General features: G+C 57.5%; 105 protein-coding genes, 2 tRNA genes, 1 other RNA gene, 1 pseudogene and 1 other annotated feature (2 of these 110 running past the window's edge). Of the genes and pseudogenes, 55 read left to right on the top strand and 54 right to left on the bottom strand.

Features of this window, described 5'->3' with window-relative positions; all coding sequences use genetic code 11:
• The 5 genes from acnA to topA all read right to left on the bottom strand — a co-directional run.
• Positions 1 to 2653, bottom strand: the 5' portion of a protein-coding gene (gene acnA / locus ACJ8HA_RS04585) for an aconitate hydratase AcnA (RefSeq protein ID WP_442515216.1). The gene continues 20 nt to the left of window position 1, outside the view; only the first 2653 of its 2673 coding nucleotides appear in the window; the start codon lies at positions 2651 to 2653; the stop codon falls past the left edge of the window.
• A 218-nt stretch (positions 2654 to 2871) separates the two neighbouring features.
• Positions 2872 to 3267 (bottom strand): hypothetical protein, encoded by a 396-nt coding sequence (locus tag ACJ8HA_RS04580; protein WP_043142513.1) that lies wholly within the window; start codon positions 3265 to 3267, stop codon positions 2872 to 2874.
• A 17-nt stretch (positions 3268 to 3284) separates the two neighbouring features.
• Complete coding sequence (locus ACJ8HA_RS04575) at positions 3285 to 5594, bottom strand: type VI secretion system Vgr family protein (protein ID WP_043142510.1); 2310 nt, start codon at positions 5592 to 5594, stop codon at positions 3285 to 3287.
• A gap of 333 nt (positions 5595 to 5927) precedes the next feature.
• Positions 5928 to 6902 (bottom strand): HTH-type transcriptional regulator CysB, encoded by a 975-nt coding sequence (gene cysB, locus ACJ8HA_RS04570; RefSeq protein WP_004930690.1) that lies wholly within the window; start codon positions 6900 to 6902, stop codon positions 5928 to 5930.
• A gap of 360 nt (positions 6903 to 7262) precedes the next feature.
• The gene (gene topA / locus ACJ8HA_RS04565) at positions 7263 to 9860 is read right to left on the bottom strand and encodes a type I DNA topoisomerase (RefSeq protein WP_004930691.1); all 2598 of its coding nucleotides are present in this window, start codon (positions 9858 to 9860) and stop codon (positions 7263 to 7265) included.
• 427 nt (positions 9861 to 10287) lie between these two features.
• Between topA and ACJ8HA_RS04560 the strand changes: the two genes are divergently transcribed.
• On the top strand, positions 10288 to 10539 hold the full coding sequence (locus ACJ8HA_RS04560) for a YciN family protein (protein ID WP_033650243.1): 252 nt from the start codon (positions 10288 to 10290) through the stop codon (positions 10537 to 10539).
• 51 nt (positions 10540 to 10590) lie between these two features.
• Here the strand turns inward: ACJ8HA_RS04560 and sohB are convergent, their stop codons facing one another.
• On the bottom strand, positions 10591 to 11637 hold the full coding sequence (gene sohB, locus ACJ8HA_RS04555; RefSeq protein ID WP_004930703.1) for a protease SohB: 1047 nt from the start codon (positions 11635 to 11637) through the stop codon (positions 10591 to 10593).
• A gap of 359 nt (positions 11638 to 11996) precedes the next feature.
• Here sohB and ACJ8HA_RS04550 point away from each other — a divergent pair, with 359 nt between their 5' ends.
• Together ACJ8HA_RS04550 and cobO are read left to right on the top strand one after the other, a co-directional pair.
• The gene (locus ACJ8HA_RS04550; RefSeq protein WP_025303040.1) at positions 11997 to 12758 is read left to right on the top strand and encodes a YciK family oxidoreductase; all 762 of its coding nucleotides are present in this window, start codon (positions 11997 to 11999) and stop codon (positions 12756 to 12758) included.
• A gap of 13 nt (positions 12759 to 12771) precedes the next feature.
• Positions 12772 to 13362 carry a cob(I)yrinic acid a,c-diamide adenosyltransferase gene (gene cobO / locus ACJ8HA_RS04545; protein WP_025303041.1) on the top strand — a complete coding sequence of 197 codons (591 nt, stop codon included), beginning with the start codon at positions 12772 to 12774 and terminating at the stop codon, positions 13360 to 13362.
• A 38-nt stretch (positions 13363 to 13400) separates the two neighbouring features.
• On the opposite strand, the gene rluB is transcribed toward cobO, so the two are convergent.
• The 5 genes from rluB to rnm all read right to left on the bottom strand — a co-directional run bounded on the left by rluB (position 13401) and on the right by rnm (position 17440).
• Positions 13401 to 14306: a 23S rRNA pseudouridine(2605) synthase RluB gene (gene rluB / locus ACJ8HA_RS04540; protein WP_025303042.1), complete on the bottom strand. Its 906-nt coding sequence runs from the start codon at positions 14304 to 14306 to the stop codon at positions 13401 to 13403.
• Positions 14307 to 14468: 162 nt separating this feature from the next.
• A complete protein-coding gene (locus ACJ8HA_RS04535; protein ID WP_141998216.1) occupies positions 14469 to 15266 on the bottom strand; it encodes an alpha/beta fold hydrolase in 798 nt (265 codons plus the stop codon).
• A 149-nt stretch (positions 15267 to 15415) separates the two neighbouring features.
• A complete protein-coding gene (locus ACJ8HA_RS04530) occupies positions 15416 to 15775 on the bottom strand; it encodes a Rap1a/Tai family immunity protein (RefSeq protein WP_025303044.1) in 360 nt (119 codons plus the stop codon).
• A 115-nt stretch (positions 15776 to 15890) separates the two neighbouring features.
• Positions 15891 to 16511: an L-threonylcarbamoyladenylate synthase gene (locus ACJ8HA_RS04525; RefSeq protein WP_016927522.1), complete on the bottom strand. Its 621-nt coding sequence runs from the start codon at positions 16509 to 16511 to the stop codon at positions 15891 to 15893.
• Between the two features lie 47 nt (positions 16512 to 16558).
• The gene (gene rnm, locus ACJ8HA_RS04520) at positions 16559 to 17440 is read right to left on the bottom strand and encodes an RNase RNM (RefSeq protein ID WP_197822945.1); all 882 of its coding nucleotides are present in this window, start codon (positions 17438 to 17440) and stop codon (positions 16559 to 16561) included.
• A gap of 252 nt (positions 17441 to 17692) precedes the next feature.
• Positions 17693 to 17796 (top strand) — a sequence feature (Trp leader region).
• Between the two features lie 24 nt (positions 17797 to 17820).
• Between rnm and ACJ8HA_RS04515 the strand changes: the two genes are divergently transcribed.
• The 6 genes and pseudogenes from ACJ8HA_RS04515 (at position 17821) to ACJ8HA_RS04490 (ending at position 24914) form a co-directional block, all read left to right on the top strand.
• Positions 17821 to 19383, top strand: coding sequence for an anthranilate synthase component 1 (locus tag ACJ8HA_RS04515; RefSeq protein ID WP_025303047.1), 1563 nt, complete (start codon positions 17821 to 17823; stop codon positions 19381 to 19383).
• Positions 19383 to 20979: pseudogene (trpD, locus tag ACJ8HA_RS04510) on the top strand (bifunctional anthranilate synthase glutamate amidotransferase component TrpG/anthranilate phosphoribosyltransferase TrpD). The gene ACJ8HA_RS04515 and the pseudogene trpD overlap by 1 nt, the downstream one beginning before the upstream one ends.
• Before the next feature lie 3 nt (positions 20980 to 20982).
• Positions 20983 to 22344 carry a bifunctional indole-3-glycerol-phosphate synthase TrpC/phosphoribosylanthranilate isomerase TrpF gene (gene trpCF / locus ACJ8HA_RS04505; RefSeq protein ID WP_442515268.1) on the top strand — a complete coding sequence of 454 codons (1362 nt, stop codon included), beginning with the start codon at positions 20983 to 20985 and terminating at the stop codon, positions 22342 to 22344.
• Between the two features lie 41 nt (positions 22345 to 22385).
• Positions 22386 to 23576 (top strand): tryptophan synthase subunit beta, encoded by a 1191-nt coding sequence (trpB, locus tag ACJ8HA_RS04500; protein WP_148875352.1) that lies wholly within the window; start codon positions 22386 to 22388, stop codon positions 23574 to 23576.
• The gene (trpA, locus tag ACJ8HA_RS04495) at positions 23576 to 24382 is read left to right on the top strand and encodes a tryptophan synthase subunit alpha (RefSeq protein WP_025303052.1); all 807 of its coding nucleotides are present in this window, start codon (positions 23576 to 23578) and stop codon (positions 24380 to 24382) included. Before trpB ends, trpA begins: the two co-directional genes overlap by 1 nt.
• A 217-nt stretch (positions 24383 to 24599) precedes the next feature.
• Positions 24600 to 24914 (top strand): BON domain-containing protein, encoded by a 315-nt coding sequence (locus ACJ8HA_RS04490; protein WP_025303053.1) that lies wholly within the window; start codon positions 24600 to 24602, stop codon positions 24912 to 24914.
• 44 nt (positions 24915 to 24958) lie between these two features.
• Here ACJ8HA_RS04490 and ompW read toward each other — a convergent pair whose 3' ends face one another.
• A complete protein-coding gene (ompW, locus tag ACJ8HA_RS04485) occupies positions 24959 to 25591 on the bottom strand; it encodes an outer membrane protein OmpW (RefSeq protein WP_442515215.1) in 633 nt (210 codons plus the stop codon).
• A 286-nt stretch (positions 25592 to 25877) separates the two neighbouring features.
• Between ompW and ACJ8HA_RS04480 the strand changes: the two genes are divergently transcribed.
• Positions 25878 to 26318 carry a YkgJ family cysteine cluster protein gene (locus tag ACJ8HA_RS04480; RefSeq protein WP_025303054.1) on the top strand — a complete coding sequence of 147 codons (441 nt, stop codon included), beginning with the start codon at positions 25878 to 25880 and terminating at the stop codon, positions 26316 to 26318.
• 34 nt (positions 26319 to 26352) lie between these two features.
• A complete protein-coding gene (locus ACJ8HA_RS04475; protein WP_016927513.1) occupies positions 26353 to 27105 on the top strand; it encodes a YciC family protein in 753 nt (250 codons plus the stop codon).
• A 53-nt stretch (positions 27106 to 27158) separates the two neighbouring features.
• Here the strand turns inward: ACJ8HA_RS04475 and ACJ8HA_RS04470 are convergent, their stop codons facing one another.
• Positions 27159 to 28862, bottom strand: a complete 1704-nt coding sequence (locus tag ACJ8HA_RS04470; RefSeq protein WP_025303055.1) for a SulP family inorganic anion transporter — start codon at positions 28860 to 28862, stop codon at positions 27159 to 27161.
• A gap of 222 nt (positions 28863 to 29084) precedes the next feature.
• Between ACJ8HA_RS04470 and ACJ8HA_RS04465 the strand changes: the two genes are divergently transcribed.
• Together ACJ8HA_RS04465 and yciA are read left to right on the top strand one after the other, a co-directional pair.
• Positions 29085 to 29624 (top strand): septation protein A, encoded by a 540-nt coding sequence (locus ACJ8HA_RS04465; RefSeq protein ID WP_016927511.1) that lies wholly within the window; start codon positions 29085 to 29087, stop codon positions 29622 to 29624.
• A gap of 116 nt (positions 29625 to 29740) precedes the next feature.
• A complete protein-coding gene (gene yciA / locus ACJ8HA_RS04460; protein WP_004932085.1) occupies positions 29741 to 30169 on the top strand; it encodes an acyl-CoA thioester hydrolase YciA in 429 nt (142 codons plus the stop codon).
• Positions 30170 to 30237: 68 nt separating this feature from the next.
• On the opposite strand, the gene tonB is transcribed toward yciA, so the two are convergent.
• Together tonB and ACJ8HA_RS04450 are read right to left on the bottom strand one after the other, a co-directional pair.
• Positions 30238 to 30981 (bottom strand): TonB system transport protein TonB, encoded by a 744-nt coding sequence (gene tonB / locus ACJ8HA_RS04455; RefSeq protein WP_043142488.1) that lies wholly within the window; start codon positions 30979 to 30981, stop codon positions 30238 to 30240.
• Between the two features lie 236 nt (positions 30982 to 31217).
• Positions 31218 to 31871 (bottom strand): epoxyqueuosine reductase QueH, encoded by a 654-nt coding sequence (locus tag ACJ8HA_RS04450; protein ID WP_025303057.1) that lies wholly within the window; start codon positions 31869 to 31871, stop codon positions 31218 to 31220.
• 175 nt (positions 31872 to 32046) lie between these two features.
• Between ACJ8HA_RS04450 and ACJ8HA_RS04445 the strand changes: the two genes are divergently transcribed.
• On the top strand, positions 32047 to 32343 hold the full coding sequence (locus ACJ8HA_RS04445; protein ID WP_004932096.1) for a YciI family protein: 297 nt from the start codon (positions 32047 to 32049) through the stop codon (positions 32341 to 32343).
• Between the two features lie 108 nt (positions 32344 to 32451).
• On the opposite strand, the gene ACJ8HA_RS04440 is transcribed toward ACJ8HA_RS04445, so the two are convergent.
• Complete coding sequence (locus ACJ8HA_RS04440; RefSeq protein ID WP_043142486.1) at positions 32452 to 33306, bottom strand: LysR substrate-binding domain-containing protein; 855 nt, start codon at positions 33304 to 33306, stop codon at positions 32452 to 32454.
• A 91-nt stretch (positions 33307 to 33397) separates the two neighbouring features.
• Between ACJ8HA_RS04440 and ACJ8HA_RS04435 the strand changes: the two genes are divergently transcribed.
• The gene (locus ACJ8HA_RS04435; RefSeq protein WP_089180987.1) at positions 33398 to 34354 is read left to right on the top strand and encodes a DMT family transporter; all 957 of its coding nucleotides are present in this window, start codon (positions 33398 to 33400) and stop codon (positions 34352 to 34354) included.
• A gap of 24 nt (positions 34355 to 34378) precedes the next feature.
• Here the strand turns inward: ACJ8HA_RS04435 and ACJ8HA_RS04430 are convergent, their stop codons facing one another.
• Both ACJ8HA_RS04430 and ACJ8HA_RS04425 read right to left on the bottom strand, forming a co-directional pair.
• Positions 34379 to 35380 (bottom strand): LacI family DNA-binding transcriptional regulator, encoded by a 1002-nt coding sequence (locus ACJ8HA_RS04430; RefSeq protein ID WP_025303060.1) that lies wholly within the window; start codon positions 35378 to 35380, stop codon positions 34379 to 34381.
• A gap of 70 nt (positions 35381 to 35450) precedes the next feature.
• Complete coding sequence (locus ACJ8HA_RS04425; RefSeq protein ID WP_025303061.1) at positions 35451 to 36005, bottom strand: D-lyxose/D-mannose family sugar isomerase; 555 nt, start codon at positions 36003 to 36005, stop codon at positions 35451 to 35453.
• A gap of 228 nt (positions 36006 to 36233) precedes the next feature.
• Here ACJ8HA_RS04425 and ACJ8HA_RS04420 point away from each other — a divergent pair, with 228 nt between their 5' ends.
• The 5 genes from ACJ8HA_RS04420 (at position 36234) to ACJ8HA_RS04400 (ending at position 42387) form a co-directional block, all read left to right on the top strand.
• Positions 36234 to 37268, top strand: a complete 1035-nt coding sequence (locus tag ACJ8HA_RS04420) for an NAD(P)-dependent alcohol dehydrogenase (protein ID WP_043142480.1) — start codon at positions 36234 to 36236, stop codon at positions 37266 to 37268.
• Positions 37269 to 37272: 4 nt separating this feature from the next.
• Entirely contained in the window at positions 37273 to 38790 is a 1518-nt protein-coding gene (xylB, locus tag ACJ8HA_RS04415) for a xylulokinase (protein ID WP_043142477.1), read from the top strand.
• Positions 38787 to 40292 (top strand): sugar ABC transporter ATP-binding protein, encoded by a 1506-nt coding sequence (locus tag ACJ8HA_RS04410; RefSeq protein ID WP_442515214.1) that lies wholly within the window; start codon positions 38787 to 38789, stop codon positions 40290 to 40292. The genes xylB and ACJ8HA_RS04410 overlap by 4 nt, the downstream gene beginning before the upstream one ends.
• A gap of 76 nt (positions 40293 to 40368) precedes the next feature.
• A complete protein-coding gene (locus tag ACJ8HA_RS04405) occupies positions 40369 to 41346 on the top strand; it encodes an ABC transporter permease (protein WP_421131136.1) in 978 nt (325 codons plus the stop codon).
• Between the two features lie 33 nt (positions 41347 to 41379).
• On the top strand, positions 41380 to 42387 hold the full coding sequence (locus ACJ8HA_RS04400) for a substrate-binding domain-containing protein (protein ID WP_025303066.1): 1008 nt from the start codon (positions 41380 to 41382) through the stop codon (positions 42385 to 42387).
• Between the two features lie 143 nt (positions 42388 to 42530).
• On the opposite strand, the gene ACJ8HA_RS04395 is transcribed toward ACJ8HA_RS04400, so the two are convergent.
• Complete coding sequence (locus tag ACJ8HA_RS04395; protein WP_025303067.1) at positions 42531 to 43094, bottom strand: TetR/AcrR family transcriptional regulator; 564 nt, start codon at positions 43092 to 43094, stop codon at positions 42531 to 42533.
• Positions 43095 to 43221: 127 nt separating this feature from the next.
• On the opposite strand from ACJ8HA_RS04395, the gene smfY reads away from it, so the two are divergent.
• The gene (gene smfY, locus ACJ8HA_RS04390; RefSeq protein ID WP_025303068.1) at positions 43222 to 44694 is read left to right on the top strand and encodes a multidrug efflux MFS transporter SmfY; all 1473 of its coding nucleotides are present in this window, start codon (positions 43222 to 43224) and stop codon (positions 44692 to 44694) included.
• Positions 44695 to 44894: 200 nt separating this feature from the next.
• Positions 44895 to 45386, top strand: a complete 492-nt coding sequence (locus tag ACJ8HA_RS04385; RefSeq protein ID WP_004932132.1) for a Dps family protein — start codon at positions 44895 to 44897, stop codon at positions 45384 to 45386.
• Between the two features lie 45 nt (positions 45387 to 45431).
• Here ACJ8HA_RS04385 and ACJ8HA_RS04380 read toward each other — a convergent pair whose 3' ends face one another.
• Positions 45432 to 45608, bottom strand: coding sequence for a YciY family protein (locus ACJ8HA_RS04380; RefSeq protein ID WP_025159792.1), 177 nt, complete (start codon positions 45606 to 45608; stop codon positions 45432 to 45434).
• A 242-nt stretch (positions 45609 to 45850) separates the two neighbouring features.
• On the opposite strand from ACJ8HA_RS04380, the gene cls reads away from it, so the two are divergent.
• A complete protein-coding gene (gene cls / locus ACJ8HA_RS04375) occupies positions 45851 to 47311 on the top strand; it encodes a cardiolipin synthase (protein ID WP_025303070.1) in 1461 nt (486 codons plus the stop codon).
• A gap of 56 nt (positions 47312 to 47367) precedes the next feature.
• The gene (locus tag ACJ8HA_RS04370) at positions 47368 to 47691 is read left to right on the top strand and encodes an HI1450 family dsDNA-mimic protein (protein WP_004932139.1); all 324 of its coding nucleotides are present in this window, start codon (positions 47368 to 47370) and stop codon (positions 47689 to 47691) included.
• A 72-nt stretch (positions 47692 to 47763) separates the two neighbouring features.
• Here ACJ8HA_RS04370 and oppF read toward each other — a convergent pair whose 3' ends face one another.
• The 7 genes from oppF to ACJ8HA_RS04335 all read right to left on the bottom strand — a co-directional run bounded on the left by oppF (position 47764) and on the right by ACJ8HA_RS04335 (position 56480).
• Entirely contained in the window at positions 47764 to 48765 is a 1002-nt protein-coding gene (gene oppF, locus ACJ8HA_RS04365; protein ID WP_025303071.1) for a murein tripeptide/oligopeptide ABC transporter ATP binding protein OppF, read from the bottom strand.
• A complete protein-coding gene (locus ACJ8HA_RS04360; RefSeq protein ID WP_043142468.1) occupies positions 48762 to 49778 on the bottom strand; it encodes an ABC transporter ATP-binding protein in 1017 nt (338 codons plus the stop codon). The genes oppF and ACJ8HA_RS04360 overlap by 4 nt, the downstream gene beginning before the upstream one ends.
• Positions 49779 to 49789: 11 nt before the next feature.
• A complete protein-coding gene (oppC, locus tag ACJ8HA_RS04355; protein ID WP_025303073.1) occupies positions 49790 to 50698 on the bottom strand; it encodes an oligopeptide ABC transporter permease OppC in 909 nt (302 codons plus the stop codon).
• A gap of 14 nt (positions 50699 to 50712) precedes the next feature.
• Positions 50713 to 51633 (bottom strand): oligopeptide ABC transporter permease OppB, encoded by a 921-nt coding sequence (gene oppB / locus ACJ8HA_RS04350; protein WP_004932150.1) that lies wholly within the window; start codon positions 51631 to 51633, stop codon positions 50713 to 50715.
• Between the two features lie 83 nt (positions 51634 to 51716).
• Complete coding sequence (oppA, locus tag ACJ8HA_RS04345) at positions 51717 to 53354, bottom strand: oligopeptide ABC transporter substrate-binding protein OppA (protein WP_049207079.1); 1638 nt, start codon at positions 53352 to 53354, stop codon at positions 51717 to 51719.
• Between the two features lie 147 nt (positions 53355 to 53501).
• Positions 53502 to 55139 (bottom strand): ABC transporter substrate-binding protein, encoded by a 1638-nt coding sequence (locus tag ACJ8HA_RS04340; RefSeq protein ID WP_049207077.1) that lies wholly within the window; start codon positions 55137 to 55139, stop codon positions 53502 to 53504.
• Between the two features lie 696 nt (positions 55140 to 55835).
• The gene (locus ACJ8HA_RS04335; RefSeq protein WP_015378089.1) at positions 55836 to 56480 is read right to left on the bottom strand and encodes a YchE family NAAT transporter; all 645 of its coding nucleotides are present in this window, start codon (positions 56478 to 56480) and stop codon (positions 55836 to 55838) included.
• A 531-nt stretch (positions 56481 to 57011) separates the two neighbouring features.
• Between ACJ8HA_RS04335 and adhE the strand changes: the two genes are divergently transcribed.
• Complete coding sequence (gene adhE / locus ACJ8HA_RS04330) at positions 57012 to 59684, top strand: bifunctional acetaldehyde-CoA/alcohol dehydrogenase (protein ID WP_142590315.1); 2673 nt, start codon at positions 57012 to 57014, stop codon at positions 59682 to 59684.
• A 119-nt stretch (positions 59685 to 59803) separates the two neighbouring features.
• Here adhE and ACJ8HA_RS04325 read toward each other — a convergent pair whose 3' ends face one another.
• The gene (locus ACJ8HA_RS04325; RefSeq protein WP_015378091.1) at positions 59804 to 60388 is read right to left on the bottom strand and encodes a thymidine kinase; all 585 of its coding nucleotides are present in this window, start codon (positions 60386 to 60388) and stop codon (positions 59804 to 59806) included.
• A gap of 699 nt (positions 60389 to 61087) precedes the next feature.
• Here ACJ8HA_RS04325 and hns point away from each other — a divergent pair.
• Positions 61088 to 61495, top strand: a complete 408-nt coding sequence (hns, locus tag ACJ8HA_RS04320; RefSeq protein ID WP_004932170.1) for a histone-like nucleoid-structuring protein H-NS — start codon at positions 61088 to 61090, stop codon at positions 61493 to 61495.
• Between the two features lie 186 nt (positions 61496 to 61681).
• Here the strand turns inward: hns and ACJ8HA_RS04315 are convergent, their stop codons facing one another.
• The 5 genes from ACJ8HA_RS04315 to rssA form a co-directional block, all read right to left on the bottom strand.
• A complete protein-coding gene (locus ACJ8HA_RS04315) occupies positions 61682 to 62692 on the bottom strand; it encodes an NAD-dependent epimerase (RefSeq protein WP_197822992.1) in 1011 nt (336 codons plus the stop codon).
• A 9-nt stretch (positions 62693 to 62701) separates the two neighbouring features.
• Entirely contained in the window at positions 62702 to 64045 is a 1344-nt protein-coding gene (locus ACJ8HA_RS04310) for a UDP-glucose dehydrogenase family protein (RefSeq protein WP_025303078.1), read from the bottom strand.
• A 40-nt stretch (positions 64046 to 64085) separates the two neighbouring features.
• Positions 64086 to 65003 (bottom strand): UTP--glucose-1-phosphate uridylyltransferase GalU, encoded by a 918-nt coding sequence (galU, locus tag ACJ8HA_RS04305; RefSeq protein ID WP_025303079.1) that lies wholly within the window; start codon positions 65001 to 65003, stop codon positions 64086 to 64088.
• A gap of 212 nt (positions 65004 to 65215) precedes the next feature.
• Complete coding sequence (rssB, locus tag ACJ8HA_RS04300) at positions 65216 to 66229, bottom strand: two-component system response regulator RssB (protein WP_025303080.1); 1014 nt, start codon at positions 66227 to 66229, stop codon at positions 65216 to 65218.
• A 103-nt stretch (positions 66230 to 66332) separates the two neighbouring features.
• The gene (rssA, locus tag ACJ8HA_RS04295; RefSeq protein WP_043142971.1) at positions 66333 to 67235 is read right to left on the bottom strand and encodes a patatin-like phospholipase RssA; all 903 of its coding nucleotides are present in this window, start codon (positions 67233 to 67235) and stop codon (positions 66333 to 66335) included.
• A 118-nt stretch (positions 67236 to 67353) separates the two neighbouring features.
• Here rssA and ACJ8HA_RS04290 point away from each other — a divergent pair, with 118 nt between their 5' ends.
• The 8 genes from ACJ8HA_RS04290 (at position 67354) to ACJ8HA_RS04255 (ending at position 71562) form a co-directional block, all read left to right on the top strand.
• Positions 67354 to 67818, top strand: a complete 465-nt coding sequence (locus ACJ8HA_RS04290) for a YchJ family protein (RefSeq protein WP_238969419.1) — start codon at positions 67354 to 67356, stop codon at positions 67816 to 67818.
• A 68-nt stretch (positions 67819 to 67886) separates the two neighbouring features.
• Positions 67887 to 68735: a formyltetrahydrofolate deformylase gene (gene purU, locus ACJ8HA_RS04285; protein WP_089195954.1), complete on the top strand. Its 849-nt coding sequence runs from the start codon at positions 67887 to 67889 to the stop codon at positions 68733 to 68735.
• 174 nt (positions 68736 to 68909) lie between these two features.
• A tRNA-Tyr gene (locus tag ACJ8HA_RS04280) sits at positions 68910 to 68994 on the top strand.
• 189 nt (positions 68995 to 69183) lie between these two features.
• Positions 69184 to 69268 (top strand) — tRNA-Tyr (locus tag ACJ8HA_RS04275).
• Positions 69269 to 69315: 47 nt separating this feature from the next.
• Positions 69316 to 69443, top strand: a non-coding RNA gene (locus tag ACJ8HA_RS04270) — RtT sRNA.
• Positions 69444 to 69635: 192 nt separating this feature from the next.
• Positions 69636 to 70208 carry a TIGR00730 family Rossman fold protein gene (locus ACJ8HA_RS04265; RefSeq protein ID WP_004932190.1) on the top strand — a complete coding sequence of 191 codons (573 nt, stop codon included), beginning with the start codon at positions 69636 to 69638 and terminating at the stop codon, positions 70206 to 70208.
• 101 nt (positions 70209 to 70309) lie between these two features.
• Positions 70310 to 71116 (top strand): exodeoxyribonuclease III, encoded by an 807-nt coding sequence (xthA, locus tag ACJ8HA_RS04260; RefSeq protein WP_025303083.1) that lies wholly within the window; start codon positions 70310 to 70312, stop codon positions 71114 to 71116.
• 44 nt (positions 71117 to 71160) lie between these two features.
• Entirely contained in the window at positions 71161 to 71562 is a 402-nt protein-coding gene (locus tag ACJ8HA_RS04255; RefSeq protein ID WP_025303084.1) for a pyrimidine (deoxy)nucleoside triphosphate diphosphatase, read from the top strand.
• A gap of 21 nt (positions 71563 to 71583) precedes the next feature.
• Here ACJ8HA_RS04255 and ACJ8HA_RS04250 read toward each other — a convergent pair whose 3' ends face one another.
• The 5 genes from ACJ8HA_RS04250 to ACJ8HA_RS04230 form a co-directional block, all read right to left on the bottom strand.
• Positions 71584 to 71880 carry a YnjH family protein gene (locus tag ACJ8HA_RS04250; protein WP_025303085.1) on the bottom strand — a complete coding sequence of 99 codons (297 nt, stop codon included), beginning with the start codon at positions 71878 to 71880 and terminating at the stop codon, positions 71584 to 71586.
• A complete protein-coding gene (locus ACJ8HA_RS04245; protein WP_043142985.1) occupies positions 71877 to 73802 on the bottom strand; it encodes a DNA topoisomerase III in 1926 nt (641 codons plus the stop codon). The genes ACJ8HA_RS04250 and ACJ8HA_RS04245 overlap by 4 nt, the downstream gene beginning before the upstream one ends.
• A complete protein-coding gene (gene mnmH / locus ACJ8HA_RS04240; protein WP_038629396.1) occupies positions 73802 to 74911 on the bottom strand; it encodes a tRNA 2-selenouridine(34) synthase MnmH in 1110 nt (369 codons plus the stop codon). The genes ACJ8HA_RS04245 and mnmH overlap by 1 nt, the downstream gene beginning before the upstream one ends.
• Positions 74912 to 74919: 8 nt before the next feature.
• Complete coding sequence (gene selD, locus ACJ8HA_RS04235; RefSeq protein WP_442515213.1) at positions 74920 to 75963, bottom strand: selenide, water dikinase SelD; 1044 nt, start codon at positions 75961 to 75963, stop codon at positions 74920 to 74922.
• A 157-nt stretch (positions 75964 to 76120) separates the two neighbouring features.
• Positions 76121 to 76672 carry an NAD(P)H nitroreductase gene (locus ACJ8HA_RS04230; RefSeq protein ID WP_004932204.1) on the bottom strand — a complete coding sequence of 184 codons (552 nt, stop codon included), beginning with the start codon at positions 76670 to 76672 and terminating at the stop codon, positions 76121 to 76123.
• Positions 76673 to 76832: 160 nt separating this feature from the next.
• Between ACJ8HA_RS04230 and sppA the strand changes: the two genes are divergently transcribed.
• The 4 genes from sppA to ACJ8HA_RS04210 all read left to right on the top strand — a co-directional run bounded on the left by sppA (position 76833) and on the right by ACJ8HA_RS04210 (position 81965).
• A complete protein-coding gene (sppA, locus tag ACJ8HA_RS04225) occupies positions 76833 to 78689 on the top strand; it encodes a signal peptide peptidase SppA (protein WP_025303089.1) in 1857 nt (618 codons plus the stop codon).
• A gap of 93 nt (positions 78690 to 78782) precedes the next feature.
• Entirely contained in the window at positions 78783 to 79799 is a 1017-nt protein-coding gene (ansA, locus tag ACJ8HA_RS04220) for an asparaginase (protein ID WP_047730911.1), read from the top strand.
• A gap of 22 nt (positions 79800 to 79821) precedes the next feature.
• On the top strand, positions 79822 to 80454 hold the full coding sequence (gene pncA, locus ACJ8HA_RS04215; RefSeq protein ID WP_151428598.1) for a bifunctional nicotinamidase/pyrazinamidase: 633 nt from the start codon (positions 79822 to 79824) through the stop codon (positions 80452 to 80454).
• A 233-nt stretch (positions 80455 to 80687) separates the two neighbouring features.
• Complete coding sequence (locus ACJ8HA_RS04210) at positions 80688 to 81965, top strand: glycoside hydrolase family 18 protein (RefSeq protein ID WP_025303092.1); 1278 nt, start codon at positions 80688 to 80690, stop codon at positions 81963 to 81965.
• A 42-nt stretch (positions 81966 to 82007) separates the two neighbouring features.
• Here the strand turns inward: ACJ8HA_RS04210 and ACJ8HA_RS04205 are convergent, their stop codons facing one another.
• Both ACJ8HA_RS04205 and msrB read right to left on the bottom strand, forming a co-directional pair.
• Positions 82008 to 82280, bottom strand: a complete 273-nt coding sequence (locus ACJ8HA_RS04205) for a YeaC family protein (RefSeq protein ID WP_197827602.1) — start codon at positions 82278 to 82280, stop codon at positions 82008 to 82010.
• A 63-nt stretch (positions 82281 to 82343) separates the two neighbouring features.
• Positions 82344 to 82757 carry a peptide-methionine (R)-S-oxide reductase MsrB gene (msrB, locus tag ACJ8HA_RS04200; protein WP_004932219.1) on the bottom strand — a complete coding sequence of 138 codons (414 nt, stop codon included), beginning with the start codon at positions 82755 to 82757 and terminating at the stop codon, positions 82344 to 82346.
• A gap of 348 nt (positions 82758 to 83105) precedes the next feature.
• Here msrB and gapA point away from each other — a divergent pair, with 348 nt between their 5' ends.
• Complete coding sequence (gapA, locus tag ACJ8HA_RS04195) at positions 83106 to 84101, top strand: glyceraldehyde-3-phosphate dehydrogenase (protein WP_004932222.1); 996 nt, start codon at positions 83106 to 83108, stop codon at positions 84099 to 84101.
• An 83-nt stretch (positions 84102 to 84184) separates the two neighbouring features.
• Entirely contained in the window at positions 84185 to 85060 is an 876-nt protein-coding gene (locus tag ACJ8HA_RS04190) for a D-hexose-6-phosphate mutarotase (RefSeq protein ID WP_025303094.1), read from the top strand.
• Positions 85061 to 85154: 94 nt separating this feature from the next.
• On the opposite strand, the gene ACJ8HA_RS04185 is transcribed toward ACJ8HA_RS04190, so the two are convergent.
• Positions 85155 to 85919 (bottom strand): MipA/OmpV family protein, encoded by a 765-nt coding sequence (locus ACJ8HA_RS04185; protein WP_025303095.1) that lies wholly within the window; start codon positions 85917 to 85919, stop codon positions 85155 to 85157.
• Positions 85920 to 86345: 426 nt separating this feature from the next.
• On the opposite strand from ACJ8HA_RS04185, the gene yeaG reads away from it, so the two are divergent.
• From yeaG to ACJ8HA_RS04170, 3 genes are all read left to right on the top strand, one after another.
• Positions 86346 to 88280: a protein kinase YeaG gene (gene yeaG / locus ACJ8HA_RS04180; protein ID WP_025303096.1), complete on the top strand. Its 1935-nt coding sequence runs from the start codon at positions 86346 to 86348 to the stop codon at positions 88278 to 88280.
• A 132-nt stretch (positions 88281 to 88412) separates the two neighbouring features.
• Positions 88413 to 89681, top strand: a complete 1269-nt coding sequence (locus tag ACJ8HA_RS04175) for a YeaH/YhbH family protein (protein WP_004932234.1) — start codon at positions 88413 to 88415, stop codon at positions 89679 to 89681.
• 335 nt (positions 89682 to 90016) lie between these two features.
• Positions 90017 to 90247, top strand: coding sequence for a hypothetical protein (locus tag ACJ8HA_RS04170; protein ID WP_004932237.1), 231 nt, complete (start codon positions 90017 to 90019; stop codon positions 90245 to 90247).
• Positions 90248 to 90447: 200 nt separating this feature from the next.
• Here ACJ8HA_RS04170 and ACJ8HA_RS04165 read toward each other — a convergent pair whose 3' ends face one another.
• Positions 90448 to 91137, bottom strand: a complete 690-nt coding sequence (locus ACJ8HA_RS04165; RefSeq protein ID WP_142590309.1) for an alpha/beta hydrolase — start codon at positions 91135 to 91137, stop codon at positions 90448 to 90450.
• A gap of 821 nt (positions 91138 to 91958) precedes the next feature.
• On the opposite strand from ACJ8HA_RS04165, the gene ACJ8HA_RS04160 reads away from it, so the two are divergent.
• Positions 91959 to 92135: a GhoT/OrtT family toxin gene (locus ACJ8HA_RS04160; RefSeq protein WP_025303098.1), complete on the top strand. Its 177-nt coding sequence runs from the start codon at positions 91959 to 91961 to the stop codon at positions 92133 to 92135.
• Between the two features lie 264 nt (positions 92136 to 92399).
• Here the strand turns inward: ACJ8HA_RS04160 and ACJ8HA_RS04155 are convergent, their stop codons facing one another.
• Positions 92400 to 92693: a hypothetical protein gene (locus tag ACJ8HA_RS04155; RefSeq protein ID WP_043142999.1), complete on the bottom strand. Its 294-nt coding sequence runs from the start codon at positions 92691 to 92693 to the stop codon at positions 92400 to 92402.
• A 225-nt stretch (positions 92694 to 92918) separates the two neighbouring features.
• On the opposite strand from ACJ8HA_RS04155, the gene ACJ8HA_RS04150 reads away from it, so the two are divergent.
• The 3 genes from ACJ8HA_RS04150 (at position 92919) to ACJ8HA_RS04140 (ending at position 95540) form a co-directional block, all read left to right on the top strand.
• Positions 92919 to 93401, top strand: coding sequence for a hypothetical protein (locus tag ACJ8HA_RS04150; protein ID WP_049209189.1), 483 nt, complete (start codon positions 92919 to 92921; stop codon positions 93399 to 93401).
• Positions 93402 to 93708: 307 nt separating this feature from the next.
• The gene (locus ACJ8HA_RS04145) at positions 93709 to 94263 is read left to right on the top strand and encodes a 3'-5' exonuclease (protein ID WP_038629407.1); all 555 of its coding nucleotides are present in this window, start codon (positions 93709 to 93711) and stop codon (positions 94261 to 94263) included.
• 83 nt (positions 94264 to 94346) lie between these two features.
• Entirely contained in the window at positions 94347 to 95540 is a 1194-nt protein-coding gene (locus ACJ8HA_RS04140) for a multidrug effflux MFS transporter (protein ID WP_025303101.1), read from the top strand.
• Between the two features lie 8 nt (positions 95541 to 95548).
• Here the strand turns inward: ACJ8HA_RS04140 and dadX are convergent, their stop codons facing one another.
• Together dadX and ACJ8HA_RS04130 are read right to left on the bottom strand one after the other, a co-directional pair.
• Positions 95549 to 96622, bottom strand: coding sequence for a catabolic alanine racemase DadX (gene dadX, locus ACJ8HA_RS04135; RefSeq protein ID WP_043143003.1), 1074 nt, complete (start codon positions 96620 to 96622; stop codon positions 95549 to 95551).
• A gap of 76 nt (positions 96623 to 96698) precedes the next feature.
• On the bottom strand, positions 96699 to 98003 hold the full coding sequence (locus ACJ8HA_RS04130) for a D-amino acid dehydrogenase (RefSeq protein WP_164067295.1): 1305 nt from the start codon (positions 98001 to 98003) through the stop codon (positions 96699 to 96701).
• Positions 98004 to 98542: 539 nt separating this feature from the next.
• Between ACJ8HA_RS04130 and ACJ8HA_RS04125 the strand changes: the two genes are divergently transcribed.
• Positions 98543 to 98860, top strand: a complete 318-nt coding sequence (locus tag ACJ8HA_RS04125) for an antibiotic biosynthesis monooxygenase family protein (RefSeq protein WP_164067298.1) — start codon at positions 98543 to 98545, stop codon at positions 98858 to 98860.
• A gap of 45 nt (positions 98861 to 98905) precedes the next feature.
• On the opposite strand, the gene zinT is transcribed toward ACJ8HA_RS04125, so the two are convergent.
• A complete protein-coding gene (zinT, locus tag ACJ8HA_RS04120; protein WP_025303105.1) occupies positions 98906 to 99556 on the bottom strand; it encodes a metal-binding protein ZinT in 651 nt (216 codons plus the stop codon).
• A gap of 296 nt (positions 99557 to 99852) precedes the next feature.
• Between zinT and ACJ8HA_RS04115 the strand changes: the two genes are divergently transcribed.
• The gene (locus tag ACJ8HA_RS04115; protein ID WP_025303106.1) at positions 99853 to 101388 is read left to right on the top strand and encodes a SpoVR family protein; all 1536 of its coding nucleotides are present in this window, start codon (positions 99853 to 99855) and stop codon (positions 101386 to 101388) included.
• Between the two features lie 60 nt (positions 101389 to 101448).
• Here ACJ8HA_RS04115 and fadR read toward each other — a convergent pair whose 3' ends face one another.
• A complete protein-coding gene (fadR, locus tag ACJ8HA_RS04110) occupies positions 101449 to 102168 on the bottom strand; it encodes a fatty acid metabolism transcriptional regulator FadR (RefSeq protein ID WP_025303107.1) in 720 nt (239 codons plus the stop codon).
• A 242-nt stretch (positions 102169 to 102410) separates the two neighbouring features.
• Here fadR and nhaB point away from each other — a divergent pair, with 242 nt between their 5' ends.
• The 3 genes from nhaB (at position 102411) to ACJ8HA_RS04095 (ending at position 106080) form a co-directional block, all read left to right on the top strand.
• Positions 102411 to 103976, top strand: coding sequence for a sodium/proton antiporter NhaB (gene nhaB / locus ACJ8HA_RS04105; protein ID WP_025303108.1), 1566 nt, complete (start codon positions 102411 to 102413; stop codon positions 103974 to 103976).
• A 119-nt stretch (positions 103977 to 104095) separates the two neighbouring features.
• Positions 104096 to 104626 carry a disulfide bond formation protein DsbB gene (dsbB, locus tag ACJ8HA_RS04100; protein WP_004932277.1) on the top strand — a complete coding sequence of 177 codons (531 nt, stop codon included), beginning with the start codon at positions 104096 to 104098 and terminating at the stop codon, positions 104624 to 104626.
• Between the two features lie 692 nt (positions 104627 to 105318).
• The gene (locus ACJ8HA_RS04095; protein WP_043143013.1) at positions 105319 to 106080 is read left to right on the top strand and encodes an aspartyl/asparaginyl beta-hydroxylase domain-containing protein; all 762 of its coding nucleotides are present in this window, start codon (positions 105319 to 105321) and stop codon (positions 106078 to 106080) included.
• A gap of 120 nt (positions 106081 to 106200) precedes the next feature.
• Here ACJ8HA_RS04095 and ACJ8HA_RS04090 read toward each other — a convergent pair whose 3' ends face one another.
• The 4 genes from ACJ8HA_RS04090 to ACJ8HA_RS04075 form a co-directional block, all read right to left on the bottom strand.
• Positions 106201 to 106647, bottom strand: coding sequence for a YcgN family cysteine cluster protein (locus ACJ8HA_RS04090; RefSeq protein ID WP_442515212.1), 447 nt, complete (start codon positions 106645 to 106647; stop codon positions 106201 to 106203).
• Positions 106648 to 106769: 122 nt separating this feature from the next.
• Complete coding sequence (locus tag ACJ8HA_RS04085; protein ID WP_004932286.1) at positions 106770 to 107426, bottom strand: fumarylacetoacetate hydrolase family protein; 657 nt, start codon at positions 107424 to 107426, stop codon at positions 106770 to 106772.
• Positions 107427 to 107484: 58 nt separating this feature from the next.
• Positions 107485 to 108447, bottom strand: a complete 963-nt coding sequence (locus ACJ8HA_RS04080; RefSeq protein ID WP_225735592.1) for a lytic murein transglycosylase — start codon at positions 108445 to 108447, stop codon at positions 107485 to 107487.
• 88 nt (positions 108448 to 108535) lie between these two features.
• Complete coding sequence (locus tag ACJ8HA_RS04075) at positions 108536 to 108808, bottom strand: YcgL domain-containing protein (protein ID WP_025303112.1); 273 nt, start codon at positions 108806 to 108808, stop codon at positions 108536 to 108538.
• A gap of 136 nt (positions 108809 to 108944) precedes the next feature.
• Between ACJ8HA_RS04075 and minC the strand changes: the two genes are divergently transcribed.
• Genes minC through minE form a run of 3 tightly spaced genes read left to right on the top strand, consistent with a single transcriptional unit; the run spans position 108945 to position 110751 of the window.
• Positions 108945 to 109640 (top strand): septum site-determining protein MinC, encoded by a 696-nt coding sequence (gene minC, locus ACJ8HA_RS04070; protein ID WP_025303113.1) that lies wholly within the window; start codon positions 108945 to 108947, stop codon positions 109638 to 109640.
• 25 nt (positions 109641 to 109665) lie between these two features.
• A complete protein-coding gene (gene minD / locus ACJ8HA_RS04065; RefSeq protein WP_016927452.1) occupies positions 109666 to 110478 on the top strand; it encodes a septum site-determining protein MinD in 813 nt (270 codons plus the stop codon).
• Positions 110479 to 110481: 3 nt separating this feature from the next.
• Positions 110482 to 110751: a cell division topological specificity factor MinE gene (minE, locus tag ACJ8HA_RS04060; protein WP_004932303.1), complete on the top strand. Its 270-nt coding sequence runs from the start codon at positions 110482 to 110484 to the stop codon at positions 110749 to 110751.
• A gap of 237 nt (positions 110752 to 110988) precedes the next feature.
• Here the strand turns inward: minE and rnd are convergent, their stop codons facing one another.
• From rnd to ACJ8HA_RS04045, 3 genes are all read right to left on the bottom strand, one after another.
• Positions 110989 to 112110 (bottom strand): ribonuclease D, encoded by a 1122-nt coding sequence (gene rnd / locus ACJ8HA_RS04055; protein WP_025303114.1) that lies wholly within the window; start codon positions 112108 to 112110, stop codon positions 110989 to 110991.
• A gap of 81 nt (positions 112111 to 112191) precedes the next feature.
• Positions 112192 to 113880, bottom strand: coding sequence for a long-chain-fatty-acid--CoA ligase FadD (fadD, locus tag ACJ8HA_RS04050; protein WP_025303115.1), 1689 nt, complete (start codon positions 113878 to 113880; stop codon positions 112192 to 112194).
• A 209-nt stretch (positions 113881 to 114089) separates the two neighbouring features.
• Positions 114090 to 114321: the final stretch of a Slp family lipoprotein gene (locus ACJ8HA_RS04045; protein WP_021503867.1), read on the bottom strand. It continues 359 nt past the right edge of the window; 232 of the gene's 591 nt are visible here — the last part of the coding sequence; its start codon lies beyond the right edge, outside the window — the gene reads right to left on this strand; it ends in the stop codon at positions 114090 to 114092.

Below are 114321 nucleotides of genomic sequence, written 5' to 3'. Positions count from 1 at the left end.
CATAGTGCAGGATACCGTCGTTTTCGTAGTAGGTCAGCTCATTGCCGGTATCGATGCGGCAACGGGTGTCGACCACTTCCTTGCGCCCGTCGGCATAGGTGATATGCACCGGCACCGTCTGGCCCGGCTGCAGCTGTTGCAGGCCGCCAACGCTGATCTGCTCATCCCCGGTCAGCCCCAGGGTTTTGCGCGTCACCCCTTGCGGGAACTCCAGCGGCAAAATCCCCATGCCAATCAGGTTTGAGCGGTGAATGCGCTCGAAGGATTCGGCTATCACCACCCGCACGCCCAGCAGGCGCGGCCCCTTCGCCGCCCAGTCGCGGCTGGAGCCGGAACCGTACTCTTTACCGGCGATCACCGCCAGCGGCACTTTCTCCTGCTGGTACTGCATGGCGGCGTCGTAGATAGACAGCTGCTGTTGCGACGGAATATGGCGCGTATAGCCGCCTTCCACGCCCGGCACCATTTCGTTGCGAATGCGGATGTTGGCGAAGGTGCCGCGCATCATCACTTCGTGGTTGCCGCGGCGTGAACCGTAGGAGTTAAAATCCTGCGGCGCCACGCCGTGCTCGCTCAAGTAACGCCCCGCCGGGCTGTCGCGCTTGATGTTACCCGCTGGCGAGATGTGGTCGGTGGTCACCGAGTCGGCCAGAATCGCCAGAATGCGCGCGTCCTTGATGTCCTGCACCGGATCCGGCTTCACCTTCATGGTGCTGAAGAACGGAGGATGGCGGATATAGGTAGAATCCTCCTGCCATTGATAGGTCGCCGAACCGGTCACCTGGATCGCCTGCCAGTTGGCGTCGCCGTCGAACACTTCGCCGTATTCCTTGTGGAACATCTCGGTGCGCACTTCTTCCACCGCCTGAGCGATGTCCTGGCTGCTCGGCCAGATGTCCTTCAAATAGACCGGCTGACCGTCATTACCCTCGCCCAGCGGCTCTTTGGTCAGATCGATCTTCATGCTGCCCGCCAGCGCATAAGCCACTACCAGCGGCGGCGAGGCCAGCCAGTTGGTTTTCACCAGCGGGTGGATGCGCCCTTCGAAGTTACGGTTGCCCGACAGCACCGCGCCCACGGTCAGATCGCCCTCTTTGATCGCCTGCTCGATGGGATCCGGCAGCGGCCCGGAGTTGCCGATACAGGTGGTACAGCCATATCCCACCAGGTTGAACCCCAGCTCTTCCAGATAGGCGGTGAGTTTGGCACTGTCAAAGTAGTCGGTCACCACTTTGGAACCCGGCGCCAGCGAGGTTTTTACCCAGGGTTTGCTGCGTAGCCCTTTCTTGACGGCGTTTTTCGCCAGCAGGCCGGCCGCCATCATGACGCTCGGGTTGGAGGTGTTGGTGCAGGAGGTGATCGCCGCAATCACTACCGCGCCGTCGCGCAGTTCGTGCTGCTGCCCGTCCAGCGTAAAGGTTTTGCTGTCGGTATTGGCCTTGTGGCCGCCGATATCCAGCTCGGTCGCGGCCGTGAACGCCTGCGGCACATTCGGCAGCGCGACGCGGTCCTGCGGGCGCTTTGGCCCGGCGAGGCTGGCTTCCACGGTTGACATGTCCAGCGCCAGTGAGCTGGTGAAGACCGGTTCATCACCCGGGTTGCGCCACATGCCCTGCGCTTTGGCGTAGGCTTCCACCAGCGCGATTTGTTCGGCGCTGCGGCCGCTGAGCTTCATATAGCCGAGCGTAACGTCATCCACCGGGAAGAAACCGCAGGTGGCGCCGAACTCCGGCGACATATTGGCGATGGTTGCCCGGTCCGCCAGCGGCAGATCGGCCAGCCCATCGCCGTAAAACTCGACGAACTTGCCGACCACGCCGTGCTTACGCAGCATTTGAGTCACCGTCAGCACCAGGTCAGTGGCGGTAATGCCCTCGCGGAGCTTGCCGGTCAGCTTGAAGCCGACCACGTCCGGGATCAGCATCGACACCGGCTGGCCCAGCATCGCCGCTTCCGCTTCGATGCCGCCGACGCCCCAGCCGAGAATGCCCAGGCCGTTGATCATGGTGGTGTGGGAATCGGTGCCCACCAGCGTATCCGGATAAGCCACGCGGCGGCCGCTTTCGTCGCTGTGCCACACCGTTTGGCCGAGGTATTCGAGGTTGACCTGGTGACAGATGCCGGTGCCCGGCGGCACCACGCGGAAGCGGTTGAAGGCTTTCTGCCCCCAGCGCAGGAAGGTGTAGCGCTCGTGGTTGCGCTGCATTTCGATACGCACGTTGTCTTCGAAGGCGTTATCGTCGCCAAATTCATCGACGGTAACCGAGTGGTCAATCACCAGATCCACCGGCGACAGCGGATTCACCTGGTCGACGTTGCCGCCCAGTCGCCGTACCGCTTCGCGCATCGCGGCCAGATCCACCACCGCCGGAACGCCGGTAAAATCCTGCATCAGCACGCGCGCCGGACGGTAGGCGATCTCACGGTCAGCATGGCCGGTTTGCAGCCAGGCGACGATGGCCTTGAGGTCGTCAACCTGCACGGTATCGCCATCCACATGGCGCAGCAGGTTCTCCAACAGCACTTTCATTGATTTCGGCAACCGGTCGATAGCACCCAGCTGCTTCGCCGCCAGCGGCAGACTGTAGTAGTAATATTCGCTATTCAGTGCAACCAGCTTATCCAGACTTGTTTCACGAAGATCGGACGACATAGCTCCTCCATTTCTTATTGTGACTAAAACAGGGTAATCAGTGAGGTCTTGTTTAAAGATACCACAAAGATAAGTTAACGTTTTGATAACAACACGATTTGATCACAACGATAGGTGGGAACAATCAGCGGAAAGGAAGTGCGAGCCCAGCCAAGGGGTTAGGCAATACGCCAACAAAAACGCCGCAACGATGCGGCGCTTTGGCAGGGAAAGGTTAGCTACAACAGCTCAGCGGGGAAATCCATCTCCACAACCGCCAGCTGATTCTTACGCCCCTTCTTTACCTTGATGTCCATCCCTTTGCGCAGTAGATGCATCTGGCCTGGTTGAACCAGGGCCTTGGCAGTGTGGAGTCGGGTGTCGCCCGGGAGATAAAAATCAACGTCAAAGAAAAAGTCATTGCCATATCGAGTGTTGGTTTGCCGACAGGATTCGAGGTGTGAGGCGATAATTTCACCTTGCCAGCTGTCCTTGTTGAGATAGTTTTTAACTGCAGACATCTCGGTCGAGTTACCGCCGTTGTTTTTAAAAATACAGTAAAAGAAAATGCCCATCACGACAGGGGTGGCGATCCCCGCATACAGGAAGTACTTCGACATATCAGCCAGAGACATAAGCGTGCTGCTCCATTTTATGTAATTATAAACAATGAGTTATTCGTTACATTCAGCGTTCTGTTGCTGATATTGGTCACCTCGACATTCACCACCACCCCGTTCGTTTCCGTTTTGAACGCCGTCTTTGAAAACTCTTTCAGCTTATAAGAATTGGATAGCCCCGTCAGGCCGTTGGACACGCCAACGATGCTGCTGGCTATCGCCGATGCCGATACGCTATTACCGGTAATGCTTTCACTGAAGGCAGTCACGGTCAGGCTGTGCAGCTTGGGATTGAACACGGACTCCGGCGCTTCGAGGCTGATCTTTTCGCCGCTGACAATTTTGATCTGATGCGGGCTGTAAATCGTAATGGTTCCCGCGTTGACGTTTTGCGTCCAGTCGCCGCTATTGATATTGGTGGTAACGCCGTCTTTGATCGTTTCGTTGACGCCGCCCTTGATCTCGCTGGTAACGCCCCCCGTGATGTTCTCTTTATGGCCGCCAGCGCCGATCGTAACGTCCCGCCCTTTATCCAGGGTCTCAGTCAGTTTGCCGGAGACATGGTGGCTTTCATTCCCGTCGATATCGCTGGTACGGTCGCCTTTGATCGTTACCTTGTCACCGCCGTCCTTAATGTCGAACGTCCGCCCTGCCTTGATCTCCGTAGCGACACCGCCATTAAAATAGCCGGTTTCTTTTTTATCCACCGTGGTGGTGCGCTGGCTCTTGTAATGGAAGGTGGCATTGCCCGTCACTTCGTCTTGCTGTTGCTTGAGGATAGTTGTCGACCGGTTACCGTCAATATTGACCTGCTGGTCATTTTCCACCGAAACCTTCATATCCTTTTCGGAGTGCAGTTCCACGGCCTCGCTGCCCACCTTATCTTCGAAAAACAGATAGCTGGCATTGTCCCGGCTTCCGTCCTTACTGCGAGTCATAAAGCCCATTTGCGTAGCCGCCGCCGGCAACACCCACGGTGGCATGCTCGCTTCATTGTAGACGCGCCCGGTGACAATCGGCCGATCCGGATCGCCATTGATAAAGTCCACCACCACTTCATCACCGACGCGCGGTATCTGTACCGAACCGAACCCTTGCCCCGCCCAGGCACTCGAGACCCTCACCCAGCACGAACTGGTATCATCCCCTTTGGCGCGGCGATCCCAGTGAAACTTCACTTTTATCCGGCCGTATTTGTCCGTCCAGATATTCTCGCCGACGGGCCCCACCACCTTGGCCGTTTGCGGGCCATAGGTGCGCGGCCACGGCGTCACCGTCAGCGGACGAAAGACGGTAGCAGCCGGGATAACCGTAAAGTCGATGCGATGAATCGTCTCTCCTTCTTCGCCGCTGGCGTAGCGGTTCTCGGAGAACGTATAATCGGCGGCCGTCGTCAGGTATTCGCCGTTATCGCTGAAAAACGGGGCGTTGATCAGGGTAAAGGTATAGCCCGGCGCGATTCCGATCGCCGTTGCTGTGCCATGTACCTGCTGATGTTCCACCTGCCAGCGTTCCTGGCGCACGCGTGCGTAGAATTCTCCATCGGCGTGCTCGACATAGCGGCCCGGCCAATCGTAGACGTCGATGCTGCCCGGCATCGGCGAGGCCGGGTTTTGGCGAGCCTGGAACAGCCAGGCGTTCGGTTTGCGAAAGTCATAGTCGTCCAAACCGTAAATGCCCGGCGTTACGCTGTCTTCCGGTGCCCATTGGCCGATGCCCTGCTCGAGGGTGCTGCCGCCAGACGGAGTCTGATGGTAAGGAATCGTCTCGTAGCCGCTAAACGGCTGATACTGCCCTGCCGCATCCGTCAGCACCAGCGTGTGGCGGCCCGCCTCATGGCGAAAATGGTAAACAATACCCTCCAGCTCCATGAGGCGGCTGATAAAATCGAGACTGCTCTCCTGATACTGAACACAGTAATCCCACACCCGATAGCGACCGGTGAGTTTATCCTCTACGTTAACCTGATATTCGCTGAGCAAAGCATGCACCGTTTGCGGCACCGTCTGGCCCTGGAAGATGCGCAGATTGCGATCCCGCTTCATCGGCCATAGATCCGATTCCACCGTCAGCGTATACACAGCATAACGCGTGCCACTTAATTCGACGGCACTGACGGCAACGCGGGTCACTTTGCCATTGATATGGCGATCCGCTGACAGCAGTCCCGTCGGTAGATTCACCGTGACCGGTTGCCCCAACAGCTCGCTGCGATTAATGCGGGCATCCCGTCCCAGCAAGGTCAGCGTAAGCGCAAACGGCTCGGACAAGGCCTCACGGCCCGCCAGCTTCCAAAAAAGCAGGCCCTCAACGGGCAATTGAACAGAGATACGGCTGGTCATGAGATAAGCGGCTCCGCTGGCAATTGGTTAGCATTACTTTAACTTCCGAGAGAAAAAAAACTCTTTGCCAGAACAAAAACACTTTGTTTTCAGATGATTCCTAACAAGGAAGACATAAGCTGTCTTAAGCCAGAATGGGCATTATTCAGAAACTTAGTGGAAATGACAGAGGGAGTCGGTCTGACGTTAAAGCGCCATAACGCGTTCCCCCAACCAAGATTGGATTAGCGCAGCTTGCGAATGGTGTGTGTTATGGCGCAGGGTTTTACGCATAAAAAACCCGGAGAGGCGCAGGCCTGTCCGGGTGTTGTTTGATGTCGTCAACGCTGGCGGCTATTTAATCGGCAGCTTGATGTCCTTGAACATCGCTTCAATCTCTTCGTTGGAACGCAACGCCACCGCGCTGTCGACCACGTCGCGCGTCAGGTGCGGCGCGAAGCGCTGAATAAAGTCGTACATGTAGCTGCGCAGGAAGGTGCTGCGGCGGAAGCCGATCTTGGTGGTGCTGTAGGTGAAGATATCGCGCGCATCCACCGTCACCAGATCCGGATCCTGCACTGGATCCACCGCCATGCTGGCGATCACCCCCACCCCCAGTCCCAGACGCACATAGGTTTTGATCACGTCGGCGTCGGTGGCGGTAAAGACGATGCGCGGCGTCAGGCCGGCGCGGTTGAAGGCGGTGTCCAGCTCCGAGCGGCCGGTAAAGCCGAAGGTGTAAGTGACGATCGGGTAAGCCGCCAGTTCTTCAATGCTGATGCTGCTTTTGCCCGCCAAAGGATGATCGGGCTTCACCACCACCGCACGGTTCCAGTGGTAGCACGGCAGCATGATGAGATCGTCGTACAGGTGCAGCGCTTCGGTGGCGATGGCGAAATCGGCGGTGCCCTTGGAGACCGCTTCGGCGATCTGCGTCGGCGACCCCTGGTGCATGTGCAGCGAGACGCGCGGGTAACGCTCGATAAAGCCCTTAATCACGTTGGGCAAGGCGTAGCGAGCCTGCGTATGCGTGGTGGCGACGTACAGCGAGCCTTTGTCCGGGTAGGTGTGTTCACCGGCAACGGCTTTGATGGCGTCCACTTTGGACAATACTTCACGCGCGATGCGAATGATTTCCTGGCCGGCGGGGGTGACCTGGGTCAGGTGCTTGCCGCTACGGGCGAAAATCTGGATGCCCAGCTCATCTTCGAGCATGCGCACCTGTTTACTGATGCCGGGTTGCGAGGTATAGAGCCCTTCTGCCGTCGAGGAGACATTCAGGTTGTGGTTAACCACTTCCACAATGTAACGAAGCTGCTGCAATTTCATATCTTATACCATCCTAGGTTAAACACTGCGGCTTACCCGCAGCCAGGTATATCGGTGTCGCCCCGGTATGCTGAAACTCACAAGCCATAAACACCGTGTTCTACCCTGATGGTGAAGAAAGCGCCGTTGTTAATAAGCTTTAATAATAAAAAAACTTTTTATATAACCACTATACCACGTTGCAGCTTCAAGTATAGATCCGCGTCACACTATGATAACGATTATTTTGCATTGGTATCAACGTGAAACGACGGTAACGGAGGGATAAAAACAGCAAAGGATAGATCCGTTTGCCCCTTTTCACCAATAAAAAACCAGCCGCCAGGGCTGGTTTTTCATCTTGCAGGCAGGACATCAGCCTTACTTCTTGCCTTCAACCCACTTGCCGTCCACGTAGAACGCAGACCAACCGGTCGCCTTGCCGTCTTTTTCAGAAGAGACGTACTGCTGCTTGGTTTTACGGCTGAAACGCACCAGCGTTTTATTGCCTTCGGCATCCGCGACCGGCGCATCGGCCAGATAACGCAGTTTCTCCGGCAGACGATCCTTGAAGCGAGCCAGCTCTTCCACCAGCGGCGCGCGGGTTTCGCGCGATTTAGGGAAGGTATTGGCCGCCAGGAACACGCCGGCAGCGCCGTCACGCAGCACGAAATAGGCGTCGGACTTCTCGCACGGCAGCTCTGGCAACGGTACCGGATCTTCCTTCGGCGGCGCGACATCGCCGTTACGCAGGATCTTACGGGTGTTTTTGCAGTTCTCGTTGGTGCAGCCCATGTACTTGCCGAAGCGCCCCATTTTCAGGTGCATTTCCGAGCCGCATTTGTCGCACTCCACCACCGGGCCGTCATAGCCTTTCAGGCGGAACTCGCCCTCTTCGATCTCATAACCGTCACACGCCGGGTTGTTACCGCAGACGTGCAGCTTACGCTGGTTGTCGATCAGATAGCTGTCCATCGCCGTACCGCATTTCTGGCAGCGGCGGCGTGCGCGCAGCGCGTTGGTTTCCGCGTCGTCGCCTTCGAGGATGTTGAGCACTTCCGCTTCAGGCACCAGGTTGATGGTGGTTTTGCAACGCTCCTTCGGCGGCAGCGCGTAGCCGGAACAGCCGAGGAACACACCGGTGCTGGCGGTACGGATGCCCATCTTGCGGCCGCAGGTCGGGCAGTCAATGCTGGTCATCACCATCTGGTTAGGCCGCATGCCGCCTTCTTCCGGATCCTTCTCCGCCGTTTCCAGCTGCTCGCTGAAGTCGACGAAGAATTCGTCCAACACCGCTTTCCACTCGGCCTGGTTGTTGGCGACCTCATCAAGGCCGTCTTCCATGCGCGCGGTGAAGTCATAGTTCATCAGCTCGCGGAAGTTCTCTTCCAGGCGATCGGTGACGATCTCGCCCATTTTCTCGGCATAGAAGCGGCGGCTTTCCACCCGCACATAACCGCGATCCTGAATGGTCGAGATGATGGAGGCGTAGGTGGACGGACGGCCGATACCGCGTTTTTCCAACTCTTTCACCAGTGAGGCTTCGCTGTAGCGCGCCGGCGGCTTGGTGAAGTGCTGGCTTGGGATCAGTTTCTGCAGATCAAGTTCGCTGCCGATTTCGACGTATGGCAGAGTGCGATCTTCATCGCCCTTGCGCAGCGCCGGCATCACCTTGGTCCAGCCGTCAAAGCGCAGCGTACGGCCCTTGGCGCGCAGTTGATAATCGCCGGCCTTCACCGTCAGCGTGGTGGAATCGTATTGCGCCGGTGTCATCTGGCAGGCAACGAACTGGCGCCAGATCAGCTGATACAGCTTCTGCGCGTCCGCCTCCATGTCTTTCAACTGCTCGGCGAGCACGTTCACGTCCGAAGGACGGATCGCTTCGTGCGCTTCCTGCGAATTCTCTTTGCTGCTGTACTGATTCGGCGCCTTCGGCAGGTATTTGTCGCCGAAGTTGTCGCCGATGTAGCCACGCACCATGTTGAGCGCATCCTGGCTCAGGTTGGTGGAATCGGTACGCATATAGGTGATGTGGCCGGCTTCATACAGCCGTTGCGCCATCATCATGGTTTTCTTCACGCCGAAGCTCAGGCGGGTACTGGCGGCCTGTTGCAGCGTGGAGGTAATGAAAGGCGCGCCCGGCTTGCTGCTGGTCGGTTTATCTTCGCGATCCAGCACCGTATAACGGGCTTTTTCCAGCAGCTTGACCGCGGCGTGAGTCTGCTCGCGGTTGACCGGCTTGAACGGTTTGTCGTGCGCGTGAGTCACTTCCATCTGCAGCGCGGTTTCACCCTTCGCCAGCAGATCGGCATGCAGTTCCCAGTACTCTTCCGGCACGAACGCCTTGATGTCGCGTTCGCGCTCAACCACCAGACGCACCGCCACCGACTGCACGCGGCCGGCGGACAGGCCGCGGGCGATTTTCTTCCACAGCAGCGGCGAGACCATATAGCCCACCACGCGGTCCATAAACCGGCGTGCCTGCTGCGCGTTGACGCGGTCAATGTTCAGCTCGCCCGGCTGTTTGAACGCCTGTTGGATTGCGTTTTTGGTGATTTCGTTAAACACCACGCGGCTAAAGCGTTTGTCATCCCCACCGATCACTTCCCGCAGGTGCCAGGCGATGGCTTCCCCTTCGCGGTCAAGGTCGGTTGCGAGATAAATGTGGTCGGCGTTTTCCGCCAACGATTTTAACTCGGCGACCACTTTTTCTTTACCCGGCAGGATTTCATAATGCGCTTTCCAGCCGTGGTAAGGGTCGACGCCCATGCGATTTACCAGCGCCGCCTTCTCATCTTTTTTAACTTTTTTCTTGGCTTTGTCTTCGGTTGAGTCAGCGCTCTTTTTGCTGGCTGAGCCACTGGTCGGCAAATCACGGATATGACCGACGCTGGACTTCACCACGTAGTCACTTCCTAAATATTTATTAATAGTTTTGGCTTTTGCCGGGGACTCAACTATTACGAGAGCTTTACCCATATTTACCTTTACCTAATTTATTTCTTCTAAAAAGAAGTCTTTTATCTCGCCGTGCCGCGGCAATTCGTGTCTCTTTTTTTATATTGCGGCAGTCTGGCAAGAGATCAACAGATTTTTTTCTTTTGGTTGCCCAATTGCTCAACCTGAACGCAAGTTGTTGATCCTGCCTGCTATTCACCCATGCCCCAGAAGTATGGCTGTGTGAGTTTTATTCATGGCGTAAACAAAACCTTCCACCCGACGCCGCAAAATCCCACACTGTACCTGATAAAAAGCGTCACGCAACCTAATTAGCACGGAAAGGCAGATTTCGCCAACCGGCGGCCGCCCATGGCCATCCAGACGGCAAATAAACCTTAGTCGGTTTGCGGATAAAAGCGAACCGGCGTTAGAATATGCGCAGCGTTTTTTGTTTGGAGTCTAATAAATGCACAAGAATACTGCACCTATCGGCCGCGAGGCCCTACTGGCGGAAGCAAATAACATCATCCGCCAACACGAAGATTATCTGCACGGCATGATCGCCACCGACGTTGAACAAAAAAGCGGCGTTTTAGTTTTTCGAGGCGAATACTTTTTGGATGCCGACGGATTGCCCACCGCCAAAACCACCGCGGTATTTAATATGTTTAAACATTTGGCCCATCTGCTTTCGGAAAAATACCACCTGGTCGATTGAGTAAAGAAAACGGGGGCACCTGGCCCCCGTTGATTCCTGCTCTCATCGCCGTTACAACAACGGCTTTTCCCCACGCTGCCACCAGCGCAACAGTAAACGATCGACGCTTTCCGCCGCGCTGCCGGTGAAGCGATCCATCAGGCGTTTGCGGCGCGTGTAGCGCACGGCGATCACTTCGTGGTTATCCAACTCGGCGATCAGCAAATCGTCGCTGGTGCCGATGGCGTCGATCAGCCCCTTTTCTTTGGCCTGAGAACCGAACCAGTGCTCACCGGTGGCGACGCTATCGATATCCAGCGACGGGCGCTGCTCATGCACGAAGCGCTTGAACAGTTCGTGGGTTTCGTTCAGATCTTCGCGAAACTTCTCGCGCCCTTGCTCGGTGTTTTCACCGAACAGCGTCAGCGTGCGTTTGAACTGCCCGGCGGTGTGCAGCTCCACGTCGATGTCATTCTTTTTCAGCAGGCGGTGGAAGTTCGGGATCTGCGCCACCACGCCGATGGAACCGATGATGGCGAACGGTGCCGCCACGATGCGATCCGCGACGCAGGCCATCATGTAGCCGCCGCTGGCCGCCACTTTATCCACCGCTACCGTCAGGCGAATGCCGCCCTTGCGCAGGCGCTCCAACTGCGAGGCCGCCAGGCCATAGCCATGCACCACCCCGCCAGGGCTTTCCAGGCGCAGCAGGACTTCATCCTGCGCCGACGCCACCGCCAGCACCGCCGAGATCTCTTCACGCAACGACGTCACCTCGTGCGCGTCCATGCTGCCTTTGAAATCCAGCACATACAGGCACGGCTTGGCCACTTCCACCGCGCCGGACTTGGCGCGCTGCTTCTTCAATTTGTCATCAGATTTGGTCTGCTTCTTGAACTGTTTCAGCCAGACCTTCTGCTCGGCGGCATCCATGCGCGCCAGGCGCATATCGCGCTGCATCTCGCGATACTGTTCGCCGAGGTCGGTCAGCTGCAACTCCCCTTTTTGGCGGCTCTTGCGTTGCCCCAGGCTGACCGCCAATATGGCCAACGCGGCGATGGCGAGCACCACCGTGGCGACCTTGGCCAGAAACAGGCCATAAACAGATATAAACTCCACAGATTCCGCCTTTATTTACAGGTTGTTAGTATACTTCTTTCCATTCTAGCCAACCGCAGCGGCTGCTGTCGCGGCTAAATGAAAATTCATTGCGCACGGAGCATCACTATGGGGACGATTTACGGTCGAACCAAGCCGCCGCTGCCGCGCTTTTGTTACAAAAGAATGCCATTTCAGCCTGCTACGCATTGAAAATGCCCGCGGATTAAGGCATATAACACCCATTATTCATCAATACGATGAGACGGATTCGCTGCGCGGCCCGCAGACGGTCGAGCCTTTGCTCCCGCCCCGGCCGCGCGTTTCACCCTTGCTCCCCGATATTCGCGGGAGAACAGCCACCCAGGCGAGGATGTATCGTGCATTACCAACCCAAACAAGACCTGCTCGAACAACGTATCATTTTAGTTACCGGCGCCGGTGACGGCATCGGCCGTGAAGCGGCGCTGACCTACGCGCGCTTCGGTGCCCAACTGGTGCTGCTGGGCCGTACCGAGAGCAAACTGCTGGCGGTACAACAAGAAATTGCGGCCCAGGGCGGCGCCCCGGCCTTGGTGGTGACGCTGGACTTGCTGCACGCCACTCAGGAGCAATGCCGGCAGATAGCCGACGATCTGGCTAGCCAGATCCCCCGCCTTGACGGCGTGCTGCACAACGCCGGCCTGCTCGGCGACATCGCGCCGATGGCCGAGCTGTCGATGACCATGTGGCAAGAGGTGATGCAGGTTAACGTCAACGCCACCTTTATGCTGACCCAGGCACTGTTGCCACTGCTGCTGAAATCCCACGCCGGTTCGCTGGTGTTCACCAGCTCCAGCGTCGGGCGTACCGGCCGCGCAGACTGGGGGGCCTATGCGGTGTCGAAGTTCGCCACCGAGGGCATGATGCAGGTATTGGCCGACGAGTACAAAACTCGCAATTTGCGGGTGAACTGCATCAATCCGGGTGGCACCCGCACCAAAATGCGCGCATCCGCCTTCCCACACGAAGACAAGAACAAACTGAAGACCCCCGCCGATATTATGCCGTTGTACCTGTATCTGATGGGCGAGGACAGCCGCCGCAAAACTGGCATGAGCTTCGACGCGCAGCCGAACCGTAAACCCGGCGCGGCCGAATAATAAGGAGCGTTTCATGGCGGAAGATCGTCATCAACAGCGCCAGCAGCGCCTGAAAGAACAGGTCGATGCGCGCATCGCCGCGGCGCAGGATACCCGCGGCCTGCTGCTGGTGTTTACCGGTAACGGCAAGGGTAAAACCACCGCCGCCTTCGGCACCGTCACCCGGGCGGTTGGCCACGGCATGCGCGCCGGGGTGATCCAGTTCATCAAGGGCGAATGGCCCAATGGCGAAAAGAATCTGCTACAGCAACACGGCGTTGAATTTCAGGTAATGGCCACCGGTTTCACCTGGGAGACGCAGAACAAGGCCGGCGACACCGCCGCCTGCCAGGCGGTGTGGCAGCACGGTAAACGCATGCTGGCCGACAGCAGCCTGGACCTGGTGCTGCTGGACGAAGTGACCTACATGCTGACCTACGGCTATCTGGAACTGGACGAGTTGAAGGAAGCGCTCCTACGGCGCCCTGTGCACCAAACGGTGATCCTGACCGGGCGCGGTTGCCATCGCGATCTATTGGAACTGGCTGATACGGTCACGGAGATGCGACCGGTGAAACACGCGTTCGACGCAGGCGTGAAGGCGCAACAAGGGATCGATTGGTAACAAAAAGTTCTGGCCCCGAACGGGGCCAGAATGAGGGATTAGCTGCGTTTGCTTGGCTTGCCCGGTTTACCCGGTTTGCTGCCAGGCGCGCTGCGGCGGCCGCTGCCGGCTACCTGCGAGTGGCGCTTGACCGCACGGCGGATCTGGTTAGCCTTCACGCGGCGGCGCTCACGCTCCACCGGCATTTTGCTGACCGTTTCCGGCTTCAGTTCCACCAGCTCGCGCAGGTAGTTGATCGCCGGCAGGTCCAGTTCGGCCCAGCCGCCGCGCGGCAGGCCTTTCGGCAGATCGATGTCGCCGTAACGCACGCGGATCAGGCGGCTCACCTGCACGCCCACCGCTTCCCACAGGCGACGCACTTCACGGTTGCGGCCTTCGGTCAGGGTCACGTTGTACCACTGGTTGAGGCCTTCACCGCCCTGGAAGCTGATAGTGCGGAAGGCGGCCGGGCCGTCTTCCAATTGCACGCCCTTGCTCAGCTGCTTCACTTTCGCATCGTCAACCTGGCCGAACACGCGTACCGCGTACTCACGTTCCACTTCACGGCTTGGATGCATCAGACGGTTGGCCAGTTCGCCATCGGTGGTGAACAGCAGCAGACCGGAGGTGTTGACGTCCAGTCGCCCTACCGCCACCCAGCGTGAACCGCGCAGCTTCGGCAAGCGATCGAACACCGTCGGGCGGCCTTCAGGATCGCTGCGGGTACACAGCTCGCCTTCCGGTTTGTAGTAAGCCAGCACCCGGCAAACCACCTCTTCGGATTCTTTGATCGACAGGACATGGCCATCCAGACGAATTTTCATCGCCGGGGTCACTTCAACGCGGTCGCCCAGCTTGGCGACCTTGCCGTCGACGCTGACGCGCCCGGCTTCAATCATGGTTTCGATTTCACGACGCGAGCCATGCCCGGCGCGCGCTAATACTTTCTGTAACTTTTCGCTCATTGAGCAACCTCTAATGTCGCCTTCACAGGCGTCGGGGGGATACCGTCGTGGCCAACAGCCACGACGGTCATAATACGTTTATCAGGATCGAACCGTGTATTATACAGGCTTTCTAAGGTGTTGAAACCCACTTTATCGGCGGTGCCCCCCTTCAGACGGCGTTCACGGCGCCAAAAAATCCTCCACAGCCCACAGCACCGAGTCAGGCCGTTCCAGAATGCCGAGGTGAGTACGGGCCTCCCCGAGACGCACCACGGAGAAAAACGGCTGCTCGGCGGCAAAGGCCTGCTGTTGCCGCAGATAGTCGTCACGGCGATCCAACGAGTAGATGTGCCGGCACGGCGGCGGTGCGCTCATTCCCGCCAGGCGTTGCAGCGGTGAGCCGAATTGCCGATAGGCCTGTTCGATGGCCACGCCGGCGGCACGCCAGAGCCGGTAATCTTCCTGCGCCATCTCAACCTCCAGATGGCGTTTGACCCGATCGTGGCGGATGCCGCCCTGCCAGAAGTCGAACAAGGCGTCGCGCGCCGCCTGCCACCGCTGCGGCTCCTGCATGCGGCTCACCGCCGTAAAGAACGCCGGTTCCGGCTGCGTCATGATCCAGTCGAGAAACACCATGCCCTGCACCCGCTGCGGCAACGCTTCAGCCAACGCTACCGCCAGCCAGCTGGCGTGCGCCACCGACAGGGTGACCACGTTATCCAAACGCAGCGCCGTCAGCAGTTGGCGCACATCCTCCAGCAAATCGTCCGCCGTCAGCGACATCTCCGCGGCTTTCGACGACAGGCCATGGCCCCGCCAGTCGATGTTGATCACCCGATAACGTTCGGCCGCCAAAGCAATGAACGGCTCGAACACGGTTTTCGGTTCGCACCAGCCGGGCAACAGCACCAGCGTGAGCGGCCCTGAGCCGATATCCTGATAGTCGAGCATCATGTTGGCACTGTGAAATGCGGTCATATTACCTCCTGCGCGTCTCTCCCCGACCCGTTCGGGAAATACCGACGGGAATAAGGTGACAGCGCAGCAGGCATTGATCTATTGAAGTTCGTGCGGAATGCGCCCCGAGCGCATCTTATGAAAAAATGCGCACTAATTGGAACGGGAACTTAATGGCGCACGCAGGGATAGGCAGCGCTTAATGCCAGCATGATCACCGACGGAGCGGAATAATGCAGTTGCTCTGGGTGCTCGTTCAAATACTTCATCACCGCGTCGGCGGCGACGCCGATGCTCATCCCGGCAGCCGGACAGATATTGCGATTGCCCTGCATAGAATAGGTATCGAATACGCCGGCGACGTATCCCATAAACATGCCACCATTCAGCGCTTCGGCCACGGTGGCTTCACCGCTTTTATTTTTTACGTAACCGCCGGATTCCGCCAGCAAACCGCTGCCTGAATAAAAACCCGCATTTGCCATTGAGGAAAATAATAAGGCCGCTAAAAAAGAAACCTGTTTAATCATTGCTGCGCATCCTGCCCATTATCAATTCTGAAGTAATCAAGAATAGCGGCTTTCACGCGAAATAGCCTCGCTTCAGCCGATTTTCAGACAATGGGCAAGGTGGCAACCTTTTACATCAGCGGAAAGGCGCCGCGTCGCCCGCCCCTTCGCGCACCACTTCCGGCGTGGATTCGGTCAGATCGATAACCGTAGTCGGCTGTTGGCCGAGGAAGCCGCCGTGGATCACCAGATCGACCACCTTGCCCAAATGATCGCTGATCTCTTCCGGATCGGACTCAGCAAAATCATTGCCCGGCAGCATCAGGGTGGTGGACATCATCGGTTCGTTCAACGCCTCCAATAGCGCCAGCGCGATCGGGTTTGAGGGCACGCGCAGGCCGATAGTTTTACGCTTTTCATTCATCAGGCGACGCGGCACTTCTTTGGTCGCCTTCAGAATGAACGTGTAGTGGCCCGGCGTATTGTTTTTGATCAGGCGGAAGGCCGTGTTATCGACGTGCGCATAGGTCGACAACTCGGACAGATCGCGGCACATCAGGGTAAAGTTGTGGTTGCCGTCCAACTGACGGATGCGGCAAATGCGCTCCATCGCCGCCTTCTCTTCCAGCATGCAACCCAGCGCATAGCCGGAATCGGTGGGATAAACGATCACGCCGCCCTTGCGCAGCACCTCAACCGCCTGGTTAATCAAACGCGGCTGCGGGTTGTCCGGGTGAATATAAAAAAGCTGACTCATGACTTGCTCCTAAAATGATGCCCGCGCGCGTTGCCACGCGCGTAAAATCAGACCGCCTCGCCCGGCTGCAGCCAATCGCGCCACACCGGCTCAACGCCGCCCGGCAGCCACAGCTTGCGGCCCAGTTCGATCCACGAACAAGGCTGATGAAAATCAGAGCCTTGCGAGGCCAACAGGCGGTAGTCCTGGGCGTATTTCGCCAGCTGCGCGCGCTCATGCGGCGCCTGCTGACACTGCGCCACTTCCATGGCGTCGCCGCCGTGTTCGGCGAAATGCGCCAGTAAACGTTTCAACCACTTCGCGGTCAGATCGTAACGGCCGGGATGCGCCATCACCGCCTGACCGCCCGATTGATGAATCGCATCAATGGCTTGTTCTATTGTACACCACTGCGGCGGCACGTAGCCGGTTTTGCCCTTGGCCAAGTATTTCTTGAACACCTGCGCCATGTTGTTCGCCACGCCAAGCTCCACCAGGTAACGGGCGAAATGGCCGCGGGTGACCGCGCCGGCGCCCGCCAGCCGTTGCGCGCCGGCATAGGCGTCAGGGATCCGCGCTTTACCCAGGCGCACGCCAATCTCCTGCGCCCGCCAGTTGCGGCGTTCGGTTTGTTCCGCCAACAGTGCCACCAGCGCCGGATGCGTGACGTCCATGCCCAACCCAACGATATGAATTTCATGATTTTCCCACAGCGTCGAGATTTCAACCCCGTTGACCAACCGCAACGGCAACGCCTGCTCCGCAATGGCCGTGGCGGCCTCGGCCAATCCGGCGGTGGTATCGTGATCGGTGATCGCCAGCACGCCTACACGCATCTCGGCCGCCCGCAGTACCAGCTGCGTCGGCGTCAGATAACCGTCGGAGGCGGTCGTGTGGCTGTGGAGATCGTACAGAGTAAAAGCGGTGGATGGGGGGTTACTGTCTGTCAAAACGGCTATCCGGCAATGGCTTGGTTTTCTATCATACCCGCGATCGACGGCCGGACGGAAATCTATTCTGCCCTGGCCGCAGGCGCCAGGCGGATGATGAATAGAATTCACGCTGGCCGCTAAAACATTGTACAAAAAGAGGGTTGACTTTGTCGCCACGAACCAGTTAACTAGTACACAAGTTCACGGCAACGGCCGTGTCAGATGAGCGTTAACAGAGAGAGTCGGCAAATGAACAACTATATTTCTCTTCACGGTTGGTGGCGTACCTCCCTCTTGCGGGCGGTGTAATCGCGCATAGCTGTCATCTGACAATGCAGATTTCCTGAGCCCGCACTTGATGCGGGCTTTTTTATGGACAGAATTCACTGGAACCACCGATGATGAACACCAAACCACAACTGACATTGCTGAAGGCGCAAGCCAGCTACCGGGGCGACCCCACCACCCTTTTCCACCAGCTGTGCGGCGCCCGTCCGGCCACCCTGCTGCTGGAGTCGGCGGAAATCAACAGCAAACAGAATCTGCAGAGCCTGCTGGTGATCGACAGCGCGCTGCGCATTACCGCACTGGGCCACACCGTCAGCGTGCAGGCGCTCACCGCCAACGGCGCGGCGCTGCTGCCGCTGCTGGACGAAGCGCTGCCGCCTGAGGTACGCAACCAGGCACGCCCCAACGGCCGCGAGCTGACCTTCCCGGCGATCGACGCGGTGCAGGACGAAGATGCCCGCCTGCGCTCACTGTCGGTGTTCGACGCGCTGCGTACGCTGCTGACCCTGGTGGACTCTCCGGCGGACGAGCGCGAAGCCGTGATGCTGGGCGGCCTGTTCGCCTACGATTTGGTCGCCGGTTTCGAAGATCTGCCGGCACTGCGCCAGGATCAGCGCTGCCCGGACTTCTGCTTCTATCTGGCTGAAACGCTGTTGGTGCTTGATCACCAACGCGGTACGGCCCGTCTGCAGGCCAGCGTCTTCAGTGAACAAGCGAGTGAAGCGCAGCGTTTGCAGCAACGTCTGGAACAACTTCAGGCCGAGTTGCAACAAACCCCGCAGCCGATCCCGCACCAAACGCTGGAAAACATGCAGCTGAGCTGTAACCAGAGCGACGAAGAGTACGGCGCGGTGGTCAGCGAGCTGCAGGAAGCGATCCGCCAGGGCGAGATTTTCCAGGTGGTGCCGTCGCGCCGCTTCACCCTGCCGTGCCCGGCGCCGCTGGCGGCCTACCAGACGTTGAAAGACAACAACCCCAGCCCGTACATGTTCTTCATGCAGGATGATGACTTCACCCTGTTCGGCGCTTCGCCGGAGAGCGCGCTGAAATACGACGCGGGCAATCGCCAGATCGAAATCTACCCGATCGCCGGCACCCGCCCGCGCGGACGCCGTGCCGATGGTTCGCTGGATCTGGATCTCGACAGCCGCATTGAGCTGGAAATGCGCACCGACCACAAAGAGCTGGCCGAGCACCTGATGCTGGTCGATCTGGCGCGCAACGATCTGGCGCGCATCTGCCAGGCCGGCAGCCGCTACGTGGCCGACCTGACCAAGGTGGACCGCTATTCGTTCGTCATGCACCTGGTTTCCCGCGTGGTGGGCACCCTGCGCGCCGATCTCGACGTGCTGCACGCCTACCAGGCCTGCATGAATATGGGCACCCTGAGCGGCGCGCCAAAAGTGCGGGCGATGCAGCTGATCGCCGCCTCAGAAGGCACGCGCCGAGGCAGCTACGGCGGCGCGGTAGGCTACTTTACCGCCACCGGCGATCTGGATACCTGCATCGTCATTCGCTCAGCCTACGTCGAAGACGGCATCGCCACCGTGCAGGCCGGTGCCGGCGTGGTACTGGACTCCATCCCGCAGGCGGAAGCCGACGAAACCCGTAATAAAGCCCGTGCCGTGCTGCGCGCCATCGCCACTGCGCACCATGCCAAGGAGGTGTTCTGATGGCCGATATCCTGCTGCTCGACAACGTCGACTCCTTTACCTACAACCTGGTCGATCAGCTGCGCGCCAGCGGCCACCAGGTGGTGATTTACCGTAACCAGATCGCCGCCGAGGTGATCATCGAACGCCTGGAGCACATGACCCAGCCGGTACTGATGCTGTCGCCCGGCCCCGGCACGCCGTCCGAAGCGGGCTGCATGCCGGAACTGCTGCAGCGCCTGCACGGTCGGCTGCCGATTATCGGCATCTGCCTCGGCCACCAGGCGATCGTCGAAGCCTACGGCGGCCAGGTCGGCCAGGCGGGTGAGATCCTGCACGGCAAAGCCTCGGCGATCGCTCACGATGGCGAAGGCATGTTCGCCGGCATGGCCAACCCGCTGCCGGTGGCGCGCTACCACTCGCTGGTCGGCAGCAACATCCCTGCCGATCTCACCGTCAACGCCCATTTCGGCGAGATGGTGATGGCGGTGCGCGACGACCACCGCCGCGTGTGCGGCTTCCAGTTCCACCCGGAATCGATTCTGACCACCCATGGCGCGCGCCTGCTTGAGCAGACCCTCGCCTGGGCGCTGGCGAAGTAATATAAGGAACACGACGATGCAACCTATTCTTGAGAAACTGTACCGCGCCGAGTCGATGAGCCAGCAGGAAAGCCAACAGCTGTTCAGCGCTATCGTGCGCGGCGAACTGGAACCTAGCCAACTGGCGGCGGCGTTGATCAGTATGAAAGTCCGCGGCGAGCGCCCGGAAGAGATCGCCGGCGCCGCCAAAGCGCTGCTGGACGACGCTCAGCCGTTTCCGCGCCCTGACTACCCGTTCGCCGATATCGTCGGCACCGGCGGCGACGGCACCAACAGCATCAATATTTCCACCGCCAGCGCCTTTGTGGCGGCGGCGTGCGGCGCGAAAATCGCCAAACACGGCAACCGCAGCGTCTCCAGCCGTTCCGGCTCTTCGGATCTGCTGGCTGCGTTCGGCATCCGTCTGGATCTGCCGGCGGAAGAAGCGCGCAAAGCGCTGGACGACCTCGGCGTGTGTTTCCTGTTCGCGCCGCAGTACCACACCGGTTTTCGCCACGCCATGCCGGTGCGCCAGCAGCTGAAGACCCGCACGCTGTTCAACGTGCTGGGCCCGCTGATTAACCCGGCGCGTCCGCCGCTGGCGCTGATCGGCGTATACAGCCCGGAACTGGTGCTGCCGATTGCCGAAACCCTGCGCGTGTTGGGCTATCAGCGTGCGGCGGTGGTTCACGGCGGCGGCATGGACGAGGTGGCGATCCACGCCCCGACGCACGTAGCGGAATTGAACAACGGCGAAATCAGCAGCTACCAGCTCACGCCGCAGTCCTTCGGATTGGAAACCTATCCGCTGGAAGCCTTGCTGGGCGGCACGCCGGAAGAAAACCGTGACATTTTGGCGCGGCTGTTACAAGGTAAAGGCGAGCCGGCGCACGCCGCGGCGGTCGCGGCCAACGTCGCGTTGCTTCTGAAGTTATTCGGACATGAAGACCTGCGCCAAAATGCGCAGCAGGCACTGGATATGATCAACAGCGGGCAGGCCTATGAGCGTGTCATCGCACTGGCGGCAAGAGGATAAATGATGCAGGAAACCGTGCTACACAAGATTGTCCGCGACAAAGCGCAATGGATCGCGGCGCGACAACAGCAACAGCCCCTGGCCGGCTTTCAGAATGACATCGTACCGAGCGAACGCAGCTTCTACCACGCGCTGCAGGGCACCCGGACGGCTTTCATTCTCGAATGCAAGAAGGCCTCGCCTTCCAAGGGGCTGATTCGCGAAAACTTTGATCCGGTGGAGATCGCCACGGTCTATAAAGATTTCGCCTCGGCGATCTCGGTGCTGACCGACGAGAAATACTTCCAGGGCAGCTTTGATTTCCTGCCGCTGGTCAGTAAAACCGTCAGCCAGCCGGTATTGTGCAAAGACTTTATCATCGACCCGTATCAGATCTACCTGGCGCGCTACTATCAGGCCGACGCCATTCTGCTGATGCTGTCGGTGTTGACCGACGAGCAGTACCGCCAGCTGGCCGCGGTGGCCCACAGCCTCAATATGGGCGTGCTGACCGAAGTGATCAGTGAAGAAGAGCTGCAGCGGGCGATCGCGCTGGAAGCGCGCGTGGTCGGCATCAATAATCGCGATCTGCGCGATCTGAGCATCGATCTGGACCGTACTCGTCAACTGGCGCCGCGCGTGCCGCATGGCGTGACGGTGATCAGCGAGTCGGGCATCAACAACTATGGGCAGATCCGCGAGCTGAGCCATTACGCCAACGGCTTCCTGATCGGCAGCGCGCTGATGTCTGAACCCGATCTGCGCGCCGCCGTGCGCCGCGTGATCCTGGGCGACAACAAAGTGTGCGGCCTGACCCGCCCACAGGACGCCGCCGCCGCCTATCAGGCGGGCGCCATCTACGGCGGGCTGATTTTCGTCGGCCGCTCCCCGCGCTACGTGGATATCACCCGCGCCCGCGAAGTGATTTCCGGCGCGCCGCTGAAGTACGTCGGCGTATTCTGCGACGCCCAGGTCGAGACCGTGGCGTTGACCGTTGAGCGCCTCGGTCTGCACGCGGTGCAATTACACGGCGCGGAAGACCAGGCTTATATCAGCGCCCTGCGCGCCCGCTTGCCGGCCGATTGCCGCATCTGGAAAGCGCTGAGCGTGAAAGCTCGGGTGCCGGCGCGCGATTTGCAGTATGTCGATCGCTACCTGCTCGACAACGGTGCCGGTGGCACCGGCCAACGCTTCGACTGGTCGGTATTGCAAGACGAAGATCTGACTAACGTGATGCTGGCGGGCGGCCTGCGCGCCGACAACTGCGTCGAAGCGGCCAAGCTCGGCTGCGCCGGGCTGGACTTCAACTCCGGCGTGGAAAGCGAACCAGGCATCAAAGATCCCGCGCGCCTGGCCTCGGTCTTCCAGACCCTGCGCGCCTACTGAATACGGCTCAACATTAATAACGGATAATAACGGGAACTCTCATGACGCTGCTTAACCCCTACTTCGGCGAATTTGGTGGCCAGTATGTGCCGCAAATTCTGATGCCGGCCCTGAAACAACTGGAAGAAGCCTTTGTCAGCGCTCAGCGCGATCCGGCGTTTCAGGCCGAATTCATCGATCTGCTAAAGAACTACGCAGGCCGCCCGACGGCGCTGACGCTGTGCAAAAACCTCACCGCCGGCAGCAACACCAAGCTTTATCTGAAGCGTGAAGACCTGCTGCACGGCGGCGCACACAAGACCAACCAGGTGCTGGGCCAGGCGTTGCTGGCCAAGCGCATGGGCAAAACCGAGATCATCGCGGAAACCGGCGCAGGCCAACACGGCGTCGCGTCGGCGCTGGCCTGCGCGCTGCTCGGCCTGAAATGCCGCATCTATATGGGCGCCAAAGACGTCGAGCGCCAGTCGCCGAACGTGTTCCGCATGCGGCTGATGGGCGCGGAAGTGATCCCGGTGCACAGCGGCTCCGCCACCCTGAAAGACGCCTGCAACGAAGCGTTGCGCGACTGGTCCGGCAGCTATGAAACCGCGCACTATATGCTCGGCACCGCCGCCGGCCCGCACCCGTACCCCACCATCGTGCGTGAATTCCAGCGCATGATCGGCGAAGAAACCAAAGCGCAGGTGCTGGAGCGCGAAGGCCGCCTGCCGGATGCGGTCATCGCCTGCGTCGGCGGCGGCTCCAACGCCATCGGCATGTTCGCCGATTTTATCGATGACGCCGACGTTGGGCTTATCGGCGTGGAACCTGCCGGCCTGGGTATCGAAACCGGTCAGCACGGCGCGCCGCTCAAGCACGGCCACGTCGGCATCTACTTCGGCATGAAGGCGCCGATGATGCAGACCGACGAAGGCCAGATTGAAGAGTCCTATTCGATTTCCGCCGGGCTGGACTTCCCATCCGTCGGGCCGCAGCACGCCTACCTGAACAGCACCGGCCGCGCCGAATACGTGTCGATCACCGACGACGAAGCGCTGGAAGCGTTCAAGGCGCTGTCGCGCCATGAAGGCATCATCCCGGCGCTGGAATCCTCACACGCCCTGGCGCACGCGCTGAAAATGATCCGTGAAACGCCGCAAAAAGAGCAAATCTTGGTGGTCAACCTGTCCGGCCGCGGCGACAAAGACATATTTACCGTTCACGACATTTTGAAAGCACGGGGAGAAATCTGATGGAACGTTATCAGCAACTGTTCACGCGTTTGGAAAGCAGCAAGGAAGGCGCCTTCGTCCCGTTCGTGACGTTAGGCGATCCCAATCCGACGCTATCGCTGCAGATTATCGACACCCTGATCGAAGCCGGTGCGGACGCGCTGGAGTTGGGCATCCCCTTCTCCGATCCGCTGGCGGATGGCCCCACTATCCAGAGCGCGACGCTGCGCGCTTTCGCCGCCGGCGTCACGCCGACCCAGTGCTTCGAGATGCTGGCGGCCATCCGCCAGAAGCACCCGACCATTCCCATTGGGCTGCTGATGTACGCCAATCTGGTGTTCCATAAAGGCATCGATGCGTTTTACCAACGCTGCGCCGAAGTGGGCGTGGATTCGGTGCTGGTCGCCGACGTGCCGTTTGAAGAGTCTGCGCCGTTCCGCGCCGCGGCCATTCGCCACGGTATCGCACCGATCTTCATCTGCCCGCCGAACGCCGATGACGATCTGCTGCGTGAAATCGCGTCGCACGGCCGCGGCTACACCTACCTGCTGTCGCGCGCCGGCGTCACCGGCACCGAAAGCCGAGCGCAGCTGCCGTTGCATCACCTGGTGAACAAGCTGCGCGAGTATCACGCCGCGCCGCCGCTGCAGGGCTTCGGCATCTCCGAACCCGAGCAGGTGAAGGCGGCGCTGCAGGCCGGGGCCGCCGGCGCGATCTCCGGCTCGGCAATCGTCAAAATCATCGAACAGCACCATGCCAACCCGGCGGAGATGCTGACTAAGCTGGCGGCCTTTGTCAGCAATATGAAGCGCGCCACCCGGGCGTGATCCTCTTTAGCGAGCGCCCTGCCGGCGCTCGCTTTAACAGCTTGTTTCCCCTCAAAGTTTGTTCCATTTATTTACAGCAAAAATTTGAACAAAACCCAGTCTTGTCTCACAATGAACTTTGTTCGCTATGCATTTCTTCGTTTGATTTGGGGAATGCGCTCGCTGCGGCGAAAAACCGTAGCGAATTTCAACCATAACATTGCATGGAGAGTAATTTATGAAGCTGTTTAAAACCCTTTCGGCCTTGTGCATGGCAGCCGTTGTGGCGGTCGCGGTGAGCGCTTGCGCGCCGACGGCAAAATCAGAGGGAACAGGCGGTTATATCGATGACACCGTGGTCACCACCAAAGTGAAATCGGCGTTGCTGGCGGATAAAAACATCAAGTCACGCGAGATTAGCGTGGAAACCTTTAAAGGGCGCGTACAGCTGAGCGGCTTCGTGACGTCCAGCGATGACGCCAACCGTGCGGTGCAGGTCACACGCGGCGTAGCCGGCGTGAAATCTGTTGAAAACGTGATGCAGATTAAATAATACTGACACAGGGAGGCGCAACGCCTCCCTGCTTGAAGCCTTCATCAGAAGCGGTAACCCGCCCCGAACATGAACACCCACGGATCCAGACGCGTCTCGAAGCTATGGTGCCCACCATTCGCATCGTTGAAGCGAGTTTTGGTTTCGATGTTCATCCACCACACCGACATGTTCAGCATCCAGTGCTCATCCAGGTTGTAATCCAGGCCGGCCTGCGCCGCCACGCCCCAGGAATCTTTCAGATCGAGGTCGCTCAACCCGGCGCTTTTGCCGTAGTCGTTGAACTTCTCGTCGAAGAAAGTGGTGTAGTTAACGCCGACGCCCAGGTAAGGACGCAGTTTGTCCTGCTTGTCGCCGAAGTAGTATTGCGCCATCAGCGTAGGCGGCAGTTGGTGAACGGTCGCCAGATCGGTACCGCCCAGCGTCACCTTGTGGCGGAATGGCGTTGCGGCCAACAACTCAACGCCGATGTTGTCCGTCACCATGTAACCGAAGGTCAGACCGAGCTGGGTGTTGTTTTTCGCATCCAGCGAGCCCAACCCCAGTACGTTGTCTGAACCCGCATTTGGACGCACGGTCGCGGTTCCCGCGCGGAACAGGAAATCACCGGCCTGATGCGCACTTGCCAACATAGGCGCCATCATCGTCGCCAATACCATCAGAGTTGTCTTTTTCATTATCCATTCCATTTGTGTGGTTAATCGCTCGAGGGGGAATATACCTACTTTCGGGTATTTGTGATCCCATCGAGATCACATCTTATGTGTAAAAATTTAAAATCCCACTAAAAACAAGGTTACCTAACCGTCTAATAAATCAAGGATTGATCTGCATCAAAAAAACGATTTTGTTGCAAATTATCTACATGTTCAAATTTCAGTTGCGGAGAAAAATGCGGCTGAGGTAATTTCATTTTCCGTGTTGGTTTTGGTTGGTGCCGTGAGGAGTCGGCGGGCAATCAAGATGAGCGAAATCCTTAATCCCTGTGTCAGCTGCGGCGCATGCTGCGGTTATTTTCGAGTGTCATTCTATTGGGCCGAAGCCGAAGACGGCGGCGGCACCGTCCCCCTTTCCCTGACGGAGCCTTTGAGCCCGTTCCTGCGCTGCATGCAGGGGACCAACAGCAAGTCCCCCCGCTGCACCGCGCTGGACGGCGAGATCGGCAAAGCCGTGTCCTGCTCGATCTACCTCAATCGACCCAGCCCGTGCAGAGAGTTCGATCAGTCCGGTGAAAACGGCCTGCGTAACGAAGCCTGCGATCGCGCCCGGGAACGCTACGGCCTGCCCCCCTTGCCGGTGCCCTTGCCGCTATCGCTGCCTGAGACGACGATCGTTGAAGAAATAGGCGTAGTGCAATTCGCGGGGTGCCACAGCGGCGTGGAACAGGGTACAATCACCCACTGATTTATCTCTGTTTTCCCGACGCCAAGGAGTCTGCATGCCTATCACGGCCAACGCTTTGTACCGTGACAGTTTTAACTTTTTACGCAATCAACTGGCCAGCATCCTGATGCTGGCACTGTTGACGGCGTTTATCTCCGTGCTGCTGAATCAGGCCTTCAGCCCCGATGCCGAACAGTTGGCGACGCTCGCTGCCACCACCAGCGATTTCGCTTCCTCTACCGGCATGGGCATTCAGGAAGTGATCCAGCAGATGACGCCGGAACAGCAGATGGTGTTGCTGAAAGTGTCGGCGGCCGCCACCTTCTCCGCGCTGGTCGGCAACGTGCTGCTGGTCGGCGGGATGCTGACGCTGATCCGTCTGGTGTCGCAAGGGCAACGCACCAGCGCCCTGCGAGCGCTCGGCGCTTCGGCGCCCGATCTGCCTCGCCTGTTGTTGCTGCTGTTTATCTGCACCCTGCTGATCCAACTTGGCCTGACGCTGTTTGTGGTGCCGGGCGTGCTGATGGCTATCGCCTTCGCACTGGCGCCGGTGATCGCCTCCGTCGACAAAAAAGGCGTCTTCGCTTCGCTCAAGCTGAGCAGCAAATTAGCCTTCGCCAATGCGCGCGTGCTGGTGCCGGCGATGATGCTGTGGCTGGCGGCCAAGCTGCTGGTGCTGTTTTTGGTGAGCCATCTGTCGGTGCTGACGCCGAACGTCGCCAGCGTGGTACTGACCGCGTTGAGCAACCTGGTGTCTGCCCTGCTGCTGATCTATCTGTTCCGTCTGTACATGCTGCTGCGCGGCTAACGCCGGCGCAAGCAAAAACCAAGGGGCACGCTTCGGCGCGCCCCTTTTTTTGTTTACCCCACCACGGCGGCTTCCGCCTGCTCCTTACTCTGAATCAGTTTCAGGGCCAGATACAGGTCCGGCACCAAAATCAGCTCTTTGTCGCGCCCTAAGCGGTTGATGCGGAACCAACGCGTCAGCTCGGTGCGGCGCCCCGCCAGCACCAGCCTTACGTTACGCTGTAACAGGTCGCGTTTCAGTTCGTCGATGGCCGCCAGCACGCTGATATCGGCGTGGGTGAAACTGGCCACCGCATCCACCACCACCCAACGTGGCTGGAACGGCGTGCCGTCGACCAAATTGAGAATACGGCGTTTGAAATACGCCACGTTGAAATAGGTCAGCGGCGAATTGAAGCGATACATCATGACGCCAGGCACCGCCTTCACCCCATTGTTATTGCCCATGGAATGGATCATGCCTTCGTCGTTGACGCCCAGCAGCTGTTCCGTCGGCCGGAAGACGGTGCGCAGAAACTGCATCAGCCCCAGCAACACCGCCAGCCCAATGCCGCTGATCACTCCCACCAGCAGCACGCTGAGGAAGGTAAACAGCGCCAGGCGGAACGCCTGCGCGTTGCGACGGCGCAAGATCCAGATGCCGCGGATGTCCAGCAGCGACCAGGCCGCATACATCAGCACCACGCCCAACCCGGCCACCGGAATAAACTGCAGCGGCGCCATCAGGAACAGCAAGACAAAGGCAATGACCGCGGCGGCGATGATCGACACCAGTTGGCTCTTGCCGCCGTTGGCATCATTCACCGCGGTGCGCGAATCCGCGCCGCTGATGGCGAAACCTTGCGACAGCGCAGAGACGATATTCACCAGCCCCAGCGCGCGAAACTCGGCGTCGGCGTTCACCTCATAACCGTTTTTGGCGGCGAAGCTGCGGGCGGTGAGCATCATGCTGACAAAACTCACCACCGCCAGGTTAAGCGCCGGGATCACCATGTCGCGCAGCAAACCGGGCTGGAAGTCCGGCCACTGGACGATCGGCAGCACGCCGCTGAAACCGCCCACCGTCACCACGCCATGCTGCTGCAGGCCGCCCGCCCAGGTCACGAACGCCGCCAGCACGATAGCGAACAGCGGCGCCGGCCAGTTAGGCCGCCATTTTTTAAATCCGAGCAGCGTCACCAGCGTCAGCAACGACACCGCCATCGTCAGCCAGTCGCTGTGCAGCAGGTTACCGGGCAGCGCGTAGATGCGCTCGATCAGCTGTGCCGGGCGCATCGTAAACCCCAACACCTTGCCGATCTGATCGACAATAATGGTGATCGCCACCCCGTTCAGCAGCCCACTGAGGATCGGCCGCGACAGCAAATCCGCCAGCGCCCCCAGCTTGAACCGGCTGGCCAGCAGGCACCAGCCGCCCATCATGGCGGTCATCATAATGGTCAGTTGCCAATGACGTTCCATATTGCCCGCTGCCAGCGGCGTCACCACTGCGGCGATCACCGCGCAGGTGGCAGCGTCGGGCCCGACGATCAGCTGGCGCGACGAGCCGAACAGCGCGTAGGCCATCATCGGCAAGATACAGGAGTAGAGCCCCACCACCGGGCTGACCCCGGCCAGTTCGGCGTAGGCGATGGCCACCGGGAGGGCGACGGCGGCGACGGAAAGGCCGGCGCGAATATCCGGCTTGAGCCAACTGCGTTGATAGCCCAATAAATGCGTCAAACCAGGCGTCAGGGCCTGGAGAGATTTCCACTGCATGCTTGTTTTCCGCGGTAAATTATCTGGTTATTATGACACTTACTATGCGGCCTGCGGCCCGCGCTGGCAATGTACCGGCACTTTCTTGCGTAAGTTTATGCAAATTCCTGCTTTCGCGGCAGAAATCCGCCGGCCAAACGCCGATAATCGGCAACGCCCGGCGGTACACAGAGCTCGCCGAATCCGGTATAGTCGGCCGATGAACAGATGATGGATTGATTTATGAAGCAGTTTCTTGATTTCCTCCCGTTAATTGTCTTTTTCGCGTTTTACAAGCTGTACGACATTTACGTTGCTTCCGGCGCGTTAATTGTCGCCACCGCGCTGGCGCTGGTGTTCACCTGGGTGAAATACCGCAAGGTCGAGAAGATGACGTTGATCACCTTCCTGATGGTGCTAGTATTCGGCACCCTGACGCTGGTGTTCCATAACGATTTGTTCATCAAATGGAAGGTCACCGTGATTTACGCGCTGTTCGCGCTGGCGCTGCTGATCAGCCAATGGGTGCTCAAAAAACCGCTGGTTCAGCGCATGCTGGGCAAAGAGCTGACGCTGCCGGACAAAGTGTGGAGCAACCTCAACCTGGCCTGGGCGATCTTCTTCCTGGCCTGCGGCCTGGCGAACATCTATGTCGCCTTCTGGCTGCCGCAAAGCGTCTGGGTCAATTTCAAAGTCTTTGGCCTGACGGTACTGACGCTGGTCTTCACCCTCCTCAGCGGTATCTATATTTACCGGCACATGCCGGAAGAACAGAAAAAATAGTTACAAATACCGGCACGTACCGGCAGAAGAAACAAAATAGTTACAAAATTGTTAATGCCTGCGGCATTTGCCGCGGGCAGTATGATGTTATCCCTTCCTTTTAAAAGCAGACTGCTATGACACAACAACGACCTTTACCCAGCGGCGAGCTGGTGCTGCGCACGCTGGCGATGCCGGCCGATACCAATGCCAACGGCGATATTTTCGGCGGCTGGCTGATGTCGCAAATGGACATCGGCGGCGCCATCCAGGCAAAAGAGATCGCCGAGGGGCGCGTGGTGACGGTGCGCGTAGACGGCATGACCTTCCTGAAACCGGTGGCGGTAGGCGACGTGGTTTGCTGCTATGCGCACTGTATCCGCACCGGACGCAGCTCGATCACCATCAATATCGAAGTGTGGGTAAAGAAAGTTTCTTCCGCCCCGATCGGCCAGCGTTACCGGGCGACCGAAGCGGTGTTCACCTATGTGGCGGTCGATGCGGAAGGCAACTCGCGCGCGCTGCCTGAGGGCAAAATGAATTTCCGCGTCGGTTTCGAAGAATAAACTGACGCTACACCGCAAATGCAAAAAGGGTCGCCGAGGCGACCCTTTCTTTTTGGTGTTGACCGACCTCAGTTCAATTCGGTCGTGCCGTTCAGCTTGAAGCGGATTGTGACGGTGCGATCTTTCGCTTCTTTGGCTTCATAACGCCATTTACGCATCGCCTGCTTCACTTCACGCTCAAACATGTTGCGCGGTTCGGCCGACAAGATACGCACGTTGCTGACGCGCCCGTCGCTGTCGATATCGAACTGTACCCGCACGTTGCCTTCGATCTGCAAAGCCTGAGCCCGCGGTGGATAGAGCGGATTGGCGCGGCTGATCGGCCTTGGCCCGACCTCGCGCGAATTGCCCTGCACCGGCGCGGCAGGCGCCTGTTTCACCGGCGCTTTGTCGATCGGCTTGGCCGGCGAATCGTTGTTGAACGGTGACGGTTCGCGCGGCTCGACTTTTTTCGGCTCCGGTTTGGCCTGTTTTTCGACCTTTGGCTTCGGCTTAGGTTTTGGTTTCGGCTTGACCGGCTCCGGCTTCACGATCGCCTTTGGCGGCGGCTCCACGATAGGTTCCGGTTCTGGCTCCGGCTCAGGTTCGACCTGCGGCGGCTCCGGCTCGGCCGGCGCAGGTGGCGGCGGTTCGGCCATCGCGGCGGTATTGACCATCATGACGCTGATCGGCGCGTCCTCTGGCTTCGGCAGCTCCACCACTTCGTTTACCGAAGCGTAAAGCAATCCCGCCACCAGGGCGCTGTGCAGGCCTACGGACAAGACGAAAGGCACGGATATACGGCGATTAAGGAACATCTTTTTTAGCGGCATAATGATTCTGTTTCCTCTGGTTCGCCAAGTTTAAATGCAAATAGCAATCATATTCAATAACGAAAGGCAAACTATCGCTTTAATCGTCAGTATGCGCGGCTAAAACCAGCAAACTCATAAGGATATTAACCTGGCCGTTGCTTTTTTACCGCCGGGGCGACACGCTTCATTAACGTTTGGCCAGGCGTCAAAAAGTAAAAAACCCGCCGGAGCGGGTTAATTGCGGTGAGTCAGCGCTATTCTTCATCACCATAGTAAAGCACGCCCAGTTTGATCAGCGGTCGCCCTTGCGCCTTACGGTGCAGGTTGGTGTCGCGCAGCGAATAGACGCAGCCGCAGTATTCCTGCTGATAGAAGCGTTCGCGCTTGCTGATCTCTATCATGCGCGACGAACCGCCCTTCTTGCGCCAGTTGTAATCCCAGTACACCAGATCGGGATACTTTTCCGCCGCCCGGATGCCGCAGTCGGTGATCTGCTGCATATTCTTCCAGCGCGAAATGCCCAGCGAGCTGGAGATGGTGTCGTAACCGTGCTCATGCGCATACAGCGCCGTGCGCTCGAAACGCATGTCGAAACACATGGTGCAGCGGATACCGCGCTCCGGCTCATTCTCCATCCCCTTGGCGCGGGCGAACCAGTTGTCGGTGTCGTAATCGGCATCGATAATCGGCACCCCGTGCTGCTCGGCGAAACGGATGTTCTCTTCCTTGCGCAGCAGATACTCTTTTTGCGGGTGAATGTTGGGGTTATAGAAGAAAATGGCGTACTCGATCCCGGACGCCTGGATCGCTTCCATCACTTCGCCGGAACAGGGCGCGCAGCAAGAGTGCAGCAGCAGTTTACTTTTGCCCGCCGGCAAATCGAGTTTTTCCCTTACCAGTTCCGTCATGTCCTCACCTCAATGGCATATCAGTTTAAGCGCGCCGCACTATACGAATAAAAAGTAGCGGCTTCAAGGCATAAGCGCCAATCCGCGGGGAAATTCGCCGCGTACCGTTCCCCTGCCGTGCCTTTTGCGCTACCTTGGTAGCACCGTTTTATAGCCATGATTTTAAAGGTGAAACATGCTTTATCTGATCTACGCGCAAGACGTCCCCAACTCGCTGGAAAACCGTCTGGCGGTGCGCCCGGCACACCTGGCGCGCCTGCAGGCGCTGCGCGACGCCGGCCGCCTGGTGGTCGCCGGCCCTAACCCGGCCATCGACAGCAACGATCCCGGCGCCGCCGGCTTTACCGGTTCAACGGTGATCGCCGAATTCGCCTCGCTGGCGGAAGCCCAGGCCTGGGCGCAGCAGGATCCCTATATCGCCGCCGGCGTCTATGCCGACGTGACGGTGAAGCCGTTCAAACAGGTGTTCTGATCTCCAGCCCTCGAATACCGGGAACGCCCCGCGATACAGCGTTCCCGGCACTAGCCACATCTCTCCGTCACCGTCATGCTCGATTCGTCTTCCCCACGCGGCCGATATTCATGTTCCCCCCCGTAAATACTCACCGATGACGCTTTCCAGCATCGCCACCGCCGGTTGGCTGTCGGCCGTGGCAGAACGGAGCAGTTGCACTTCATGTGGTGCGACCGAAGGCAATTCGTCGAGTATCCGCATCGCCGCCGAAACCCGTGCGCGGTCAAGCAGCGTGACGGCCAATCCTGCCTCGATGGCAGCCGCCACCACGCTGGCCGAAGGGCTGCTCACAACCACTCGCCAATGCCTTCCCGCCCTGGTCAATGCATCGATCATAGCCTCACGATAAGGGCAATCGGCGGCATGCAATGCCAGCGGCAGCGGCCGGTTAGCCTGCAGCGCCAGCGAACGGCCTCCAACCCACACTGGTACTGTCACCGCGAGCGGTGTCTGACACTGTCTCTTCGAGGGTTGAACCACCAGCGCAAGATGCAGCCGATTACGGCCAATTTGTTCCACCAGCGCCTGACTGGCAGCGGTAGAGACCTCCAGCTCCACCGCGGGGAAACTGTCGGCAAACCGCGGCAAAATATGGCGTATCACATGAGAAGCGTACTCATCAGGCAATCCCAATTTGATATGGCCGCTTAGCGGCGCGCCCTGCAGTTCCCGCAGAATATCGTCATGGGCGCTCAGCAGCCCGAGCGTCGATGCCAGCAGCTTGCTTCCCAGCGGCGTCAGCACCACGGCCTGATTGTCACGCTCCAGCAGGCGGCCGCCCACCACCTGTTCCAGGCGCTGGATATGCACGCTCACGGCGGCGGGGCTGCGATTGACAAATGCCGCCGCCGCGCGAAATTGCCCCAAACGTGCAATGGCGTGAAAAGTGCGCAAGAGATCGATATCCAATGTCGGCCGCATGATTTAACTCCATTAAACAACTGAACGAAAATTATTCGATTTATTAAATTATAGCCACACACTACCATCGGGCGGAAAGGAGGTGACCATCATGTCCCTGCCATCATTTCGCCCCTCGTCCCACGGCGGCAAACATCGCGGCAAAGCCGCCCTCTGGCTGGCTGCGGCCGAGGTTCTGCTGATCGTGGCCTGGAGCTCCGGTTTCGTCGGCATCCGCTTCGCCGCCGATTACGCGCCGGTGTTGCTGGTGGCGTTCTGGCGCTGCGTGGTCGTCGCTCTCGCGTTGCTGCCGTTTAGTCTGAACGCCATCAGGCGTGCATCTCCTCTGACGATAGCGGTTCACGCCGGGATTGGGTTGCTTGCCATGACCGGTTACCTGGCCGGCGTCAGCAAAGGCATCGAATATGGCGTGCCGGCCGGGTTGGCCGCACTCATCGCCGATTTGCTCCCTCTCGGCACCGCGCTGCTGAGCATGCTGTTGCAACGCCGTCTGCCCGATGGTCGCGTTTGGTCCGGCTTAACCTTGGGGGTTAGCGGGGTAACGCTGGCGACCGGCAGCGCCATCTCATGGGGAGAAGCCCCATTGTGGAGTTACCTGTTGCCGCTGGCGGGGATGCTCTCGCTCGCGCTGGCAACCCTGTGGCAGGAACGGCTGCCGCGGGCGCACGCAATGAGTTTGCCGGCCTCGCTGGGGATACAAAGCGCGGTTTCGGCGCTGGCTTTCGCCGCGCTGGCCGGCAATGAAGGCCCGCTGCTGCCCACGGTAACGACGGGGTTTGCGATCGGCGTGCTTTGGAACGCGCTACTGGCGACGCTGGCCGGTTACGGCCTGTACTGGTTGTGTCTAAAGCTCACTTCTGCGCTGCGCGTGACGAGCCTGCTGTTTCTCAGTCCCTTCGTTACCTTCTGCTGGGCCGGGTTAATGTTCAATGAACCCCTTTCCTGGCCCATGCTGCTAGGCGCGGCGACGGCAGGAAGCGGTTTGTGGCTGCTCATCCGTCCCGCCGGGCGAGATGAGCCAAAAACAGCGCAACACGCTGAAAAATGACGGATAAGGCGAACGGCGGCGCCGTTACGCGACGAGTTTTCCTCGCACCACCACCTTGCCCGGTTTGATCTCGGGGTCGGCAATACGACGGATCGCCAGATTCAAGGCTTGCCAGGCGATCTCTTGCAAATCATGCGACACGCAAGGGAAATGGAAACCGTAGATCTCGGCATGCGAAACCTCATCGATGCTGAACAGCGACACGTCCTGCATCAACGGCAGCCGATGTTCGATACAGGCCTTGATGATACCCAGGGAGATCTGGTTATTGCAGCCGACGAAAAAGTCCGGCGCGCGGTGATTGGCCAGCCAGCGGCTCGTCTCTTGCCAGGCGACGTCCATAAAGAAATCGGCATACAGCACTTCAAACGACGCCACTTTCCCTTGCAACGCCGCCTGCAGCCCTGTGACCCTGTCCCGTGCAACGTTGGAGTTCTCCGGTCCGGACACCACCACCACCCGCTGCGCTTTCTGTTCCAAAAGCCAGCGCCCCGCCTGGAGACCGCAGTCCAGGTTATCGATATACACGCCGCTGCAGTGGCGATTGTCCAGTTCCCGGTCGATCAGCACCACCGGGATATTCAATGTTTCCAACCGTTTTAGATAGGAAGGCTGGTACAGATGATCGTTGGAAATGACCGAGAGAATGATCGCATCGACGTTGTAGCCAATCAGTTTGTCGATGATTCTGTCTTCGCTTTCCTGAGACTCATAGGAGTCGAACACCAGGGTGTCGTACCCCATTTTTTGCGCTTCAAGCGTCATCAGGCGTGTCAGGCCGCCAAAGAACGGGTTGGCCATATCCGGGTTGACGATGCCAATGGTTCTGCTGCTTTTCGCCCGCAGGTTGCGCGCCGCGGCATTGACCACATAGCCGAGTTCGGCAGCCGTCTCCCGAATGCGGCGCAGCGTTTCCGGATGAACCTTGTCCGGCTGTGAAAATGCCCGCGACGCGGTGATTTTACTGACGTTTGCCTGTGCGGCCACGCTAGCCAGCGTCGCTTTCCGTCCTCGACCCACTGCCAAATGCAGCTCCTTAGCTTAAAGTATCATTTTGTACCATTGGCAACATCATGACAGAACTTTCATCGTGGCGCTAATGGTTTACGCCTGCCAGGCGGTTAATCCGGGGATCGGTAAAGATATCCAGCTCGTCACGACTCTCGGAAGAGAACTCGGACACCACCGCGCCCCGCTTTCCAGCCTGAAACCAGTGCCGGGTATTGGGGGCGATGGTGTATTGTTCGCCAGGCCGCAAGAGAATATAGCGATTGCAGGTGTACCAAGGTTCTGCGCCCTCTGGCACCCGACATACCGGTTCGCCGCCGGCATCATTAAGCGTCAGGTTTTCATCATCGACAAACAAAAACACCTCTCCCCAACGGCAACGGAACGTCTCTTGCTTGCCGGGTGTGCCGGCAAAGGGAGGATGTAAATGTTCCGGGCAAGTCTGACCAGGAAACAGCACCAGCTCTTTCGCGCAATACCGAGGTGAGTTGACATAGGTCAGCAGCTGCAGCCCTGAGACGGGATAGTCAGCCAAGCCAAACGTCGCAATTTCAATACGTTGCTGTTCTTCCTCAGTCAAAACAATGTCCGCCTCACGCAAGTATTCCAGCGTAGCGGCTATGGCACGTTGTTGTTTGTTCATCATTTCCCCTGCAAAGTAACGGTATCGATATCAGCATGCTGATATTAAAACCGTCATTGCATCGCCGATTTTGTGATCTTCATCCCTATATTGAATAACAACCCACCAGCAAAATTAACTCCCGTCGAGTAATTCCAACATCGATCACAGTTTAACCCCCCGCTTTAGCCCACTATCGCCGCATTGAAATGATATCGTTACCATAAAAATGATTCACCAGGAGGCAATATGAAAGCATTAGTGTTGGCCAAAGCGGGGGAAATCGCTATCGAGGACGTCCAGCTTGCCGAAACGCTGGGGCCCGATGATGTGCAGATAAAAATTCATTCCGTGGGCATCTGCGGCAGCGATGTGCACTATTACCAACATGGCCGCATTGGCCCGTTCGTGGTTAACGCCCCGATGGTGCTCGGCCATGAAGCCGCCGGCGTGGTGCTCGCGACCGGTAAAAACGTCACTCACCTCAGCGTCGGCGATCGCGTTTGCATGGAGCCCGGCATTCCCGATCTCAACTCGGCGCAGACGCGCGCCGGGATTTACAATCTGGATCCCGCCGTTCGCTTCTGGGCGACGCCACCGGTGCACGGCTGCCTGCGCGAAACCGTCATCCACCCCGCCGCCTTCACGTTCAAATTGCCGGACAACGTCAGTTTCGCTGAGGGCGCCATGGTGGAACCCTTAGCCATCGGCATGCAAGCGGCCACCAAAGCCGGGATCAAACCCGGCGATATCGCCCTGGTGATCGGCGCCGGGCCGATCGGCGTGGTCACCGCCCTCGCGGCGCTGGCGGGCGGCTGTTCGGACGTCATTATCTGCGACCTGTTTGACGAAAAACTCGCCGTGGCGGCCAGTTATGAGGGGCTGCACGCCGTCAATATCAAAACCGGCGACCTGGCGGGGAAAGTGGCCGCGCTCACCAGCGGCAATGGCGCCGATGTCGTGTTTGAATGCAGCGGCGCCAAACCGGCTATCGCTACGCTGGCCGAGCATGCGGCGCCCGGGGCGACCGCCGTGCTGGTCGGCATGCCGATCGATGCCGCGCCGATGGATATCGTCGCCGCGCAGGCCAAGGAAATCACCTTCAAGACCATTTTCCGCTACGCCAACATGTACCCGCGCACGCTGCGGCTGTTGAGCAGCGGCAAATTGCGCGTCCAGCCGTTGATAAGCCAAACCTACAAGTTTTCCGACAGCGTAGCCGCTTTCGAGCGCGCGGCGGCAGGACATGCCTCGGACATCAAAATCATGCTGGAAATGGAGTGATCCTATGGCGCTCTATGCTGGCATAGACTGCGGTACGCAAGGCACGAAAGTCGTGATTGTCGACAGCACACAGGGCGTGATCCTCGGTGAGGGCAACGCCCCTCACCGTCTCATCAGCCAAGCCAATGGCCGGCGCGAACAAGAGGCCGACTGGTGGATTGAGGCGTTAGTCATCGCTTTTCGCCAAGCCGTGACTAACGCCGGCGTTGATGCACGGGAGATTCATGCTCTGGGGGTCTCGGGCCAACAACATGGGTTTGTGCCACTGGACGCAGACGGCAACGTGCTGCACAGCGTCAAGCTGTGGTGCGATACCGAAACCGCAGAGGAAAACGAACGGCTCCTGCAACAGCTCGGCGGAGCCAACGGCTCGCTGGAAACACTCGGCCTGCGGATCGCCACCGGTTATACCGCGTCAAAAATCCTTTGGTTCAAAACACACCATCCGGCGCTCTGGGCAAAACTGCACACCGTGTTGTTGCCTCATGATTATTTGAACTTCTGGCTGACCGGGGAGCGCGTAGCGGAATATGGCGACGCTTCCGGCACCGGGTTGTTCGATGTACGCACCCGTCGCTGGAGCAAAACCGCGGTCGATCTCATCGACGACAGCGGCCGCCTGTGGCAGGCTCTGCCGCCGCTCAAAAGCGCGGAGTGCTGCATCGGCACGGTGCGCCCCGCCGCCGCGGAAAAACTCGGCCTCGGCCCGGCAGTTCGGGTATCGACCGGCGGCGGCGACAACATGATGGCGGCCATCGGTTCCGGCAACATCGAGGCCGGCACCCTTACCCTGAGTCTGGGCACCTCCGGTACGCTATTCGCCTGGTCTGCCGCCCCCGTCACGGCGGAATCGGACATGATTGCCGGCTTCTGCTCCAGCACCAATGGGTGGCTGCCATTGATTTGCACCATGAATGTCACCTCGGCCACCACTGCGGTACAAACGCTGCTGGACGAAGACCTTGCCGGCTTTAACGCTTTGTTGACGCAGGCCGCGCCCGGTGCAGGCGGTGTCGAGATGCTGCCGTTCTTCAATGGCGAACGTGTTCCGCCGTTGCCCCACGCGCGCGCCAGTCTGCATAACCTCGATAGCGACAATTTTACCCGTGCCAATCTCTGCCTGGCGGTAGTCGAAAGCGCTACGTATGGGTTGCGCTATGGCATCGAGCTGTTTCGCCGTCAGGGCATCGAAGCGCGCGAGATCCGCCTCACCGGCGGCGGCGCCCGCAGCGCCGCCTGGCGACAAATCGTCGCGGACGTGATGGGGTGCCCGGTAGTCTGTCTGAAAGCCAAAGAGACCGCCGCGCTGGGCGGCGCCATTCAGGCGATGTGGGCGACGACGTTGGCCGACGATCCGCAGCGGAACGCCGGCGCGTTGCTGGCCGAACTGTGCCAGCGTTTCGTTGCGCTGGATGAGGCCACGCGCACACGGCCACATGCTGGCAGACAGGCGCAATACGAGACGCTTTATCAACGGTACCTGCAACGCTTGCAGCAGACCTATCCGGAGGTGCAACTGTGACGCGAGATCCCCAGACGCAAGCGCCCGCCTACCTGCTGGAGGTCAGCGGCGTCAGGAAAGCTTTTGGCCCGGTCGTGGCGCTCAAGAATGCGGAGTTTTGCCTGCGGCGTGGATCCATCCATGCCCTGTGCGGCGGCAACGGCGCGGGTAAATCCACCTTTCTCAGCATTCTGATGGGCTTTATTCAACCCGATGGCGGCGACATTTTTATCAATGGCCAACGCTGTGAATTTCATCATCCCCGGGAAGCCCTCAACGCCGGCATCGCCATCGTGCAGCAGGAACTGAGCGCGATCCCGGATCTGACGGTGGCCGAAAACATTTGGCTGGGCCGCGAGCCGAGACGCCTAGGGTTCGTCGATTTCGCGACGCTCAATCAACGCACCACCAGCTTGCTCAAGGAACTCGATTTCAAGATCGACGCCCGAGAGAAAATGCGCAACCTGAGCGTCGCCGAGCAGCAGTTGGTCGAGATCGCCAAAGCGCTGTCGCATGCCAATGCCGACATCATCATCATGGATGAACCCACCTCGGCGATTGGCGAGGTGGATGCGCAAAAAATCTTTCAGACGCTTCAGCAGCTGGCGGCGAAAGGTAAAGGCATTATCTACGTCTCCCACCGTTTGTCAGAGATATTCCAAATCGCGGACAGCTACACCATTTTCCGCGACGGCGCCTATATCCATGAAGGCTATATCGCTGACATTACCCGTGAGCAGCTGATCGAACACATTATTGGCGGCGAGTACGACAGCGAGTTCGCCAAATTCAATCAGCCCGGTGAAGAGGTCTTGCTGGAGGTCAACAACCTGCGTTGGCGCAGCAAGATAAAAGATATCAGCCTGCAACTGAAGCACGGTGAGATCCTGGGCATCTACGGCCTGGTGGGCTCGGGCCGCAGCGAGTTTCTCGATCTTATCTTCGGCATTCAGCATGCCGACAGCGGCACGATCCGCTTGGGTGACAAGACGCTGAACCGCCATTCTCCGCGCAAGGCCATCGACAGCGGTATTGCCTACGTGACGGAAGATCGCAAGGAAACCGGCCTGGTGCTGTGCCGTTCCGTCAGTGAAAACATCAATATCGCCTCTTTTGCCGCCATCAGCCGGATGGGGTTTGTCAGCGAGAAACGGGAGCAGGCGCGAACCCGCGACATGATCCAGCGCTTCAACGTTAAAACCCACGATGGCGAACAACCCGTGGGTAACCTGAGCGGCGGCAACCAGCAAAAAGTGGTGCTGGGCCGTTGGGCACTGCTGGATCCGGAGGTTTTGCTGCTCGACGAGCCGACGCGCGGCATCGACGTCGGCGCCAAGAAAGAGATCTACCGATTTATGTCGGAGTTCGCCTTGCAAAACAAAGGGATCATCATGGTTTCCTCCGAGCTTTCGGAAATTATCGGCATGAGCGATCGCATATTGGTGTTTCGCGACGGGCAGTTGGCCGGCGAGCTTTCGGCGGCCGAGGCGACCCAGGCAGCACTGATGAAACTTGCGGTTTAACAGAGAGAGAAAAAAAATGAGCAGCGCCCACTCCTTATCACCAGGAATTTCATTTTTCACCCGCAATAAGCGCCGTATGCACAAATACGGCATTATCATCGCCTTTTTCGCCCTGTGCCTGATCGTGGCGCTGATTGGCGAATATCAGGTCGCTCAGGGGGCCTGGAGCAGCAATTATTTTCTCAGCAATGAAAACACCCTGATCGTCCTGCGCCAGGTCTCGATCAACGGCATTCTGGCGATCGGCATGACCTTCGTCATCATTACGGCCGGCGTCGATCTCTCCGTGGGCTCGGTGCTGGCGTTAAGCGGGATCGTCGCCGCCCGTTTCGCCACCAACAACAGCGGATTGGCTATCGGCGACACCGCGACCGCCGTCATGGCGCCGCTGATTGTGGCGCTGGGCATCGGCATCGTTTGCGGCCTGGTGAACGGCACCGTGTTAGCCCGTTATCGGCTGCAGCCGTTTATCGTCACCATGGGCATGCTCTCCGCGGCGCGCGGGTTAACCATGTTGACCACCAACGGCAATCCGGTATCGCAATTGAACAGCGATTTCCGCTGGTTAGGCAATGGCTATGTCGGCGGCGTTCCGGTGCCCGTCATCATCTTCATCGTGCTGTTCGCCCTCACCTGGCTGGTGCTGAATAAAACCCTCTTCGGGCGTTACATCTACGCCGTCGGCGGCAACCCGAAAAGCGCGCGCACCTCGGGGATTAACGTCACCCGCATCAAAATACTGGTGTATACGCTGTGCGGCGCACTGGCCGGCATCGCCGGCCTGATCCTCACCGCACGCACCGGTTCGGCGCAGACCAACGCCGGCGCAGGGTATGAGCTGGACGCCATCGCGGCGGTGGTGATCGGTGGCACCAGCATGGCCGGCGGCGTCGGTACGCTGGTCGGCACCTTCTTCGGCGTGCTAATTATCGGGGTGATGAATAACGGCCTCGATCTGCTCGGCGTGCAATCGTATTACCAACAAATTATCAAAGGCGCATTGATCGTTCTTGCCGTATTGCTCGACCCATCGCGTAAGCAACAGCGCGATTAATAACATCAGACCCAACTCTACCAGGAGAAAACCATGAATAAGACCAAGATAGCGTTGTTTGCCTCTGCCATGATGCTCGGTAGCCTGTCGGCAGCTCAGGCCGCCCCGGTTAAAATCGCGGTATTGATGTACGGCAACAAAGCCGAGTTCGTGCAATTGATGGAAAGGTTCGGGAAGGAACACCCGGCGGTGAAAAGCGGCGAAGCCGTGCTGACCTTCTACGATGGGCGTTATGATGCATCGGTGCAAAACGATCAGGCCGCCACCGCTATCCAAACGCGCGCCGATGCCATTATCGTCAACCCAATGGATTTTGAGGCCAATATCGATATCGTCACCAATGCCAACGAAGCCAAAATCCCGGTGGTGGTCACCAACGCGCGCCTGAACACGGACGCGATGACGTCTGAAGTGGTGTCTAATGACGAGTTGGGGGGGTATCTGGAAGCCAAAGCCGTCTTGGACAAACTCGACTGCAAGAACCAGAAGGTGAACGTGGTGATTATCGAAGGCCCGAAAGGCGGCAGCGGCGAGATCCAGCGCGGCAAGGGCAACGATAAAGCGATTGCCGAGTGCGGCGCCGGCCAGGTCACGGTACTTGAGCGCAAAACGGCCAACTGGTCACGCGCGGAAGCGCAGCCGCTGATGGAAAACTGGCTGCAGAAGCACCGGGGTAAAATCAACGGCGTGATTGGTCAAAACGACGAGATGGCGCTGGGCGCTATCGAAGCGATCAAAGGCGCCGGCCTGAATGTGAAGGACTTCGCGATTGCCGGCGTTGACGGCGTCTCCGACGCGATTCATGCGGTGCAGGCCGGTGAAATGGTCTCTATCCTGCAAGATGCCAAAGGCCAGATGCAGGGTTCCATCGACGTCGCGCTGCGCGCCGTGAAAGGTGAAAGCTATCAACCACAGTCGGATATCTGGAAACAGTACGCCAAGGATCTGAAATGGGAGGGTGGCACGCAGAAGCATTACTACATTCCGTGGACCGTCGTTACCACAGAGAATGCCCAGCAACTGTTGGACGCGCGCAAGTAATGTCCGGAGCCCCCTGCACGCAGGGGGCCTTTGCTCCGAAGCTTGCCGCAGGCAAAAAAAAAGCCAGCACGGAGTGGCTGGCTAAAAAGTTCTTCGAGGGAATATCTTGTGCGATAAACATACGCCTTTCACTGCGGGCTTTACTAGCTATCAGTGCGATAGGCACCCTCAGTTAAAATCAACGCCTGCATATCGGTGAACATCGTTTCCCATTCCGCCTGGTCGATATCCATCAAACCAAAGTAACGCAGCATAAAGGCGCCTTCGGTGGCGAGAAACGCCAGGCGCGCGCGCTTGCCTTCTTCCGTCGTCAAATCCAAACCGGCGATGCGGCTGCGATACCATTCACGCGTGCTCGCCAGATGCTCCGGCGTTTGAATCAGCGTCGCCATTAGCCCGGCGGCCTTGGCGCTGGCGGTCTGATCCGAGCTTTGCGTCGCCAACATATGCGCACGCACGCCGGTCTGCGGCGAAGGATCGTCACCGGCGATAGCGGCGAACAGCGTCTCGTAGGCACTGCCCCAGCGATCGAACATGGCATCAATCAGGGCGTCTTTGCTGCCGAAACAGTACTGCACCCCGCCCTTGGAGATCCCCATCGCTTTGGCGACGGCGTCAATGGTCAAGCCGGCGGCGCCCTGGGTGGCGACGATCTCTTCGGCGGTGTCCAAAACTTTGTCGCGATCGATGCTGCGTTGACGTCCCATTAAGAAACCCTTCTTTTCAATACGAACGTATGGATATATATTATCGCCAGTATACCACCCGGCATCGCCGGAGGGTTACCACAATGGCGGTGCCTTCGCGCCTCCCACGTTAACTGGATTATGACTTATGTACGCCAAGAACCGCTGGTTAATCCTGACAATGGTCGCCAGCGCCCTGTTCCTGATTGTTATCGACATGACGGTGCTCTATACCGCTCTGCCACGCTTAACCCAGGCGCTGGACGCCAGCGCATCGCAAAAACTCTGGATCGTCAACGCCTACCCGCTGGTGGTCGCCGGGCTACTGCCCGGCGCCGGCATGCTGAGCGATCGCATCGGCCATAAGCGGCTGTTTCTCGCCGGGCTGCCGGTGTTTGCCGTCGCGTCGCTGTGCGCCGCTTTCTCGCCCACCGCCGAGTGGCTGATCGCCGCGCGGGTATTCCTCGCCGTTGGCGCGGCAATGATGATGCCCGCCACGCTGTCCATCGTGCGTCACGTCTTTACCGACGAACGCGAACGCGCGCTGGCGATCGGCATCTGGGCCTCGGTGGCCTCCGGCGGCGCGGCCATCGGCCCGGTGGTCGGCGGCCTGCTGCTGGAGTATTTCTGGTGGGGATCGGTGTTCCTGATCAACGTACCGGTGGTGTTGCTGGTCTGGCCGCTGGCGTGGAAACTGATCCCCCGCTGCGGCGGCGATAACCCGCGCCCCGCCGATATCGTCGGCTCGGTGCAGATCATGATCGGTCTGGTCGGCGCTATCTATGCGCTGAAGGAACTGAGCAAGCCGGCGCCTGACCTCAGCGCGTTGCTCGCAGCGGCCCTGATCGGCATCCTGTTCCTGGTGCTGTTTGTGCGTCGTCAGCAGCGCAGCGCTCACCCGATGATCGATTTCTCCCTGTTCCGCAACCGGCTGTTCGCCGGCGGCATCGGCGTGGCGTTGCTGTCGATGGTGGCCCTGATCGGCGTCGAGCTGGTGCTCAGCCAACGCTTGCAGCTGGTGCTCGGCCTCAGCCCGCTGCAGGCAGCGCTGTTCATCTTGCCGATCCCGCTGGCCTCGGCGCTGGCGGGGCCAATGGCCGGTTTACTGTTGCCGCGCTACGGTGAGCGCAGCATCATCCTCGGCGGTTTCGTCCTGACCGCCTTCGGCATCGCCGGCCTCGCCCTGTGGTATCAAAGCAGCATGGCACCGCAGCTGGTGAGCCTGGCGTTGGTGGGCTTTGGCCTCGGCGGCGTGATCACCGCCGCGTCCACCGCCATCATGCTGAACGCGCCGGAGGAGAAATCCGGCATGGCGGCCTCTATCGAAGACGTCTCCTACGAGCTGGGTGGCGTGCTGGGCGTGACGCTGCTCGGTGGGTTGATGACGGCGGTTTACAGTCACAGCCTGGCGCTGCCGGCGGCGCTGCCGGTCAGCGATCTGGCCTACGACAGTATCGACGAAGCCCTGCGTCTGGCCGCCGGAATGGCGGCCGATCGCGCGCAGCAGCTGACGCAGCTGGCGCGTTTGGCCTTCGATCGCGCCTTTATTACGGTGCTGATCGCCGCCGCGCTGTTAATGGCGCTGGGCGCCGGCGTGGTAAAACTGGCGCTGCGCAAGTAACCGATAAAAGCGGCTTTTTTCGCCGGCGGATCCTGCGTAAACTGATTCGGCAATTTGCTCGACGGATTTATCGTCATCGGTTTAAGCGATGGTAATGATGCCTGTTATCGTGTTTAACCCTGCGATAAATCCGGTTACTGTAACAGCTATGGAAATTGATTCTGTCTACCCTTGGAACGAATAATCAGGAGAAGATTATTATGGCAACGGCGAAGAAAGCAGCGAAAACCCATATCGGCCTCGACAGTAAACAATCGGCAAAACTCGCCGAAGCGCTGAATGCGCTGTTGGCGAATTATCAGGTGCTGTATATGAACGTGCGCGGCTATCACTGGAATATTACCGGCCCGCAGTTCTTTGAGCTGCACGCGAAATTCGAAGAAACTTACAACGATCTGCTGACCAAGGTGGATGAGCTGGCGGAACGTATCCTGACGCTGGGCTCGCAGCCGCGTCACGCTTTCAGCGACTATCTGAAAACCGCCGACATCAAGGAACACACCAACGTGACCGATGATAAGGGCACGCTGCGCGGCCTGTTGGAAGGGTATTCAATCTTGCTGCAGCAGCAGCGTGAACTGCTGACGGTAGCGGCAGACGCCGGCGACGAAGGCACCGCGTCATTGATGAGCGATTATATCAAAGAGCAGGAAAAACAGGTCTGGATGCTCAACGCCTATCTGGGCAAATAACCCTGACGCCATAACAAAACAGTCCCTCTCGGGACTGTTTTCGTTTTACCACTCGCAGGATACCGCAAACAGCAGCGCACGCCGATGCTGATCGTCCAGGCGGCGCCGCACCCGGATAATATGGCGATTGCTGCACGACTGGCGTTCCAGCCAGCGATGCCGGCGACGTTGGCTCTGTCGCAACATGCGCCAACGGCCCACTTCATTTCTACTGCGTCTCATAATTCCGTCACTCGTTCGTCTAATGCCAACCGCGGGCATTATAGCCCTTTCCGCCCGTGATCCAAGCCGCCGTTATCGGCAACATACCGGACGTCGCACCGGCAAAAGCCCCCCTTTCAATTTCGGCAAGTGCCTTAACTTCATCATATTTATGTAACATAAGCGCCGATAAAAGGTTTCGCCTTGCCCGATCTGTGCGTACACTCATCATTGGTGGTTTGCGAACGGGATTTTTCGCCTTTATGACAACATTTTATACCGTAATCAGTTGGCTCATGGTGTTCGGCTACTGGCTGCTGATCGCCGGCGTGACGATGCGCATTTTGATGAAACGCCGTGCGGTTCCCTCTGCCATGGCCTGGCTGCTGGTTATCTATATTCTGCCGCTGTTCGGCATCGTGGCCTATTTATCGTTCGGCGAGCTGCATCTGGGCAAGCGCCGGGCCGAGCGCGCCAAGGCCATGTGGCCGTCGACCGCGCGCTGGCTGAAGGAACTGAAAGAGAGCCGCCGCATCTTCGCCACCGAATACAGTAAAGTCGCCGAACCGCTGTTCCAGCTGTGCAACCGCCGCCAGGGCATCGACGGCGTCAAGGGCAACCAGCTGCAGCTGCTCACCACCACCGACGACACGCTGAAAGCGCTGATCCGCGACATCGAGCTGGCGCGCCACAACATCGAAATGGTGTTCTATATCTGGCAGCCCGGCGGCCTGGTCGATCAGGTGGCCGAATCGCTGATGGCCGCCGCCCGGCGCGGCGTACACTGCCGCCTGATGCTGGACTCCGCCGGCAGCCTGCAATTTTTCCGCAGCCCCTACCCGGCGATGATGCGCAACGCCGGCATCGAAGTGGTCGAAGCGTTGAAGGTCAACCTCTTGCGCGTGTTCCTGCGCCGCATGGATCTGCGTCAGCACCGCAAAGTGGTGCTGATCGACAACTACATCGCCTATACCGGCAGCATGAACATGGTCGATCCGCGCTACTTCAAACAGGATGCGGGCGTCGGCCAATGGATCGATCTGATGGCGCGCATGGAAGGCCCGGTGGCCACCACCATGGGCATCGTCTATGCCTGCGACTGGGAAATTGAAACCGGCAAGCGCATTCTGCCGCCGCCGCCGGACGTCAACATCATGCCGTTCGAGCAGGAAAGCGGCCACACCATTCAGGTGATCGCCTCCGGCCCCGGCTTCCCCGAGGAGATGATCCACCAGGCGCTGCTGACCGCGGTTTATTCCGCGCGCGAGCAGCTGATCATGACCACGCCGTACTTCGTGCCGAGCGACGATCTGCTGCACGCCATCTGCACCGCCGCTCTGCGCGGCGTCGAGGTCAGCATCATCGTGCCGCGCGACAACGATTCGATGATGGTGCGCTGGGCCAGCCGCGCGTTCTTCTCCGAGCTGCTGGAAGCCGGAGTGAAAATTTATCAGTTCGAAGGCGGTCTGCTGCACACCAAGAGCGTGCTGGTTGACGGCCAGCTTAGCCTGGTCGGCACCGTCAATCTGGATATGCGCAGCCTGTGGCTGAATTTCGAAATCACCCTGGTGATCGACGACGACGGCTTCGGCAGCGATCTGGCCTGCGTGCAGGAAGATTACATCGCCCGTTCCCAGTTGCTGAACGCCAAAGAGTGGCTGAAGCGGCCGTTCTGGCATCGCCTGGTTGAGCGCCTGTTCTACTTTTTCAGTCCGCTGCTGTAAAAGCCGCAACGAGCGTGCTTTAATAGCGCCAAATCATTTGTTATCAGGATTTTTTTATGGATTTGAATAACCGCCTTACCGAAGACGAAACGCTGGAACAGGCCTACGACATTTTCCTCGAATTGGCCGGCGACAATCTGGATCCGGCGGATATTCTGCTGTTCAATCTGCAGTTTGAAGAGCGCGGCGGCGCAGAACTGTACGATCCCTCCGAAGACTGGAGCGAGCACGTGGACTACGATCTGAACCCAGACTTCTTCGCCGAAGTGGTGATCGGTCTGGCGGACAGCGACGGCGAGCCAATCAACGACGTGTTCGCCCGCGTGCTGATCTGCCGCGAGAAAGACCACAAGCTGTGCCACATTCTGTGGAAAGAGTGATTCGCCGCCAGCGCATCGGATAAAAAAGCCCCGCTTATTCAGCGGGGCTTTTTGTTGCCGGCTAGCGGCGCATTACAGCGGATCGACCTTCAGGCAGGATACCGCGTGGCGGAAGCTGCCCTCCAGCAGCGGACGCGTCTTGGCGCACTCCGGCCCGGCGATCGGGCAGCGGGTGCGGAACACGCAGCCGGTCGGCGGGTTGATCGGCGAAGGCAGCTCCCCTTCCAACAGCTGGATCTGTTTTTCCTTCTCCTTGTCCGGATCCGGGATCGGCACCGCCGACATCAGCGCTTTGGTGTAAGGGTGCTGCGGGTTGTGGTACACCTCATCATAGGTGCCCAGCTCCACCGCATGGCCCAGGTACATCACCAGCACGCGATCGGAAATGTGCTTCACCACCGCCAAATCGTGGGCGATAAAGATCAATGACAGCCCCATCTCGCGCTGCAGCTGCTGCAACAGGTTCACCACCTGCGCCTGAATCGACACGTCCAGCGCGGAGACCGGCTCGTCGCAGATCACCAGCTTCGGTTCGAGGATCAGCGCGCGCGCGATGCCGATACGCTGGCACTGACCGCCGGAGAACTCGTGCGGGTAGCGGTTGATCAGGTTAGGCAACAGGCCGACCTTCAGCATCATCGCCTTGACCTTGTCCTTCACTTCCTGACGCGGCATTTTCGGGTAGTAGGTGCGCAGCGGCTCGGCGATGATCTCGCCGATGGTCATGCGCGGGTTGAGCGAAGCCAGCGGATCCTGGAAGATCATCTGGATATCGCTGCGGGTTTTACGCCAGTCGGCGTCGCTCATGCCCAGCAGATCTTTGCCCAGCCAGGCGACGCGCCCGCTGGTGGCCTTCACCAGGCCGATGATGGCGCGCGCGAAGGTGGATTTGCCGCAGCCGGATTCGCCGACCACGCCCAGAGTTTCCCCCTCGAACAGCCGCAGCGTGACGCCATCGACCGCCTTCAGGGTTTTCGGCGGCTGCCAGAACCACTGTTTGTCGTCATGAATGTCGAAGTGCACTTTCAGATCGGCGACTTCGAGCAGCACTTTCTTGTCGGTTACCGCTGTCATACCAACGCCTCCACCGGTTTAAAGCAGGCGCGCAGGCGCCCTTCCCCAAATTGCTCCAACGGCGGAGCGCTCGCGCACTGTTCCATGGCGTACGGGCAGCGCGGCTGGAACGGGCAGCCTTTCGGCAACCGCAGTAGGTTCGGCGGGTTGCCAGGAATGGTCAACAACGCTTCGCCTTCGGCGTCGAGACGCGGCACCGCATTCAACAGACCAATGGAGTACGGATGGCTCGGCTGGTAGAACACCTCGCGCGCGCTGCCGTATTCCATGGTGCGGCCGGCGTACATCACCAGCACCTTGTTGCAGATGCCGGCCACCACGCCCAGGTCGTGGGTGATCATGATGATGGCGGTGTTGAACTCGCGCTTCAGCTCGTTGAGCAGCGTCATGATCTGCGCCTGGACGGTCACGTCCAGCGCGGTGGTCGGCTCGTCGGCGATCAGCAGCTTCGGCCGGCACAGCAACGCCATGGCGATCATCACGCGCTGGCGCATACCGCCGGAAAACTCGTGCGGGTACATGCGCATGCGCTTGCGCGCCTCCGGCATTTTCACCGCGTCGAGCATGCGGACCGACTCTTCGAAGGCTTCGCTTTTGCTCAGTTTCTTATGCAGCATCAGCACTTCCATCAGCTGTTCGCCAACGCGCATATAAGGGTTGAGCGAGGTCATCGGGTCCTGGAAGATCATCGAGATCTCCTCGGCCCGCAGCTTGTTAAGCTGATTTTCCGGCAGGTTGAGGATCTCGCGGCCGTTGAATTTGGCCGAGCCGCCGATGCGGCCATTGCTCGCCAGCAGCCCCATCAGGGCGAACGCGGTCTGCGATTTGCCTGAGCCAGATTCACCGACGATGCCAAGCGTTTCGCCGGCGCGCAGATCGAAGTTCAGATCGTTTACCGCCGTCACGTCGCCGTCCGGCGTGGAAAACGTGACGCGCAGGTCTTTCACGTCCAGCAGCGGCGACGTTTTGACGCCGGCGCCGGTTTGCAGTTGAGGATGTTCAATGGTGCTCATGGTTGCACTCCTTAACGATCTTTCGGGTCGAGGGCGTCACGCAGGCCATCGCCGATAAAGTTGAAACAGAACAGAGTGACTACCAGGAAACCCGCCGGGAACAGCAGCAACCACGGTGAAACTTCCATTGAGTTGGCGCCGTCGCTGAGCAATGCGCCCCAACTGCTCAGCGGCTCCTGCGTGCCCAGCCCCAGGAAGCTGAGGAAGGATTCGAACAGGATCATGCTCGGCACCAGCAGCGACGCGTACACCACTACCACGCCGAGCACGTTAGGCACGATATGCCGCAGCACGATGTTGCGCGTGGAGACGCCGCACACCAGCGCCGCTTCGATGAACTCCTTACGCTTGAGACCGAGCGTTTGGCCGCGCACGATACGCGCCATATCCAGCCACGACACCATACCGATCGCCACGAAGATCAACAGGATATTCTGGCCGAAGAAGGTCACCAGCAGGATCACGAAGAACATGAACGGGAAGGAGTTGAGGATCTCCAGCAGACGCATCATCACCGAGTCGATCTTGCCGCCCAGATAACCGGACATCGCGCCGTACAGGGTGCCGACGATCACCGCCACCAGCGCCGCCGCCACGCCGACCATCAGCGAGATACGCCCGCCAATCGCCACGCGCACCAGTAGGTCGCGCCCGGAGGAATCGGTGCCGAAATAGTGCCCCGATTCCAGGCTTGGCGCGGCGGACATCATCGCCCAATCGGTATCGTCGTAGGCAAATTGCGACAGCATCGGCGCCAGCACCACAAACAGCGTGATCAACACCAGGATGAACAGGCTGCTGACCGCCGCACGGTTATGCATAAAGCGCCGGCGCGCGTCTTGCCACAGGCTGCGTCCTTCCACTTCCAGCTTCTCGCTGAAGTGTTCCAGAGCTTCGCTGTTCTTTTTAGTCAACATCATTCGCGTGCTCCAGATTAATAACGGATTTTCGGATCGATGACCGCATACAGCACATCGACGATCGCGTTGAACAGAATGGTCAGAGCGCCCACCAGAATGGTCAGGCTCAACACCAGGGAGTAGTCGCGGTTCAGCGCGCCGTTAACGAACAGCTGGCCGATCCCCGGCAGGCCGTAGATGGTTTCGATCACCATCGAACCGGTGATGATCCCGACGAACGCCGGGCCCATATAGGACAGCACCGGCAACAGCGCCGGCTTCAGCGCGTGGCGGAAAATGATGCGGCGCATCGGCAAGCCTTTAGCGCGCGCGGTGCGAATGAAGTTGGAGTGCAGCACTTCAATCATCGAGCCGCGCGTGATACGGGCGATGCTGGCGATATAGGCCAGAGACAGCGCTACCATCGGCAAGATGATGAACTTAGGCGCGCCGCCGTTCCAGCCGCCGCCCGGCAGCCATTTCAACGTGATGGCGAAGATCAGCACCAACAGCGGCGCCACCACGAAACTGGGTATCACCACCCCGGTCATGGCGAACCCCATCACCGTGTAGTCCCATTTGGTGTTCTGATTCAACGCGGCGATCACGCCGGCGCTCACGCCCAGCACCACCGCCAGCAGAAACGCGGCCAGGCCGAGTTTGGCGGAAACCGGGAAAGAGCTGGCAACCAGATCGTTGACCGAATAGTCCTTGTATTTAAAGGACGGGCCGAAGTCTCCCTGCGCAAGCTGCGCCAGATAATGACCGTACTGTTTCCAGATCGGGTCGTTCAAATGGTATTTGGCTTCGATATTCGCCATAACTTCCGGCGGCAATGCGCGTTCCCCGGTAAATGGACTGCCGGGCGCCAGGCGCATCATGAAGAATGAGATGGTGATAAGGATAAATAGTGTCGGGATCGCTTCCAATAAGCGACGAAGTATAAATTTAAGCATTGCCCTAACCCTGTGCGACAGCCTGATGACGGCTTATTATTCTCAACATGGGCCGGCGGCCTGCGCCGCCGGCTCTTACCGTATCAATGCTTGATGATGTACAGGTTTTTGTCGTACACGTTATCAAGCGGATCTTTGCCGGTGTAGCCACCGACGTAAGGTTTCACCAAACGGGCGTTCACGTAGTAATACAGCGGAACGATGGCGGAATCTTTATCCAGCTGAACTTCCGCTTTCTGATACAGATCGGCGCGCTCGTCTTTGCTCTTCGCGGTCAACACGTTGGCCATCAGCTTGTCGAACTCGGCGCTCTTATAGTGCGGGGTGTTACTGCTGCTGTCGGACAGCATCATGTTCAGGAACGAACTCGGTTCGTTGTAGTCGGCGCACCAGCCGGCGCGCGCCACGTCATAGGTCCCCTGATGACGGGTATCCAGGAAGGTTTTCCACTCCTGGTTCACCAGCTTCACGTCCACGCCCAGGTTTTTCTTCCAGATGGACGCGGCGGCGATCGCCAGCTTCTTGTGCAGATCGGAGGTGTTGTACAGCAGGGAGAAGGTCAGCGGTTTGCCCGGGCCGTAGCCGGCTTCCGCCAGCAGTTTCTTCGCCACTTCGTTGCGTTTTTCCTGCGTCCAGCCGAACCACTCCGGCGCGGTCAGCTTGGCGCCGTCGGTGTATGGCGGCGTAAAGCTGTAGGCCGGCAGATCGCCCTGGTTTTTCACCTTGTTGACGATGATGTCGCGGTCCATGCCCAGCTTCAGCGCTTCACGCACGCGCGCATCGGTGAACGGCGCCTTCTGGTTGTTGATTTCGTAGTAGTAGGTGCACAGGTAAGGATCGACATGCACCTCTTTCGGGATCTCTTTCTTCAGCTTCTGGAACAGTTCGATCGGCATGTTGTTGTAGGTCATGTCGATTTCGCCGGTGCGGTAGCGGTTAACGTCGGTCACTTCCGATGAAATAGGCAGGAACGTCACTTTATTGATGATGGTTTTGGCGTTATCCCAATATTCCGGGTTGCGTTCCAGTACGATGCGTTCGTTGACAATCCAGTCTTTCAGTTTGTAAGCGCCGTTGCTGACGTAGTTGGCTGGCAGCGTCCACTTCTCGCCAAACTTCTCCACCGCGTCTTTGTAAACCGGCTTCATGGCGTAGTGTGGGGTCATTTCAACCAGATAAGGCACCGGCTCGCTCAGGGTCACCTGGAAGGTGTGGTCGTCGATGGCCTTCACGCCCAGCGTCGACTTGTCTTTTTTACCGGCGATGATGTCATCGACGTTTTCCACATGGGCGTACTGCAGGTAGCTGGCGTAAGGCGATGCAGTTTTCGGATCCACTACGCGCTGCCAGCTGTAGACGAAATCTTGCGCCGTCACCGGCTTGCCGTTGGACCATTTGGCGTCTTTACGCAGGTGGAAGGTCCAGACTTTGAAATCTTTGTTATCCCAGCTTTCCGCGACGCCCGGCACGATGGAACCGTCCGGGCTGTTGTTCGCCAAGCCTTCCATCAGATCGCGGGTGACGTTGTTTTCCGGCACGCCCTCGATTTTATGCGGGTCAAGCGACTGCACTTCGGAACCGTTATTTTTGACAATTTCTTGCTTGTCGGCCAGTTGCACGCCGGCAGGAACGTCGGCGGCAAAGGCGGAGGTGGTTGCTGTGATGCCCAGCGCGGCGATGACGCCGGCGGCAATGAGCGTTTTCTTCGTGATGTTGGTCATACTTATCGACTCCAGTTTTTATTATCACAGGCTCTTCGTGGAACCTGCGTTGCCCGTAAGCGGACTCTGTTTTCCCGCCGCCGCGGAACGAATGCGGCGGCCGGCCTTCCCTATATTCCTCCGCGAGTTAGCGCAAGGAATACCCCTTTACTGCTTGATAATGTACAGATTTTTAACGTCGGTATAGTCCAGCGGGTCTTTGCCGGTGAACCCGCCTACCGTCGGCTTGATCAACCGTGCGCTGACGCGGTAATAAACCGGGACCAACGCGGAGTCTTTGTCCAGCTGAGCTTCCGCCTGCTGATAGAGCGCGGCGCGCGCGGCCTCATCCGGCGCCTTCAGCGTAGCGGCCATGATGGCGTCGAACGCCGGGCTCTTATAGAACACGGTATTGATACTGCTGTTGGACAGCACCAGGTTCAGGAACGCACTGGGTTCGTTGTAATCGCCGCACCAGGTGGCGCGCGCCACATCGTATTGCCCCTGATGGCGGCTCTCCAATGAAGTCTTCCACTCCTGATTGCGCAGCGTGACCTCCGCACCGAGGTTCTTCTTCCACATCGATGCGGCGGCGATCGCCTGCTGTTTGTTTTGATCGGAGGTGTTGTAGAGCAACGAGAACTTCAGCGGTTTGGCATCGCTGTAGCCCGCCTCCGCCAGCAGCTTCCTGGCTTCGGCGTTGCGCTGTTCCTGGCTCCAGCCGGCCCATGCGGGCTGCGTAAAGTTCGCGCCCTCCGTAAAGGTCGGCGTGAAACTGTAGGCCGGGATCTGTCCCTGGCCCATGATCTTGTTGGCGATGATGTCGCGATCCAGCGTCATCTTCACCGCCGTACGCACGCGTGGATCGGTAAACGGCGCCCGCTTGTTATTGAGCTCGTAATAGAAGGTGCACAGATAAGGGTTAACGTGCAGCTGTTCGGGCATTTCGCGCTTCATCTTGACGTACAGGTACGGCGGGATCGCGCTGTTGGTGATGTCGATCTCGCCGCTGCGGAAGCGGTTGACGTCGCTGACTTCCGAAGTAATCGGCAGGAAGGTCGCCTGATTGATCACCGTCTGCTTGTTGTTCCAGTAGCTCGGGCTGCGCTCCAGCACGATGCGCTCGTTCACCACCCACTCTTTCAGGCGGTAAGCGCCGTTGCCGACGTAGTTGGCGGGTAGCGTCCATTTATCGCCGAATTTCTCCACCACCGCCCGTTTGACCGGTTTGAGCGACGTGTGGCTCAGCATGCTGATGAAATACGGCACCGGTTCGCTGAGCGTCACCTGCAGCGTCTGGTCATCCAACGCCTTGACGCCGAGGGTCTGCGGAGGCTTCTTGCCGGTCAGGATGTCGTCGATATTGTCGACTTTGGTGTATTGCAGATAGCTGGCGTAAGGCGAGGCGATTTTCGGATCGGCCAGGCGCTGCCAGCTGTAGACGAAGTCCTGCGCGGTCACCGGAGTGCCGTCGCTCCACACCGCGCCGGGGCGCAGGTGGAAGGTCCATTGCTGATAATTCTGGTTTTCCCAGCTCGCCGCCGCCGCCGGCACCACATGCCCGTTGGCGTCGGTGCTCACCAGCCCTTCAAGTAGGTTAAGAATGATATTGCTTTCCGGTACGCCCTCGACCTTATGCGGATCCAATGAAGCCACTTCGCTGCCGTTGTTGATCACAATATTCTGTTGCTGCGCCAACTGAACGCCGGCCGGCACTTCCGCCGCCAAACTGTTATTTATGGCGCCGACGCTCAACGCGCCGCTAATCAACAAGGTCAAAGAAGTACGCTTCAGGGTTTGCTGCATAATCGAGGCTCCTTTTCACCGACAAGCATCGCTTATCGAAGTTTGTGAAGTGTTTATAAGAATTCTAAATAAACGGATACCAGCAAAAATCATTCCCGTTTTTATGGCGCATTTCAGTTAATTGACCACGGGAAAGTTGCTCGGAAATTAGCAGAAGCCAAATTCCATAGCCAATAAATTTTACGAAAATGTTAAGCAATTCTCTTTTATCGCACGAAGCCCGATCCGCTCCCCGAGAGCGGGGCACCGAAAAAACAAAATCATCACTTTGATTTTAAAGATAAAAAAACCAAAATCATTTCGTTTGAAACCGTCAGCGTCATCTCACCGCCGCACAAAGAAACATTCAGTTAACAATCCAGCCATTCAAAGAACAAACACCTGCCTATGGTCGGTTAATCACTAATAACACCTGGATGAAAGTGAGACAAGCCCCACAGAATGATGTGATTAATTTAACAACAGCTTTACCGTTGAACGGGGACAAAACGCGCGGAAATGGGGGAAGAAAAGTGTCTGAAATAACGCTTAGCGTTTTTTTTGCACAGCAAGATGAGATTTATGCAACATAAGGGTGCAACCGAATAAATTTTATTCATCCTCTGCACTATAATAATGCGAACCAATAAATAATTTAAATTTTAAAATTAATTTTAGCCGCGCCAACGCGAAAGGTGCGCGGCTAAACAAAGGGTATTACAACAGGCCGGGGAATATCGCCTTAATGCCCGTAACGATAAACTCGATCCCGAGCGCCATCAGCAACAGGCCCATGATTCGGGTGATCACGTTGATGCCGGTCTGCCCAAGCAAACGCACCAACAGCGGCGCGGCGCGGAACAACAGCCAGCAGCAAAAGGCGAACAAGGCGATCGCCACCGTAAAACCGAGCAGGCTTTGCCAGTTGTGATAACGTGAACTCCAGACGATGGTAGAACTGATCGCCCCCGGCCCCGCCATCAGCGGCAGCGCTAACGGCACCACGCCGATGCTTTCGCGGATCGCGCTCTCCGACTTCTCCTGTTTGTTCTGTTTGTCTTCCCCCAGCTTGCCGCTGATCATCGACATGGCGATGGTCACCACCAGAATACCGCCGGCGATGCGGAACGAATCGATAGAGATGCCGAACATCCGCAGGATCCCTTCGCCCAGGAACAGCGAGGTCCACAGAATGATGGCGACCGACAGGTTGGCGGTCAGGTTGGTTTTGTTGCGCCCCGCTTCCGCCTGATAACTGGTCATACTGATAAACACCGGCAAGATGCCCACCGGGTTGACCAGCGCAAACAGACCGACAAAGAACTTGATAAAGCCGGAAAGATCCAACAGAGATTGGCCCACAGATGGCTCCGCATTAAGTACTATAAAAAGGTGTGCTGCCTATGCGCGCTAATGTAATGGAATTGCCGCGGGTAATCCATCCGGCCAGAGCAGCATTTTTGACTACCAGCAGGTTATGCAACAAAACAAATGCCCTTTGTTAAAGTGATGTATGGCCTTTTGATTTTTTATGTTGAAAAAAGAGTCACCGCTCACAGTTATCGAGAATAATTCCCAACACCAGCAAGCTGAAAGGTGTCAGCTTGCACTTTTCATGATTTAGATCACAAATCAACTACCCAACTGTGGGTAAGCTCTTAGTCGTAGTCAGGGAGTAGAACAAAGTAGGCCGCGGCATCGCCGGTTCTGTTCTCCTCACTGCCTGCCCCTCCGGTTGGCGTAGGGTGAAGCTCTTTAAGCAAATCAGCAGCATGCGAAGAAATAACGCGGGAAGACCCCGGTATTCTCATCACCGCTTATCCCCGTTACGACTATACTAGTGGCTCGCACGGCTTATTTACTGAAAGAGTTTAACATTATCAGGAGAGCATTATGGCTGTAACGAATGTCGCTGAACTGAACGAGCTTGTCGCACGTGTCAAAAAAGCCCAGCGCGAATATGCCAACTTCACTCAAGAGCAAGTGGATAAAATCTTCCGCGCTGCCGCCCTCGCCGCTGCTGATGCCCGTATCCCATTGGCCAAAATGGCCGTGGAAGAATCCGGAATGGGTATCGTCGAAGACAAAGTGATCAAAAACCACTTCGCTTCCGAGTACATCTACAACGCCTATAAAGATGAAAAAACCTGTGGCATCCTGTCTGAAGATGACACTTTCGGTACCATCACCATCGCCGAACCTATCGGCCTGATTTGCGGTATCGTGCCTACCACCAACCCAACTTCTACCGCGATCTTCAAAGCGCTGATCAGCCTGAAAACCCGCAATGGCATCATCTTCTCGCCGCACCCGCGTGCGAAGAATGCCACCAACAAAGCCGCCGATATCGTGCTGCAAGCCGCTATCGCCGCCGGTGCGCCGAAAGACATTATCGGTTGGATCGACCAACCTACCGTCGAGCTGTCCAACCAACTGATGCACCACCCTGACATCAACCTGATCCTCGCCACCGGTGGCCCGGGCATGGTGAAAGCCGCCTACAGTTCCGGCAAACCGGCAATCGGCGTCGGCGCCGGCAATACGCCGGTCGTGGTAGACGAAACCGCAGATATCAAACGCGTGGTCGCCTCTATCCTGATGTCCAAAACCTTCGACAGCGGCGTTATCTGCGCTTCCGAACAGTCGGTCATCGTTGTTGACGCTATCTATGATGCGGTACGCGAGCGCTTCGCTTCCCACGGCGGCTATCTGCTGCAGGGTAAAGAACTGAAAGCGGTGCAGGACATCATCCTGAAAAACGGCGGCCTGAACGCGGCCATCGTCGGGCAATCCGCACCGAAAATCGCCGAAATGGCCGGCATCAAAGTGCCGGCCAACACCAAAGTGCTGATCGGTGAAGTGAAGCTGGTCGACGAGTCTGAACCTTTCGCACATGAAAAACTGTCGCCTACCCTGGCGATGTACCGTGCCAAAGACTTCGAAGACGCCGTCGCCAAAGCCGAAAAACTGGTCGCCATGGGCGGTATCGGCCACACGTCCTGCCTGTACACCGACCAGGATAACCAAACGGCTCGCATCGCCTACTTCGGCGATAAAATGAAAACGGCTCGCATTCTGATCAACACCCCGGCTTCTCAGGGCGGTATCGGCGACCTGTACAACTTCAAACTTGCGCCTTCGCTGACGCTGGGTTGCGGTTCCTGGGGTGGTAACTCCATCTCTGAAAACGTCGGACCTAAACACCTGATCAACAAGAAAACTGTAGCGAAGCGAGCAGAAAACATGTTGTGGCATAAACTTCCGAAATCGATCTACTTCCGCCGTGGCTCACTGCCTATCGCGCTGGAAGAAGTGGCGACCGACGGGGCGAAACGCGCCTTCATCGTGACCGACCGTTTCCTGTTCAACAACGGCTATGCCGACCAGATCACCAAGGTTCTGAAGTCTCACGGTATCGAAACTGAAGTGTTCTTTGAAGTGGAAGCCGATCCGACGCTGAGCATCGTGCGCAAAGGCGCCGAGCAGATGAACTCCTTCAAACCGGACGTCATCATCGCGCTGGGCGGCGGTTCGCCGATGGACGCCGCGAAAATCATGTGGGTGCTGTACGAACATCCTGAAACCCACTTCGAGGATCTGGCGCTGCGCTTCATGGACATCCGCAAGCGTATCTACAAGTTCCCGAAAATGGGCGTGAAAGCGAAGATGATCGCCATCACCACCACCTCAGGCACCGGTTCGGAAGTCACGCCATTCGCCGTCGTGACCGACGACACCACCGGACAGAAATACCCCCTGGCCGACTATGCGCTGACCCCGGACATGGCGATTGTCGACGCCAACCTGGTGATGAACATGCCAAAATCCCTGTGCGCCTTCGGCGGTCTGGATGCGGTAACCCACGCGCTGGAAGCCTACGTGTCGGTGCTGGCGAACGAATACTCCGACGGCCAGGCGCTGCAGGCGCTGAAACTGTTGAAAGAGTATCTGCCGGCCAGCTATAAAGAAGGCGCGAAAAACCCGGTTGCCCGTGAACGCGTGCACAACGCCGCCACCATCGCCGGTATCGCTTTCGCCAACGCCTTCCTCGGGGTTTGTCACTCCATGGCGCACAAGCTGGGTTCGGAGTTCCACATTCCGCACGGCCTGGCCAACGCGATGCTGATTTCCAACGTCATTCGCTACAACGCGAACGACAACCCGACCAAGCAAACGGCCTTCAGCCAGTACGACCGCCCTCAGGCGCGCCGCCGCTACGCTGAAATCGCCGACCACCTCGGCCTGAGCGCACCGGGCGACCGCACTGCGCAGAAGATTGAGAAACTGCTGGCCTGGCTGGACGAGCTGAAAACCGAGTTGGGCATCCCAACCTCCATCCGTGAAGCGGGTGTGCAGGAGGCGGACTTCCTGGCGAAAGTCGACAAGCTGTCGGAAGACGCATTCGACGACCAATGCACCGGCGCCAACCCGCGCTACCCGCTGATTGCCGAACTGAAGCAAATCATGCTGGATACCTTCTACGGCCGCGAATTCAGCGAAGCGGTCGACGGGGAAGCGGCGGCTCCGGCTGCAGCCAAAACCGCGGTAAAGAAGCCCAAGAAATAACGGTTCCGTGAACCGATAAAAAAACCCGCCAAACGGCGGGTTTTTTATTGCGCCTGGCGCGCGGTTTTTCTTATCCCGCCGCCAAAACGCCTCAGCGGGCGCTGGCGGCATTTTCGCTCCTACTCCAGGGAGTGAATCGCCTCTTTATAATGCTTGCGACAGACGGAGACATAGCTCTCGTTACCGCCAATCACCACCTGTTCACCAGCATGCATCGCCTGGCCGTTTTCATCCAACCGCAACACCATGTTGGCTTTGCGCCCACAGTGACAGATGGTTTTCAATTCCACCAGCTTATCGGCCCAGGCCAGCAAATATTGGCTGCCGGTAAACAGCTCACCGAGAAAATCGGTACGCAGGCCGTAGCACAATACGGGAATGTCCAGTTGGTCCACCACATCGCACAATTGCTCAACCTGCGCCTTGGTCAGGAACTGGCTTTCATCCAGCAGCACACAATGCACCGGCTGCTGTTGATGCTCTTGCTGAATCATGGCGTACAGCATCGAGTCGTTGTTATAGAGCTGGGCCTGCGAGGATAAACCGATGCGCGAGCTGACTTTACCGACGCCAAAGCGGTGATCGATCTCCGCGGTGAACACCAGCGTGCGCATACCACGTTCTTGATAGTTATATGAAGACTGTAGCAGCGCGGTGGACTTGCCGGCATTCATCGCAGAGTAATAAAAATAAAGTTGAGCCATGGCCCCGCAACTCCGATGGTATAAGAAATATTCAAATGTTGATTAGGACGGTAAGTGTACCATAAGCCGCCCCCCGGCTCAGCCCAAAGCGAACGAATATTGCGTTCGCCGTAATAATGCGCTTTCAAGCGAAACATATCGTTCTGTCGGCCCGTTCTTTTTACAGCTATTTACAGGATAATGTATGCCTGTCATCACTATTAATTCTTGCTAATGGTTAACCCCGAACATTTGCCCATTAATGCATAACCTCTTTCACTGCGGCAGGCACCGCAGCCGCGGGAGAGTGCTTGTCTATTATACGTGAGGCCAATACAGGGCATTTAATCACCTTCGCTATCCCCCCGACGTTTCCTGACGCAACCTTTACCTATATACCCCTATTGTTTACAATGTCTGCCTTACCATGGCGTGATTAAGCCCACAGAACTCATTGTAATATTGATATAAATTACGACGATAACTTATCGATGAAAGCCTTGCGACACGCGCCTTTTAAAGCATGCCTGCTGAAATTTTGACTTAAGTGCGGTGAGGATAATAGTTAACAGCCCTTCCTATATTAGTCGGACAGATCCGATTAACGGTTTTTTAAAAGGTAAATTTGAGTATTCAAGTCAATTTGGCTATTGCAGAAAAGAAAATAGCACTCTATTATTATCGAGACGCCCCCCACCAATATAATTTGAGACTAGGACAATGAGCGAAGCATTAAAGATTTTGAACAACATCCGCACTCTGCGCGCCCAGGCAAGAGAATGCACACTGGAAACGCTGGAAGAAATGCTCGAGAAACTGGAAGTTGTTGTGAACGAACGTCGCGAAGAAGACAGCCAGGCTCAAGCAGAAATCGAAGAACGCACTCGTAAACTGCAGCAATACCGCGAAATGCTGATTGCTGATGGTATCGATCCAAATGAGCTGCTGCAAACCATGGCTGCCAACAAGGCTGCCGGCAAAGCAAAGCGTGCAGCACGTCCTGCTAAATACCAATATAAAGATGAAAACGGCGAACTGAAAACCTGGACCGGCCAAGGCCGTACGCCTGCGGTGATTAAGAAAGCTATCGAAGAGCAAGGTAAATCTCTGGACGATTTCCTGCTGTAATAGCGATTCAGTCCGTATCTGAAAGGCTCCCTCCGGGGGGCCTTTTCATTTTAAAGCTTATCGACGTGATCCCACCTCACCCCTCTCCTTTTAGTAAATATCCTAATTCGCATTTTCTTCCCTGCATGGAGCCCCAATGAAAAAAAGGGGCCCTAAGGCCCCTTTATCGCATTTACCCTCGTTCAATTATTGAACCTGGTAGAATGCCTTATACCAATCAACAAAGCGCTTTACACCCTCTTCAACGCTGGTTTCCGGTTTAAAACCAATGTCACGATAAAGCTCTGCGGTGTCCGCACTGGTATCCATCACGTCGCCAGGTTGCATCGGCAGCATATTCTTGCGGGCAGTTACCCCCAAAGCCTGCTCCAGCGCCGTGATATATTCCATCAGTTTAACGGGGGTGTTATTGCCGATATTATAAACATGATACGGTGCGGAACTGGTCGCTGGCGATCCCTGTTCAACGCTCCATGACGGATCTGCCTGCGGAATAACCGCCTGCAGCCGCACAATCGCCTCGGTGATATCATCGATGTAGGTAAAGTCACGGTGCATTTCACCGTGGTTATATACATCGATGCTCTCCCCCGCCAATATGGCCTTGGTAAACTTGAACAGCGCCATATCCGGACGCCCCCAGGGACCATATACGGTAAAGAAGCGTAACCCCGTCGTCGGGAGACTGTATAAATGAGAGTAGCTGTGTGACATCAGCTCATTGGCTTTTTTGGTGGCCGCATACAGTGACACAGGGTGATCGACAGAATCTTCGGTAGCAAACGGCAGCTTGCGATTGAGGCCATAAACAGAGCTGGAGGAAGCATAAAGTAAATGCTCGACCTTATTATGGCGGCAGCCTTCCAGAACGTTCAAATGGCCGATCAGGTTGGCGTCCGCATAAGCCAACGGGTTAACCAACGAATAACGCACGCCGGCTTGTGCCCCCAAATGAATGACTCGTTGGAACTGATGCTCGGCGAACAATACCGCCATCCCTTCACGATCGGCCAAATCCAGCTTGATAAAGCGGAATCCCGGCTTATCCGCCAGTCTGTCCAGACGGGCCATTTTCAGGCCCACGTCATAATAGTCATTCAGGTTATCGATGCCGACAACCTGATGCCCGGCGGTCAACAAACGCTCTGCAACGTGATAACCAATAAACCCTGCGGCGCCTGTAACCAGGAATTTCATGCCCACTCCTTAAATAACCGGTTTAATCGAGGCGCCGCGGCCAATCGCGTAATAGGTGAAGCCGCGATTCTCCAAACGCTCCGGATCGTACAGGTTACGTCCATCGAAGATCACCGGCTGCTTCAACGCACTCTTGATCACATCGAAGTCCGGTGCGCGGAAATTCTGCCATTCGGTGCAGATCACCAGAGCATCGGCGCCGTGCAATGCAGCCTCTTTGGTCCCCATCAGCTTCAAGTCGTCGCGCTGGCCATAGATGCGCTGAACTTCGTTCATCGCTTCAGGATCGTAGGCTTGAACGGTGGCGCCGGCAGCCCACAATTGCTCCATCAGCACGCGGCTGGACGCTTCACGCATGTCATCGGTATTCGGCTTGAACGCCAGGCCCCACAGCGCAAAGGTTTTCCCCTTCAGATCGCTGCCGAAGTAATCTTTGATAAAGCTGTTCAACTTATCTTTCTGTTGGTAGTTGACCTGCTCTACCGCCTGCAGCAGCTTCGGTTGGTAACCGATCTGTTCCGCCGTGCGGATCAACGCCTGGACATCTTTCGGGAAGCAAGAACCACCGTAGCCGCAGCCAGGGTAGATGAAGTGATAACCGATGCGTGAGTCGGAACCGATGCCCTGACGCACTTTCTCGATGTCCGCACCCAGCATTTCCGCCAGATTGGACATCTCGTTCATAAAGCTGATTTTGGTCGCCAGCATGCAGTTGGCAGCGTATTTGGTCAGCTCTGCGCTGCGGATATCCATCATGATCATACGATCGTGATTGCGGTTAAATGGCTCGTACAGTTCGCGAATCGGTTCGATTACCTCTTTATTATCGGTACCGATCACGATGCGTTCAGGGCGCATGCAGTCAGCTACCGCAGCGCCTTCCTTCAGGAATTCAGGGTTGGATACCACGTCGAACGCCACGTTGCTGCCGCGTTTAGCCAGCGTTTCCGCCATCACCTGACGCACCTTGTCCGCCGTACCGACCGGCACGGTAGATTTATCGATCACCACTTTGCGATCGGTCATGTGTTCGGCGATGGTACGTGCAACCGCGGTGACATATTTCAGATCGGCGGAGCCGTCCTCATCCGGCGGCGTGCCGACGGCAATAAACTGGATATTCCCGTGTGCCACGCCCGCTTTGGCATCGGTGGTGAAATGCAGACGCCCAGCCTCATAGTTTTGCTGTACCAGCGGCGTCAGGCCCGGTTCAAAAATCGGGATATTCCCTTTTTTCAGGTTTTCGACTTTTCGCTCATCAACATCAATGCACATAACGTCATGGCCAACTTCAGCCAGTACGGCGGCCTGTACCAGCCCCACATAACCAATACCAAAAACTGTTACTTTCATGTGAAAATCCTAGTTTTTCAAATTAATACGAAAGATCAAATTACTTCTTGTCAGCGGCAACAACCTGTTGCAGCCACTGAGAAAATTCTTTGCCCAGGCTGGCATGACGCATGCCGTACTCTACAAAAGCCTGCATGTACCCCAACTTGTTACCGCAGTCATGGCTTACGCCCTTCAGGTGATACGCTTCCACCGTTTCCTGCTGCATCAACATTTCGATACTGTCAGTCAGCTGAATTTCGTCGCCGGCGCCAGGGGGCGTTTTAGCCAACAGCGGCCAAATATCGGCGGATAACACGTAACGACCGACAATCGCCAGGTTGGAAGGGGCTTTATCCGGCGAAGGTTTCTCAACCACACTCACCATCGGCGCACTTTCGCCCGGTTGCAAAGCAACGCCCTTACAGTCGGCTACGCCGTAGTTTCCGACATCTTTATGCGGCACGGGTTCAACCATGATCTGGCTGACGCCGGTAGTTTCGAAGCGCTGCAGCATTTCGCGGAGGTTGTCTTTTTTCGGATCGGCGCTGTATTCGTCGAGGATCACGTCCGGCAACACCACCGCCACCGGTTCATCGCCCACCATCGGGTAGGCACACATAATCGCGTGCCCCAGGCCTTTGGCATTGCCCTGACGAACCTGCATCACGGTAACGCCTTTCGGGCAGATCGACTGCACTTCATCCAGCAATTGGCGCTTGACGCGTTTTTCCAGCATCGCTTCAAGTTCGAAACTGGTATCAAAATGGTTTTCGATCGAGTTCTTGGAGGAGTGGGTGACCAGCACAATCTCGTTAATCCCCGCCGCAATGCACTCATTAACGACGTATTGGATCAGCGGTTTATCAACCAGCGGCAGCATTTCTTTCGGAATGGCTTTGGTGGCCGGCAACATCCGCGTACCCAAGCCTGCAACCGGGATCACGGCTTTTCTGACTTTGCGATTTACAGCAGGCATTATTTCCTCTCTTGAAGCTAAAGCGCTCATTTTATGAGCTTGGGCTCAATATAAAAAACCTTCGGAGTATACCAGCTTATGCGCGCCTGGCATTAACCAGAACACAAATAGAAAACATTTAGGACTATTACCCGTTCGGATAATCGGGAGAATAAATAAACGGTTTAATTACCGATAAGTGAATAGCTTAAGATCTCGCCGTTCGTTGCCTGTTATTCAGCGCTGAGCATCAGCCGCAACCGACCACCGCTTCCCCATACCTGACACTGCCAGGCAGTGCAGCGCTGGCTGATCTGATTCATGTAGGTGGCCCCCAGCGTCCCCAGTGGCACGCCATTGCTCAGCTGGATTTGATTGTCACCGGTATTGACGTTGGCATGCAGCCCGGCAGAAACCAGAATCAGGTTTTTATTTTCGGCGTGATAATATCCCAGCAACAGCGGGAATTGACCGTCTAATTTCCCCTGCCGCAATAATTGATTAACCTGCTTTAACAATGCCGACATTTGCGGCAGACGATGCTGTTGATTAGCCAGATGGTCTTGCAGCAGCCCATTAAATAATGCACGCAACAGCAATGCCGCCAATACGCCATTATCGCCGGCGCGCGTGACGTCCAGGCAATAGAATGCCAGATCCTTTTCTGACAAAGCGGCGATATCCAGCACCAGGCCAGGATTTTCGCCGGTGGTTAACTGCCGATAGTTGATCCGGCAATGCGCAATAGTCTGCTGTACCGGCGGTTGCAATTGTTTAAGCAGTTTGACGGCTTCGGAGGGATTTTTGCTCAACGCATCCCAGTCCTGAAACAGTTCAACCTCCTCAATCGCCTGGGAAGTGAACATATTGGGGTATAAGCATGCCAACACCGCTTCACGCAGGCGATTGAGATCGGTCAGCGGCTTGAGCAGCACATCCTGCACGCCCAACCTCAGCACCTTGGCGATGTCAGCCATCTTGTCGGTGGCCGAGATCACCAGTACCGGGATTTGCAGCCCCTGCAAACGCAGGTGCTCAACGAATTCGATCCCCCCCATTTCAGGCATCGCGAGATCGCACAGGATCAGATCTGGCTTGAAGTCATCGACGGCACCCAGCGCCTGTATACCGTTGGTCGCCTCGCCGGTTTCAGCACCCAGTGAAGCCAAATAACCGACCAGCACTGAACGAAAAACCTGTTCGTCCTCAACGATCAAGATGCGCTTGTGAGTAAGTGGTAATGCCATCAGCCGAGCCTCGTCCCTTTCCATAGTGTAATAGTGGCTCAAAAAGGTCACTTATGCTCGTCTGAAACAGACTGACCGCGCATTGCCAACCGAGAACCGAGAATTATCTATTTTTTATCAACGGCAACAACCGATCCAGTTGTTTTTCCACCGCCAGCAACCCCGCTGCGATCGCTTCATCGGCGCGGTGGAAATCCAGCGTCGAGATTTGCGGACAAAAAGGTTGAATCAACACATCCGGCGGATCGCTCGCCATCCGATTACGCTTCAAACGATTTTCCAGCATTTGAATCGAGGTGCTCATGATCTCCATCGCCGTCGGCGCCGTCGCCGGTTTGCGCTGTCGCATTTTGCCGATGCGTTCCCGCAGACGCCCGCGCCAGGTCGCCGCAGGCGCATCGCCCGGGCTTTCTTCCTCGATACGTATCGAGAACAGATCCTGCTGCATCAGATGCGCATCATGCTGCAGATCGACCGCGATGACGATATCGGCGCCCATGGCGCGGCAAAGCGACACCGGCACAGGATTGACCACCGCGCCATCCACCAGCCAATAGCCGTCGGCCCATACTGGCGCCAACAGGCCAGGCATGCTGCAGGAGGCGCGTATCGCCTGATGAATATCGCCTTCGGTCAGCCACAGCTCGCGCCCGGTGCTGAGATTGGTGGTCACGGCACCGAACTTCAACGCGCAATCGGCGATATCATTGACCTTCAGCAGCTGTCCGACGGCGTTAAACACCCGCTCGCCGCGCAACAGGCCGCCGCGCTGCCAGGAAAAATCCATCAGGCGAATGACGTCCCAATAGCTGAACGATCGCACCCACTGCTCCATCGCCGGCAGACGATGGCTGGCGAACGCCGCGCCCACCAACGCGCCGACAGAACAGCCGGCAACGACATCAACCTCAATCCCCAGTTTCTTTATCGCATTGATCACGCCGATGTGCGCCCAGCCTTTGGCCGAGCCCGCTCCCAGCGCCAGTCCGATCTTGATTTGCCGCATCGCGCCATCCTCAGGGTGAAAGGTGTTCTCTGCTTTCAGGGTAGATTGTCACTGACGAATATTGTTAGGTAACATATGCGCTAAATTCATTTTCTGCCTCGTGTTCTCAGGAGTTATTTTGCCCGAATTATGCCCATGCGGCAGCGGACTGGCGTATAACGCGTGCTGCGCCCCTTTTATCAGCGGCAATCAGCCAGCGCCGACGCCCGGCCAGCTGATGCGTTCACGCTTCACCGCCTACGTGAGTCATAACGTCGACTATCTGATCGCCACCTGGCACCCCGACTGCGGTGCCGAAGCGTGGCGCAATGCAATCGTCGACAGTCTTAAGAATACCGAATGGCTGGGCCTGACGGTCGTGGAAGAGAAAGCCGGTCATGAGCCGGATGAAGGCTTCGTCGAATTCATCGCCCGTTTTACCGATGGCGAAAGCGGCGAACCGCAAGCGATGCATGAGCGCTCACGCTTCCTTCGTCGCGATCAACGTTGGTATTATATCGACGGTACCAAACCCCAGCCCGGCAGAAATGCGATGTGTCCCTGTGGCTCAGGGAAAAAATATAAGAAGTGCTGCGGGCGCTAACCGGCCGGCGCTTCACGTTTACGCCTGCGCAGACAGGCCGTTCAGTATCAGACAGGATCCTCAAACCCATGCCACACCAAAATGTACAACGAAAAGTGTTACGCACCATCTGCCCGGACGCCAAAGGGCTGATCGCCAAGATCACCAACATCTGTTACAAGCACGAACTCAATATCGTCCAGAATAATGAGTTCGTCGATCACCGCACCGGGCGTTTCTTTATGCGCACCGAGCTGGAAGGCATTTTCAACGACAACATGTTGCTGGCCGATCTGGACAGCGCGCTGCCGGAAGGTTCGCTGCGCGAGCTGCACAGCACCGGGCGCCGGCGCATCGTGGTGCTGGTCACCAAAGAGGCCCACTGCCTGGGCGATCTGTTGATGAAAAGCGCCTATGGTGGCCTCGACGTTGAAATTGCCGCCGTGATCGGCAACCACGACACGCTGCAAACGCTGGTGGAGCGTTTCGATATTCCTTTCCATCTGGTGAGCCACGAAGGCTTGACGCGGGAGCAGCATGACCGCGAAATGACGGCCAAGATCGATCAATATCAGCCGGATTACGTGGTGTTGGCCAAATATATGCGCGTGCTGACGCCGGCCTTCGTGCAACATTATCCGAACCAGGTGATCAACATTCACCATTCGTTCCTGCCGGCGTTTATCGGCGCACGCCCTTATCACCAGGCCTATGAGCGCGGGGTAAAAATCATCGGCGCCACCGCCCACTACGTTAACGACAATCTCGACGAAGGCCCGATCATCATGCAGGACGTGATCCACGTCGATCACACCTATTCCGCCGAGGATATGATGCGCGCCGGCCGCGACGTAGAGAAAAACGTGCTTAGCCGCGCGCTTTATCAGGTGTTGGCGCAGCGCGTCTTCGTCTACGGCAACCGCACCGTTATTCTGTAATCGCTCAATAAATCGGTGCATTTCGTTCAGGGATGCACCGCCAAGAATAAAAAAACGGCAAACGATTCATTTTCTGCATTTCAATGCTTTACACATCCGCTTCATTTGATATGATGCGCCCCGCTTACCGAGACAGCGCTCTCGCAAGCAGGCCAGTTAAATAGCCATGCATATGGTGGGGTTCCCGAGCGGCCAAAGGGAGCAGACTGTAAATCTGCCGTCACTGACTTCGAAGGTTCGAATCCTTCCCCCACCACCATCTTTTCTCTGTTGATGAACTTGAAGCGAAAGCCGAAATATCATTAAACGCCGAGGGGGAGGATGAGAAGCTTCGACAAGGTTCGAGCCGAGCGCAGCGAGACAACGCGCTTTAGCGCGGTAATCCTTAGAAGCACACAACAGGAATTTAGCCAATTCTTTAAAAAATCAGCAAATCCATGAATACCATGGTGGGGTTCCCGAGCGGCCAAAGGGAGCAGACTGTAAATCTGCCGTCACAGACTTCGAAGGTTCGAATCCTTCCCCCACCACCATCCCTTGCAAAAAATCCCTGAACCAAGTTAAAACACATCGCATCCATATTGCTCCGCACCGGGGAAGGATGAGAAGCTTCGACCAAGGTTCGAGTCTCACGCAGTGAGACAACGCGCTTCAGCGCGGCCCGCAGGGTGAGTCGCACAGCGACGAATCATCCTTCCCCCACCACCATCTCTTGCAGAAAAATCCAAACCCTACTTAAAACTCGTTGCATCCAATGTTCTCGTATCAATAAATCAAGTTATCTCCCCTTATTAACCGCTTCCATCCAGACGTTTTATTTCTCTCCTCCGCCCGTAACTTGAACTCCGGCCGACAATTCGCTATACCACTGGCTTCTTTAGTGCAGTAAGGAACAGGTGGATGCGAAACAATATTTGCGTTTTTTGTGGCGCCAGTGAGGGCGTCAATCCCGCTTATGCCGAGCAGGCTCGTCAACTGGGGCAGCTGCTGGCCGCTCAGGGGCGCCGTTTAATCTACGGCGGCGGCAAAAAAGGATTGATGGGGATCGTGGCAGACGCGGTGTTGGCAGCGGGCGGTGAAGCTGTCGGCATTATCCCCGAGCGCCTGGTGGAAGCGGAAACGGCGCATCGTGGCCTGACGGAACTGGAAGTGGTACCCGATATGCATACGCGCAAAGCCCGTATGGCGGCGCTGGCGGACAGTTTTATCGCCCTGCCCGGCGGCATCGGCACGCTGGAAGAGCTGTTTGAAATCTGGACCTGGGGGCAAATCGGCTATCACAACAAACCGGTCGGCCTGCTGAACGTCAACGGATTCTACCGCCCACTGAGCCAGTTCCTCGAGCACGTCGCCGATCAGGGTTTCATGCGCCACGACTATCTCGGTACCCTGCACATCAGTGAATCGGCACAAACGCTGCTGCAACAGTTTGACGACTATCAACCTAAAAATTACGACCGCTGGGCGAAATAAACCCGCTGCGCAGTCAGCGGTCCCGCCGCTGTCTGCGTTACATTTCCCGCCAAACTCTGCTACTATCACAGCACATTTTTCTCGTGAAAACGGCACCGCTCATGAAGTTTGTCTCTTTTAATATCAATGGACTGCGCGCGCGTCCGCATCAGCTGGCGGCAATTATCGAACAGCACCAGCCCGACGTGATCGGTCTGCAGGAAACCAAAGTTCACGATGACATGTTCCCATTGGAAGACGTCAGCCAACACGGCTACCACGTATTCTATCACGGGCAAAAAGGCCATTACGGCGTGGCGCTGCTGACCAAAGCGGAGCCTCTGGCCGTGCGCCGCGGTTTCCCGACCGATGAAGAAGATGCGCAGCGTCGCATCATCATGGCCGATCTGGCTACGCCACAGGGCACGCTGACGGTGATCAACGGCTACTTCCCGCAAGGTGAAAGCCGCGACCATCCGATCAAATTCCCGGCTAAAACGCGGTTTTATCAGGACCTGCAAAATTACCTGGAGCAACAGCTGTCGGCAGAATCCCCGGTGCTGATCATGGGCGACATGAATATCAGCCCCAGCGATTACGATATCGGCATCGGCGAAGACAACCGCAAACGCTGGCTGCGCACCGGTAAATGCTCCTTCCTGCCGGAAGAACGTGAATGGATGGACCGCCTGCTGAACTGGGGCCTGGTGGATACCTACCGCCACGCCAACCCGGGGCGCAGCGACGAATTCTCGTGGTTCGACTACCGCTCCAAAGGGTTCGACGACAACCGCGGCCTGCGTATCGATCTGCTGCTCGCCAGCACCCCGCTGGCTTCGCGCTGCATCGCCACCGGCATCGATTACCAAACCCGTGGTATGGAGAAACCTTCCGACCATGCACCGGTCTGGGCGGAATTTACGCTGTAACCCCATCACCCCGGCGCCCGCCGGGGTTTTACTCTGTGAAGCCAATGAAAATTATCGACGTGGTGGCCGCCATTCTGGAAAAAAATGGCCGCATTTTGCTGGCCCAGCGCGGCGCAGGCAGCGACCAGGCCGGTCTGTGGGAATTCCCCGGCGGCAAGGTTGAAGCCGGCGAAAGCCAGCCAGAGGCGCTGGCGCGCGAGCTGGATGAAGAATTGGGAATTTGCGCCCGTATCGGCAACTATGTGGGCAGCAATCAGTGGCAGCAAGGCGAACGCCTCATCCGGCTGCACGCCTGGCAAGTCGCGGAGTTCTCCGGTGAACTGCAACAGCGCTGCCACTCGGCGCTGGTCTGGGTCACGCCGCAACAGGCGCAGGAATACGCTCTGGCACCCGCTGACGTTCCACTGCTGGCGGGCTATATCGCCGCGCAAGGCGATGTACGCTGAGCGCGGCGATAGGTTACATCGTCACTTCTTCAATCGCACCCAAATCAAGGGGTTGGTGCCGATGGTGTTAGGCTCACGCACGCACTGCAGCACTTCCCCTTCCACTTTAAGCACCGCGCCCTCGGAATAGTTCTGGTTCTGGTAGACGCAACAGCGGTTGCAGGGCTGCGCCGGCGGCGGGTTGACGCCGCTTTTGGCCGTGCCCCAAATCTCCGGCGAAACCGGCAACACCACGTCCACATCGCCCCGGTTGGCGGCCGCCAGGCCGCAATACGCCAGGGCAGCGGCAGCCAGCACCCCATTGAGTCCACGCTTCATTCACTTTTCTCCTGCGCCTTGCCGGCGCTTTTCCTGCGTTTTTTGCCCCCGCTGGAGGGCGGCGGCGGCAATCCACGAAACGCCATGCTCGCCCGGCTCTGCTTGGCCTGATAAATCAGCTCTTGCAGCGTGCCGACCAACGGCTGCATAAAGTCCTGATAGCGGCAGGATTTCTCGCTGATTTGCGTCAGCGTGGCTTCCCAGTTTGCCGTCATATCAGGACGCGCAGCAAGATCCGGCAGCGAGTGAATCAACGCGCGCCCGGTTTCGCTGGAGTGAATATAGCGTCCCTTCTTGTACAGAAACGCCCGTTTGAACAGCAATTCGATGATCCCCGCTCGCGTCGCTTCCGTACCTAAACCATCGGTCGCCCGCAGGATTTTCTTTAGCGCTTTATCTTGTACGAACCGCGCGATGCCGGTCATGGCCGACAACAGGCTGGCGTCGGTAAACGGCCGCGGGGGCTGCGTCTGGCGCTCCACCACTTCACCGCGCTCACACAGCAGCTCATCATCTTTAGCCACCACCGGCAACGGTGCGCCCTCATTTTCCTCGTCGCGTTCCTTGCTGCCCAGCAGCGTACGCCAACCGGCCTCCGCCAGGAAACGCGCCTTGGCGATGAATTTGCCGCCGGCGATATCCAGCTCGATCACGCATTTGCGGAACACCGCATCCGGACAAAACTGCATCAGATACTGGCGCGCCACCAGCCCATACACGTTCCGTTCATCCTGCGTCAGGTTAATCTTGCCGGCACGGGCGGTAGGAATGATAGCGTGGTGCGCATCGACCTTTTTATCGTCCCAGCAGCGGTTGCGGCGATCGCTGTCGATCACCGGCTGCGGGTACAGTTCAGGCTGGTGCACGCTGATGGCGTTCAGCACCGCATGGCGGCCGGCGAAATGTTCTTCCGGCAGGTAGCGGCAGTCGGAACGCGGATAGGTGATCAATTTATGGGTTTCGTACAGCCGCTGGCAAACGTCCAGCACCTGTTGGGCGCTGAGGTTATAACGCCGGGCCGCTTCGATCTGCAGCGTGGAGAGCGAAAACGGCAGCGGCGCGGTATCTGATTCCCGTTTATCGTTATAGGACGTGACCAGCGCCGGCTGGCCCTCGATGCGCTTGACCACGTGCTCCGCCAACGGCCGGTGCAGCAAACGCCCCTCTTCGTCCTGATAAGGCTCACAGGAGTCGCTGGGTTGCCACAGCGCCACGAAGCGTTCTTCTTTCGGCGTAACGATGTGCGCCTTGACCTCAAAGAAGTCTTTCGGCACGAAGTTTTCGATCTCTTCATCGCGCCGCACCACCAATCCCAGCACCGGCGTCTGCACCCTGCCCACCGACAGCACGCCGTCGTAACCGGCGTTGCGGCCCAGCAGCGTATAAGCGCGGGTCATATTGATGCCGTACAGCCAGTCGGCGCGCGAACGTGCCAGCGCAGACACGCACAGCGGGATAAAGTCTCGGTTGTCGCGCAGACGCTCGACCGCGCGCTCCACCGCCTGCGGGTTGAGATCGTTGATCAGACAGCGGCGCACGTTCTGGCGCTTCTCCGCCGTCAAATCCAGGTAGTCCAGCACCTCATCCACCAGCAGTTGCCCTTCGCGATCCGGGTCGCCGGCGTGAACCACTTCATCGGCTTCAAGCAGCAACTTTTTAATGGCGTTGAGCTGTTTACTGACCGAAGGCCGCGGCTGCAACCGCCATTTTTCGGGAATGATCGGCAGATCCGCCAACGACCAGCGCGCATAGCGGCTGTCATAAGCGTCAGGCTGAGCCTGCTCCAACAGGTGGCCGACGCACCAGGTCACCACGTCGTTGTTGCCACAGGCGATATACCCGTCGCCGCGGCGATGCGGCTTGGGCAAGACGTCGGCAATGGCGCGCGCCAAACTCGGTTTCTCGGCTATGAACAGTCGCATTATTCACCGTTTTTCTGGCTGAACGTCATCAAGAATTCTCTTACTTCTGCATAGTTCCCACGGAAGACAATCCGCTGGGCTTTCTTTTCCAACTGATAGCAATACATCGGATCGTAGTACTGCTGCAACAGGGGCGCCAGCCACTCGCGGTGCGCCTCGCCCTGGCCGCTGAGCCGCTGTGCCCGCAGCGCCGCTTCCAGTCGTTGCGTCAGCTGCTGGAAGCGTTCCAGCCCCAGGCGGCGGCGTATGGCGAACAGGCCGTGGTGCAGATAGTCGTCGTACTGTCGCCAGCCGTCTTCCACACCATAGGCCTGTTCGAACTGTTCGCGCATGCCGTCGATATATTCCGCCTGCAGACGCGCCAGACGAATGTCGAACGGATCGTCGATCACCGCCACCGGCGCCTGCTGCATCCCATTGAACAGCGGCAGCGGCAGATTGTTGCTGCCGATGATCCGCCCTTCGTCTTCCAGCACCCAACGGCGGCTGCCACCATGCTGTTTTTTCAGCAATAACACAGCCAGACGATTCTCAAAATCGATCTGCGAGCTCTGGCCCGCCAGCGTTCGACCAAAAGATGAACCGCGATGGCGCGCCACGCCTTCCAGATCGACGCCGTCGGCCAGTTCGTTGACCAGCAACGTCTTGCCGCTGCCGGTATTGCCGCCCACCAGGGCCATCGGCAATGCCGCGCTTTGCGCCAGCACGCCGAGCAAATAATTGCGCAGCGCCTTATAACCGCCAATGATACGCGGGTACTCGACGCCGGCCTCATGCAGCCATTGCTGCACCAGCTGCGAGCGCAGCCCGCCGCGGAAGCAGTAAATATAGCCTTCGGGCCGCTCTGCGCAGGCCGCCAGCCAGGCGGCGGTGCGCTGTTCGCGCAGTTTGCCGTTCACCAGGCTGTGGCCGAGCGCGATCGCCGCTTGTTGCCCATGCTGCTTATAGCAGGTGCCGACCGCCTGGCGTTCGCTGTCGATCATCAGCGGCAGATTCAGTGCCTGAGCGAAGGCGCCCTGCTGAAACTCGATCGGTGCGCGCACGTCAATCAGCGGCACGTCCTGCAGGAAAATGCGTTGGTAATCGTCGCTGTCCGCCCTTCCTTGCATGTTGGACACTACGCGACCTCGATCAGCGGCTTATCGGCCGATGCCACATGCAATTCACCGATAGCGTTGAGCGTGATACCGTGCTGTTCGGCAATCGCCAGCACCTGCGCTTCCGCCTCCGGCAATACCGCCAACAGCAAGCCGCCGGAGGTTTGCGGATCGCACAGCAGCTGGCGCTGCAAATCGCTCATCTCGCCCACCAGATGGCCATAGCTGTCGAAGTTGCGCCCGGTGCCGCCCGGCACACAGCCCTCGGTGATATACGCCTCAACGTCCGGCAGTTTCGGCACCCGATCAAACCAGACCGTCGCCTGCAGACCGGAGCCCTGGCATACCTCGCTCAGGTGGCCCAGCAGGCCAAAGCCGGTGATGTCGGTCATCGCTGTGACGCCCGCCACCTCGGCAAAATCAGCACCCGGTTTATTCAGGCGACACATCACTTCAGTCGCCAGGCCCTGATGCTCAGGGCGCAGCTTGCTTTGCTTCTCGGCGGTCGTCAGCACACCGATGCCCAACGGCTTGGTCAGATAAAGTTTTGATCCGGCCTGTGCCGCGCTGTTTTTCTTCACCCGCTCGGTATTGACCACGCCGGTCACCGCCAGGCCGAAAATAGGTTCCGGTGCATCGATAGAATGGCCACCGGCCAGCGCGATCCCCGCCTGCTGGCAGGCGAAACGGCCGCCGTCGATCACCTGCTGCGCCACCTCCGGCGGCAGCTTGGCGATCGGCCAGCCGAGAATGGCGATCGCCATGATCGGTTTGCCGCCCATGGCGTACACGTCGCTGATGGCGTTGGCAGCCGCAATGCGGCCGAAATCGAATGGATCGTCGACGATCGGCATGAAGAAGTCGGTGGTGCTGATGATGCCGACGCCGTTGCCAATGTCGTACACCGCCGCATCGTCGCGGGTTTCATTGCCGACCAGCAGGCGCGGATCGACAAACTTTTCCCGCTCGCTATGCAGGATGGTTTCGAGAACTTTCGGTGAGATTTTGCAGCCGCAGCCAGCGCCATGGCTGTACTGGGTTAAACGGATCGCTGGCGATGTCATAGTCCACTCCCTTCGGTAACGGCACTCAAGATAACATAGGGTAGCGCTTGCCGAGGGGATTGATAAGAGCGGGCCGCCGATAAGCGAACGGCCTGCTCAGAAACCATGCAATTTTGCGGGGTTTGGCGCATTTTCACCGCGCCCCGTTGGAAAAAACTCAGAAATAGCTGACGAAAGGCGTGCTGTCCGGCGGCGTCACCTTGGTGGCAGCCTTCAGCTGCGGCGTCCCCAGATAGAGGAAACCGACGATCTCGTCCTGCTCGCGGCAACCGAAGGCTTCACGCACCAGCGCATGCTCGGTCCAGGCGCCGGTGCGCCAGATGCCGTTAAAGCCCTGCGCCAGCGCCGCCATCTGCATCGCCTGCACGGCGCAACCGGCGGAAACCACCTGCTCCCAGCGCGGCACTTTGGTCTCTTCCGTGCAGTGCGCGATGACGGTGATGATCAGCGGTGCGCGGAACGGCGCCTTGGTGGCTTTTTCGATCGCCGCCTCGTCCAGCTGATCCTGCTTCGCCGCCGCCTGCAGCAGCTGACTGAAGCGTTCCAGGCCCTGATTCTCGATCATCACGAAACGCCACGGCTGCAGCGCGCCGTGATCGGGTGCACGCAGGCCCGCGTTGATGATATTTTGGCGCACTTCCCCCGCCGGCGCCGGTTCCGCCAGGCGCGAAGCCGAGCGACGATTCAATAAAAGATCCAGAGCATCCATCGTAAACTCCTGATAACAATTTTCATTCCGGCCACGTTAACATAGCTAAACGACGAGTTACAGCCTCGGCGATAGCGTCTGTGTGCCACGATTTAAAGCTGACATTTACCCGGCCGCTCATTAGGATAGCGGAACATTCTCGACTCTTGTTGGAGAGCACATGCGCACATTGTGGCAAATTATTGCCGGCATTTTCCGGTGGACATGGCGTCTGCTGAATTTTATCAGGGAACTGATCCTTAACCTGTTCCTGGTCTTGCTGATCCTGGTTGGGGTCGGCATCTATCTGTCCTTCCAAAGTTCCTCCACCTCGACGGCCCCGGCGCGCGGCGCGCTGCTGGTCGATTTAAGCGGCGTGGTGGTCGATCAGCCTTCGGTAAACAACCGAGTGCGGCAATGGGGCCGCGAACTGTTGGGCGCCTCCAGCAGCCGCCTGCAGGAAAACTCGCTGTTCGACGTAGTCGACAGCATCCGCAAGGCCAAAGACGACAAAAACATTACCGGCATGGTGTTGCAGCTGAATGATTTCGTCGGCGCCGATCAGCCGTCGCTGCGCTATATCGGCAAAGCGCTGCGCGAGTTCCGCGACAGCGGCAAACCGATCTTCGCCATCGGCGACAGCTACAACCAGACGCAATACTATCTGGCCAGCTACGCCAACAAGGTCTACCTGTCGCCGCAGGGCGCGGTCGATCTGCACGGTTTCGCCACCAACAACCTGTATTACAAGTCGTTGCTGGACATGCTCAAGGTCACCACCAATATCTTCCGCGTCGGCACCTATAAATCGGCGGTCGAACCGCTGATCCGCGACGATATGTCTCCGGCGGCGCGCGAAGCAGACAGCCGCTGGATTGGCGGCCTGTGGCAGAACTATCTGGAGACCGTCGCGGCCAACCGCCAGCTGACGCCGCAGCAGCTGTTCCCAGGCGCCGCCGGCGTGCTGAGCGGCCTGCAGGCGGCCGGTGGCGACACCGCTCGCTATGCGCTGGACAACAAGCTGGTGGACGAGTTGGCGTCGCGCACCGCGATCGAAAATCAGCTGGTCAAGACCTTCGGCTGGGACAAACAGGTAAACGATTTCAACGCCATCAGCATCTACGACTATCAGCCGAAACCGGACGCGAACCAGGGCGGCAAGATCGCCGTCGTCTTCGCCAACGGCGCCATCATGGACGGCCCGCAGACGCCGGGTAACGTCGGGGGCGACACCACCGCCGCCGAGCTGCGTCAGGCGCGTCTGGATCCGGCCATCAAAGCCGTGGTGTTCCGTGTCAACAGCCCTGGCGGCAGCGTCAGCGCGTCCGAAGTGATCCGCTCCGAGCTGGCCGCCGTGCGCGCCGCCGGCAAACCGGTGGTGGTGTCGATGGGCGGCATGGCCGCATCGGGCGGTTACTGGGTCTCGACGCCGGCCGACTACATCATCGCCAGCCCGAGTACGCTGACTGGCTCCATCGGTATTTTCGGCATCATCAATACCTACGAGAAAACCCTGGATACGCTGGGCGTGCACACCGACGGCGTGGCGACCTCGCCGCTGGCCGATATCGCGGTCACCAAGGCGTTGCCGCAGGAGTTCTCACAGATGATGCAGCTGAATATCGAAAACGGGTATAAGAACTTCCTCGATCTGGTCGCCAAATCACGCAAGATGACCCCGCAGCAAGTTGACCAAATCGCGCAGGGCCATGTGTGGCTCGGCAGCGACGCCAAGGCCAACGGCCTGGTCGATCAGTTGGGCGATTTCGACGACGCGGTGAAGAAAGCCGCTGAGCTGGCGAAGCTGCAGCAGTGGCAGCTTGACTGGTTCGTCGATACCCCGAGCCTGAGCGATATGGTGCTCAGCCAGTTCGGCGTTTCCATTCACGCCATGCTGCCGGCGGCGATTCAGGCCATGCTGCCTGCCCCGCTGGCCTCGGTCGCCAATGCGGTGAAAGAGCAGCCGGGTTTGTTCAATAACTTGAACGATCCGCAGAACCGTTACGCGATCTGTCTGACCTGCGGAGAAGTCCGCTAACAAATAATTCTACAGCCCGGCCATCGCCGGGCTTTTTTTCTGCCGCCATGCCCCTATAATTCAGCCCATCTTATCTTTGTTAAAATCATGACCATGCAAAAGAAATCCATTTACGTCGCCTACACCGGCGGCACCATCGGCATGCAGCGCTCCGATCACGGCTATATCCCGGTTTCCGGCCACCTGCAGCGCCAACTGGCGCTGATGCCGGAATTCCATCGGCCGGAAATGCCGGATTTCACCATTCATGAATACGCGCCATTGATTGACTCTTCGGACATGACGCCGGAAGACTGGCAGCACATCGCCGACGACATCAAGCAGAACTACGATCGCTACGACGGCTTCGTGATCCTGCACGGCACCGACACCATGGCGTTCACCGCCTCGGCGCTTTCCTTCATGCTGGAGAACCTGGCTAAGCCGGTGATCGTCACCGGCTCGCAGATTCCGCTGGCGGAGCTGCGCTCCGATGGCCAAACCAATCTGCTGAATGCATTGTACCTGGCAGCCAACCATCCGGTGAACGAAGTCAGCCTGTTCTTCAACAACAAGCTGTTCCGCGGCAACCGCACCACCAAAGCGCACGCCGACGGCTTCGACGCTTTCGCTTCACCCAACCTGCCGCCGCTGCTGGAAGCCGGTATCCACATTCGTCGCCAGCACGGCATCGACAGCCCGGCTTGCAACGGCGCTCTGCGGGTGCACGACATCACGCCGCAGCCGATCGGCGTGGTCACTATCTATCCGGGCATTTCCGGCGCGGTGGTGCGTAACTTCCTGCTGCAGCCGGTCAAGGCGCTGATCCTGCGTTCCTACGGCGTCGGCAACGCGCCGCAGAAGGCCGAGCTGATCGACGAGTTGCGTGCGGCCTCCGAACGCGGCATCGTGGTGGTCAACCTGACGCAGTGCATCTCCGGGCGCGTCAATATGGAAGGCTACGCCACCGGCAACGCGCTGGCGCACGCCGGGGTTATCAGCGGTTTCGACATGACGGTGGAAGCCGCCCTGACCAAGCTGCACTATCTGTTGAGCCAGCCGCTGACGCCGGAACAAATCCGCGCCCTGATGCAGCAAGATCTGCGCGGCGAGCTGAGCATCAACGGTTAATCGACTGAACTCTGGAGCGGCGATGAAAACGGCCCTGTTGTTGATCGATCTGCAAAACGACTTCTGCCCCGGCGGCGCGCTGGCGGTCACGGCGGGCGACGCCGTCATCCCGGTCGCCAATCAGGCGATCGCCGCCTGCCTGGTGCGGGGCGAGCCGGTGGTGGCCAGCCAGGACTGGCACCCCGCCAATCACCGCAGCTTTGCGGTGAACTCCGATGCGCAGGTCGGCACCCTCGGTGAGCTGGAAGGCCTGCCGCAGGTATGGTGGCCGGTGCACTGCGTGCAAGGGAGCCACGGCGCCGATTTTCATCCCCAGTTACAGCGGCAACACATCAATGCCGTCTTTCGCAAAGGGCAAGATACGAACATCGACAGCTACAGCGCGTTCTTCGATAACGGCCACCGTGCGCAAACCGAACTCCACGGCTGGCTGCAATCGCAGGGCGTCCGGCGGTTGGCTGTCATGGGCCTGGCGACCGACTACTGCGTGAAGTTCAGCGTGCTGGATGCGCTGGCTGCCGGCTATCCGACGCAAGTGATCGTCGACGGCTGCCGCGGCGTGAATCTGCAGCCGGACGACAGTGAGCGAGCGCTGCAGGACATGGCGCGCGCCGGCGCGCAGCTAGTTACCCTGTCACAGTTTCTCGCCAACTAAATCCGCTCGGGCGCCACCGGCGCCCTCTCTGCGCGGCGGCGAAATTATCGACGCTGCTCACAATACCGCCTTTCTTCTTCCCCAACGGCTTGTGACCGGCAGGCGCTTTTGCTGTTATGACTGCGACGCTTTTGGCGTCAATCGGTTATACGCATCCGGGGCCCACTGAGCCCGGCTTTATTGTGCCCGCCCCTGGCGGTACGGTCGGCCTTGCCGACCACAAGGAGACTGACATGAAAATAACCCGAAAACTGCTGCCTTTGCTGGCGGCGGTGCAATTGGCTATGGCTGGCGCAAGCACGGCCCAGGCGGCCTATCTCTCCGTCGGCTACTTCAACGGCGGCGGCGACGTCACCGCCGGCCCCGGTGGCGATATCGATAAGCTGGACGTCACGCAAATCACCCACCTCAACTATTCGTTCGGCCTGATCTACAACGGCGAGAAAGACGAAACCAATGCGGCGCTGAAAGACCCCGCTCGCCGCCACCAGATCTACCTGTCGCCGAAAGTCACGGCCGATCTGCAACGGCTGCCGGTGCTGCGCAAACAGAACCCCGAGCTGAAAGTGCTGCTGTCGGTCGGTGGCTGGGGCGCACGCGGTTTCTCCGCCGCCGCCGCTACCGCGGAAAACCGGGCGATATTCATTCGCTCCGCGCTGCAGGTGATCGCACAGTACCGGCTGGATGGGATCGATCTGGACTGGGAATACCCGGTGAACGGCGCCTGGGGGCTGGTGGAAAGCCAACCGGCGGATCGCGATAACTTCACCCTGCTGCTGAAAGAGCTTCACCAAGCGCTGGGGCAAGGCAAGCTGTTAACCATCGCCGTCGGGGCCAACGTCAAAAGCCCACAGGAATGGGTCGATGTGAAAAGCATTGCCCCTTACCTCGACTACATCAATCTGATGACTTACGACATGGCTTACGGCACACAGTACTTCAATGCCAACCTGTACGATTCAACGCGTTGGCCAACCGTGGCGGCCGCCGACCGCTACAGCGCCGATTTCGTGGTAAAGCATTATCTGGCTGCCGGACTGAAACCGGCACAGATGAACCTGGGCATCGGTTTCTACGGCCGGGTGCCGAAACGGGCGACCGAGGCGGGCATCGACTGGGACAAACCGGACGCCGCCAAGCATCCGGTGACGCAGCCTGACTTCAGCGCGCGCGAAACCGCCCTGTTCAACGCGCTGGGGCTGGATCTCAGCAAAGACACTTACTTTAAATACCACGATATCGTCAGCAAATTGCTCAACGATCCGCAGCATCGTTTTCGCGAACACTGGGATGACGACGCCAAAGTGCCATACTTGACGCTGCAATCCGCCGAAGGCAAGCCGCTGTTTGCCATCTCCTACGAGAACCCGCGTTCGGTGGCCATCAAGGCCGAATACATCAAAAGCCAGGGATTAGGCGGTGCGATGTTCTGGGAATACGGCGCGGACGACAACAACCGGCTGGCACAGCAGCTGGCGGAATCGTTGGGGATTAAGGGCGAAAAACGGTGAGTCGACGGGGCGATGGCGACATCGCCCCGCTTTAGGGTCGCGTTACTGCGGTTTGAGTTTGGCCAGCGGCTCGGCAACGAACTGCTGTTTCAGCTCTTGCTTGCTCTTCATCACAATCTGCCCGTCGGTACCGATGCTCATGTGCTGCGGATCGACGTTGTGCAACGACTGCCACAGCATCACCGCCTGCAGGCTATTTTCTTTCTGTTCCGGCGTCAGCGCCACGCCGTCCGGCCATTTACCCAGCTCAACCGCCAGTACCAGGCGCTGGTATATCTCGGGCGTCATCGCCGCAATCAGATCTTTCACGTCCATCAGAGCCCTTCTCGCTTACGGATGAATAATTAGCTGAATCGATTTTGTTAGTTAAATTACCACTTAACCGGCCGTTTGGTCGCCATTTTCGCCATCGGTGAAACTCAGCGAAGCGGAGTTGACGCAGTAGCGGTCGCCTGTCGGCTGCGGGCCATCGGGGAAAACGTGCCCCAGGTGCGCGTCGCAGTGGCCGCAGCGGATTTCAACACGATGCATATTATGCGAATTATCATCAAGATAGCGGATTGCATCGGCGGAAACCGGTTCATAAAAACTCGGCCAACCGCAGCCGGAATCGTATTTGGTTTCGGAATAGAACAGCGGCTGGTTGCAGCACAGGCAATGGTACACGCCCTCGCGCTTGTTGTGCAGCAATTTGCCGCTGAACGGCGCTTCGGTACCACGCTGTTGCGTCACATAACGTTGGATTTCATTCAGTTCCGTGACCGGATGACCGGGGGTTGTCTCTTTAGCCATTTGTGCTTATCTCTGAATGTGGATAATGTCAACGAAAACAATGATTAATAATAACAAAAAATTAACACCGCTGCAGGGGTTTTTGGCCTAAACTGTAGCCCATAAAGGCTACGTCACGATGATATGTGATAGCGATCACACATCTTGCGTATGCTGACTTTATACTTGGCGGCTTGTCCCCATATAACGGATGAGGCCAAGCGCAAATGGACTGTGCAATAAGCGTGCAAAACCACCCTTCTGGTTTGACTTGCCGCAAGAATTGACACGATTCCGCTTGACGCTGGGTAAGGTTTTTGTAATTTTACAACCAACCTTTTATTCACTAACAAATAGCTGGTGGAATATATGACTATCAAAGTAGGTATCAACGGTTTTGGCCGTATCGGTCGCATTGTTTTCCGTGCTGCTCAAGAGCGTTCTGACATCGAGATCGTTGCAATCAACGACCTGTTGGACGCAGAGTACATGGCTTACATGCTGAAGTATGACTCTACTCACGGCCGTTTCAACGGTACGGTAGAAGTTAAAGACGGCCACCTGGTTGTTAACGGCAAAACCATCCGTGTTACCGCAGAGAAAGACCCGGCTAACCTGAAGTGGAACGAAGTAGGCGTTGACGTGGTTGCTGAAGCGACCGGTATCTTCCTGACCGACGAAACCGCGCGTAAACACATCACCGCCGGCGCTAAAAAAGTGGTTCTGACTGGCCCATCCAAAGATGCGACCCCAATGTTCGTGCGCGGCGCTAACTTTGACAAATATGCCGGCCAGGACATCGTGTCCAACGCCTCTTGCACCACCAACTGCCTGGCGCCACTGGCTAAAGTCATCAACGACAACTTCGGTATCGTTGAAGGTCTGATGACCACCGTTCACGCGACCACCGCTACTCAGAAAACCGTTGATGGCCCGTCCCACAAAGACTGGCGCGGCGGCCGCGGCGCATCCCAGAACATCATCCCTTCTTCTACCGGCGCAGCGAAAGCGGTTGGCGTGGTTCTGCCAGAGCTGAAAGGCAAACTGACCGGTATGGCGTTCCGCGTACCGACGCCTAACGTATCCGTTGTTGACCTGACCGTACGTCTGGAAAAAGCGGCTACCTACGAAGAAATCAAGAAAGCCATCAAAGACGCCGCTGAAGGTTCTATGAAAGGCGTTCTGGGCTACGTTGAAGACGACGTGGTTTCCACCGATTTCAACGGCGAAGTGCTGACTTCCGTGTTCGATGCCAAAGCCGGTATCGCACTGAACGACAACTTCGTGAAGCTGGTTTCCTGGTACGACAACGAAACCGGTTATTCCAACAAGGTTTTGGATCTGATCGCTCACATCTCCAAGTAATGGCATGATGTTAAGCTGATAATGAGGGCGACATTTTTGTCGCCCTTTTTTATTTGTCTCTCCGGCAAACAATAGGTCATGAAATGAACGAGAAAATTTTCACCCTGCCCGTTTCCGAACAGATTTCACCTTACATCAGCCAACGTCAGCTCGATGAGCTGGGCGTGGTGGTGGTCTCGCACCCGAAAGTGCGCGCGGCCGTCGCGCTGCAGGGCGCCCATTTGCTGGCCTGGCAGCCCAGCGGTGAGCAGCCGGTAATTTGGCTCAGCAACAATACCCCGTTTGCCAAAGGCAAGGCCATCCGCGGTGGGGTACCGATCTGCTGGCCGTGGTTCGGTCCAGTGGCGCAACCCTCCCACGGCTTTGCCCGTAACCAGCCCTGGAGCCTGACGGCGCACGATGAAGATGACAACGGCGTCATTCTGACCTTCACGCTGAAAGACAATGAGCAGACCCGAAAACTGTGGCCGCACGCCTTCACGCTGATTGCCCGCTTCAAACTGGGTGCAGAGTGCGAGATCGAACTGGAATCGCACGGCGATTATCAGGCCACGGCGGCGCTACATAGCTACTTCCAGGTCGGCGACATCGAACGGGTCAGCGTGGCGGGTCTGGGCGAGCCTTATATCGACAAGGTGGCGGGCGGTGCAGAGGCACGTCAGGCAGGTGAAGTGACCTTCGTCGGCCAAACCGACCGTGTCTATACTCGCCCGGAGGCCTTCAGCCAGATCCGCGATCCGGCGCTCGCACGCACCATCGAGGTTCACCACCATCATATGAGCGACGTCATCGCCTGGAACCCCGGCGCAGAACTCTCCTGCAGCATGGGGGATATGCCGAACGACGGTTACAAGACCATGGTTTGTATCGAGACCGGGCGCGTCAGCAAACCGCTGATCGCCGCCGGCGAGCAACCCGCCCGTTTGGGAGTCACCTTCCGCAGCCGTAAAAAAGCCTGAGGGATCGTGCGCGGCAGCGCACTGCAGATGTGCAAAAGGGGCGCTTGCGCCCCTTTTTAATGCACGCCATGCACGATAATCGTGCAATGCGTGATTAGAAGGTGTAGCTCACACCCGTCATCAACAAACCGGTGTAGGATTTATCCACCATCGGACTGTCTTTTACTTCATCCGACAGCTTCACATAGCGGCCGACGAAGAAAGCGTTCCAGCTCTTGTTGATCTGGTAATTGGCGCTCAGCTCGAGATACGGTGCCCAGCTATCGCCTGGGGTGTAGCTATCCAGGCCGCTGCGGCGGGATTCATTGGCGCTGACGCCGTAGTAATATTTGTTCTGGTTCTTGCTGTTCCACATTACGCCCACGCCCGGGACCAGCGTCAATGCGTCCAGATCAAACTTGTACAGGTAAGCCACATCGCCCACCAGCCCGTTGCTGTTGTTCAGCGTGTCGCCGGTGAAAGTAGTACGGATAGTGCCCCACTCCGCGTTGTGCGAATAGGCCAGGCCGGCCATCAGCGTGCCGCGACGCTTGTCGAGGCGCTTCATGCGATCGTCGTCGCTGTCGCCCGGACGGTAGCCCCATGGCGTGTAGTAACCCATGATGCTCAGCTGGTTTTCTTGATCTTTCCACAGGTAGTAACCGGCGGTCAGAGTACGGAAGTAGAAGTCATCACCTTCATAGTCGATGACGGGCACCGGATAAACGCGGTCCTGATAACCGCGATACGCGTCCGGGCTAACCAGCGCGGCAGCGCCAAGTGACCAGGTCCCCGCCTGAGCACTTTGCGCACAAACCATTGCGGAAGCGATAATTGCTAGCGTTTTGAGTTTTGAAATCTTCACTGGTTCTTTTTCCATAAATTACAGGGTTAATAGCCGCAATAGTTTATGTGAAAATTTAGTTGCGCGCCTAATCTTTACAATAGAAAACGACCAAGATCGAATAACTTATAGCGGAATTATGAATTAATCATGGCGGAACGATGACGTTTTATCCCGCAGGCCGCGCCAGACAAGGCATTTGGCTAACACGGTAATAACTGAGTCATTGATATGACTTAAAAAAAGCTTTTTCTGCGGCAGGAAATTTTCCGGCAAGCAAACTAAGCTTAAATCAGAAGGCGAATTTATCCTGGGCCCAGTGGCATACAGCGCAACTCGCGATAATAAGCGCACCAAGTTGGCATACGGGTTGCTGTACTCAGGCGTATTCTCATCTTCCGGGGGCCAGAACACTATCACACGCTCTCTTTAACCTGTGCTAATAACGAAAGGACGGGCATCATGAACATATTTGACCACTATCGCCAGCGCTACGAAGCTGCCAAGGACGAAGAGTTCACACTGCAGGAATTTCTTACCATTTGCCGGCAAGATCGCAGTGCCTATGCCAATGCGGCCGAACGTCTGCTGATGGCTATCGGTGAACCTGTGATGGTCGACACTGCGCTAGAATCACGCCTGTCGCGCCTGTTCTCCAACCGCGTGATCGCACGCTATCCGGCCTTCGAAGAATTCTACGGCATGGAAGAGGCCATCGAACAGATCGTCTCTTACCTGAAACACGCCGCGCAGGGCCTGGAAGAGAAGAAACAGATCCTTTACCTGCTGGGCCCGGTGGGCGGCGGTAAGTCCTCGCTGGCGGAACGTCTTAAGGCGTTGATGCAGCGCGTGCCCATCTACACCCTCAGCGCCAACGGCGAGCGCAGCCCGGTCAACGATCATCCGCTGTGCCTGTTCAACCCGCAGGAAGATGCCTCGATCCTGGAGAAAGAGTTCAACATCCCGAGTCGCTATCTCGGCACCATCATGTCGCCGTGGGCGGCGAAACGCCTGCATGAGTTCGGCGGCGACATCACCAAATTTAAAGTCGTGAAGGTGCGCCCTTCCATTCTGGAACAGATCGCCATCGCCAAAACCGAACCGGGCGATGAAAACAACCAGGACATCTCGGCGCTGGTCGGTAAAGTGGATATCCGTAAACTGGAGAACCACGCGCAGAACGATCCGGACGCCTACGGTTACTCCGGCGCCCTGTGCCGCGCCAACCAGGGGATTATGGAGTTCGTTGAGATGTTCAAAGCGCCGATCAAGGTGCTGCATCCGCTGCTGACCGCGACCCAGGAAGGCAACTACAACGGCACTGAAGGCATCTCCGCCCTGCCGTTCAGCGGCATTATTCTGGCGCACTCCAACGAATCCGAGTGGGTGACCTTCCGCAACAACAAGAACAACGAAGCGTTCCTCGACCGCGTGTACATCGTCAAAGTACCTTACTGCCTGCGCGTGTCTGAAGAGATCAAAATTTACGACAAGCTGCTGGATCACAGTGAGCTGACCCACGCGCCCTGCGCACCGGGCACCCTCGAAACATTGGCGCGGTTCAGCGTGCTGTCGCGGTTGAAAGAGCCGGAAAACTCGAGCATTTACTCGAAAATGCGCGTGTATGACGGCGAAAGTCTCAAGGATACCGATCCGAAAGCCAAGTCCTATCAGGAGTACCGCGACTACGCTGGGGTTGACGAAGGCATGAACGGCCTCTCCACCCGTTTCGCCTTTAAAATCCTCTCGCGGGTATTCAACTTCGATCACGCCGAGGTGGCGGCCAACCCGGTACACCTGTTCTATGTGCTGGAGCAGCAGATCGAACGCGAACAGTTCCCGCAGGATTTGGCCGAGAAATACCTGGAACACCTGAAAGGCTATCTGATCCCGAAATACGCCGAGTTTATCGGCAAAGAGATCCAGACCGCCTATCTGGAATCCTACTCGGAATACGGACAGAACATTTTTGACCGTTATGTGACCTACGCGGACTTCTGGATCCAGGATCAGGAGTATCGCGATCCCGATACCGGCCAGCTGTTCGATCGTGAGTCTTTGAACGCCGAACTGGAAAAAATTGAAAAACCGGCCGGTATCAGCAACCCGAAAGATTTCCGTAACGAAATCGTGAACTTCGTGCTGCGCGCTCGTGCCAACAACAACGGCCGCAATCCGAACTGGACCAGCTACGAGAAGCTGCGCACCGTGATCGAGAAAAAAATGTTCTCCAATACCGAAGAGCTGTTGCCGGTGATTTCGTTCAACGCCAAAACGTCGACGGACGAGCAGAAAAAACACGACGACTTCGTCGACCGCATGATGGAGAAAGGCTATACCCGCAAGCAGGTGCGCCTGCTGTGTGAATGGTATCTGCGGGTCAGAAAATCCTCATAACGCCTCAGGTAAGCGGCATTATCAGGGCCATGTCCACAGTCATGGACGTTGCAGCGCAGCCCACGGAGGGGCTGGCACATTGCGCTGCCGCGACCGGGACATGAAGAGTTGGCAACGTCGTTTGGGGGAAGTATGGCCTATTTCATTGACCGACGGCTGAACGGCAAAAACAAGAGCATGGTGAACCGCCAGCGCTTCTTGCGCCGTTACAAGTCGCAAATCAAACAGTCGATTGCCGAAGCCATCAACAAGCGTTCGGTCACCGACGTAGACAGCGGGGAGTCGGTCTCCATCCCCACTGACGATATCAACGAACCGATGTTTCATCAGGGGCGCGGCGGCACTCGCCATCGCGTTCACCCGGGCAATGACCACTTCGTGCAGAACGATCGCGTTGAGCGGCCTCAGGGCGGCGCAGGCGGTGGCGGCGGCCAAGGGAACGCCAGTCAGGACGGTGAGGGCCAGGATGAATTCGTCTTCCAGATATCCAAAGATGAGTATCTCGATCTTTTGTTCGAGGATCTCGCCCTGCCCAACTTGAAGAAGAATCAGTACAAGCAATTGACCGAGTTCAAAACCCATCGCGCCGGCTATACCGCCAACGGCGTGCCGGCCAACATCAGCGTCGTGCGTTCGCTGCAGAACTCGCTGGCGCGGCGTACCGCCATGACCGCCGGTAAAAGACGCGCGTTGCACGAGTTGGAAGACGCGCTGACCCAGTTGGAAAACACCGAACCCGTGCAATTGCTGGAAGAGGAGCGGCTGCGCAAAGAAATTGCCGAACTGCGCAAGAAAATCGAAAGCGTGCCGTTTATCGATACCTTCGACCTGCGCTACAAAAACTATGAGCGCCGGCCGGAGCCCTCGAGCCAGGCGGTGATGTTCTGCCTGATGGACGTGTCCGGTTCGATGGATCAGGCGACCAAAGACATGGCCAAGCGTTTTTACATTCTGCTTTATCTGTTCCTGAGCCGAACCTACAAAAACGTTGAGGTGGTCTATATTCGCCATCACACCCAGGCAAAAGAGGTGGATGAACAGGAGTTCTTCTATTCACAGGAAACCGGCGGCACCATCGTCTCCAGTGCGCTGAAGTTGATGAACGACGTCGTCGAAGAACGTTATGACCCGGCGCAATGGAATATCTACGCCGCGCAAGCCTCGGACGGCGACAACTGGGCCGACGATTCACCGCTGTGCCATGAACTGTTGGCGAAGAAGATCCTGCCGATGGTGCGTTATTATAGCTACATAGAGATCACTCGCCGCGCTCACCAAACGCTGTGGCGTGAATATGAGGATCTGCAGGCGAAGTTCGACAACTTCGCCATGCAGCATATCCGCGAACCGGACGATATCTATCCGGTATTCCGCGAACTGTTTCGCAAGCAGACCGTGTGAATAACATCGCGTGAATGTCACCACAGCCGGAAAACGCCGTTTTCCGGCTGTTTCTTTTCCGCATTATATTTACATCATCCGTGTTTGTTTTTTACACAATAACAATGTCAATAATAAGTCGCGTTCCCCAGAACGGCCCTCTCTATTATTTGTTCTTCTGAGGTTATTCCTAAACATTCACTTCCACGTCCACACGGCTTGATAGGAATATTCCCATTCAGTTATCGTTATCCCATCGCTTGGGACCTTTCCTAAGCGAAATTTTCCTCATTTTATTTTTCTATGGCTTCTCAGCCCGCTGCGGCGGGCATTTACCTGTCAGCAGGTTAAACATCATGATCGACTACACCCTCTATGGCCTCAACAAACACGACGTTGATGAATACCATAAGCAAATATGCTGCCTGCTCGGCAAAAACGTGCTTCTGGTGCTGACCGCCAACAAGCCGATAACCAAACAGAACCTGCTCGCCAGCCTTATCCAGGAGATAGAAAAACAGCCCGATGATTATTTTCAGAGGCTGCATCGTGCGGCAATAGAAATGATCGGGGTTAACGGGCGTTAAGGCGATATGCGTAAGGCAGACATCTACGCCATTATTGCCACCGCCGTCGTGCTGATGATGCTGTTAATCATTAATATCGATAGCGATATCAGCGTTTATCCTTAATGGGCCCCTATTACGCCGGCTCTTTAGCCCGGCGTAATAGGCAGCGGAGGAATAGTCTGTCACCTTTTATTCCGAAGAACCTTTCGGCTCTTGCTTTATTGCGAACCGGCCGCTTCGTCAATCAAATTCGCCACCTCCTCGGCGTGAGAGACCAGCGAGGCGTGGCTGGCATTGAGTACCATCACTTTCTTAGGCTGCAGCCGCTGCGCCATACGTCGCTGATTCTCCGGGGCTATCATGCGATCGTCGCTGGAGAGTTGATACCATGACGGTTTATGTTTCCAGGCAGGTTCACCGAGGGTGTTACCAAAGGTATCAGCCAGCGGAGCCTTCTGCGCCACCGCCATCACCAGCGCCTCGTCGGCGGTCAGATCCTGGCAAAAGCTTTCGTGAAACTTGTCGGTTTTGATCCACAGATAACCGTCGCTGTCCGGGGTCAAATTCTCGACTGCCGCAGGAGGATGCGCTTGCGTAATACCGCCGGCACTTTCACCGGCATCCGGCGCAAACGCGGCGATGTAGACCAGGCCAACCACGTTAGGCTGGTTGCCCATTTCCGTGATCACGGCACCACCGTAAGAGTGCCCTACCAACACTACCGGTCCCGCTTGCTGCGCGACCATCTTACGCGTACGTTCCGCATCCTCAGCCAACGAGGTCAACGGCATTTCTACCGCATGAATCGCCGAATAGCCCCTGCGTGACAACTCGATGATAACCTTACTCCAGTGCGCGGCGCCGCCCCAGAATCCATGTACCAGCACGATAGTGGGTTTTGTGCTCATTGCCGACTCCTCATCTCATAGGAAAGCGCCGTAGACAGATGAACGGCCCCCCTTAAGAGACACGCCTGGCTGCCTTCGACGTCACACAGTCCCTATTTTATATAGTCAGCCCCACAGCGTTCAGCAATAGCTACGACGAGTTAACGCCCCCTGCTTTTCCGGCGTCGCCACGGCCTATCGACGCGGCTTACGCCGCAATGCCAGAGAAAAAAACGGGATTAAAACTAGGATTTTTACCCATGACGATCTAAAATTTCGCGCAAAAACAAAGAGAAGTAAATTTGACTCACGGGAAAAGGAATGAAGTTGTGAAGGAAATGATCTCCATCGTTTTTATGGCATGCCTGCTGGCGCTGCTGTTTTCGTGGCTGTTCGTCTACGGTCTTAACATTCATTAAACCTACAACGACAACAATCCCTCTTCCCAACTCGTCAGCGGCGCATCGTTACGATGCGCTAAAACCGACGCTTAAAGGGCTCGCGAACGGACAACGGCACTTCACCTCAGCCTTTTTGCCGCAAATACATCATTAATTTTTATGAATTATAGCCTCATCGCGTTTCCCCCCCTCACCGGCCCTTTTACTGCTCAGCGGAGTTCCTCCAAAACAATGGCTTGCCTGACGCAGAATGTTACCGGTAACTATGCTGTTGATTTCTTTTGGTAATAAACGTAAAGCCGTTAATAACCCCACGTTCTTTATAGAAATGAATTATGCGTCCTTATGAATAAAGGTTTGAATAAACGGCCTTTGGTCATTGATTATCCCCCGCCAAGCTCCTAGAATTCGCGCGTAAAAATACAATTGGGATCGGGTTTCATGTCGCCGCTGTGGGTTGCAACGCAATACTGTTATTTTATTGGTCTTTTAGTTTCTATGGTTTTCACCTACCTGGTTAGCCGGGACACCGTCAAAATTCGCTGTATCAGCGCAGTGACCATCGGGTTAACCTGGCCGTTGAGCCTGCCGGTCGTGTTGCTGTTTTCGCTGTTCTAATGCCCCCATGCCGTGCGGTGGCTTTTAAGCAATCGTGTTAATGAAATGAGGCTGACCACCGACGTCGTGGTTTTGGGCGAGGGATAAAAAAACGCCAGCGCAAGGCTGGCATGAAAACTGGAAGCAATGTGAGCAATGTCGTGCCGGATCGGGGGGCACAGAAGGAGACAACCCTTTTCCCCTCACCGGCGAACAAATGATAATACGTCTCATTATTGAATGTAAAGTCATTTCCCCACGCAACTTTTTCCCTTTGGAAAACTATCAGCCGCGCGGCGCTCGCCAGCGCTGATACAGTCGCCCTCCCCCCCACACCAGCAGCCAGAGCAAAACATTGAACCCCAACCATAGCATCAGCAAATAGAAGAAAGTCTGATAGCTGGGTATGCCCCGATCGGCCAAAAACGGGTTAAAGTGAAAAAATTTGACGATCGCGAACGGATTAAGATTGAAACGGTTGAACACGGCCGTCGTCAACAACGGTGGCAACAGTGTGTAAAATGTCAGGCTGAACAGCAGCAGGATTTTTGTGCCAGAAGTGTTTTTATAATCTCTCATATCAATGTATTACGTCTTCCATTGTGGTGGGAAAACCGCCAGACATTCGCACGCTAATCGACCCCGCAAGCGCCAAAGAGTTCCAGGTCAACGCGGAAATAAAGCCGTTCATGCGTTTAATTGTCATTTAGCGCACGGGTGATATATACCCAGTGGATTTAAAATTACGATGTCGCCGCGTCGTCTTCAACCGCAGCGTTTGCATGGCATCATCAGGAGGCATTAATGAAACCGGACGCACTCTCCCTGCCGCCGAACCCGAAAAAGCTCAAAGTCATCTACGGCTGGTATATTTACGTGATCTATATCCTGCTGGTTTTCAACATTTACATGGCGGTCTACAACGTCTGCGTTCGGCATCCGATCGAAGCCCCGCTACTGTCGCTTTTTCACAGCCTGTTCATCGCGTTGATGCTGCAGCAGGTACTCAGGAAGAACGTCGTTTTCGCCTGGATCTTGCTGAGCTATTTTATTCTGATGCGCCTCTATTACGCCAATGTGCTGCATGTCGAGTTCACGCTGGTGAGCCGCGGCCTGGTGCTGCTGATTCTGACGCTGCTGCTGACCGGCGGCGTGGCCGTCGGGCAGTTGGCCACGCCGCCGCAGCGACATGACTGGCTGGCGCGGCTGGGCTGGCGGCAATGGGGAGCGCTCATGTCGCTGGCGGCCATCCTGACCCCGTTGATTACCACCGACTATCTGGGGTAAACAGACTGCTACTTAGGGATATGAGGTTCGGAAATGTCTACGACGCGGCATATTTTAGTGAAGTTGCCCGCCTTCTCACAGATCTTGTCCGTGACGAACATGCTAAGGTAGCCCAGCAACAGCAAGTAGCCGACCATGCACAGAATAAAGATAAGCGTTCTCACCGATAACGACCAACCTGATAAGAGTATCCCGAGCATCATAACCTGAACGCGGCGCTTTAAAAGGATTTCATGTGCGCATCGGCCCGCATCGGCGCACGTTCTGTAGTAATATTAAGCCACCACGCCTACCACCGGAAACGCCGATGCACCATCTGATGTTAGACATTGAAACCCTGGACACAAAACCCAGCGCCGTCATTCTGGTGGTTGCGGCGGTGTTTTTCGATCCCCGAACCGGGGAACTGGGCGCCGAATTCGAAGCCGCCGTCAGTTGCCAGAAAGAGCAACCGGGCCGCACCATCAGCCTGGATACGGTTGCCTGGTGGGCGAAACAGTCCGACGAAGCGCGCAAACAGGCCTTCGGCGGCACCGAGAGCCTGAAACGCGTGTTGAGCAGCCTCAGCCGCTTTATCCATATGAACAGCACCGATACGGTGAAAGTCTGGGGCAACGGCAAAGAGTTCGACTGTGCGATCCTCGAACACGCCTTCCAGCAGCTGGAAATGCCCTGCCCGTGGAAATTCTGGGATACTCAGGACGTGCGCACGGTGATCACGTTGGCAGAACTTCACGGCTTTAACCCCAAAAAGACACGCCCGTTCGAAGGCATGCCGCACCGTGCGTTGGATGATGCTCGCCACCAGGCCCGTTACGTGGCCGATGCCGTCTCGGCGCTCTATTACCGCCAGGGGGCGTAGCGCTGACCCGCTTTGCCCCTTTTCATTTGTCGCCGGAGTCTCTACTCTAGCCCTCTTTGTCACTCGGACGTGCCTTTCCTGTTATGCAAAAGTTTCTGTTTATGCTTCTCAGCCTGGTGCTGCTCGGCCCATTAGGCATCGATCTTTACCTGCCGACCATTCCCGCCATTGCCGTCGGCCTGGGCAGCAGCGAAGCGCTGATCCAATCCACCATTTCACTGTTTATTCTGGTGCTCGGCCTCGGCCAGGTCATCGCCGGCCCGCTGGTGGATAACTATGGCCGCAAGCCGGTGGCGCTGGCCGGCATTATCCTCTACATGATCGGCGCCGCGATGGCGGCGCTGGCTACCAGCCCGACGCTTTTCATCGCTTCGCGTCTGCTGCAAGGGGTGGCGGTTTGCTGCACCGCCGTCGTCGCCTTCAGCGGCGTGCGCGACCGCCTGAATGGTGACGACGCTGCCCGCGCCTTCGGCTTTCTCAATGGCACGCTGAACATCATCCCCGCGCTGGCGCCGCTGCTCGGCGGCCTGCTCGCCGAAGCCTTCGGCTGGCGAGCCCCTTTCTGGTTCCTGGTCGGTTATGCGCTGCTGGTGTTGGTGCTCATCGCGCTGCGCCTGCCGGAAACCCGCCCTGCCGACACCGTCCCGGTCAAGGGGCTGCCGGTACGCCAATATGCGCGCATCCTCAGCGAACGGCGTTTCCTTTCCTTTGCGGTAGTGAACTCCGGGGCGATGGGCATGGCGCTGACCTACGTTTCCCTGGCACCGAACGTGCTGATGGGCACCGCCGGCCTGACCCCGCTGCAATTTTCGCTGGTGTTCGGCGCCAACGGTTTCTGGATCATGCTGGTCAGCTTCTTCGCCAACCGCATCATCCACAAGGTAGGCCGTCCGGTTTGCCTGGCGACCGGCGGCATTTTGATGGGGCTGGGCTGTCTGGGGTTGCTGCTGGGTGTCATGCTGCTGCCCGCGGCGGCGCAAGCGCACTGGCTGGCGTATATGCTGCCGGTCGCCAGCGCCTGCGCCGGGTTGGCGTTCGTGATGGGTCCGGCCACCAGCTACGCGTTGGAGCCGTACTCCAATGAGGCAGGCGTCGCGTCCGCGCTGGTCGGTTTCGTACAGATGGCCGGCGGTGCCGCACTGGGGCTGGTGGCGATGGCGTTGCCGTTGCAGCCGAAGTTGTCGCTGGCATTGGTCATGCTGGCGGGCTGCCTGCTGGCGCTGCACGCGCGGCGGCTCAGCAAGCAGATTAAAGGGCAGATAAAAAAAGTCGCCTGAGCCGCGGCTCAGGCTTCGGTGACGACCGGCACCCGCGCCGCTAACGCCGACAGCAGCTCATAACCCAACGTTCCTGCCGCCGTGGCCACCTCGTCCACCGGCAGGCGTTTCCCCCACAGCTCCACGTCGGCGCCCAATTCGACTTGTGGACAGGGCGTCAGATCCACCGCCAGCATATCCATCGACACCGTTCCCAGGGTGCGCGTCAGCACGCCGTCAACCCACACCGGCGTACCGGTCGGCGCATGACGCGGATAGCCGTCGGCGTAACCGCAGGCCACCACGCCGATACGCTGCGTGCCGGCGGCGCTGTAACGGCCGCCGTACCCCACGCGATCGCCAGACTTCAGTTGCTGAATGCCGATGATCTCGCTGCTCAGCGTCATCGCCGGCTGCAGCCCCGTCCCCGCAACATCATTCCAGCAACCGCTCGGCGAAGCGCCATAGAGAACAATCCCAGGGCGGACCCAACTGCCGTGGGTCGAAGGGTGCCACAGCGTGGCGGCCGAGTTGGCCAGGCAGCGCGGCAACGGTATATCGACTGCCGCTGCCTCGATAGTGGCCATCTGCTGGGCCACGCCTTCCGGGCCGTCGGCGGTGGCGAAATGGCTCATCAGCGTAAGCTCGCCGATATTGGCAACCGCCTGCGCCCTGCGCCACACCTCATGCAGCCGATCGGGTGCGAACCCCAACCGATTCATGCCGCTGTTCACTTTCAGATAGACATTGAGCGGCGCGTTTAGCGTGGCGTCGGCGATCGCTGACAGCTGCCAGTCGCTGTGCACCGCCGTCGTCAGGCGATAACGGTCGAGCAACGCCAGATCCTGCGGCTGGAAGAATCCCTCCAGCAGAAGAATCGGCCCTTGCCAACCCGACTCGCGCAGCAGCACCGCTTCGGCCAGATCCAGCATGGCGAAGCCGTCGGTTTGCGCCATGCTGCGCCAAACGTGTTTGATGCCGTGGCCATAGGCGTTGGCCTTGACCACCGCCCAAACTTTGGCGCCGGGAGCGAAACGGCGCACCACCTGCAGGTTATTTTCAATCGCGCCGAGATGCATCGTGGCGGTTATCGGACGGGGCATCGGTTCTCCTTGGGGCAGCGTACAGCGGCCACGCGCGCCTGCGCGTGGCCGGAAAAGTCTATGACAACGTCGACGATTAACGTGCGGGATGCACGTCGTTCAGCGGAACCGCGTGTTGCTGGCGAAACCCGGCGCTGTAACGCGCCACCGCCAGGTCATCGGAAGGGATCGCCGGCGTAATGCCGGACATCAGATCGGACAACAACTGCCCGGAGCCGCAGGCCATCGTCCAGCCCAACGTGCCATGCCCGGTATTGAGATACAGGTTCTTCAGCGAAGTGCGGCCGACAATTGGCGTGCCGTCCGGCGTCATCGGCCGCAGGCCGGTCCAGAACGTCGCCTCTTCCACTCTGCCGCCGTTCGGGTAGAGATCGCGCACCACCATCTCCAGCGTTTCGCGCCGTTTTTGCTCCAGCTGGGTATTGAAACCGACGATCTCCGCCATGCCGCCGACGCGAATGCGCTGGTCAAAACGCGTGATGGCGATTTTATACGTCTCATCCAATACCGTAGAGAACGGCGCCGCCGCTTCGTCGGTGATAGGAATGGTCAACGAATAGCCCTTCAGCGGGTAAACCGGAATGGACACCAGGCCGCGCAGCAGCGCCGTGGAGTACGAGCCGAACGCCACCACATAGCTGTCGGCCTTAAACACTTCCTCGCCGCACTGGACGCCGGCGATCTTGTCGCCTTCAACCAGCAAACGATCGACGCCGCGGTTGAACAGGAAGGTTACGCCCGCCTGCTCTGCCATCTTCGCCAACTGTTGCGTAAACAGCTGGCAATCGCCGGTCTCGTCGTTCGGCAACTGCAGGCCGCCGGTCAGCTTGTGCGCCACCTGCGCCAACGCCGGCTCGACGCTACCGAGTTGGCAGGCTTCCAGCAATCGGTAAGGCACGCCGGCATCTTCCAATACCGCAATGTCTTTCGCGGCGTTTTCGAACTGTTGTTGAGTGCGGAACAGCTGCAGCGTGCCGCCCTGGCGACCTTCGTACTGGATACCGGTTTCCTGACGCAGCGCCTTGATACAATCGCGGCTGTATTCCGCCAGACGTACCATGCGGCCTTTGTTGGTCATGTAGTGTTCGGTGTTGCAGTTTTTCAGCATCTGCCACATCCAGTTCAGCTGGAAGCTGCTGCCATCGAGACGGATGGCCAGCGGCGCATGGCGCTGGAACATCCACTTGATGGCCTTAAGCGGCACACCCGGCGCCGCCCAGGGTGCGGCATAGCCCGGTGAGATCTGCCCAGCGTTCGCAGCGCTGGTTTCCAGTGCGGGGCCTGGCTGACGATCGATCACCGTCACCTCATGCCCCGCCTTCGCCAAATACCAGGCACTGGCTACGCCCACCACTCCACTACCTAAAATTACCACTCGCATCGCTGACTCCAGCCTAAGGCTTCACAAAGCATAATCTTCTGCTCACAGGAAATTAACTCAGTGAAAAAATCCGTCCAACAACTTCGTCATCAAACGTGACAATATTCACAATTAATTTATCGTCGATGGGTCATGCATTTGCAATAGCCACCTGAAAATAGCGATAAGATGCGGTTTAGAGGGGCCTATGGCGTCAAACCGCCGCTGAATAGATAGCAATGCTATCAATGATAGCAATCAAAAAAGGCGTAATAAGCAACATTGATTTAACAGAATATAAAAATACCAGCCAGTACATAAGCAGAACAAAAAACCAATAAAATAAAAAATTCCAACACAACAAACAAAGAGAGCCCCCTCCCTCCGCAGCAGAAAAATCGCGTAAAATTACAGCTACCGTTAACCTTGCTTTCAGTGCTGGAATAAAACACCCGAGCCCTTAGCCCGCCCGTTTACATTGAACGCTGCAGCACGATATGAACGTTAACGCCAGAAGCAACGCCTAAAGTTCACACTGTCGCTATCGTGGAGAACGCCTTATGTTCATCGCCATCTACCAATTTTCAGTCAAAACCGGGCACGAACACGCCTTTCGCCAGGCCTGGCTTGAATTGACCCAAGGTATCTATCTGCAGCGCGGCAGCCTGGGCTCGCGCCTGCATCAGGATGTGAGCGGGCAGTTTATCGGCTATGCGCAATGGCCAAGCCGAGTCGCATGGGAAAGCGCCGGTGATATTCAGTTGGATGAACGCTACCGGCAAGCCCGGGAACGAATGCGTGCGACCTTGCTGGCGGATAAAACGCTGTTTGAAATGGAAGTGACGGACGATTACCTGCAAATCAGACCGTTTGACTGAGGACAAGCCCACCTAAGCGGGCTTGGGGTCGCGGGAGCGGGGGCATCAATGATGCAGCATCTCGTCCACGACTTCTTTGGTCTGCAGTTGGAATGGGTAGTAAGTCGGCCAATTATCCATTTCTTTCAGCAACGCTTCCTGCGAGGTGTTGCCCATAAAGATATGGAAATGCGCCGATTTGCGCGGGCCGATAATGTGATCGCTGAACTGCACGAATTTCGGCGCCAGGCTGCCGGCTTCCTGGCATTCGAACAGATAACGCACGCCCTTTTTACCAGAGACATAGGTCAGGATCTTATGCCCGGCGTACTTATACTGACAAGCGCTTGCTTGGTCGCCGCGGTGAAACTCCATGACGCCGTTTTCAATACCGATGGTATCCACATCGGTGGCGTACCCTTTACGGTAATACGCCTTCACTTCTGCGAAGGTCTTGCTCTTATCCTGCGCCGCTTTCTTCTTGAACACCGGATCGAGATCCCCATTGAGCAGGTAAGGGTACACGGATTGCCACACACCCTCCCAATCCGCCAGGTCGCGATCTTTGACGTCCTTATCGTCGAACACGCCCGCCTCGGCCTTTTTTTCCACTTCCGTCAGCGGCTTGCCATGTGAATGATGCCCGTGGGCAAACGCCTGCCCGCTGATAAACAGCGCTGCCAGCGCCACCGCCACTTTGCCAAAATGCCTCGCCAAAATGCGCTCCTTGTCCGTTATTGAGAAAATGAAAAGTTACAATATAACATAACAATTTTCAATCCCTGTCGTACAACAGGCATGTGTTGCACGCCCTTGCCGCAGGGCTATACTCGGAGAAGACGCGCGGTGCTGTGCCGCCTTCTGCCAGGACGGGCGTCGAATTGAGCGCCGTTCGCGCCTTTGCGTACCGGCATTTTTATTTCACTGATTTGCAATGATTAATTATGACTTGAACTATGCTTGTTACAGGGTCTGCCGTTTGAGCAAGACCCGTGAATAATGAGGGTGCGCTGATGACTACTTCAACACATGAAAAGGTTAAGGATGATAAACGTCTGAGCGATGGACCGGACTGGACGTTCGAACTGCTGCAGGTGTATTTGGAGCAGATCGACCGCGTCGCCAAGCATTACCGGCTCGACACCTACCCCCATCAGATCGAGGTGATCACCTCCGAGCAGATGATGGACGCCTATTCGAGCGTCGGCATGCCGATCAACTATACCCATTGGTCCTTCGGCAAGAAGTTCATCGAAACCGAACAGCGCTACAAACAGGGCCAGCAAGGGCTGGCGTATGAAATCGTCATCAACTCCAATCCCTGCATCGCCTACCTGATGGAGGAGAACACCATCACCATGCAGGCGCTGGTGATGGCACACGCCTGCTATGGCCACAACTCGTTCTTCAAGAATAACTATCTGTTCCGCAGCTGGACCGACGCCAGTTCCATCGTCGATTATCTGTTGTTCGCCCGTCACTACATCAGCCAGTGCGAAGAACGCTACGGCGTAGAAGAAGTGGAACGGTTGCTGGACTCCTGCCACGCACTGATGAGCTACGGCGTCGACAGGTACAAACGCCCGCAGAAAATCTCCTTGGTGGAAGAGAAAGCGCGCCAGAAAAGCCGCGAAGAATATCTGCAAAGCCAGGTGAACACGCTGTGGAAGACCCTGCCACGCGTCGAGCGCGAAGAGTCGCCGGAGCAGGCTCGTCGCTATCCAAGCGAACCGCAGGAAAATATCCTCTATTTTATCGAGAAGAACGCACCGCTACTGGAACCTTGGCAGCGTGAGGTGTTACGCATCGTGCGCAAAGTCAGCCAGTATTTCTACCCGCAAAAACAGACTCAGGTGATGAACGAGGGCTGGGCCACCTTCTGGCACTACACCATCCTCAACCATTTGTACGACGAGGGCCGTGTGACCGAGCGGTTTATGCTGGAGTTTTTACACAGCCACACCAACGTGGTGTATCAGCCGCCTTACAACAGCCCGTACTATAACGGCATCAACCCTTATGCACTGGGCTTCGCCATGTTCCAGGACATCAAGCGCATCTGCCAATCACCGACCGAGGAAGACCGCTACTGGTTCCCGGACATCGCCGGAAAAGACTGGTTGGAGACACTGCACTTCGCCATGCGCGACTTCAAGGACGAGAGCTTTATCAGCCAGTTCCTGTCGCCCAAAGTGATGCGCGACTTCCGCTTGTTCACCGTGCTGGACGACGATCGCAACAACTATCTGGAAATTGCCGCGATCCACAACGAGGCCGGCTACCGGGCGATCCGTCAGGAGCTGTCTGCACAATACAACCTGAGCAATCACGAGCCGAACATTCAGATCTGGAACGTGGACCTGCGCGGCGACCGCTCGCTAACATTGCGTTATATCCCACAGGAGCGTGCGCCGTTGGATAAAAGCCGTCGCGACGTGTTGAAGCACCTGCACCGCCTGTGGGGCTTCGACGTGATCCTAGAACAGCAAAACGAAGACGGCAGCGTGGAGCTGCTCGATCGGTGCCCGCCGCGACCAACGCCGCTGTAATCCGCCATAACGACAAAGGGCGCCAAAATGGCGCCCTTTCTTAATTTCATTAATATGCAATCAGCGACGCGCTTCGGTCAGATCGCTCGGCATGGTGCCCTGCATGCTCTGCCAAATCGCCCCGCTGTCTTTACCGTAGTTGCGCACGGTGTCCATCACCTGGTCGTACAGCTTCTCATGGCACAGCGTGGACAGCTTGCTGTAGAAGGTCAGCGCCAGCTTGCGCGCTTCCGGGTTGGAGAAGTAGTAACGGCCCACGCGGGTGTACAGCCCTTTCAGGCCGTTGAAAATCAAGCCGTAGATCGGGTTGCCAGAAGCGAACGCCAAACCACGGAAGATCTCGTAATCGAGCAGATTGAACGCGTCTGCCTGATCTTCTACCTCGGCGGCTTTCGCCAGCACTTCCTGGGCCTGTTCCGGATGATTGCGCACCGCGGCGCGAATAAAGATCGACGCGATATTGGTGCGCACGGACAGCAGGTTATCGATCAGCTGCGGGACGCTTTTGTGATCGAGACGGGCTACGGTCTCAAGGATATTGAGGCCGGACGTTTCCCAGAAATTGTTCACTTTGGTCGGTTTGCCATGCTGAATGGTCAACCAACCATCGCGGGCCAGACGTTGCAACACTTCACGTAACGTAGTGCGCGTGACGCCAATCAACTCCGAAAGCTCACGCTCCGCGGGCAAAATAGAGCCAGGGGGGAAGCGATTATTCCAAATACTCTCAATAATGTACTCTTCCGCGAAACCGGCAGGACTCTGCGCCTTTATGACCATGTGTTTGACGTTCCGTTGCGACGATAAAATCAGTAAAAGTAATCAGCTCATCATACCAGATCGTGCTGACATGACATAGCGTGAGCGAAAAACAATAAACGAAAGTGTGCATAAAGTGGCAAAAAACGCGCAAAAACACCGGCCGAAGGAAATTTGCCGCCGTAAAACAAGCTCCGGTTGCGCACGCCCCCACCGCATTGTTAGGGTACGTGCTACGACTGATTAAGGATGCATAGAGGACAATGGAAACAACCCTGCGCAGCGCCCTGCTCAAAAATTTTCTGGGGCAATCTCCCGACTGGTACAAACTGACCATTCTCATTTTTCTGGCGATCAACCCCCTGGTGTTCTTTTTCGCCAGCCCGTTTATTGCGGGTTGGCTGCTGGTGGTCGAGTTCATCTTTACCCTGGCGATGGCGCTGAAATGCTACCCGCTGCTGCCGGGCGGCCTGCTGGCGCTAGAGGCCGTGGCCATCGGCATGACCAGCCCGGCGCAGGTTTCGCAGGAAATCGAACATAATCTGGAAGTGTTGCTGCTGCTGATCTTTATGGTGGCAGGCATCTACTTTATGAAGCAGCTGCTGCTGTTCGTGTTCACCAAGCTGCTGCTCAACATCCGTTCGAAAACGCTGCTGTCGCTGGCGTTTTGCCTGGCCGCCGCCTTCCTTTCTGCCTTCCTCGACGCGCTGACGGTCGTGGCGGTAGTGATCAGCGTGGCCACCGGTTTCTATTCCATCTATCACAACGTGACGTCAAACCGCCCTGACGGCGACATTGGCGATGACAGTGATTTTACCGGCGAAGAGCGCAAACAGACGCTGGAGCAATTCCGCGCCTTTCTGCGCAGCCTGCTGATGCACGCCGGCGTCGGCACCGCGCTCGGCGGGGTCATGACCATGGTGGGCGAGCCGCAAAACCTGATTATCGCCAAAAACGCGGGCTGGGGTTTTATCGATTTCTTCCTGCGTATGGCGCCGGTCACGCTGCCGGTGTTGGTGTGCGGCCTGCTGGTGTGTTGGCTGGTAGAACGTTTTCGCCTGTTTGGCTACGGCGCGCAATTGCCGGGAGCGGTGCGCGACGTGCTGAAAGAGTATGACCGCAAGGCCAGCGCAGGCCGTAGCAAACAAGAACGGCTTAAATTGGTGATGCAGGCGCTGATCGGCGTTTGGCTGGTGCTGGCGTTGGCCTTCCATCTGGCAGAAGTTGGGCTGATCGGCCTGTCGGTCATCGTTCTCGCCACCTCCCTGTGCGGCGTGAATGACGAGCACGCCATCGGCAAAGCGTTCCAGGAAGCGCTGCCATTCACCGCTCTGCTGACGGTGTTCTTCACCGTGGTCGCAGTGATCATCGAACAGCACCTGTTCAGCCCGGTGATCCAGTTTGTGCTGCGCGCCGAGCCCTCCTCTCAGCTTTCGCTGTTCTACCTGTTCAACGGCCTGCTGTCGTCGGTTTCCGACAACGTGTTCGTCGGCACCGTTTACATCAACGAGGCGCGCACCGCGCTGGAAACCGGCGCGATCGGGCTGAAGCAGTTCGAGCTGCTGGCGGTCGCCATCAATACCGGCACCAACCTGCCCTCGGTCGCCACCCCTAATGGGCAGGCGGCGTTTCTGTTCCTGCTGACGTCGGCATTGGCGCCGCTGGTGCGTCTGTCGTATGGCCGCATGGTCTGGATGGCCCTGCCTTATACGGTGGTGTTGACGGTAGTTGGCCTGCTGTGCGTCCAATTCACTTTGGAGCCGGCGACCGAGCTGTTGACGCAGTGGCATTGGCTGACGCTGCCGCCCATCGACACCGTCAGCCACTGAGACGGCGCCGGCAGGGTGAACCGATATTTTTACGCTGAAACCGGCCCAAGTGGCTGGCAGCGAGGGGGAATTGGTTTACACTGCCGGTTCAATTGCTTACTGCATGGAAGAATCTAGATATGTTGCAATTCTTTAACCGCTGTTCACAAGGACGCGGCGCCTGGCTGCTGATGGCCCTGACAGCGTTGGTGTTGGAACTGGTCGCGCTCTATTTCCAGCACGTTATGCTGCTGCAGCCGTGCGTGATGTGCATTTACGAGCGTTGCGCGCTATTCGGCATCCTCGGCGCCTCGTTGGTAGGCGCTATCGCGCCGAAAACCCCGCTGCGCTACGCGGCGATCTTGCTGTGGATCTACAGCGCCTGGGAAGGCGTACAGCTGGCGTGGAAGCACACCATGATCCAGTTGCATCCTTCGCCATTCAATACCTGCGATTTCTTCGTCAGCTTCCCGTCCTGGCTGCCGCTGGACAAATGGTTGCCGGCGGTGTTCCACGCTTCCGGTGACTGTTCCGTGCGTCAATGGCAGTTCCTGACGCTGGAAATGCCACAATGGCTGGTTGGTATCTTCGGCGCCTATCTGCTGGTGGCGCTGATTGTACTGATCGCACAGTTTGTCCGCCCACGCCGCCGCGATCTGTTCGGCCGCTGAACGGCAGACAAACAAAAAACGGCGCCACCTGGCGCCGTTTTTTTAGGGTATTACTGTCAAATTCAGAGATAACCCCATTTCAGGTATGTGTAAGGAAGTAAACGAGCACGATTAGCGCTCCAGCTACGGCAAACAGACGGACCATTTTCATTGTTATGCTCTCGAACTTGCGGGAGAGCGGCCAAATTACCCAACTTATCGTTTAAAAAGAAGCATCCCGGCTCAGTTCAGCACGTAATTTACATAACATTAAACTTCTGCAATACCGGCGGCTAAAACCGGCCCTTCCTTTCAACCTTCGAGCATCAATAAATTACCGTTACTTATGAACGACTGCGCCTTTGTCACATTCAGAGCACAATATTTTGGTGAAGTTTACCCATAAAATCCTTATAGTATCGGCAACGTGAGTACTACCGATTTCCCTGGTGTTGTTGTGTGTCTTGCCCCTCATCTTTGCAGGGGCTTTTTTCCCCCTATCCCCCATCACGCAACCCCTTATCCGCCTTAAATAAATTGTTGGAATTTCCCTCTATCCGGCACCAAGCATCAACGCCATTCGCGCATTAAAGATTAAAATCGTTCGCGATGCTTTCCCTATGCTGAATGACGTGTTGACTTTCACCCTTTCTTCCTGTGAGCCAGGCTTTGGCTGACTACTGCACATCATATGACATCAAGGACACGATACTATGCCGGATACCACATTGCCCCCTTCGTCTCAGCGCCCGTTCCTGCGGCGCATGCTGCTCAAAGCAGGGAAAAAATTCCTGCGCTGGAACGGCGATTTTCAGACTCGCCATTCGCTGATCTCCACCACACCGCGGATCGGTAATCATGAATTTAATTGGGTCACGGCGCTGGAAGCCCGTTGGCCTGCCATTCGCGAGGAGTTGGATCGGTTGCTGGAGCACCCGGAGGATATCCCCGCGTTCCACCAAATATCACCGGATCAGCAACGCATCTCCAAAGGGGATAATTGGAAAACCTTCGGGCTGTTTGTCTACGGGCAGCGGGTTGATGAGAACTGCGCCATTTGCCCGCAGACCGCACAGGCGGTCAGCGAGATCCCCGGCATGCGCACCGCCATGTTTTCGATCCTTAAGCCGCACTATCACATCGTCCCCCACAAAGGCCCGACTCGTGCCGTGGTGCGCGCGCATTTGGGATTAATCGTGCCAAAGGATCGGGAAAAGCTCTGGATCCGCGTTGACGACCAAATTCTGCACTGGGATGAAGGCAAGGTGATTTTGTTTGATGATTCCTACGAACACGAGGTTCGCAATGATACCGACGAACTGCGCGCTGTGCTGTTTCTCGATATCGACCGGCCAATGGACAAAGTAGGTACGGCGGTGAATAAACTGCTGTTCAGCCTGATCAAAGCCAGCCCGTATGTGAAGCAGCCGCTGAAAAATCTGGCTAACTGGCATCGCCGCGACAAAAAAGCGTGAAATGGCGGCTTATGCCATGAGCCCCACACCCGGTGGTTAGCTCAATAACGCAGAGGGCGGCATGTCTGAACACGCCGCCCTCTTGCATGAAAACGCGTATTGCTCTGCAGGCGCCCGCCTTTATCTGGCCCAGTCCGGCTTGTTGAGGATATGGTCCTGCCAGTCCACCACCTCGCTTTCACGCACCGCGATATGCCGCACCGTAATGCGCTCGCCGTGCATTGCCGCCTTGGAACCGCTCAGCAGCGGATGCCAGGGGAACAGCGGCTTGCCTTCACCGATCAGGCGATAGGCGCAGGTCGGCGGCAACCACTCGAAGGTGGTGGGATTCTCGCGCGTCAATTTGATGCAGTCTTCTTCCAGCTCGAAGCGCCGCTCATAGTTACGGCATTGGCAGGATTTGATGTTGAGCTGGTTGCAGGCTACGTTGGTAAAATAAATCTCGTCGGTATCTTCGTCGATCAGCTTATTCAAACAGCATTGCCCGCACCCGTCGCACAGCGATTCCCACTCTTGTTCTGACATTTCCGCCAGCGTTTTCTGTTGCCAAAAAGCGAGTTGTGACATGTTAGCGTCCGGTTTCGGTAAATGGATAAGTCACCTGCGCACAGGTTCGAGGGGGGACTATATAGACATTTTAGCCACAAGATGCAAGCTTTGCCGCCGACACCGCCGGCGGCAAGGAGAAATCAGATCACCCGGGTGCTGAGCGTTTTGCCGTTCAGGCTGATTTTCAGCATGTCTCCGGAAGCCATCGGGCCCACGCCCTGCGGCGTGCCGGTCAGGATGATGTCGCCGGCGCGCAGCGTGAAGAAACGGCTCATATAGCTGATTAGCGGCAGGATCGGCGTGATCATGTCGCGCGTATTGCCCTGCTGGCGCAGTTGATCGTTGACGGTCAACGACAGCTCGGCGTTTTGCGGATCGCCGAATTCCGCCACCGGAATAAACCCCGACATCGGGCAGGAACCGTCGAAGGCCTTGGCCTTTTCCCACGGCTGGCCGGCTTTTTTAAAGCCCGCCTGCAAATCGCGCAACGTCAGATCGAGCGCCACACCGTAGCCGGCGATCGCCCGCGCAACGCGGTCTTCGTTGGCCTGTTTCAACGGCGTGCCGATCAGTACCGCCAGCTCCACCTCATGATGCACCGCACCGAACTCTTTGGGGATGGCCACCGGCTGACGAATATCGCACAGCGCCGTTTCCGGTTTGATGAATACCACCGGCTCGACGGAAACCGCGCTGCCCATTTCCTTGATGTGATCGGCATAGTTACTGCCGACGCAAACCACCTTGTTCACCGGGAAATCGAGCAGCGAACCCTGCCAGTCTCTATGTTGATACATACCGCTTCTCCCAAACTGTAGAGGCTTGGCGCGCCAAGCCGATTATTGGTGTGCCGGATCAATGTCCGATCGCGTCCGCCATCATACCCACGGCGATAGCGAAATAGTAAGAGCGATTCCAGTGCATGAGGGTGCGGAAATTATCATAGACCAGGAACGTCCGGCCCTGCAGATCATCCGGCGCAATGATCCAACCGCGCTGAACGGCATGCGGCAACGCACTGCCATCCGCACGACGTACCCCGCGTTGTTGCCAGGCGTTGACGCTGCGCGCTTGCGCGTCTTTCAACCCCAGCTCGGCCCGATTGAAACCGGCGGGCAGTTTGACCTCACGCCCCCAGCCGATGCCGGGCTGCCAGCCCTCTTTGGACAAATAACTGGCCGTAGACGCGAAGACATCATCAATGTTGTTCCAGATATCGATGCGCCCGTCACCGTCACCGTCCGCCGCATAGCGCAGGAAAGAGCTCGGCATAAACTGGCATTGCCCCATCGCGCCGGCCCAGGAACCTTTCAGCGGTGTATCGCCGACGTGCCCCTGCTCGACTATCTGCAGTGCCGCCATCAGCTCCTGGCTGAAAAAGGCTTCGCGGCGCCCTTCAAACGCCAGCGTCGCCAGCGCGGACACCACATCTTCCCGCCCCTGAATCTTGCCGTAGGCGCTCTCCATGCCCCACAGCGCGATGATATAGCGCCCCGGCACCCGGTAGCGCTCGCCGGCGCGCGTCCATTGCGCGTGGCGCTGCCGGTACAGTTCGCGCCCCTGGCGCACTTTAACGGGCGTCATCACCCGCCGCAGATAGTCGTCCAGGGTTACCTTCTGCTCCGGCTGATTGCGATCGGCCTTGATCACCCGATCGACGAAATGGATTTGCGCAAAGGCGCGGTCGAGGGTGGCCTGACTGATGCCCTGCTCCCGCGCCCGGCGCTTGAGCTGTTCGACATACGCCGGGAACTGCGCCGGATCCCGGCCGCTCGTCGCCAGCGTCGTCTCCTGCGCCGCCTGCGCTGCGCCCGGCATCAGCACCCCGCCCAACGTCAGCCAGGCGGCCAATACAATTCTTCTTGCCGAAGGTGTCATCGCGCCTCCCCTGGCCGTGGCCACTGTCTCAGGCCTTGTCGCCCGCCAGATGCTGGTTGAGCAGGTTTTCTACCGGCGGCGGGAACTGCAGGTAATAGCCTTCGTCTTTCAACGCCTGCTTCACCTTTTCGATATCCGCCGAGGCCAATTTCTTGCGCTCATCGAGCGACAGCATCATGGCGAATTGCGGTACACCGAAACTTTTCAGCAGCGCTTCCGGCACACGAGAGAAATCGTCTTTTTTTTCGACATAAAGATAAGTTTGATCGCGTTTCGGGCTTCTATAGATCACACAAAGCATTTTTTTAACTCTATTTAATTGAGGGAGCGTCTTGCCTGGATATAACTCTGACTATAACATGCTTATAGTACATCGGAATATCGCACCCCGAGTGGTATTCCGGGGATTTAAAGTTGCTGAGACTGAGTCAGGATAGATGTCACAATCGCCAATTGAGCTAAAAGGCAGCAGTTTTACCCTATCGGTTGTTCATTTGCATAATTCACAGCCCGAGGTAATACGTCAGGCGTTACAGGAAAAAGTTGAGCAAGCGCCCGCTTTTCTGAAAAACGCCCCTGTTGTTATCAACGTCGCAACGCTGGAAGGCGATGCGAACTGGAAAGAACTTCAACAGGCTGTCGCGGCAGCAGGCCTGCGCGTTGTGGGTATCAGCGGTTGCAGAGATGAGCGTCAAAAGCGCGCGATAGCCCGTGCCGGGCTGCCGCTGCTGAGCGAAGGCAAAGGCCAGAAGATGGCTGCGCCGGAGCCTGCACCTGCGCCCGTGGTGGCGGATAACGCCCCCGCCAAAACGCGCATCATCAGTACGCCTGTCCGTTCCGGCCAACAGATTTACGCCCGCAACTGCGATCTTATCGTGACCAGCAGCGTCAGCGCCGGCGCCGAATTGATTGCCGATGGCAATATTCATGTCTACGGCATGATGCGCGGTCGCGCACTGGCAGGCGCGTCAGGCGACACGCAATGTCAGATTTTTTGCACCCACCTGGCGGCTGAGCTAGTCTCTATCGCAGGGCAGTACTGGTTGAGCGACCAAATCCCGTCCGATTACGTCGGGCAGGCCGTACGACTCAGCCTGTTGGATAACGCTTTAACCATACAACCTTTAAATTAAGCCCTTTTGACAAGGAATCCATTTCATGGCACGCATTATTGTTGTTACATCGGGTAAAGGGGGCGTTGGCAAGACCACTTCGAGCGCGGCCATCGCTACCGGCCTGGCCCAGAAAGGCAAGAAAACCGTCGTGATCGATTTCGATATCGGCCTGCGTAATCTTGACCTGATTATGGGCTGCGAACGTCGGGTAGTGTATGATTTCGTGAACGTGATTCAGGGCGATGCCACGCTGAATCAGGCGTTGATCAAAGACAAACGCACTGAAAACCTCTATATCCTGCCGGCTTCGCAGACGCGCGACAAAGACGCGTTGACCCGCGAAGGCGTTGAAAAAATCCTCAACGATCTCGGCGAGATGGATTTTGACTTCGTGGTGTGCGATTCACCGGCCGGTATCGAAACCGGTGCGCTGATGGCGCTGTATTTCGCCGACGAAGCTATCATCACCACCAACCCGGAAGTGTCTTCGGTACGCGACTCTGACCGTATCCTGGGTATCCTCTCTTCCAAGTCACGCCGCGCCGAGAAAGGCGAATCGCCAATCAAGGAACACCTGCTGCTGACCCGTTACAACCCGGGCCGCGTCAGCCGTGGCGACATGCTGAGCATGGAAGACGTGCTTGAAATTCTGCGCATTCCGCTGGTGGGTGTGATCCCGGAAGACCAGTCCGTGCTGCGCGCTTCCAACCAGGGTGAGCCTGTCATTCTGGATGCCGAGTCAGACGCCGGTAAGGCGTACGACGATACCGTTTGCCGCTTGTTGGGGGAAGAACGCCCATTCCGCTTCATTGAAGAAGAGAAGAAGGGTTTCCTGAAACGCCTTTTTGGGGGATAAACCATGGCCTTATTAGACTTCTTTCTGTCCCGCAAAAAACAGACAGCCAATATAGCCAAGGAACGGCTGCAGATTATCGTCGCAGAGCGTCGTCGCGGGGACAGTGAGCCCCCGTATCTGCCTGATCTGAAACGCGATATTCTGGCGGTTATTTGCAAATACATTCAGATCGATCCTGAAATGCTGCATGTGCAGTTCGAGCAGAAAGGGGACGATATTTCGGTACTTGAACTTAACGTGACATTACCGGAATCGGAAGAAGCAGCTAAATGATTGCGACGCATTAATTACCCCCTGTATATTTTATGCAGGGGGTAACTGTATGTGTATCCAGTTATTAAGCATTATCGGCAGCAAAAAATTGATTTTTCCCTTTGGGACAATTCCCAATTAACTTTGCCGCCACCTCGTTTAAAGTAAATTCTGGCCAGATTTACCTTCAACGCATTATTTCCTGCCTATATTCACCCGAGCAGAGTTTCCCTACCCTGCCCTGGTGATAACCAGCGATTAATAATCTTTCAGGATGTCCTGCAACGGCGCCATTAATAAATCGCCGCGCCAGCCGCTGATTAATTCAGGGCGACTCTCGCCGTCCTTCAGTTTCCAATGCCAGTTCAACAATTGGTTAATTTGGCGACGGGATGCGAGCAGCTCGCTGCTCAACCCGCTTTGCTCGCTGACGGTAGCGATAGCGGCCTTGATGTCCTTAAACACCTTCTTGTAGCCCGGCTGATCGATAAGGTTAGCCAATGGCGCGGGCAACTCGGACTCCTCCAGCGCTTCGGCTTCGGCCACCAGCGCCAGCAGCGTTTTGCCGTGATAACGGATCTCCGGCCCGCTCAGCCCCAGAGAATCCAGTTCTCCGAGCGAAGACGGCATATAGCGCGCCACCTGCCATAGGTTCTCCTCACGCACCACGAAGTTCACCGCCAGATCGCGCTCGCGCGCCTGGCGCAACCGCCATTCTGCCAACTTCTGCAAACAGCCGAGCTGACGCGGGCGCAGCTGCCAGGCATTGCTGATTTCGCGATAGGCCACTTCCGGCGCCAGCGTCTCGCTACGGCGTTGGCACAGCAGCAGGCACTCGTTATGGGCCGCAGCAGTCCAGCCGGCCTCTTCGGTCTCCTGCACCAACTGTTTGGCCATCGGCAGCAGGTAGAACACGTCGGCGGCCGCATACACGCACTGTCTTTCGGTCAGCGGGCGCGCCAGCCAGTCGGTGCGCGACTCGCTCTTGTCCAGTTCAACCTTCATGTACTCCGCCACCAGCGTCGCAAAACCGCAGGAGAGCGGCCGACCGGTAAAGGCCGCCAGGATCTGGGTATCGATCATCGGCGTCGGCAGCGTTTTAAAGGCGTTGAGAAACACTTCAAGATCTTCACTGCCGGCATGCAGGAACTTCACCACGGCGGTGTCGGCCAGCAGGTCGACAAACGGCTGCCATTGCTTGATCGGCAGAGGATCGATGAGGGAGAGTTGTTCACCGTCGTAGAGCTGGATCAGGCCCAGCTGAGGATAGTAGGTGCGCGTTCTGACAAACTCGGTGTCCAGCGCAATCTGGGCATGCTTTCTCGCCTGCTCGCAGACCTGCTGCAATCCGGCATCGGTAGTGATCAACTGATAATTCAAAACATCATTCTCTTGTAGGATTCAAACACAACAACGCCGGCATTCACCGGCGTTGTTGATAGTCAGACGCGAAAGCGACACCTAGGCGGCATCGGCCGGCTTCGGCGTTTTTAGCTCATCGCGCAGTTCTCGCCGCAAAATCTTGCCGACGTTCGACTTCGGCAGTTCATCGCGGAACTCAACAATTTTAGGCACTTTATACCCGGTCAGGTGGCGACGGCAATGGGTCAACAGCTCTTCCTTGGTCAGCGAGGCGTCTTTCTTCACCACGCAGATCTTCACCGTTTCACCGGAGGCCTCGCTGGGCACGCCGATTGCCGCACATTCCAGCACTTTCGGGTGCTGGCTGACCACATCTTCAATCTCGTTCGGATACACGTTGAAACCCGAGACCAGGATCATGTCTTTCTTGCGGTCGACGATGCGCACAAATCCCTGATCGTCCACGGTCACCACATCGCCGGTCGCCAGCCAGCCATCTTTAAGCACTTCATCGGTGGCTTCCGGGCGCTGCCAATAGCCTAACATAACTTGCGGCCCTTTGACCCACAGTTCGCCCGGTTCGCCCGGCGGCACGTCATGGCCGTTGTCGTCCACCAACCGAATGTCCGTCGACGGCACCGGCAGGCCGATGCTGCCGCTGTAGTGTTTCAGATCGTAAGGGTTACCGGCCACCAGCGGCGCGCACTCGGTCAGACCATAGCCTTCCAGCAGGTGTTTACCGGTGGTTTTCTCCCACTTCTCGGCCACCGCTTTTTGCACCGACATACCGCCGCCGACCGAGAAACGCAGCGTAGAGAAATCGAGTTTGTGGAACTCTTCGTTGTTCAGCAACGCGTTGAACAGCGTATTCACCCCGCTCATGGCGGTGAACGGATATTTACCCAGCTCCTTCACCAGACCCGGAATGTCACGCGGGTTGGTGATCAGCAAATTACGCCCGCCCAGATCGATAAACAGCAGGCAGTTCACCGTCAGCGCGAAAATGTGATACAGCGGCAGCGCCGTCACCACCAGCTCCTGCCCTTCACGGAACAGCGGCGAATAGGCGGCCTTGGCCTGCTCAAGGTTGGCCTGCATGTTACGGTGCGTCAGCATCGCGCCCTTCGCCACGCCGGTGGTGCCGCCGGTGTATTGCAGGAAAGCCAAATCGCTATTAATGATGTCCGGTTTTACATATTGCAGACGGCGGCCGCGCTGCAGCGCGCTGCGGAAGGAAATGGCGTCCGGCAGGTTGTATTTGGGCACCAGGCGCTTGACGTATTTGACCACGAAGTTGACCAGCGTGCCTTTGGCGGCCGAAAGCTGGTCGCCCATGCGCGTCAGGATCACGTGTTTGACCTGGGTGTTGAACACCACTTTTTCCAGCGTATGGGCAAAGTTGGAAACGATAACGATGGCGCTGGCCCCGCTATCGTTCAACTGGTGCTCCAGCTCGCGCGGGGTATACAACGGGTTGACGTTGACCACCACCATGCCGGCACGCAGAATGCCGAACAGAGCGATGGGGTATTGCAACAGGTTAGGCATCATCAGCGCGACACGGTCGCCTTTCTTCAGACCCAGTTCATTTTGCAGGTAAGCCGCGAAAGCCCGGCTGCGTTCTTCCAGTTTGCGGAAGGTCATCACCTCGCCCATGTTGATAAAGGCGGGCTGATCGGCATAACGCTGCACGGCATGCTCAAACATTTCGATCAACGACGAATAGCGATCGGCATCAATCTCTGCGGGCACATCTGCCGGATACCGTTTTAACCAGACCTTATCCAAGGTATTACTCCTGAAATCATTACTAATTATCATCGCAGCCCTCAAACTCGCAGCCTAACCATAACAATATTTTAACTCAGCAGACCAGTTCGGGTTTTAAACATTATTCAGGTTGCGATGTACGTCACTAATTGTCGGATATTCCCTATCCCAAAAAGCAAAAGGGCGGCCTGAGCCGCCCTGTCAAATATGTTCACATCAAGCGTATGCTACTCGGTTACGATGGTTTGCACCTGTGCCGGACCGGGGTTGTACCAGCCATAGCCTGCGCCCCAGCCGGGCCCCCACGGACCACCGCGCCAGCCCCAAGGGCCCATCGGCGCAGGCGGCATCACCACCTGCTGCACCAGATGCCAGCGCTTGAAACCGGTCACGTTCATCGTTACGAAACGATATGGCGTCATGCCGATCCGCCCCTCTTTCAGGCCGGTGATAGGGCCG

The organism is Serratia sp. CY33802, from assembly GCF_052169095.1.
Taxonomy (GTDB): Bacteria; Pseudomonadota; Gammaproteobacteria; order Enterobacterales; family Enterobacteriaceae; genus Serratia; species Serratia bockelmannii.
Note: the sequence above shows the minus strand (reverse complement) of the source record. Positions and strands in the feature narration are given on the sequence as shown.

Coding starts and splice junctions, on each gene's coding strand:
- tonB (WP_043142488.1), bottom strand. CDS start 30,981: ATGCCGCTAAAAAAGATGTTCCTTAATCGCCGTATATCCGTGCCTTTC.
- ACJ8HA_RS04165 (WP_142590309.1), bottom strand. CDS start 91,137: ATGAGCACAAAACCCACTATCGTGCTGGTACATGGATTCTGGGGCGGC.
- ACJ8HA_RS04405 (WP_421131136.1), top strand. CDS start 40,369: ATGCACAAATACGGCATTATCATCGCCTTTTTCGCCCTGTGCCTGATC.
- cysB (WP_004930690.1), bottom strand. CDS start 6,902: ATGAAATTGCAGCAGCTTCGTTACATTGTGGAAGTGGTTAACCACAAC.
- ACJ8HA_RS04265 (WP_004932190.1), top strand. CDS start 69,636: ATGCGAAACAATATTTGCGTTTTTTGTGGCGCCAGTGAGGGCGTCAAT.
- trpA (WP_025303052.1), top strand. CDS start 23,576: ATGGAACGTTATCAGCAACTGTTCACGCGTTTGGAAAGCAGCAAGGAA.
- hns (WP_004932170.1), top strand. CDS start 61,088: ATGAGCGAAGCATTAAAGATTTTGAACAACATCCGCACTCTGCGCGCC.
- ACJ8HA_RS04230 (WP_004932204.1), bottom strand. CDS start 76,672: ATGGATGCTCTGGATCTTTTATTGAATCGTCGCTCGGCTTCGCGCCTG.
- ACJ8HA_RS04580 (WP_043142513.1), bottom strand. CDS start 3,267: ATGTCTCTGGCTGATATGTCGAAGTACTTCCTGTATGCGGGGATCGCC.
- ACJ8HA_RS04325 (WP_015378091.1), bottom strand. CDS start 60,388: ATGGCTCAACTTTATTTTTATTACTCTGCGATGAATGCCGGCAAGTCC.
- minD (WP_016927452.1), top strand. CDS start 109,666: ATGGCACGCATTATTGTTGTTACATCGGGTAAAGGGGGCGTTGGCAAG.
- ACJ8HA_RS04310 (WP_025303078.1), bottom strand. CDS start 64,045: ATGAAAGTAACAGTTTTTGGTATTGGTTATGTGGGGCTGGTACAGGCC.
- yeaG (WP_025303096.1), top strand. CDS start 86,346: ATGAACATATTTGACCACTATCGCCAGCGCTACGAAGCTGCCAAGGAC.
- ACJ8HA_RS04245 (WP_043142985.1), bottom strand. CDS start 73,802: ATGCGACTGTTCATAGCCGAGAAACCGAGTTTGGCGCGCGCCATTGCC.
- ACJ8HA_RS04115 (WP_025303106.1), top strand. CDS start 99,853: ATGACTACTTCAACACATGAAAAGGTTAAGGATGATAAACGTCTGAGC.
- ACJ8HA_RS04075 (WP_025303112.1), bottom strand. CDS start 108,808: ATGCTTTGTGTGATCTATAGAAGCCCGAAACGCGATCAAACTTATCTT.
- ACJ8HA_RS04170 (WP_004932237.1), top strand. CDS start 90,017: ATGATCGACTACACCCTCTATGGCCTCAACAAACACGACGTTGATGAA.
- ACJ8HA_RS04380 (WP_025159792.1), bottom strand. CDS start 45,608: ATGAGACGCAGTAGAAATGAAGTGGGCCGTTGGCGCATGTTGCGACAG.
- nhaB (WP_025303108.1), top strand. CDS start 102,411: ATGGAAACAACCCTGCGCAGCGCCCTGCTCAAAAATTTTCTGGGGCAA.
- ACJ8HA_RS04130 (WP_164067295.1), bottom strand. CDS start 98,003: ATGCGAGTGGTAATTTTAGGTAGTGGAGTGGTGGGCGTAGCCAGTGCC.
- ACJ8HA_RS04185 (WP_025303095.1), bottom strand. CDS start 85,919: ATGGAAAAAGAACCAGTGAAGATTTCAAAACTCAAAACGCTAGCAATT.
- ACJ8HA_RS04085 (WP_004932286.1), bottom strand. CDS start 107,426: ATGTATCAACATAGAGACTGGCAGGGTTCGCTGCTCGATTTCCCGGTG.
- ACJ8HA_RS04450 (WP_025303057.1), bottom strand. CDS start 31,871: ATGACGGAACTGGTAAGGGAAAAACTCGATTTGCCGGCGGGCAAAAGT.
- ACJ8HA_RS04445 (WP_004932096.1), top strand. CDS start 32,047: ATGCTTTATCTGATCTACGCGCAAGACGTCCCCAACTCGCTGGAAAAC.
- ACJ8HA_RS04425 (WP_025303061.1), bottom strand. CDS start 36,005: ATGAACAAACAACAACGTGCCATAGCCGCTACGCTGGAATACTTGCGT.
- ACJ8HA_RS04205 (WP_197827602.1), bottom strand. CDS start 82,280: ATGGACGTGAAAGATCTGATTGCGGCGATGACGCCCGAGATATACCAG.
- sppA (WP_025303089.1), top strand. CDS start 76,833: ATGCGCACATTGTGGCAAATTATTGCCGGCATTTTCCGGTGGACATGG.
- ACJ8HA_RS04465 (WP_016927511.1), top strand. CDS start 29,085: ATGAAGCAGTTTCTTGATTTCCTCCCGTTAATTGTCTTTTTCGCGTTT.
- mnmH (WP_038629396.1), bottom strand. CDS start 74,911: ATGCAAGGAAGGGCGGACAGCGACGATTACCAACGCATTTTCCTGCAG.
- oppA (WP_049207079.1), bottom strand. CDS start 53,354: ATGACCAACATCACGAAGAAAACGCTCATTGCCGCCGGCGTCATCGCC.
- ACJ8HA_RS04480 (WP_025303054.1), top strand. CDS start 25,878: ATGAGCGAAATCCTTAATCCCTGTGTCAGCTGCGGCGCATGCTGCGGT.
- ACJ8HA_RS04400 (WP_025303066.1), top strand. CDS start 41,380: ATGAATAAGACCAAGATAGCGTTGTTTGCCTCTGCCATGATGCTCGGT.
- oppC (WP_025303073.1), bottom strand. CDS start 50,698: ATGATGTTGACTAAAAAGAACAGCGAAGCTCTGGAACACTTCAGCGAG.
- yciA (WP_004932085.1), top strand. CDS start 29,741: ATGACACAACAACGACCTTTACCCAGCGGCGAGCTGGTGCTGCGCACG.
- ACJ8HA_RS04080 (WP_225735592.1), bottom strand. CDS start 108,447: ATGCCGGGCGCAGCGCAGGCGGCGCAGGAGACGACGCTGGCGACGAGC.
- msrB (WP_004932219.1), bottom strand. CDS start 82,757: ATGGCTAAAGAGACAACCCCCGGTCATCCGGTCACGGAACTGAATGAA.
- dadX (WP_043143003.1), bottom strand. CDS start 96,622: ATGCCCCGTCCGATAACCGCCACGATGCATCTCGGCGCGATTGAAAAT.
- gapA (WP_004932222.1), top strand. CDS start 83,106: ATGACTATCAAAGTAGGTATCAACGGTTTTGGCCGTATCGGTCGCATT.
- topA (WP_004930691.1), bottom strand. CDS start 9,860: ATGGGTAAAGCTCTCGTAATAGTTGAGTCCCCGGCAAAAGCCAAAACT.
- ACJ8HA_RS04440 (WP_043142486.1), bottom strand. CDS start 33,306: ATGCGGCCGACATTGGATATCGATCTCTTGCGCACTTTTCACGCCATT.
- minC (WP_025303113.1), top strand. CDS start 108,945: ATGTCACAATCGCCAATTGAGCTAAAAGGCAGCAGTTTTACCCTATCG.
- oppF (WP_025303071.1), bottom strand. CDS start 48,765: ATGACAGCGGTAACCGACAAGAAAGTGCTGCTCGAAGTCGCCGATCTG.
- xthA (WP_025303083.1), top strand. CDS start 70,310: ATGAAGTTTGTCTCTTTTAATATCAATGGACTGCGCGCGCGTCCGCAT.
- ACJ8HA_RS04420 (WP_043142480.1), top strand. CDS start 36,234: ATGAAAGCATTAGTGTTGGCCAAAGCGGGGGAAATCGCTATCGAGGAC.
- ACJ8HA_RS04490 (WP_025303053.1), top strand. CDS start 24,600: ATGAAGCTGTTTAAAACCCTTTCGGCCTTGTGCATGGCAGCCGTTGTG.
- xylB (WP_043142477.1), top strand. CDS start 37,273: ATGGCGCTCTATGCTGGCATAGACTGCGGTACGCAAGGCACGAAAGTC.
- ACJ8HA_RS04370 (WP_004932139.1), top strand. CDS start 47,368: ATGGATTTGAATAACCGCCTTACCGAAGACGAAACGCTGGAACAGGCC.
- dsbB (WP_004932277.1), top strand. CDS start 104,096: ATGTTGCAATTCTTTAACCGCTGTTCACAAGGACGCGGCGCCTGGCTG.
- ACJ8HA_RS04090 (WP_442515212.1), bottom strand. CDS start 106,647: ATGTCACAACTCGCTTTTTGGCAACAGAAAACGCTGGCGGAAATGTCA.
- ACJ8HA_RS04150 (WP_049209189.1), top strand. CDS start 92,919: ATGAAACCGGACGCACTCTCCCTGCCGCCGAACCCGAAAAAGCTCAAA.
- oppB (WP_004932150.1), bottom strand. CDS start 51,633: ATGCTTAAATTTATACTTCGTCGCTTATTGGAAGCGATCCCGACACTA.
- ACJ8HA_RS04340 (WP_049207077.1), bottom strand. CDS start 55,139: ATGCAGCAAACCCTGAAGCGTACTTCTTTGACCTTGTTGATTAGCGGC.
- ACJ8HA_RS04385 (WP_004932132.1), top strand. CDS start 44,895: ATGGCAACGGCGAAGAAAGCAGCGAAAACCCATATCGGCCTCGACAGT.
- galU (WP_025303079.1), bottom strand. CDS start 65,003: ATGCCTGCTGTAAATCGCAAAGTCAGAAAAGCCGTGATCCCGGTTGCA.
- ACJ8HA_RS04255 (WP_025303084.1), top strand. CDS start 71,161: ATGAAAATTATCGACGTGGTGGCCGCCATTCTGGAAAAAAATGGCCGC.
- cls (WP_025303070.1), top strand. CDS start 45,851: ATGACAACATTTTATACCGTAATCAGTTGGCTCATGGTGTTCGGCTAC.
- ACJ8HA_RS04515 (WP_025303047.1), top strand. CDS start 17,821: ATGATGAACACCAAACCACAACTGACATTGCTGAAGGCGCAAGCCAGC.
- adhE (WP_142590315.1), top strand. CDS start 57,012: ATGGCTGTAACGAATGTCGCTGAACTGAACGAGCTTGTCGCACGTGTC.
- ACJ8HA_RS04575 (WP_043142510.1), bottom strand. CDS start 5,594: ATGACCAGCCGTATCTCTGTTCAATTGCCCGTTGAGGGCCTGCTTTTT.
- trpB (WP_148875352.1), top strand. CDS start 22,386: ATGACGCTGCTTAACCCCTACTTCGGCGAATTTGGTGGCCAGTATGTG.
- ACJ8HA_RS04535 (WP_141998216.1), bottom strand. CDS start 15,266: ATGACCGCATTTCACAGTGCCAACATGATGCTCGACTATCAGGATATC.
- ACJ8HA_RS04395 (WP_025303067.1), bottom strand. CDS start 43,094: ATGGGACGTCAACGCAGCATCGATCGCGACAAAGTTTTGGACACCGCC.
- trpCF (WP_442515268.1), top strand. CDS start 20,983: ATGCAGGAAACCGTGCTACACAAGATTGTCCGCGACAAAGCGCAATGG.
- ACJ8HA_RS04140 (WP_025303101.1), top strand. CDS start 94,347: ATGCAAAAGTTTCTGTTTATGCTTCTCAGCCTGGTGCTGCTCGGCCCA.
- ACJ8HA_RS04160 (WP_025303098.1), top strand. CDS start 91,959: ATGTCGCCGCTGTGGGTTGCAACGCAATACTGTTATTTTATTGGTCTT.
- selD (WP_442515213.1), bottom strand. CDS start 75,963: ATGACATCGCCAGCGATCCGTTTAACCCAGTACAGCCATGGCGCTGGC.
- ACJ8HA_RS04360 (WP_043142468.1), bottom strand. CDS start 49,778: ATGAGCACCATTGAACATCCTCAACTGCAAACCGGCGCCGGCGTCAAA.
- fadR (WP_025303107.1), bottom strand. CDS start 102,168: ATGGTCATAAAGGCGCAGAGTCCTGCCGGTTTCGCGGAAGAGTACATT.
- ACJ8HA_RS04560 (WP_033650243.1), top strand. CDS start 10,288: ATGCACAAGAATACTGCACCTATCGGCCGCGAGGCCCTACTGGCGGAA.
- ACJ8HA_RS04175 (WP_004932234.1), top strand. CDS start 88,413: ATGGCCTATTTCATTGACCGACGGCTGAACGGCAAAAACAAGAGCATG.
- ACJ8HA_RS04125 (WP_164067298.1), top strand. CDS start 98,543: ATGTTCATCGCCATCTACCAATTTTCAGTCAAAACCGGGCACGAACAC.
- rluB (WP_025303042.1), bottom strand. CDS start 14,306: ATGAGCGAAAAGTTACAGAAAGTATTAGCGCGCGCCGGGCATGGCTCG.
- ACJ8HA_RS04530 (WP_025303044.1), bottom strand. CDS start 15,775: ATGATTAAACAGGTTTCTTTTTTAGCGGCCTTATTATTTTCCTCAATG.
- ACJ8HA_RS04145 (WP_038629407.1), top strand. CDS start 93,709: ATGCACCATCTGATGTTAGACATTGAAACCCTGGACACAAAACCCAGC.
- ACJ8HA_RS04435 (WP_089180987.1), top strand. CDS start 33,398: ATGTCCCTGCCATCATTTCGCCCCTCGTCCCACGGCGGCAAACATCGC.
- ACJ8HA_RS04315 (WP_197822992.1), bottom strand. CDS start 62,692: ATGAAATTCCTGGTTACAGGCGCCGCAGGGTTTATTGGTTATCACGTT.
- rssB (WP_025303080.1), bottom strand. CDS start 66,229: ATGGCATTACCACTTACTCACAAGCGCATCTTGATCGTTGAGGACGAA.
- ansA (WP_047730911.1), top strand. CDS start 78,783: ATGCAAAAGAAATCCATTTACGTCGCCTACACCGGCGGCACCATCGGC.
- rssA (WP_043142971.1), bottom strand. CDS start 67,235: ATGCGGCAAATCAAGATCGGACTGGCGCTGGGAGCGGGCTCGGCCAAA.
- purU (WP_089195954.1), top strand. CDS start 67,887: ATGCCACACCAAAATGTACAACGAAAAGTGTTACGCACCATCTGCCCG.
- ACJ8HA_RS04470 (WP_025303055.1), bottom strand. CDS start 28,862: ATGCAGTGGAAATCTCTCCAGGCCCTGACGCCTGGTTTGACGCATTTA.
- cobO (WP_025303041.1), top strand. CDS start 12,772: ATGGCGGAAGATCGTCATCAACAGCGCCAGCAGCGCCTGAAAGAACAG.
- ACJ8HA_RS04525 (WP_016927522.1), bottom strand. CDS start 16,511: ATGAGTCAGCTTTTTTATATTCACCCGGACAACCCGCAGCCGCGTTTG.
- ompW (WP_442515215.1), bottom strand. CDS start 25,591: ATGAAAAAGACAACTCTGATGGTATTGGCGACGATGATGGCGCCTATG.
- smfY (WP_025303068.1), top strand. CDS start 43,222: ATGTACGCCAAGAACCGCTGGTTAATCCTGACAATGGTCGCCAGCGCC.
- ACJ8HA_RS04190 (WP_025303094.1), top strand. CDS start 84,185: ATGAACGAGAAAATTTTCACCCTGCCCGTTTCCGAACAGATTTCACCT.
- pncA (WP_151428598.1), top strand. CDS start 79,822: ATGAAAACGGCCCTGTTGTTGATCGATCTGCAAAACGACTTCTGCCCC.
- ACJ8HA_RS04475 (WP_016927513.1), top strand. CDS start 26,353: ATGCCTATCACGGCCAACGCTTTGTACCGTGACAGTTTTAACTTTTTA.
- ACJ8HA_RS04095 (WP_043143013.1), top strand. CDS start 105,319: ATGCCGGATACCACATTGCCCCCTTCGTCTCAGCGCCCGTTCCTGCGG.
- ACJ8HA_RS04210 (WP_025303092.1), top strand. CDS start 80,688: ATGAAAATAACCCGAAAACTGCTGCCTTTGCTGGCGGCGGTGCAATTG.
- minE (WP_004932303.1), top strand. CDS start 110,482: ATGGCCTTATTAGACTTCTTTCTGTCCCGCAAAAAACAGACAGCCAAT.
- ACJ8HA_RS04155 (WP_043142999.1), bottom strand. CDS start 92,693: ATGAGAGATTATAAAAACACTTCTGGCACAAAAATCCTGCTGCTGTTC.
- ACJ8HA_RS04250 (WP_025303085.1), bottom strand. CDS start 71,880: ATGAAGCGTGGACTCAATGGGGTGCTGGCTGCCGCTGCCCTGGCGTAT.